Below are 111040 nucleotides of genomic sequence, written 5' to 3'. Positions count from 1 at the left end.
AGGCCGTGGCCGGGTGCCGGGAGGCCGTGGCCGGGTGCCGGCGGGCCGGGAGGCCGTGGGCCGGGATCAGGCGCCGCGCGCGCCGCTGTCGCCGGAACGGACGAAGGCGCCCCCCTGCCAGCGCCAGCCGACCCGCTCCTCCTCGTCCGGGCAGCAGCGGGGGACGTCGGGGGACGAGTAGCCGAGCAGGGTGGCGAGCACCGCTCCGTCCCGTACGGCCAGCTCGGTGACGTTCTTGTGGAGGCCGGGCTCGACGAGGGTGGCCACCACGCGCGCGGGTGCGCCCGCTCCCCTGCCGCGGGTGAGGACGTAGACGCCGCTCGGCGGGGTGCCGAAGCCGGGTTCGCAGCGCACGACCGCGACGGTCTCGGGGTTCCCGTCCCCGTCGAGGTCCCCGGAGGCCCGCTTCGCGACCGTGCGGGGGTCCTTCCCGCACTCCAGGGGGTAGGCGGCCCCGGCGGCCTCGGGGGCGGCGGCCGGACGCGGGGCGGCGGCCGGGGTGGCGGAGGCTCCGGCGGGACCGGGCTGGAACAGGCCCGCCAGGCCGACGACCGCGGCGGTCGCGGCGGCGGTGGCCAGCCAGTGCACCGGCCCGGCACGGGTGTGCGCGAGGGTGGTGAGGTCCGGGGCGGCGGGGAGCTGCACGCGAGACGTCTCCTGTGGGGTGGCGCGGCGGGTTTCCCGGCATCGTGCCACACGCCGCAGGGGGGCGGAACACACGGGGGCCGGGGCCGCCCGGCCGCCTCGAACACGAGAACGCCGTCCCCGAGTTCCCCGCCGGGGCGGGGAACTCGGGGACGGCGTCGTGCGGATGTCGGGACGTCAGCCCTTGTTGGGGCCCTCGTAGTCCTCGCCGTACGCGCCCTTGGCGGGGCGGCGGCGGCGCATCGGGGGCTCGACCCCGTCCGCGAGGCGGCGGGCGGTGACGAGGAAGCCGGTGTGGCCGATCATGCGGTGGTCGGGCCGGACGGCGAGGCCCTCGACGTGCCAGTTGCGGATCATGGACTCCCAGGGCTGCGGCTCGGCGTAGCAGCCGAACTCGCGGATGGACTCCACGGTGCGGGCGAGCTGGGTGGTCGTCGCCACGTAGCAGCAGAGGATGCCGCCGGGGACGAGGGCCTTGGAGACGGCCTCCAGGCACTCCCAGGGGGCGAGCATGTCCAGGATGACGCGGTCGACGTCGGTGTCGGAGAGGTTGTCCTGGAGGTCGCCGACGGTCAGCCGCCACGCGGGGTGGGGACCGCCGAAGTAGCGCTCGACGTTGCCCCTGGCGATCTCGGCGAAGTCCTCGCGGCGCTCGTAGGAGTGCAGCATGCCGCTGTCGCCGATGGCGCGGAGCAGGAAGCTGCTGAGCGAGCCGGAGCCCACACCCGCCTCGACGACGCGCGCGCCGGGGAAGATGTCGGCGAAGGCCAGGATCTGCCCCGCGTCCTTCGGGTAGACCACGGCGGCGCCGCGGGGCATGGACAGGACGTAGTCGGGGAGCAGGGGGCGCAGCGCGAGGTAGGCGACGTTTCCGGTGGTGCGGACAACGCTGCCCTCGGGGGCGCCGATCAGTTCGTCGTGCGGAAAAGAACCCTTGTGGGTGTGGAAGTTCTTTCCCTCTTCGAGCGTGAACGTGTAGTGACGGCCCTTGGGGTCGGTCAGCTGAACCTGGTCCCCGACCTTGAAGGGCCCGCGTCGGCGGGCGGCACCGGTCGGTTCGGACATACGACCAGAGTACCGGGGTTATGAACCGGGTCGTGCCATGGCCCGGACGAAGGCCCGCTCGACGTCCGCGGTGGAGAGGACGCCGTAGATCTCGCCGGTCTCCTCGACGACCAGGTACTCGGTGGCCGGGCTGGCGCGGAGGTGGTCGAGGAGGGGCTGCCCGGCGAGTTCGGCCGGGACGCGCATGCCGTCGGTGAGGTCCTGGGCGAGGGTGCCGACGGCGACCCAGGGGCGCCGGTGCTGCGGTACCGCCGCGATGGCGGCCTCGCGGACGAGTGCGGTGGGGTCGCCGGTGGCGTCGACCACCACGAGGGCGCGGGCACCGGCCTCGTTGGCGCGGCGGAGGGCCTCGGAGAGCGGGGTGGCGGGCTCCACGGGGATGGCCCGCCGGGTGAGGGAGCGGGCGCGGAGCTCGGGCAGGTGTTCGCGGAGACGGGCCATGCGGAGGCTGTTGCCCGCGCCGGTCCAGATGATCGCGGCGAGGATCGCGGCGAGCAGGGCGTCGGTGACGGTCTCGAAGCCGCCGATCTCCTCGGTGGAGTTGCCGAGGAGCCCGGTGCGGGTGAGCAGGGGCAGGCCGACGAGGACGAGGACGGCGAGGACGCGGCCGGCCCAGGCGGCGGCGACGGTGCCGCTCATGGGCCTGCCGGTGATCTTCCAGACGACGGCGCGGAGCATCCGGCCGCCGTCGAGCGGGAGGCCGGGGAGCAGGTTGAAGACGGCGACGATCAGGTTGGAGATCATCAGGCCGGCGAGGAGGACGCCGGGGACGGTGCCGGGTTCCACGGCGTACAGGGAGAGGTAGAACAGGCCCGCGAGGACGAGGGAGAGGAGGGGGCCGACGAAGGCGAGGACGAACTCGCGGCCGGGGCTCTCGCTCTCCTTCTCGATCTCGGAGACGCCTCCGAAGAACTGGAGCTGGATGCGGCGCACGGGCAGCTTGAAGCGGAGCGCGGCGATCGTGTGGGCCAGTTCGTGGACGAGCACGGAGGCGTAGAAGGCGACGGCGAAGAAGAGGGAGACGAGGTAGCGGGCGGCACCGAGGTCGGGCAGGACGCGGTCGATCTGGTCGCCGAACACCCAGGTGATGAGGGCGGCGACGAGGAACCAGCTGGGAGCGACGTAGACGGGCACGCCGAAGGGCCGGCCCATGAGGATGCCTCCGCCGGGCTCCTCGGTCCGCTGCGGCTTGGGCTCGTCCTGGTTCACGGGTTCCTTTCGTCGCGTGGTGTGACCCGCGTCGGTGCGTCACGGTTCGATCATGCAGTGCGACGGGGTCCCGGGTCGATGGTATGCGGCTCGCTGTCGGTGGCGGGTCGTAGGGTCGGGGTCATGAGTACGAGCGAGCAGGTGCCGGCGGCGGCCCGGACGCCCATGTCGTTGTCGCCCTCCCGGGCGAGCGATTTCATGCAGTGCCCGCTGCTGTACCGGTTCCGGGTGATCGACCGGCTGCCGGAGAAGCCGAGCCCGGCGGCCACCCGGGGCACGCTGGTGCACGCCGTCCTGGAGCGGCTGTTCGACGATCCGGCGGAGGAGCGTACGGCGCCGCGCGCGAGGGCGATGGTCCCGGGCCAGTGGGAGCGGCTCCTGGAGTCCAGGCCCGAGCTGGGCGAGCTGTTCGCGGAGGACCCGGACGGCGAGCGGCTCGCGGTCTGGCTGGAGGAGGCGGAGCAGCTGGTCGAGCGGTGGTTCACGCTGGAGGACCCGACCCGTCTGGAGCCGGCCGAGCGCGAGCTGTTCGTGGAGACGGAGCTGGACTCGGGGCTGCGGCTGCGCGGGGTGATCGACCGGATCGACGTGACGCCCGCGGGTGACGTGCGGATCGTCGACTACAAGACGGGCAGGGCGCCCCGGCCGGAGTACCGGGACGGCGCCCTGTTCCAGATGACCTTCTACGCGCTGGTGGTCCGGCGGCTGAGGGGCGTGGTCCCGAGGCGGCTCCAGCTGGTGTACCTGGGCAGCGGGGAGGTGCTGACGTACGACCCGGTGGAGGCGGACCTGCTGCGGGTGGAGCGGAAGCTGCTGGCGCTGTGGGAGGCCATCCGGCTGGCGACGGAGACGGGCGACTGGCGGCCGCGCCCGACGAAGCTGTGCGGCTGGTGCGACCACCGGGCGGTCTGCCCGGAGTTCGGCGGGACTCCCCCGGCCTATCCGCTGGAGATCACCGCGGTGCGCCCGCCGGAGCCGGGCGGATCGGGGCAGGGCAGAATGGACCCGGCCCCGCCCGCGCCGTAGGGGGCCGGCCCGCCCCGTGTGCCCCGCCCCGTGAAGGAGCCCCTGTGACGATCCGCGTCCTCCTGGTCGACGACCAGCCGCTGCTGCGCACCGGCTTCCGGATGATCCTGGAGGCGGAGCAGGACATCGTGGTGGTGGGCGAGGCCGGGGACGGTCTCCAGGCGCAGGACCAGGTGCGCGCGCTCCAGCCGGACGTGGTGCTGATGGACATCCGGATGCCCCGGATGGACGGGGTGGAGGCGACCCGGCGGATCACCGGCCCGGACCGGGACGGTCCGGCGAAGGTGCTGGTGCTGACCACCTTCGACCTGGACGAGTACGTGGTGGAGGCGCTGCGGGCCGGTGCCAGCGGCTTCCTCCTGAAGGACGCCCCGGCGAACGAGCTGGTGCAGGCGATCCGGGTGGTGGCCGCGGGCGAGGCGATGCTGGCGCCGTCGGTCACGCGCCGGCTGCTCGACAAGTACTCGGCGCACCTGCCGACGGGCGAGGAGCGGGTGCCGGACACGCTGAGCACCCTGACCGACCGTGAGATGGAAGTGCTGAAGCTGGTGGCGCGGGGCCTGTCGAACGCGGAGATCGCGGCGGACCTGTTCGTCAGCGAGACGACGGTGAAGACGCACGTGGGCCACGTGCTGACGAAGCTGCGGCTGCGGGACCGGGTGCAGGCCGCGGTGTACGCGTACGAGAGCGGTCTGGTGCGGCCCGGCGGCCGGTAGCCGGCGGCGGGGACGGCCGGAGGGGCCCGGTGCGCGGGACGCGCGCCGGGCCCCTCCTCGCGTGTGCGGGGGCGGCCGTCCCGGCCGGGGGCCGGCCGGGACGGCGGGGGGTCAGGCGGTGCCGCGGCCCAGCTCCCAGAGCAGCAGGTCGGAGGAGGTGTTGAGCGCGTACTCGACCCCGTTGATGTCGTCGCGCGCGGCGACGTACTGCTTGCCCTGCCACAGGGGCAGGACGGGGACGTCCTCGGCGACGATCTTCTGGATCTGGGCGTAGACCGGGCCGGCGGCGGTGCGGTCGGCCTGGCGGCGCGAGCGCGGGATCAGCTGGTCGCGGACGACCTTGTTCACGTAGGGGGTGTTGAGGAAGTTGTCGCTGTCCAGGAAGGGCGCGATGTAGTTGTCCGGGTCCGGGTAGTCGGGGAACCAGCCGAGCCCGTAGACGGCGTAGTCGCCTCGCTTCTGGGCGGTGCGGAAGGTGGACCACTCGGTGCCCTTGACGGTGGCGTCGAAGAGTTCGCTGGCGGTGAGCTGCTTGCCGAGCGCCTCGAACTCCTCGGCGGTCTCGGCGCCGTAGTGGTCGGTGGTGTAGTTCAGGGTCACCTTGACCGGGGTCTTGACGCCCGCGTCCTTGAGGATCCTGGCCGCGCGGTCCGTGTCGGGCTCGCCGTACTCGTCGAAGAAGGGGGTGGCGTGGCCGGTGATGCTGGAGGGGATCAGCGAGTAGAGCGGCTCGGCGGTGGGGCCGTAGACGCGGTTGATCAGGGCGCCCCGGTCGACGACGGCGGCCATCGCCTGGCGCACGGCCTTCTCCTGGACGGAGGGGGCCTTGGTGTTGAAGCCGAGGTAGCGGATCTCGAGGCCGGGGACCTCGACGACCTCGATGCCGTCCTTCGGGTTCTCGGTGAGGCTCTTGATCTGCTTCTGCGACAGGGAGCGCGCCATCATGTCGATGTCGTCGGCCTCAAGGGCCCTGCCCATGGTGGTCGCGTCGGCGTAGGGGCGCAGTTCGACCTTGTCGTTGCGCGGGGTGATGTCGCCCTTGTAGTTCGGGTTCCTGGTGAAGACGAAGCGGGTGACCTTCCGGCCGTCGCGCTCGGCCTTCATGGTGTAGGGGCCCGAGCCGTCGACGTCGAAGCCGTCGCGGAGCCTGTCGGCGGCGTACTTGTCCTTGCTCAGGATGCCGGCGACCGGGGTGGAGAGCTTGTACGGGAAGGTGGCGTCGGGGGTCTTGAGGTGGAAGACGACCCCGTTGGTGCCCTGGGTCTCGACGGCGTCGACGTTCGCGAGGAGGGCGGCCGTTCCGTTGTCCGACTTGATCCTCAGGACGCGTTCGACGGAGTACTTGACGTCCTCGGCGGTGACGGGGGTGCCGTCGGCGAAGGTGAGGCCGGCGCGGAGCGTGCAGCGGTAGCTCTCGCTGGCCTTGTCGGAGAAGCCGCAGCTCTCGGCCGCCTCGGGGACGGGCTCGCCGCCGCCGCGGGGCACGTGGAGGAGGGTCTGGACGGTCTGCCGCAGGATGTTCCACGCGCCGGTGTCGTAGGCGTAGGCCGGGTCGAGCGGGGCGGGGGCGTCCTCGGTGGCGATGAACTGGTCCGTGGTGCCGACGACGATGGCCCGGTCCTCCTCGGCTCCGCCGCAGGCGGCGAGCAGGGGGGCGAGCAGTCCGGCCACGGCCGGGAGCACCAGGGTCTTGCGGTTCATCAGGGACGATCTCCTCATCCGGCACTGGGTCACAGCGGTCAGGGACACTCCGCCGCCCGCCGCCCGGTCGGGGCGGGAGCGATCGGGCCGGTGGTGCGATCGGTCCGGTGTTCACGGCGGTCTGGGTGTGCGCCGGTCCACGCGGTTATGCGGCGAAGTACTCGCGAAAGATTAGTGGGCGGTGCCGCTATTGCCGGACCACGGGGGGCGGCGGGGGTAATCGCACAGTGATCATGAATGCGGTTCGCTCCATAGTCATGCGCAGGACGATGGGGGCGATCGCGAGCGAAACGGGCATACGACCACACCGAAGCCGGATCATTCCGGACAGTGAACGAGAACGGGCCATCTGCCGTCGGGCACTCTGGGTGACCAAGGTCACGCGGAATCCTTTTCGGCAAATGGCCTGATCGTTTTCCCGCGGAGAGCCGGAAGGGACGGCGGCGGGAAAGCGCATTCTCTCCGGGAAGCTCGGCGAAAGCTCAGATCCCGGTGATCAGGGTGCGGAGAAAAGGCACGTCGACCTCTTCGAGCGAGCGCACGACGACCCGGCCCGGGGAGGGCGCGATCGGGGCGACGGAGGGCACCGCGACGACCCGGCAGCCCGCCGCCTCCGCGGCCGCGACACCGGTCGCCGTGTCCTCGACGACGGCGCAGAGCGCGGGGTCCACCCCCACCCCCCGGGCGGCGGCCAGGTACGGCTCGGGGTGCGGCTTGGTCCGTACGACCTCGTCCCCCGCGACCGTGAGGGCGAAGCGGTCGGGGCCGAGCGAGGCGAGGACCCGGTCGATGATCCGGCGGTGCGAGGCGGAGACCAGCGCGGTGGGGATGGAGTGCCGGGCCAGTTCGGCGAGCAGCCGCTCGGCGCCCGGCATGAGCGGGACGCCCCGCGCGATGCGCTGCTCGAACTTCTCGTTGAGGAGGACGGTCAGCTCGGCGAGGGTGATGTCGGCGCCGGTGGACTCGATGAGGTAGCCGGCGCTGCGGGTCATCGGGCCGCCGACCACCACGTCCCGCCAGGACTCGTCGAGGCGGTGCCCGAGGTCGGCGAAGGCCTCCACCTCCGCGTCCCACCAGAAGCCCTCGGTGTCGACGAGGGTCCCGTCCATGTCGAGGAAGACCGCCTGCAGGGCGGAGCTGCCGTTCGTACGGAACGGGGACGCGGGGACCGTACTGGTCATCCGGACACCTCCAGGGAGGGACGAGAAGGCCGGTCCCCCTCCCGGGCGGGGAGGGGGACCGGCCTGCGCTGGACGGACAAGTGTACGTCCCGGTCACGGGAAACACGGCGATGCACGCCGCCGCGGTCACCGTGCGTTGAAGTAGTTCGCCTCGGGGTGGTGGAGGACGATGGCGTCGGTGGACTGCTCGGGGTGGAGCTGGAACTCCTCGGAGAGGTGGACGCCGATGCGCTCCGGCTTCAGCAGGTCCGCGATCTTGGCGCGGTCCTCCAGGTCGGGGCAGGCCGGGTAGCCCAGGGAGTAGCGGCAGCCCTGGTACTCCGTGCGGAACATGCCGGCCATGGAGGCGGGGTCGGAGCCCGCGATGCCCCATTCCGCGCGGACGCGGGCGTGCCAGTACTCGGCGAGGGCTTCGGCGAGCTGCACGGACAGGCCGTGGAGTTCGAGGTAGTCGCGGTAGGAGTCGGACTCGAAGAGCCTGGCCGTGGCCTCGCCGATCTTCGAGCCGACGGTGACGACCTGGAGTCCGACGACGTCGGTCTCGCCGGACTCCTCCGGGCGGAAGAAGTCCGCCAGGCAGAGGCGGCGGCCCCGGCGCTGGCGGGGGAAGGAGAAGCGGGTGCGCTCGTTGCCGTCGTCGTCCAGGATGATCAGGTCGTCGCCCTTGGAGACGCACGGGAAGTGGCCGTGCACGACGGCCGCCTCCAGCAGGTTCTCGGTGTGGAGGCGCTCCAGCCAGCCGCGCAGCCGGGGCCGGCCCTCGCTCTCGACCAGTTCCTCGTACGAGGGCCCGTCGCCGGTCCTGTTCTGCCTGAGACCCCACTGGCCCTTGAAGAGGGCGTCCTCGTCGAGCCAGGACGCGTAGTCCTTCAGCGGGATGCCCTTGACGACCCGGGTGCCCCGGAACGGCGGGACCGGCACCGGGTTGTCGGTGGCGACGTCGGACCGGCCGCCCGGCTCCGGCTCCTCGACCTGGAGCGCGGCCGCGTCCCGCCTGGCCACCCGGCGCTGCTTGAGTTCGGGGAGGGCGGCGCCGGGGACGCCGCGCTTGATGCCGACGAGGGCGTCCATGAGGCGCAGGCCCTCGAAGGCGTCGCGGGCGTAGCGGACCTCGCCCTGGTAGATCTCGTGGAGGTCCTGCTCGACGTAGGCCCTGGTCAGGGCCGCGCCACCGAGGATCACGGGATACTTGGCGGCCAGGCCCCGGCCGTTCAGCTCCTCCAGGTTCTCCTTCATGATCACCGTGGACTTCACCAGGAGGCCCGACATGCCGATCACGTCGGCCCTGTGTTCCTCGGCGGCCTCCAGGATCGCGGAGACGGGCTGCTTGATGCCGATGTTGACGACGTTGTAGCCGTTGTTGGACAGGATGATGTCCACGAGGTTCTTGCCGATGTCGTGGACGTCGCCGCGCACGGTCGCCAGGACGATCGTGCCCTTGCCCTCGGCGTCCGACTTCTCCATGTGCGGTTCGAGGTGGGCCACGGCGGTCTTCATCACCTCGGCGGACTGGAGCACGAACGGCAGCTGCATCTGTCCGGACCCGAACAGCTCGCCGACCACCTTCATGCCGTCGAGCAGGGTCTCGTTGACGATGTCGAGCGCCGGGCGGGAGGCCAGGGCCTCGTCCAGGTCGGCTTCCAGGCCGTTCTTCTCGCCGTCGACGATCCGCCGCTTCAGCCGCTCGTCCAGGGGCAGCGCGAGCAGTTCCTCCGCCTTGCCGGCCTTGAGGGACTTGGTGGTGGCGCCCTCGAAGAGCGCCATCAGCTTCTGCAGCGGGTCGTAGCCCTCGGAGCGCCGGTCGTAGATCAGGTCGAGGGCGGTGGTGACCTGCTCCTCGTCGAAGCGGGCGATGGGCAGGATCTTCGACGCGTGCACGATCGCGGAGTCCAGGCCGGCCTTCACGCACTCGTCCAGGAAGACCGAGTTGAGCAGGACACGGGCCGCCGGGTTGAGGCCGAAGGAGATGTTCGACAGTCCCAGGGTGGTCTGCACGTCCGGGTGGCGGCGCTTCAGCTCGCGGATCGCCTCGATCGTGGCGATGCCGTCCTTGCGCGACTCCTCCTGCCCCGTGCAGATCGTGAAGGTCAGGGTGTCGATGAGGATGTCCGACTCGTGGATGCCCCAGTTGCCGGTCAGGTCCTCGATCAGCCGCTCCGCGATGGCGACCTTGTGCTCGGCGGTGCGGGCCTGGCCCTGCTCGTCGATGGTGAGCGCGATCAGCGCGGCGCCGTGCTCCTGGGCCAGACGGGTGACCTTCGCGAACCGCGACTCCGGTCCGTCGCCGTCCTCGTAGTTGACCGAGTTGATGACCGCCCGGCCGCCGAGCTTCTCCAGGCCCGCCCGCAGGACGTCCACCTCGGTGGAGTCGAGGACGATCGGCAGCGTGGAGGCCGTGGCGAAGCGGCCGGCCAGCTCCGCCATGTCCGCCACGCCGTCCCGGCCCACGTAGTCCACGCACAGGTCCAGCATGTGCGCGCCCTCGCGGATCTGGTCCCGGGCCATCTCCACGCAGTCGTCCCAGCGGCCCTCCAGCATGGCCTCGCGGAACTTCTTCGACCCGTTGGCGTTCGTCCGCTCCCCGATCGCCATGTAGGAGACGTCCTGGCGGAACGGCACCGTCTGGTACAGCGAGGCCGCGCCGGGCTCCGGGCGCGGGTCGCGGACGGCGGGCGTGAGGCCGCGCACCCGCTCCACGACCTGCCGCAGGTGCTCGGGGGTCGAGCCGCAGCAGCCGCCCACCAGGGACAGGCCGTAGTCGCGGACGAAGTGCTCCTGCGCGTCGGCCATCTCGGGCGGCGTCAGCGGGAAGTACGCGCCGTCCTTGGTCAGCACGGGCAGGCCCGCGTTCGGCATGCACATCAGCGGCGTGCGCGAGTGCCGGGCGAGGTAGCGCAGGTGCTCGTTCATCTCGGCCGGGCCGGTGGAGCAGTTCAGGCCGATCAGGTCGATGCCCAGCGGCTCCAGGGCCGTCAGGGCCGCCCCGATCTCCGAGCCGAGCAGCATCACGCCCGTGGTCTCGAAGGCGAGCGAACAGATCAGGGGGACGTCCAGGCCCAGGGCGTCCATCGCGCGCCGCGCGCCGATCAGGCTCGCCTTGGTCTGCAGGAGGTCCTGGGTCGTCTCCACGATCAGGGCGTCGGCGCCGCCGGCCAGCAGGCCCTCGGCGTTCCGCTGGTAGCCGTCGCGGAGCACGTCGTACGCGATGTGGCCGAGCGACGGCAGCTTGGTGCCGGGGCCGATCGAGCCCAGCACCCAGCGCTGGCGGCCGTCCCCGGCGGTGAACTCGTCGGCGACCCCGCGGGCGATCCGGGCGCCCGCCTCGGAGTGCTCGAAGATCCGGTCCGCGATGTCGTACTCGCCCGCGGCGGAGTGGTTGGAGCCGAAGGTGTTCGTCTCCACGCAGTCCACGCCCGCTTCGAAGTACGCGCGGTGCACGGAGGCGACGATGTCGGGCCGGGTGATGTTCAGGATCTCGTTGCAGCCCTCGAGGTCCTGGAAGTCCTCGAGGGTGGGGTCCTGGGCCTGGAGCATGGTGCCCATGGCCCCGTCGGCGACCACCACCCGGGTCGCGAGGGCTTCGCGGAGGGCGGCGGCACGGTTCCGGCTGTCGGCGGAAGGGGACGGCAACGAGGCCATGGATGATCTCCCTGGGATGCGACGGCTGTCGGCTTTGCGCCCTCGGGGGAGGACGCACGGGGCCAGCGTAACCGCGCACCGCCCGGGGTGGACACGGCGTCCCACGGGGCGGACGGCATCCTGTGTGCGGGGACTCCCGGTCCTGCCCCTCCTTGACCCACACTGTCTGATGTGACGCAAGGTCGGCATCGGCCGATAGTGTTCAGCATTGTCGAACAGCGTGAGAGGGATGAGGGGCCGGGCGATGGCGAAGAACATCCAGTCGCTGGAGAGGGCGGCGGCCGTACTGCGGCTGCTCGCGGGCGGTGAGCGCCGGCTCGGCCTGTCGGACATCGCGTCCTCGCTCGGACTCGCCAAGGGAACGGCCCACGGCATCCTGCGCACCCTCCAGGCGGAGGGCTTCGTGGAACAGGAGGCGGCCTCGGGCCGCTACCAGCTGGGCGCGGAGCTGCTGCGCCTGGGCAACAGCTACCTGGACGTGCACGAGCTGCGGGCGCGGGCCCTGGTCTGGACGGACGACCTGGCCCGGTCCAGCGGCGAGAGCGTGCACCTGGGGGTGCTGCACCAGCGGGGCGTGCTGATCGTGCACCACGTCTTCCGGCCGGACGACAGCCGCCAGGTCCTGGAGGTGGGGGCCATGCAGCCGCTGCACTCCACGGCCCTGGGCAAGGTCCTCTCGGCGTACGACCCGGTGGCGCACAGCGAGGTGGTCGAGGCCGAGCGGGAGGCGCTCACGCCGCGGACGACCACGGCGCTCGGGGACTTCGAGACGCTGCTCGACACGGTGCGGGCCCGGGGCTGGGCGGCGGACGTGGAGGAGACCTGGGAGGGCGTGGCGTCGGTCGCGGCGCCCATCCACGACCGGCGGCGGATGCCGGTGGGGGCGGTGGCGGTGACGGGCGCCGTGGAGCGGCTCTGCCCGGACGGCGAGCTGCGCCCGGAGCTGGTGGCGGCGGTGCGGGACTGCGCCCGCGCGGTCTCCCGGGACCTGGGGGCCGGCCGCTTCTGAGACCCCGCCCGGGCTGACCGCCCCGGCGGGCGCGCCGGCCGGGAACGGCCGGGAACGCCCGGGGGAACCTGCCGTTCCGGAGCCCGCCCCGCGACGCCCCCGTACGGCCGCGTCCGTCCGTACGACTCCGCCCGACCCGCCGATAACGATCCCGTCATCGGCGGGTTTTCCCCTTCCCAGGCCCTTGACGTGCTGTTGCGCCGGGGCAAAACTTCCGTTCACCGGTCGGCATTGTCGAACACTTAACGGAAATGCGCGTTAGGGTGGTGCAGTGCTCAGGGCCGGCAACGCCCTCACACGAGGGCGCGGACACCGGAGGAAACCGGGGTTCGCCTTCCCCTGGACGAAGGACAAAGGAGTCGCGGGTGTCCAGCTCCGACATCTTCCTCGGCGAGACCATCGGTACCGCCGTACTCATTCTGCTCGGCGGCGGTGTGTGCGCCGCCGTCACGCTCAAGAGCTCCAAGGCCCGCGGCGCGGGCTGGCTCGCGATCACCTTCGGGTGGGGCTTCGCCGTCCTGACGGCGGTCTACATGACGGCTTCCCTCTCGGGAGCCCATCTGAACCCCGCCGTCACGGTCGGAATCGCGCTCAAGGACGGGGAGTGGGGCAACGTCCCCGTCTACTTCGCCGGCCAGCTGCTCGGCGCGATGATCGGCGCGGCGCTGGTCTGGGTGGCCTACTACGGCCAGTTCCTGGCCCACCTCACGGACCCGGAGACCATCGGCGAGGAGCCGATCGAGGGCCCCGGCCCGGTGCTCGGCGTCTTCTCCACGGGCCCCGAGATCCGCAACACCTGGCAGAACCTGGCCACCGAGATCATCGGCACCGCCGTGCTGGTCCTCGCCGTGCTCACCCAGGGCCTCAACGACAGCGGCAAGGGCCTCGGCACCCTGGGCGGCCTGATCACCGCCCTCGTCGTGGTCTCGATCGGCCTCTCGCTCGGCGGCCCGACCGGTTACGCCATCAACCCGGCCCGCGACCTCGGCCCGCGCATCGTGCACGCCCTGCTCCCGCTGCCGAACAAGGGCGGCTCCGACTGGGGCTACGCCTGGATTCCGGTCGCCGGTCCGCTGATCGGCGGCGCCCTCGCCGCGGGTATCCACACCATCGCGTTCGCCTGAGCCGTCCTTCTTCCAGACTTCCCTTGGAGCACACCGTGACCGACGCCCACACCTCCGGCCCGTTCATCGCCGCCATCGACCAGGGCACCACCTCCTCCCGCTGCATCGTCTTCGACAAGGACGGCCGGATCGTCTCGGTCGACCAGAAGGAGCACGAGCAGATCTTCCCGAAGCCCGGCTGGGTCGAGCACGACGCCGCCGAGATCTGGACCAACGTCCAGGAGGTCGTCGCCGGCGCCCTGGAGAAGGCGGGGATCACCGCCGCCGACGTCAAGGCCATCGGCATCACCAACCAGCGCGAGACCACGCTGCTGTGGGACAGGCACACCGGCGAGCCCGTCCACAACGCCCTCGTCTGGCAGGACACCCGCACCGACGCCCTCTGCAAGGAGCTGGGCCGCAACGTCGGCCAGGACCGCTTCCGCCGGGAGACCGGTCTCCCGCTCGCCTCGTACTTCTCCGGCCCGAAGGTCCGCTGGCTGCTCGACAACGTCGAGGGGCTGCGCGAGCGCGCCGAGCGCGGCGACATCCTCTTCGGCACCATGGACTCCTGGGTCATCTGGAACCTGACCGGCGGCGTGGACGGCGGCGTGCACGTCACCGACGTCACCAACGCCTCGCGCACCCTGCTGATGAACCTCCACGAGATGGCGTGGGACCAGCGCATCCTGCACTCGATGGACGTCCCGGCCGCCGTGCTGCCGGAGATCCGCTCCTCCGCCGAGGTGTACGGCACGGTCAAGGGCGGCGTCCTCGACGGCGTCCCGGTCGCCTCCGCGCTCGGCGACCAGCAGGCCGCCCTGTTCGGCCAGACGTGTTTCGCCGAGGGCGAGGCCAAGTCGACGTACGGCACCGGCACCTTCATGCTGATCAACACCGGTGACAAGGCGATCAACTCCTACAGCGGCCTGCTGACCACGGTCGGCTACCGGATCGGCGACGAGAAGCCGGTCTACGCCCTGGAGGGCTCGATCGCCGTGACCGGCTCCCTGGTGCAGTGGATGCGCGACCAGATGGGCCTGATCAAGTCCGCGGCGGAGATCGAGACCCTGGCCTCCTCCGTCGAGGACAACGGCGGCGCCTACTTCGTCCCCGCGTTCTCCGGCCTGTTCGCCCCGTACTGGCGTTCCGACGCCCGCGGCGTCATCACCGGCCTCACCCGCTACGTCACCAAGGCGCACATCGCCCGTGCCGTGCTGGAGGCCACCGCCTGGCAGACCCGCGAGATCGCCGACGCCATGGTCAAGGACTCCGGCGTGGAACTGACCTCCCTCAAGGTCGACGGCGGCATGACCTCCAACAACCTGCTGATGCAGACCCTCTCCGACTTCGTGGACGCGCCCGTCGTGCGCCCCATGGTCGCCGAGACCACCTGCCTCGGCGCCGCCTACGCCGCCGGCCTCGCCGTCGGCTTCTGGCCGGACACCGACGCCCTGCGCGCCAACTGGCGCCGGGCCGCCGAATGGACCCCTCGCATGGACGCGGACAAGCGCGACAGCGAGTACAAGAACTGGCTCAAGGCCGTGCAGCGCTCCATGGGCTGGCTCGAATCGGACGAGAAGTGACGAGGAGTAATTCACGATGACCACCCTGCAGAGCGTCCCCGCCCTGGGGACGCACCCGGCCGCCGGTTCCCTGCCGAGCCGCGCCGAGACCCGGGAGCAGCTCTCCAAGGCGACGTACGACCTCCTGGTGATAGGCGGCGGCATCCTGGGCATCTCCACCGCCTGGCACGCCGCGCAGTCGGGTCTGCGGGTGGCCCTGGTGGACGCCGGCGACTTCGCCGGCGCCACCTCCTCCGCCTCCTCCAAGCTGCTCCACGGCGGCCTGCGCTACCTGCAGACCGGCGCGGTGAGGCTGGTGGCGGAGAACCACTTCGAGCGGCGCGCGGTCTCCCGCCAGGTGGCCCCGCACCTCGCCAATCCGCTCACCTTCTACCTGCCCGTCTACAAGGGCGGCCCGCACGGCGCGGCCAAGCTGGGCGCCGGCGTCTTCGCGTACTCCGCGCTCTCGGCGTTCGGCGACGGCGTCGGGCACCTGCTCTCCCCCGCCAAGGCGGCGCAGGACGTGCCGGAGCTGCGGACCGACAACCTGAAGGCCGTGGCCGTGTACGGCGACGACCAGATGAACGACGCCCGCATGGCGCTGATGACGGTCCGTGCCGCCGTCGACGCCGGCGCCACCGTTCTCAACCACGCCGAGGTCACCGGCCTGCGCTTCACCCGCGGCCGGGTCACCGGCGCGGAGCTGAGGGACCGCACCACCGGCGACGAGTTCGGCGTGGACGCCCGTCTCGTGCTGAACGCCACCGGCCCCTGGGTCGACCACCTGCGGAAGATGGAGGACCCGAACGCGGCGCCCTCCATCCGCCTCTCCAAGGGCGCGCACCTGGTCCTCAGGCGGACCTCGCCGTGGAGGGCCGCGCTGGCCACCCCGATCGACAAGTACCGCATCACCTTCGCCCTCCCCTGGGAGGACATGCTGCTCCTCGGCACCACCGACGAGGAGTACGAGGGCGACCCCGGCCAGGTCGAGGTCACCGAGAAGGACACCGCCCAGATCCTGGACGAGGCCGCCTTCTCCATCCGCGACCAGCAGCTCTCGCGCGACCTCATCACGTACTCCTTCGCCGGTCTGCGGGTGCTGCCCGGCGGGCCCGGCGACACCTCCAAGGCCAAGCGCGAGACGGTCGTGACCGAGGGCCGGGGCGGCATGCTGTCGGTGGCCGGCGGCAAGTGGACGACCTTCCGCCACATCGGCCGCACGGTGATGAGGAAGCTGGAGCAGCTGCCGGGCCACCCGCTCGGCGAGGACTACGAGCCGGTGTCCGCGCTGCCGAAGCGGCTGCCGCTGCCCGGCATCGCCAACCCGAACGCGGTCGCCCACCGGCTGCTCGTCGACGGTCCGGCGCCCGGTCCCCGGATGGCCGCCGACACCGCCAAGCACCTGGCGACGCACTACGGTTCGCTCTCCTTCGAGATCGCCCGCATGGCGAACGAGAACCCGGAGCTGGCCCGCCGCATCCACCCGGACGCGCCGGAGATCTGGGCGCAGGTCGCCTACGCCCGCGACCACGAGTGGGCCGAGACGGCGGACGACGTGCTGCGCCGCCGTACGACGCTGACCATCCGGGGTCTGGCGACGGACGAGATCCGCTCCGAGGTCGAGTCGATGCTGCGGAAGTGACTCCTCGCCCCCGGGGGGCGGTTCGGGGGCGGCCCTCCTCCGGGAGGGTCGCCCCTCCGGCGTTCCGGGGGCGGCCGGCGCTTCGCCGGGGACCGTTCCGGCGGTGCCGGGGAGGGCCCCGGGCGCGCTCCGGGAGGCGCGGCGCCCTCGTGTGCGGAGGTCCGTTCCTGGGTAGTCGATCGAGGCCGCACGGGTTTTCGGAGGTGTCCGGGGGCTGCGGACGGGCCACCGGAAAGCCGTAAGGTTGGTCCGTACGACAGGAACTTCGAGAAGGAGGCGCTGGGTGATCGAGCTCGAGGGGGTGCCCGAGCTGATCGACCCGGTCATGGTGGCCGCGTTCGAGGGCTGGAACGACGCCGGGGACGCGGCCTCCACCGCGGTCGCCCATCTGGACCGGGAGTGGAAGGGCGAGGTGTTCGCGGCGCTCGACGCCGAGGACTACTACGACTTCCAGGTCAACCGGCCCACGGTTTTCCTGGACAACGGCGTACGGAAGATCACCTGGCCGACGACCCGGCTCTCGGTGGTCCGCGTCGGCGGTGACAAGCCCCGCGACCTGGTCCTCGTGCGCGGCATCGAACCCTCCATGCGCTGGCGCTCCTTCTGCAACGAGCTGCTCGCCGTCGCGCACGAGGTGGGCGTGGAGATGGTGGTGATCCTGGGCGCGCTGCTCGGGGACACCCCGCACACCCGGCCGGTCCCGGTCAGCGGCGTGACCTCCGACCCGGACCTGGCGCGCACGATGGACCTGGAGGAGACCCGGTACGAGGGCCCCACGGGCATCGTGGGCATCCTCCAGGAGGCGTGCACGCACGCGGGCGTGCCCGCGGTGAGCCTGTGGGCGGCGGTGCCGCACTACGTGTCGCAGCCGCCGAACCCGAAGGCGACGCTCGCCCTGCTCAACCGCCTGGAGGACCTGATCGGGCTGCGCGTCCCGCTGGGCGAGCTGCCCGAGGACGCGCGGGCCTGGCAGCTCGGCGTGGACCAGCTGGCGGCCGAGGACAGCGAGGTCGCCGAGTACGTGCAGACGCTGGAGGAGGCGCGGGACACCGCGGAACTCCCCGAGGCGTCCGGCGAGGCGATCGCCCGCGAGTTCGAGCGGTACCTGCGGCGGCGTGAGCCCGGCGCGGGGCCGGGTTCCGGGCCCGGGCTGGCGACCGACGGCGGGGACTCGCCGTTCCTGCGGGACCCCGGGAGCGGCCGGCCGCGTCCGCCGAAGCCGGAGAGGGCCGGGCACGAGCCGGCGCGGGACGCGGAGCCGGGAACCGGTGCGGCGCCGGACGCCGGGGCCGGTGCGGACGGCGGGCCGGGAACGCGTCCGGAGGCCGCCGGTTCCGGGGCGGACGGCGAGGAGGCGGCCGGTGGGACTCCGGACCGTGGGACTCCCGCCGGTGAGGCCCCGGGCGATGAGGCTCCGGGCGGTGCCCGGGACGACGGTCCGTCCGGCGAGGGCCCGGACGGCGGCTCCGGTGCGTGACGGACGGTGAGCGCCGCGGAAGGGGCACCCGGGAACGGGTGCCCCTTCCGCGCGCCGGGCGTCAGGCGCAGCCGAACCGGGCCGCCGCCCAGTCGCCGTGGTCGCCGCTCTTCGACCCGTTGGTGTCGGTGATCCTCAGCCGGACGTGCCGGGCTCCGGTCACGTCGACGTTCACGGGCAGCGTCGCGGAGGCGCCGGTGAGCCGGGGCGAGGTCCACAGGACCTTGCCGTCCGCCTCGACGGAGAAGGCCACCTCGCCGTAGCCGTCGATCTCGTCGTCGATGCCCACGTCGGCGGTGAAGGCGGTGCAGCGGCCGCCCAGGTAGACCTCGACGTCGGAGTCGGCGTGGGCGCCGATCCCCTTCTCGTAGGTCTTTCCGGCCAGGGTGAGGGTCCGGCCGTCGGCCGCGCCGGACTCGCCGTTGGAGCGGTCGCGTTCGGGCGGTCCCCAGCCGTTGGCCGAGCGCAGCCACACGAGGTCGCTCGCCCAGGCGTCGCCGGCCGGCGGCGGGGGCATCACGCCGACCGCGAACCGCTGGACGGCGGTGCGGTCGGTGCCCGCGGCGCGGTGGCGGACCGTCGCCGTGAGGGTGGCCTCGCCGGCCGGCGCGCCGGCCGCCGGGGTGACGGCGACCTCGACCCGGCGGGTGGTGCCGGCCGGGACGCGGGCGATCGGGGCGGCCGGGGTGACCTGCCAGCCCTCCGGGGCCGCCACGGAGACCCGTACGTCCGTGGCGTCCCGGCCGCCCGCGGTGACGTCCACGGCGACGGTGCCGGGCACGCCCGCGCCGAGTTCCTGCCCGAGGGGGGCGGTGACGGTGGCGGAGGCGTTCCGTACGGCGCCGCCGACCGCGCTGGTGTCCGTCAGGAGCACCTCGAAGCCGCGGTCGGTGCGCAGGGCCGCCGTCTTGACCCGGACCACTCCCCCGCGCTCGTCGCGGTCGTACCACCAGCCCTGGGAGGCGGCGTCGAAGGCGGCGCGGGAGGTGAGGGCGGGCAGTTTGGTCCCGTCGAGCCGGACGGCGCCGGGCGCGTCGCCGGTGTGGACGGTGAAGGCGTACGGCCGGGCGGCCGGCTTGCCGGTGTACGCGCCCTTGCTGGGACCGACGCGCACGGAGACGTCACCGGGGCCGGCCTTCGGGGCGCGGACCTCGGCGAGCTGGGTGGCGTAGCGGCCGGAGCGGTGCTCGCGGGTGACGCCGTCGTCCTCGTACAGCTCGAAGGAGGAGCTGCCCTCGGGGTAGACGTCCCAGGCGATCGGGTCGCCGGGGGCGCGGTCCTTGTACGAGCGGATGCCGCCGGGCCACATGGGGACGGCCGCCCCGGCGCGGACGAAGAGGGGCAGCGTGTCGAGCGGGGCACTGTAGTCGTCGAGGGTGACGGGCCCCTGGTGGACGCGTCCGCTCCAGTAGTCGATCCAGGTGCCCTCGGGGAGGTAGATGCCGTCGCGCTCCACCGCGTCCTGGTAGACGGGGGCGACCAGGAAGTCCTCGCCGCTGAGGAACTCGTACTTCGCGGCCTCGGTCGCGGCCCTCGGGTCGTCCGGGTACTCCAGGGCGAGCGGCCTGGCGAGGCCGACGCCGGTCTTCGTGGCCCGGTGGGCGTGGCTGTAGATGTACGGGAGCAGGGCCTCGTGGAGCTTGAGGGAGGCGCGGTTGACGCTGGTGTAGGGCTCGCCGTAGCGGAAGGGCTGCTTGTCCTGGGCCGCCCAGCCGTCCATGGTCATGGTGACGGGCAGGAAGGTCTTCCACTGGAGGTCACGGGTGTACGTCTTGGCGCTGCCGCCGAAGATGCCGTCGACGTCGCCGGTGGTGTAGGCGAGTCCGGACATGGACGCGCCCGCGTAGGTCGGTATCTGCCAGCGGATGTACTCCCAGCTGCCGGACTGGTCGCCGGACCACTGGACGCCGCAGCGCTGGGCGCCGGCCCAGCTCTCGGGGGCCCAGGTGAAGCCGCGGGCGTCGCTGTGGGCCTCGATGCCCGCGTGGGCGTCCTTGCAGCCGTCGAGGGCGAACTTGTAGCCCTCGCCGACCCAGGCGACGTCGAGCTTGGCGACCCGCTGGCCGGCCCTGACCTGCTCGCCGAGGCGGTCGATGCCGTCCTCGGTCCACAGGCCGAGCTGCATGTCCCGCTCCTTGAGCCCGGCGGCGGTCTCCGCGAGGTTCTCGTAGCCGCAGCCGTAGCCGTCGTTGACGAGCATCCAGCCGTTGGGCATGTCGTTCTCGACGTAGCCGTCGGCGACCTTCAGGGCGTCGAGGGTGTGGCGCTCGCCCCGGTTGGCGTTGTGCAGGTAGCAGTCGGCGTCGCCGATCTCCAGGCCGTACACGGGGGGCATGAAGGGCTTGCCGGTGAGCCGGGTGTACTGGCCGATGACGTCCTTGGCGGCGTCGCGGCCGGTGCCGGCGAAGTAGTAGGCGTCGAAGCGCCGTTCCTTCGCGCTGGTGGTGACGGGCTCGGTGAAGGCGTAGGTGTTGGGGGCGTAGGTGTTGCGGTAGACGCCGTAGCCGGCGGTGGAGAGGTAGAACGGGACGGAGTTGGGGTGGCCGCCGTCGTTCCAGTTGTAGTCGACGGCGACCTCGACGGTCTTGTCGCGGTGGGAGGTGTTGCCGCGGCCGTTCTGCATGCCGGCGCCGTAGAACTGCTCCGCGGCGCCCCGGGCGAGGGTCTGGACGGTGCGGTCCTGGTTCCAGGTGAGGCCCCGGGTCTCGGACCAGAGCGGGGTGCCGTCGGCGCGCACGGCGGCGAAGCGGAGCGGCGCCTTGTAGGCGCGCAGGGTGACCCGGTCGCTGCTCAGTTCGTACCGGTCGCCCAGGTCGCGCCAGCGGGTGGCCGGGGGCGGGCCCTGGGGCAGGGTGATGTCGGTGCCGGTGGGGTCGGTGAACGTGCCGTCGGGGGCGAGTTCGATGCGGAAGGTGTCGGCGGTGACGAAGCTGACGCGGGCACGGGCCCGGCCGGCGGTCAGCAGGTAGACGGCTCCTTCGGCGGTGAAGCCGGTGACGTCGCCGACGGTGGTGTCGGCGCTCTCGGCGCTCTCGGTGGGGGGAGCGGGGGCGGCCGTGGCGGTGGTGCCGGGTCCCGCGAAGGCGGCGAGCAACCCGAACAGTGCACCGGCGACCGCAGCTCTCATGCGCATTGATGATTGCATGGAGCTTCTTTAGCGCATGTTCGAGCATCGCGACAGGACAAAAGGGAACCGCCCCCGGACTTCGCACGGAAGTCCAAGGGCGGTTGCACAAAACGGAGTTGAGCGACGGCGCGCCTTACAGGGCGACGCCCAGGAGCGCGTCGACGGCGCGGGAGACGAGTCCGGGGGCGGATTCGTCGGTGCCGCCCCCGGCCGTCTGGAGTGCGGCCCAGCGGTCGACCGCGGCGAGCGCGGCGGGCGTGTCGAGATCGTCGGCGAGGGCGTCGCGCAGCTCCTCCACGAGGGCGTCGGCGGACGGCCCGTCGGGGCGGGAGACGGCGGCGCGCCAGCGGCCGAGGCGGTCCACGGCGTCCCGGAGGACCTGGTCGGTCCACTCCCAGTCGGCGCGGTAGTGGTGGGAGAGGAGCGCGAGCCGGATGGCGGCCGGGTCGACGCCGTCGCGGCGCAGCTTCGAGACGAAGACCAGGTTCCCCCTGGACTTGGACATCTTCTCGCCGTCGAGGGCGACCATGCCGGCGTGGACGTACGCCTTGGCCATCGGGTACTCGCCGGTGAGGGTCTGGGCGTGGGAGGCGCCCATCTCGTGGTGCGGGAAGATCAGGTCGGACCCGCCGCCCTGCACGTCGAAGCCCATGCCGAGGTGGTCGAGGGCGATGGCGACGCACTCGATGTGCCAGCCGGGGCGGCCGGGGCCGAGGCTGCCGCCGTCCCAGCTGGGCTCGCCCTCGCGGGCCGCCATCCAGAGCATCGGGTCGAGCGGGTTCTTCTTGCCGGGGCGCTCGGGGTCGCCGCCGCGCTCGGCGGAGAGGTGGCGCATCAGCGCGCTGTCGTAGTTCGAGACCCGGCCGAAGTGCGGGTCGGCGTCGACGGAGAAGTAGACGTCGCCCTCCAGCTCGTAGGCGGCGCCGGCGTCCCGCAGGCGCTCGACGAGCGGGACGATGCCCGGTATGGCCTCGACGGCGCCGATGTAGTGGCGGGGGGGCAGCATCCGCAGGGCGGTCATGTCCTCGCGGAAGAGGGCGGTCTCGCGCTCGGCGAGGCCGGTCCAGTCCACGCCGTCGCGGATCGCGCGCTCCAGGAGCGGGTCGTCCACGTCCGTCACGTTCTGGACGTAGTGCACCTGCCGCTTGGTGTCGAGCCACACGCGCTGGACGAGGTCGAACGCGTTGTAGGTCGCCGCGTGACCCATGTGGGTCGCGTCGTACGGGGTGATGCCGCAGACGTAGAGACGGGCGACGGGGCCGGGGGCGAGGGTGACTCGTCCGCCGGTCGCGGTGTCGTGGATCCGGAGGTCGCGGCCCTTGCCGGGAAGGGCGGGGACCTCAGAAGCGGGCCAGGCATGCATGCCCCGAGCCTAACCGGACGGGTGTTCCGGATACGAACCGGATGCGGGATCTCGGCCGGTTCGGCACTCTTGCGGCCCCGGAGCGCGTGTGCGTCCCCGCCGGAGGCGTGCCCGCCCCCGGGGAGATGGCCGGAACGCCCGCCCCCGCGCCTCCGGGGGCGGGGACCGCACGGGCCCGGAACGGGGTCCTCAGACCGGCGGCCAGGGAATGGACGGCCACCGCCCGGAGGGCTCCGGGTACCGCCCGCCCGACCGGAGCGCCTCCACGCGGGCGCGCACCGCCGCCACCTCGGCGCCGGTGAGGAGTTCCGCCAGACGGGTGGCGAGCGGCGCCCCCGGTGCCAGGGACCGGTCCAGGCGGTCGAGGACCCCGACCGCCTCGGCGGGCAGTTCCTCGCCCGCCCACCCCCACAGGAGGGTGCGCAGCTTGTCCTCGACGTGGAAGGTGACCCCGTGGTCGATGCCGTACAGGTGCCCGCCGGGGGCCGGGAGCAGGTGTCCGCCCTTGCGGTCGCCGTTGTTGATCACGGCGTCCAGGACGGCGAGCCGCCGCAGGCCGGGGGTGTCCGCGTGGACGAGGAGCGCGGTGCGGCCCTCGCCGACCTCCGCCTCCCCCACGGCCTTCCAGCCCTCCCCCGGCTCCTCGTCCTCGGTGAGGGCCAGGAGCCGCGCCCCGGGGTCGGCCTCGATCCAGAGCTGGACCATGCCCTCCCCGTAGGGGCCGTCGCGGAGCACCGTCGGCGGGACCAGGCCCCATCCGGTGGCCTCGGAGACCTCGTAGGCGGCGACCTCGCGCCGGGCGAGGTCGCCGTCGGGGAAGTCCCACAGCGGCCGCTCCCCGGCGACCGGCTTGTAGACGCAGGCCGCCTCCTGTCCCCCGTGGGTGACGGAGCAGTACAGCACGGCGTTGGAGGCCTCGCGGATCTGTCCGCGTACGGTCAGGTCACCACGGGCGAGCAGTTCGGTGCCCGGCAGGGTCTGGGGACTGCTCATGCTCCGCGGCGGTATCCGTTCTGACGCGGGCAGACGTGCCCCTCGGGGTCGAGCGGCAGGCTGCACAGCGGGCAGGGCGGCCGGCCGGCGTTGACGACGTCCAGGGCCCGCTTGGCGAAGGCCCGCGCCTGGGCGCCGGTGAGGCGGACGCGGAGCATCGGCGGGCCGTTCTCCTCGTCCTGGAGCAGCCGCTCCTCGGCCTCGGCGAGGTCCTCGTCGGTGTCCGCGTCGAGTTCCACGAGGGCCTGCGCCTCGACGATCATGCGCTGTTCCTCGCCGTCCCAGGCGAGCGCCATGGTGCCGACCCGGAACTCCTCCTCGACGGGGGCGTCGAGGGGGGCGGTGTCCGCGACCTCGGCGGGGGCGACGGCGGGCACGGGCGCGTTGCCGCCGGTGCGCCGCACGACCTCGTCGAGGAGTTCGTCGATGCGCTCGGCGAGGGCGGCGACCTGCATCTTCTCCAGGGCGACACTGGTGACCCGGCCGCCGGCGGACGCCTGGAGGAAGAACGTCCGGCGGCCAGGCAGCCCGACCGTGCCGGCCACGAAACGCTCCGGTGGGTCGTAGAGGAACACCTGACGGGACACGTTCCCGGCTCCCTTGCGTCTCGACGGTCGTACTACAGCGGCGCGTCCACCCTACTGCGCGGAGGGATCACGGTGCGCCCGCACCACCGCCGACCGCGGCCGTCCCGCCGCCGTCGCCGTGCTCGCGGGGGACGAACCCGGCGAACTCCCCCGTGTCGCCGAGGCGGAGGAGGAAGGGACGCGCGCGCGTGTAGCGGATGACGGTGACCGAGCAGGGGTCGGCGTGGAGCCGCTGGAAGAGGTCCAGGTGGAGGCCGAGGGCGTCCGCCACGACGGACTTGATGATGTCTCCGTGCGAGCACATGACGTAGCAGGCGTCGTCGCCGTGCTCGGCGTCGATCCGCGCGTTCCAGTCCCGTACGGCCTCGACGGCGCGGTTCTGCATGGCGCGCATGGACTCCCCGCCGGGGAAGGCGGCGGCGGAGGGGTGGACCTGGACGACTTCCATCAGGGGGTCGTCGTTGAGTTCGGAGAGCTTGCGGCCGGACCAGTCGCCGTAGTCGCACTCGCTGATCCGCTCCTCGACGTGGAGCGGGAGGCCGGGGCGGGCCTCCAGGAGGGGCGCCAGGGTCTCGCGGCAGCGCTGGAGGGGGCTGGAGACGGCGGCGGCGAGCGGGACGTCCGCGAGGCGCCCGGGGAGGGCGGCGGCCTGCGCGGCCCCGCGCTCGTCGAGCGCGACCCCGGGCGTGCGCCCGGCGAGGACCCCGGAGGTGTTGGCGGTGGAACGTCCGTGCCGGACGAGGATCAGCGTGGCCATGCGGCCAGCCTAGGGCGTGCGCCGGAAGGGGCGTCGTCCGCCCGGAGGGCGGGCGGGACCTCCGGCCCACGTCCTGGGGGGCGAGCCCGGGGCGTGCCGGCCGGGGCGCACGCGGGCGCGGAAGGTCCCGGGGACGGGGGATGGTCATCAGCCGCGCACCGGGGCCCCGCACGCGGAGAGCCCGGCAGCGCGCCGTGCCGCCGGGCGACCGACCGTCCGGGGCCCACGGCGCGCGCGGAAGGCCCGGAGGGCCGTCACATGTGCATGACGAGGCCGTTCGGGGGCAAAATGCGCTCCGTGATCGTGGACTCTGCCATCTACCGGGACGGGCGCCGCACGGACGGGCCCTCCGACCTTTCGGACGCCCTGGAGGAGGCGCGGTCGGCGGGTGACGACGCGTTCCTGTGGGTGGGGCTGCACGAGCCCACGGAGGCGGAGTTCGACCACGTCGCCTCGGAGTTCGCGCTCCACCCGCTGGCCGTCGAGGACGCCCTCAAGGCCCACCAGCGGCCCAAGCTGGAGGTCTACGACGACTCGCTGTTCATGGTGCTCAAGCCGGTCGTGTACGAACCGGAGAGCGACCGCGTCTCCTCGGGCGAGCTGATGGCGTTCATGGGCGACTCGTTCGTGGTCACGGTCCGGCACGGCGAGGGGGCCCCGCTGGCCGAGGTGCGCCGGCGCCTGGAGGCCGACCCGGAGGTCCTGAAGCACGGGCCGACGGCGGTGCTGTACGCGGTGAGCGACGCGATCGTGGACCAGTACCTCGACATCGCGGGCGAGCTCCAGGTGGACCTGGAGGAGCTGGAGGCGGACGTCTTCGCGCCCACCGGGGGCGCGGCGGCCAACACGGCGGCACGGATCTACACGGCGAAGCGGCAGGTCCTGGAGTTCCGGCGGGCCAGCGGTCCGCTGGTCGGGCCGATGGCGCGGCTCACGGCCGGATCGGTGCCGTTCGTGAACGAGGAGGCGCAGCCGTTCTTCCGGGACGTCAACGACCACCTGCTGCGCTCCAACGAACAGGTGGAGGGGCTCGACCGGCTCCTGTCCGACGTCCTCTCCGCCCACCTGGCGCAGATGGGGGTGCGGCAGAACGACGACATGCGGAAGATCTCGGCGTGGGCGGCCATGGCCGCGGTCCCCACGATGGTCGCGGGGGTCTACGGCATGAACTTCGAGTTCATGCCGGAGCTGCGCTGGCGGTACTCGTACCCGGCGGTGATCCTCCTGATGACGGGGGCCGTCGTCGTCCTGTACCGGATGTTCAAGCGGCGCGGCTGGATGTAGGCGCGGGGCGCGCTCCGGCCGCGCCGGTCCCGTGCGGGGTCCGGGCGGAAACACCTCCGGGGCTCCGGACGGGCCCCGGGCGGCTCCTCAGAAGGCGGGGGCGGGGGCCGCCGGCCCCCCGAGGGCGTCGAGCCGTTCGGGCGTCCTGAGGTCGATCATCCGGTGCCATCCGGCCAGCCGCTCGTACGCGTACATGCCGTGGACGCCGGCGGCGAGGGCGAGGGCCTTGGGCTTCGGCCACCCCAGGATGCGGCCCATGTGGCGCATCACGGCGAGGCTGACGTCGCGGTAGACCTGGATCTCGACGAGGGCGGACTCGCGCAGGGTCCGCTGGATCAGCCGGCCGTGGCCCCGGCGGGCGAGCCGGAGCAGTTCCTCGTGGCAGTAGGCGAGGTGGTTCGCCTCGTCGTTGTCGATCATGTGGATGGCCCTGCCCAGTTCGGGGTGGTCCCCGAAGTACGTGACGAGCATGTCCATCTGGTCCGCGGCCCGCTGCTCGGTGACCCGGCTGTGGGCGAGGTAGACGATGACGTCCCGCTCGGTCAGCGGCTCGTCGCGGCGGAGCTTGTCGTGCGCGAGGCCGATGCCGCGCCGTTCGAGCAGCATCGTGTAGTCGGTGTCCGGGGGCACCGGGACGGGTTCGAGGCCGCGCTTCCTCATCAGCGCGTGGAAGATCCGGCCGTGCTTGTCCTCGTCGGCGCCGTGCCGGGTGATCTTGGGCGCGAGTTCGCGCATCTCCGGGGGGACGAGGGCCGCGATCCGGCCGTTCTCCCAGCCTCCCTGGGCCTCGCCGCTCGCCGCGATCGAACAGAAGAGCCGGAAGGACTCGTCGTTGTCGATGATTTCCTGGAACAGGCCCTTGGCCGTGAGCATCGCCGCCACCTCCGTGCGGACGCCCGTACTCCGGTACGTCCGGGGAGAACGAGTCAAGTCCGGTCCGGGGCGGCGGGCAACCGGGAGCCGGGGCCGGTTCGGCCGGAAGAGTGAGCCCCGGGGCGTAACCGGGAGGCCGCCGGAACCGTTGTGCTGCGTGACGGCCGTGGCGGGGAAGACCCCCCGAGCCCCCACCACGGCCGCAGGCTTCCCGGCCCGTTTCCGGCTCCGCCCTCCCGCGGAGCCGGAAACGGAGGCGGGCCCTACGCGAGTCCCGCCCGCTCCAGCGCCTCGACGCCCGCCCGCAGGGCCGCCACCCGCTCGTCGAGGGTGAAGCCGGCCGGGGCGACGGTGAGGGTGGTGACCCCGGCCGCGGCGTAGGCCGCCATCCGGTCCGCGATCCGCTCCACGGAGCCGAGGAGGGTGGTCCGGTCGATCAGCGAGCGGGGCACGGCCGCCGCCGCCCCCGCCTTGTCGCCGGCCAGGTACTTGTCCTGGACCTCGGCGGCCTCCTTCTCGTACCCCATGCGCCGCGCGAGCCGGTTGTAGAAGTTCTGCTCGCGGCTGCCCATGCCGCCGACGTACAGCGCGGTGTACGGGCGGAAGACGTCGGCGAGCGCGTCCACGTCGTCGCCGAGCGCGAGCGGCACGGTGGGACAGACGTCGAAGCCGTCCATGGTCAGGCCGGCCTTCTCGCGGCCCGCGCGGAGGTGCCGCAGGGCGGTCTCCTCCAGGTGCTCGGCGGAGGGGAAGATCAGCAGGGCGCCGTCCGCGATCTCACCGGTCTGCTCCAGGTTCCTGGGGCCGATCGCCGCGATGTAGAGCGGGATGTGCTCGCGCTGCGGGTGGACGGTGAGCTTGAGCGGCTTGCCGGGGCCGTCCGGCAGCGGGAGGGTCCAGTGCTCGCCCTCGTGGCTGAGGCGCTCGCGGGACATCGCCTTGCGGACGATCTCGACGTACTCGCGCGTCCGGGCGAGCGGCTTGTCGAACCTCACGCCGTACCAGCCCTCGGAGACCTGGGGGCCGGAGACGCCGAGGCCGAGGCGGAAGCGGCCGCCGCTGAGCGAGTCGAGGGTGGCGGCGGTCATCGCCGTCATGGCGGGCTGCCGGGCCGGGATCTGCATGATCGCGGAGCCGACGTCGATCCGTTCGGTCTTCGCCGCGACCCAGGCGAGGACGGTGGGGGCGTCGGAGCCGTAGGCCTCGGCGGCCCAGCAGACGTCGTATCCGAGCCGGTCCGCCTCCTGGGCGACGGCGAGGTTGTCGCCGTCCATGCCGGCGCCCCAGTAGCCGAGGTTGATGCCGAGCCGCATTCCACGCACCCCTTACCCATCGGTAACGTCTCTGTGGGCCGGACTCTAGCGCGGGGCCGGTCCCGGCGACAGGACACGGTTGTCCACAGGCTCCCTCCGCGTGGTGGCCCGGCCAGTAATCTCGCGGCCATGGAGCAGAGGCATCTCGGACGTACGGGCCTGCGCGTGTCGCGCATCGGACTCGGCACCCTCACGTGGGGCCGGGACACCGACGAGCACGACGCCGCCGAGCAGTTGAAGGCGTTCTGGGAGGCGGGCGGCACGCTCGTGGACACCGCCGACGTGTACGGCGGGGGCGAGGCGGAACACCTGCTCGGCCGCCTCATGGAACGCCTCGTGCCGCGGCAGGACCTCGTCCTGTCGACCAAGGCCGGCAGCGTCCCCGACCCCGACCGGCGCACGGACGGCTCGCGCGGACACCTGCTCGCCGCGCTCGACGCCTCCCTCGACCGGCTCGGCACCGACCACGTGGACCTGTGGCAACTGCACGCCTTCGATCCCCACACGCCCCTGGAGGAGTCGCTGCAGGCGCTCGACATCGCCGTGCGCAGCGGACGGGCCCGGTACGCGGGCGTGGCGAACTTCTGCGGCTGGCAGCTCGCCAAGGCGGGCACCTGGCAGCTCGGCGGGGACCGGACCCGGCTCGCGGGCGCGCAACTGGAGTACTCGCTCCTCCAGCGGGGCGTGGAGCGGGAGGTGCTGCCCGCCGCCATGGACCTCGGCATGGGGCTGCTGCCCTCCTCGCCCCTGGGCCGGGGCGTCCTGACGGGGAAGTACCGGAACGGCACGCCGGCCGACTCGCGCGGCGCGTCGGAGACCATGGCGCCGTTCGTGGAGCCGTACCTGGACGACGCGGCGAGCCGGATCGTGGACGCGGTGGCGACGGCGGCCGACGGGCTCGCGACGACCCCGCTCCACGTGGCGCTCGCCTGGGTCCGCGACCGTCCCGGGGTGACCGCCCCGATCGTCGGCGCGCGCACGGCGCGGCAGCTCACGACCGCGTTGTCGGTGGAGACGCTTAGTCTTCCTGACGAGATCTGCCGGGCGCTGGACGACGTGTCGGCGCCCGTGCACCGCTATCCGGATCACGACTGGAGCACCTTGTGACCGAGCCTTCCGGGGAGACCGCGCCCGAGGCGCCCGAGGACGCGCGGCCCGCCGGGGGCGCGCCGGACGGGACGCCCGCGGACGCGGAGCCCGCCGAGGACGCGCGCGCCGAGGCACCCGAGGACGTACGGGAGGAAGCCGAGGACGTACGGGAGGAAGCCGGGGACGTACGGGAGGAAGCCGGGGAGGCCCCGGCGGAACCCGCCGGCGATTCCGGCGCGCCCGGACCGAGCGAGGCGCAGGCCGAGCTGGCCGCGCAGCGGGAGCTGCGGGCCAGGATCGAGGCGCGGAAGGCCGAGAAGGGCGGCCCGGTCGCGGCCGGAGCCAAGCTGAGCGGCACCGCGGCGGACCTCCTGGCGGCCGTCCGGGCCGTGGAGGGCGGCGCGGCCCGGGGCAGCGCCTTCTACGAGGCGGCCGAGCCCCCGCCCCGCCCCGCCCCCGCGCCGGCCCCGGTGACGGCCGTGCGGCCCCCCGCGCCGGGGCCGGCGGTTCCGCCGCCCGCCGCCACGGCCTCCGTCCGCGAGGTCCTTGCCGAGGGCGGCGCCCCCGAGGCGCTGGCCGGGCAGGTGGCCGCCGTGCTCGGCGAGGGCGCGGCCGCGGTCCTGCGCGACGACCCCTGGCAGCTCCTCGCCGTGGAAGGGGTGCGGCCGGAACAGGCCGACGGCTTCGCACGGGCCCTGCTCGGCCCGGCCGGCGGCCCCGGCGACCCGCGCCGGACGATCGCCCTCACCGTCTGGCTCCTGGAGCGGGCCGCGCTCCGGGGACACACCGCGCTGGACGTGGAGACCGTCCGCGCCGGACTCGCCGCGCACTCCGTGCCCGATCCGGAGGAGGCGGTCGGGACGGCGGTCTCCGAAGGGGCGGTCCTCCTCTTCCAGGAGGAGCCGGCGGAGGAGCGGGAGCCCGGCGAGGACGAGGACCAGGACGGCGCCGGGGAGGCGGACGCGCCGCCCACCGCCGCCCAGGAGCAGCCCGCGCCCGCCCTGCTCGGCCTCGACCGGTACGCGCTGGCGGAGGAGAGCCTGGCGGAAGGCCTCGCCCGGCTCGTCAGGACGGCGACGGCCGCCGACTGGGAGGGCCCCGAACTGGAGCGCGCCGCCGGAGCGCACGGCCTCGTCCTCCACACCGGGGGCGAGGCCGCCCGGGCGGAGCCGGTGGCGCTCGCCGCGGCGGCCCGGGGGCGGGGACTGCGCGCCCTGGTCGCGGTCCACTCCGACGACGGGCGGCGCGCGCTCGGCGCCGGGGGGACGGAGGCCGTGACGGTCGCCGCCCTGCTGTCCGGCGCGGCCGGTCCCGGACGGGACGAGGAGGGCACCCTCGCCCTCGACCTCCTGGTGGTGCTCGACGCCCCGCAGCTGGACGTGGAGACGGCCGCCGTGCTCGTGGAGTCGCTGCCGGACGGCTGCCGGCTCGTCCTGAGCGGCGACCCGGAGGTCCTGGGCGCCCCGGGCGCGGGCCGGGTCTTCACCGACGCGCTCGCGGCCCGGGTGTGCCCCCGGATCGCCTCGCGCGTCCCCGACCCGGGACCGCTCGGCGAACTGGTGTCGGGCATCGGCGCCGGAGAACTGAACCAGGTGGAGGCCCCCGGCAAGGAGGTCGTCATCGTGCCGGTGCGGGACGCGGGCGAGGCCGTGCACCGCACCGTCCAGCTGGTCGCCGACTCGGTGCCCCGGGCGATCGGGGTGCCGTCCGAGCGGACGCAGGTCGTCACGGTCGGCCACGGCGGCTCCGCCGGCACGCGCGCGCTGAACGCCGCCCTCAAGCAGCGTCTCAACCCCGGCCCCGGCCGGTTCGGCGGCTACGACCCCGGGGACCGGGTGGCGTACGCGCCGGTGCCGGGGCGGACGGTCACCGGCACGGTCCTCTCCGCCGACGCCGGGGGGCTGCGGCTGCGGTGCGGGGACGACGAGGTCCTCGTGCCGAAGGACCGGGTGGAGACGGCACTGCGGCACGGCTGGGCGCTCACGGCGCACCAGGCGGCCGGGACGCGCTGGCCCGCGGTGGTCGTGGTGCTGCCCGGGGACGCGGCGGGCGGCCTGAGCCGGTCGTGGGTGTACACGGCCTTCGGCCGGGCCGAGCGCCACCTGTCGGTCGTCCACGGCGTGGACCGGGCGCTGCCCCGCGCGGTGGCCGAGGGGGTGGCCCCGGAGCGTACGACGCGGCTGCGGCCGCTCCTGGAGGCACTGCTCGCCACCGGCGAGGAGTAGCCGCGCCCCCAGGAAGGGGGAAGGGCCGGGACACCCCGTACGGTGTCCCGGCCCTTCCCCGTCCCCCGGCGCGGCGTCCGGCCGGGGAGCGCCTTCCGGCGTCCGGCCGGAGGGGCCCGGCCGGGGGGCGTTCCCGCCCCGTCCGCTCAGGAGGTGTCGTCCGCGCCCCGGTCCCCTCCGCCCGCGCGGCCGTCCCCTCCGTCCGCGCCGTCCTCCTCGTCGAAGACGGCGCTGACGTCGAAGCGGCAGACGATCCGCTCCGGGTCGACGTGCTCGAAGGGGGCGTGGAGCCACTCCCCCGGCTCCGGAAGCTCCTCGGCGGCGGTGACCCAGAGCGTGGAGTCGCCCTCCTCCAGGCCGAACTCCTTGTGCCGCGAGGCGATCTCGTCCGGCTCGTACTCGCCGAAGAGGACGCCGAGCGCGGCGAGGGGCGAGACGCCGGCCCTGGCGGCCGCTCCGGTGGGCTCGTCGCCGCCGCCGTGCTCGACGACGCGACGGGCCTGGGCGAGCAGCCGCCGGGGTTCCGCCACGGCGTAGTCGCGGCGGATCAGGAGGCTGAGGGCGTGGGGTTCGTCGGGTCCGGTGTACGGCGGCAGGGAGTCGTCCGCCCCGGGGATCTCGAAGGGCGTGACCTCGTCGTAGTGGTCGTAGAGGAGTTCGTCGTAGGCCTCGGCGGCCGAGGCGAGGGCGTTGAAGGCCTCGTAGACGGCCGTGTCGTCGTCCCCCGTGCGGCGTTCGACCGCCGCGAGGTGACGGTCCAGTGCGGCTTTGACCGCCTCGGCGGCGGCACGTACCTCGGCAGCGGTGGGCTGCGCAGCATCAGACATGGGACAGACGCTATCCGTACCGGGGCGGTGCCCGCACAATAGATGCGATGCCGGAATACGAATTTGTCGACGTGTACGTGCCGCGCGGTGTCTCCCGCAAGGAGGCGACGCGGCTGCTGACCGATCATGCCGAGTACGGGCACTGGGAGTTGGACCGTCTGACCCTGCACCGGGACGGGAGCCGCAGGGTGCGGCTGAAACGGCGGATCATCCGCCAGGTCCGGGCGACCTGGTAGCGGGAGGACGGCGAGGAACGACGAGAAGGGGCCCCGTGGTGTGCGGGGCCCCTGTGCGTGGTGCTTGTCACACGGTCGCGTACGGACCGGGCGGCACCGGGGGCCGGGCGGCCTCAGGCGGCGCGGCGGGCGCGCCGGTAGATCAGCGAACCGGCGAGCAGCATGCCCGCGCCGGCGGGGAGGACCACACCGAGCGGCGCGGAGCCGGTCTCGGCGAGTTCCTCGACGGCACGCGGCGGGGTGACGGCGTGCGCGCCCGGGGTGTTCGGTCCGCTCTCGTGACCGGGAGCGGGCGGGTTGCCCGGGGTCTCCGGGTGTCCCGGGTTCTCCGGCTTCCCGGGGTGCTCGGGGTGGCCCGGGTTCTCCGGCTTCCCCGGACGCGCCGGCTCGACGTTGGCGCACTCGTTGCCCGCGGCCGGGTTGAGGAGCCCGATGACGTCGACGGTGTTCCCGCAGACGTTCACCGGGACGTCGACCGGCGCCTGGACGCTGTTGCCGGAGCCCACCCCGGGCGAGCCGCTGGTGTGGCTCTCGGCGGAGGAGCCGCCGGACGAGCCCGGTCCACCGGACCCGGAGACGTTGGCGCACTTGTTGCCCATCGCCGGATTGAGCACGCCGACGACGTCGACGGTGTTCCCGCAGACGTTCACCGGGACGTGCACCGGGGCCTGGACGGTGTTCCCGGACGCGACGCCCGGGGAGTTCGCGGCCGTACCGTTCGCACCGGAGTCGGCGTGCGCCCAACCGCCGCCGATCGCGACGAAAACGCCTCCGGCGGCCGCAACGGTGATGAGGCCCTTGCGCGTGACCTGTCGCATAGCTTGTTTCCTGCCTGCTCGGCTTAGAAGGAGTGCCACCGGGCGGACTGCCCGGGGCGGAAATGGCCACCGGCCCCGGAGTGCATGGCACGCACTCCGGGGCCGGACCGGCTCACACCCTCACGGGGCGAGGCACGACGTCAGGCGTTGACGCAGGTGTTGCCGAAGGCGGGGTTCAGCAGCCCGATGACGTCGACGGTGTTGCCGCACACGTTCACCGGAACGTGGACCGGCACCTGGATGACGTTGCCCGAGAGGACACCGGGGGAACCGATGGCCGCACCCTGGGCACCCGCGTCGGCGACGGCCATGCCCGCACCCGCGAGAACGAGACCGCCAGTGGCAGCCGCAGCAGCGACGACCTTCTTGATCATTATTCCTCCTAGTTGGCAATGCGGCCCCAGCCGCGGACCGCACACCTGTAACGAGGGGGAATCGGGGGGGCTACGACCCCCCGGGGTCATTCACTCTTTCCGGGCACACACAAACGCACGGCCGAATCCGTCCCGGCGGGCCTCCTCAGCAGGCGTCGAGGAAGCGGTCCAGGACCCGGGTGCCGAACTTCAGGCCGTCGACCGGGACCCGCTCGTCCACGCCGTGGAACATGCCGGCGAAGTCGAGCTCCGGCGGCAGCTTGAGCGGGGCGAAGCCGAAGCAGCGGATGCCGAGGTCGTCGAAGGACTTGGCGTCGGTGCCGCCCGAGAGCATGTACGGCACGGCGCGGGCGATCGGGTCCTCGGCGCGCAGCGCCAGCTGCATGGCGTCCACCAGGGCGCCGTCGAAGCTGGTCTCCAGGGCCTTGTCGCCGTGCACGTCCTCCCGCTTCACCCGGGGGCCGAGAAGCCGGTCGAGGTCGGCCAGGAACTCCTGCTCGTGGCCGGGCAGGAAGCGGCCGTCGACGTGCGCCGTGGCCTGGCCGGGGATCACGTTCACCTTGTAGCCGGCGCCGAGCATGGTCGGGGCGGCCGAGTTGCGCAGGGTGGCGCCGATCATCTTGGCGATGCCGCCGAGCTTGGCGAGGGTGGCCTCCATGTCCTCGGGGTCGAGCGGGGTGCCCAGGGCGTCCGAGAGCTCGTCCAGGAAGGACCGCACGGTCTTGGTGACCCTCACCGGCCACTGGTGGCGGCCGAGACGGCCCACGGCCTCGCAGAGTTCGGTGACCGCGTTGTCGTCGTTGGTCATCGAGCCGTGGCCCGCGGTGCCCTCGACGGTCAGCCGCATCCAGTGCATGCCCTTCTGGGCCGTCTCGACCAGGTAGAGCCGCAGGTTCTCGTTGACGGTGAAGGAGAAGCCGCCGACCTCGCCGATCGCCTCGGTGACCCCGTCGAAGAGGTCCGGGCGCCGGTCGACCAGGTGCCGGGCGCCGTAGGTGCCGCCGGCCTCCTCGTCGGCGAGGAAGGCGAGGACGACGTCGCGCGGGGGCTTGCGTCCGCTGCGCAGCCGGTCCCGCACGACCGCGAGGGTCATCGCGTCCATGTCCTTCATGTCCACCGCGCCCCGGCCCCAGACGCAGCCGTCGGCGATCTCCCCGGAGAAGGGGTGGTGGGTCCAGTCCGCGGCGTCGGCCGGGACGACGTCGGTGTGGCCGTGGATGAGGAGCGCGGGCCGCGAGGGGTCCTCCCCCTCGATCCGGGCCACGGTGGAGGCCCGTCCCCGGTGCGACTCGATGATCTCCGGTTCGAGACCGACCTCGGCGAGCTTCTCGGCGACGTACTCGGCCGCCGCCCGCTCCCCCGGTCCCGAGTGGTCGCCGTAGTTGCTGGTGTCGATCCGGATGAGGTCGCGACAGAGGTCGACCACCTCGTCCTCGCCCGTGACGCCCCGGTCCGTGTTCGACTCGCTCACGCTGTTCCTCCCACTAGGTGCCCCGCGTGGTTGCTGGTGGTCGCCCCCATCCTCTCGCGCGGCCCCCTCGCCGCCCAAGGCCGCCCACCGGCCGGCACACGGCCGTCACACCCCCCGCGAGCGGCCCGGGGCCGTCCGGGGTGGTGATCGACCCCTCCGAATGTTTGCTATGGTTTTCCTCGTCGGAAGGGCCCAGCGGCCGGGAAGACACACACCTTGTCCGGGTGGCGGAATGGCAGACGCGCTAGCTTGAGGTGCTAGTGCCCTTTATCGGGCGTGGGGGTTCAAGTCCCCCCTCGGACACCACACGGAGTCCCGGTCGAGATCTTCTCGGCCGGGACTTCCGCATGGGTACGTACGGTCACGAGGCGGAGCGGTGAGACGCAGAACCAGGCCCCCCGTGTCACCGCTGCCCCAGCGCGACGGGATCGATCCCGTACGGGTGCGGACGCCCGAGGACCCGGAGGGGGCCTGGCCGACCGTGCGGGAGTACCTGCTCGGCCGGTACGGGGCGGCCGTCGGGGCCGGGCGGGTCGAGGAGATGCTGCGGACGGGCCGGTTCGTCGGGACCGACGGGCCGCTGACCGGGGACGAGCCGTACGCCGGGGGGCGGTACCTCTGGTTCCACCGGGATCTCCCCCCGGAGACGCCGGTGCCGTTCGGCGTCGGGATCGTGTACCGGGACGAGCGGATCGTGGTCGCGGACAAGCCGCACTTCCTGGCGACGACGCCCCGGGGGCGGCACGTCGCGGAGACCGCGACGGCCCGGCTGCGGCGGGACCTGGGGCTGCCCCGGCTGCAGGCCGCGCACCGGCTCGACCGGCTGACGGCGGGCCTCGTGCTCTTCGTCGTGCGGGAGGAGGACCGGGGGGCGTACCAGACGCTGTTCCGGGACCGGGCCGTGCGCAAGGAGTACGAGGCGGTGGCGCCGTACGATCCGGCGGTGGAGCTGCCGGTGACGGTGCGGAGCCGGATCGAGAAGGAGCGCGGGGTGATGGCCGCCCGGGAGGTGCCGGGCGAGCCGAACAGCGAGAGCCGGATCGCGCTCGTGGCGCACGCCGGCGGGCTCGGCCGGTACCGGCTGGTGCCGGTGACCGGCCGGACGCACCAGCTGCGGGTGCACATGAACGCGCTGGGGCTGCCGATCCTGCACGATCCGGTCTATCCGGTGGTCCGTGGGGACGGGCCGGAGGACTTCGGGCGTCCGCTGGGGCTGCTGGCGCGGACGCTGGAGTTCACCGACCCGTTCACGGGCCGTGCGGTGCGCTTCGAGAGCCGGCTGCGGCTCAGTGGCCCCGGCTGATCCACTCCTGGAGGTGCGGGGCCTCGGCGCCGATGGTGGTGGAGTCGCCGTGGCCGGTGCGCACCACCGTCTCCGGGGGCAGGACGAGGAGCTTGTCGCGGATCGAGTCCACGATCGTCGGGAAGTCCGAGAAGGACCGGCCGGTGGCTCCGGGGCCGCCCTGGAAGAGGGTGTCCCCGGTGAAGACCGTGCCCAGGGCCGGTGCGTACAGGCTGACCGCGCCGGGGGCGTGGCCCGGGGTGTGGAGGACCGTGAGGTCGGTGCCGGCGATGGTGAGGACCTGGCCGTCGGCGAGGTCGCCGTCCGGGGTGTGGTCGGGGTGCGTCCGCTTCCACAGCGGCAGGTCGGCGGGGTGGAGCAGGACGCGGGCGCCGGTGGCGGCCGCGAGCGCCGGGGCCGCGTCGATGTGGTCGTCGTGGGCGTGGGTGCAGACGATGGCGCGCAGGACGCGTCCGTCGAGCGCGGCGAGGACGGCCCCGGCGTCGTGGGCGGCGTCGATGACGATCGCCTCGGTGTCGTCGCCGACGATCCAGACGTTGTTGTCGACGTCCCAGGTGCCGCCGTCGAGGCTGAAGGTGCCGGAGGTGACGAGGTGGTCGATCCGGGCGGCCATCACAGCACCACCACCGAGCGCAGGACGTCGCCCTCGTGCATGCGGGCGAAGGCCTTCTCGACCTCGCCGAGGCCGATGGTCTCGGTGACGAAGGCGCCGAGGTCGATGCGGCCCTGCTGGTGCAGGTCGACGAGCATCGGGAAGTCGCGGGAGGGCAGGCAGTCGCCGTACCAGGAGGACTTGAGCGCGCCGCCGCGGCCGAAGACGTCCAGGAGCGGGAGTTCGAGCTTCATCTCGGGGGTGGGGACGCCGACGAGGACGACGGTGCCGGCCAGGTCGCGGGCGTAGAAGGCCTGCCGGTAGGTCTCCGGGCGGCCGACGGCCTCGATGACGACGTCGGCGCCGAAGCCGCCGGTGAGTTCGCGGATCGCCTCGACGGGGTCGGTGGAGCGGGAGTTGACGGTGTGGGTGGCGCCCATCGCCTTCGCCGTCTCCAGCTTCCGGTCGTCGATGTCCACGGCGATGATCTTCGCGGCCCCGGCGAGGCGGGAGCCGACGACGGCCGCGTCCCCGACGCCGCCGCAGCCGATGACGGCGACGGTGTCGCCGCGGCCGACGTTCCCGGTGTTGATGGCGGCGCCGATGCCGGCCATCACGCCGCAGCCGAGGAGGCCCGCGACCTCGGGGGCGACGGCGGGGTCCACCTTGGTGCACTGGCCTGCGGCGACGAGGGTCTTCTCGGCGAAGGCGCCGATGCCGAGGGCCGGGGAGAGTTCCGTGCCGTCGAGCAGGGTCATCCGCTGCGACGCGTTGTGGGTGTCGAAGCAGTACCAGGGGCGGCCGCGCAGGCAGGCCCGGCAGTGGCCGCACACGGCGCGCCAGTTGAGGATCACGAAGTCGCCGGGGGTCACGTCGGTGACGCCCTCGCCGACCGACTCCACGACTCCGGCGGCCTCGTGGCCGAGGAGGAAGGGGAAGTCGTCGTTGATCCCGCCCTGCTTGTAGTGCAGGTCCGTGTGGCAGACGCCGCAGGCCCGGATCTTCACGACGGCCTCGCCGGGACCGGGGTCGGGGATCACGATCGTCTCGACCCGTACCGGTTCGTCCCTGCCGGGGGCGATGACTCCCTGGACGTGCTGCGGCATCACGGACTTCCTTTTCTGCGAACGGATCTTGTGGCTCCTGGGTACCACTATCCCCTGGCGGAACGCGAGTCCCCCGCAGGCCGTGCCCGCGGGGGACTCGTGGGGGCTCGCGGAGCGTCAGCCGCGCGGCGCGGCGGAGGCGGTGCGGACCCGGCGGCGGACCAGGAACCAGCCGCCGACCAGCGCGGCCGCGACGAGCGGGACGCAGGCGACGGTGGTGCGGCCGGTGCCGCCGTCCATCCACATGAGGACGAGGACGGAGGCGAGGAAGCAGAGGGTGACGATCTGGGTGTACGGGGCCCAGGACAGGCGGAAACCGGGACGGACGACCCGGCCCTCCCCGGCGCGGCGCCAGAACAGCAGCGAACAGATCATGATCATCGCCCAGGTGCCCAGGATGCCGAGGGAGGCGAAGTTGATGACCAGTTCGAACGCGTCGTCGGGCATCACGTAGTTGAGGACCACTCCGAGGACGCCGAACCCGGCGGTGAGGAGGATTCCGCCGTAGGGCACGCCGCCCTTGTTCATGACGCCGGTGAAGCGGGGCGCGGAGCCGGAGAGCGACATGGAGCGCAGGATGCGGCCGGTGGAGTACAGGCCGGAGTTGAGGCTGGAGAGGGCGGCGGTGAGGACGACGAGGTTCATCACGCCGGCGGCGCCGGGGACGCCGAGCCTGTCGAAGACGGTGACGAAGGGGCTCTGGTCGCCGGAGTACGCCGTGTACGGCAGGAGCAGGGCGAGCAGCACGACGGAGCCGACGTAGAAGAGGCCGACGCGCCACATGATCGAGTTGATCGCCTTGGGCATGATCTTCTCGGGGTGCTCGGTCTCGCCGGCGGCGACGCCGCACAGCTCGACGGAGGCGTAGGCGAAGACGACGCCCTGGACGAGCAGCAGCACGGGCATGACGCCCTGGGGGAAGACGCCGCCGTTGTCGGTGATCGTGGCCAGGCCGGGGGTGTGGCCGTCGATGTCGTGGGAGGTCACCACGAGGAAGACGCCGACCAGCAGGAAGACGACCAGGGCGGCGACCTTGACGATCGCGAACCAGAACTCCATCTCGCCGAAGTACTTCACGGAGATGAGGTTGGCGGCGAGGACGATCGCGAGCGCGATCAGGGCGAGGACCCACTGGTCGATGTCGCTGAACAGCGACCAGAAGTGGGCGTAGGTGGCGGCCGCGGTGATGTCGGCGACGGCGGTGGTCGACCAGTTGAGGAAGTAGAGCCAGCCCGCCGTGTAGGCGCCCTTCTCGCCCATGAACTCGCGCGCGTAGGAGACGAAGGCCCCGGAGGAGGGGCGGTAGAGCACCAGCTCGCCGAGGGCGCGGACCACGAAGAAGGCGAAGACGCCGCAGACGGCGTAGGCCAGGAAGAGCGAGGGGCCGGCCTGCGCCATGCGGCCCCCGGCGCCCAGGAAGAGCCCGGTTCCGATGGCGCCGCCGATGGCGATCATGTTGATGTGCCGGGACTTGAGGTCCTTGCGGTATCCGGCGTCGCCGGCGTCGACGTGGGGGGTGGTCCCGTCGGGGGTCGCCGGCGGGGCGGACGCGGTGACGCGGTCGCTCATGGGGTCGTTCGCCTTTGTGAGGGGGGTGTGGGGTACCCGGCCGCACCCGACGGGGATCTCCCCGGTGCGACCGGCGCACATCTTCGTCGTGATGTCCGGCGGACCGCAGTGGCGGATGTCACTGGGCGCCCGGATTTGAGCTGGTTCAGAGCTTCGCGCGGTCCTCCGGGGCGCGGCGCCCCGGCGCGCGGGTCCTCACGGCGCGAGGACGTCCAGCTCTTGGAGGGCGCCGACCGCGATCCGGCGGGTCAGCTCCTCGGCCCGGGCCGCGTCCCGTTCCCGCACGGCCTCCGCGACCTGGACGTGGAGGGTGACGGCGGCCGGGTCGGGGTCCTCGAACATCACGTGGTGGTGGGTGCGGCCGGTGAGGACCTCCGCGACGACGTCCCCGAGGCGGGCGAACATCTCGTTGCCGGAGGCGTCGAGGACGACCCGGTGGAAGGCCACGTCGTGGACGAGGTACTCCTCCAGGCGCCGGCCCCGCGAGGTGGCGACCATGCCGAGGGCCTGCTCGGTCAGCTCGCGGCACTGGGCGGGGGTGGCGTTCAGGGCCGCCAGGCCCGCGGCGACGGGTTCGACGGCGGACCGGAGCACGGTGAGCGAGCGGAGCTGGCGGGAGCGGTCGGCGCCGGCCAGGCGCCAGCGGATGACCTGGGGGTCGTACACGTTCCAGCGGGCGGTGGGGAGCACGGTCACGCCGACGCGGCGGCGCGACTCGACGAGGTGCATGGACTCCAGGACCCGGACGACCTCGCGGATCACGGTCCGGGAGACGTCGAAGCGCCGGGCCAGCTCGTCGGTGCGCAGCACGGTGCCGGGCGGGTACTCCCCGGCCGTGATCGCGAGGCCCAGGGTGGCCAGGACGTGGGGGTGGAGCCCCTGGGCCGGTGTCGTCATGGAGGAAGCCTATGCGGGTACGCGGGGGTGATCCCATCCGGGCGGCTCCGGCGCCGGGCCCGGAACGCGGTCCCGGCGTCCGCCCGGATCACGGTCCGGCGATGAAAAGTACGACTTTTATGTCACAGTCTCTTGAATACGTCGTACCCAATGGGTTTCATGAGCGCGACGGAAAACGGAATCGATGTCGATGAGGACAGCGAGGCACCCCCACATGAGCAGCACCCCCCAGGCCCCTCCCGTCGTCGTCGTGATGGGCGTCGCGGGGACCGGCAAGACCACCATCGGTCCGCTGGTCGCCGAGGCCCTCGGCCTCCCCTACGCCGAGGGCGACGACTTCCACCCGGCGGCCAACGTCGCCAAGATGTCGGCGGGCGTTCCGCTGGACGACGAGGACCGGGGACCCTGGCTCGACGCCATCGGGGCATGGGCGCACGGCCGGGCCGGGCTCGGCGGTGTGGTGAGCAGCTCCGCGCTGAAGCGGGCGTACCGGGACCGGCTGCGTGCCGCCGCGCCCGGCGTCGTCTTCCTCCACCTGACCGGTGACCGGGAGCTCATCGAGCGCCGGATGGCCGCGCGCAAGGGGCACTTCATGCCGACGGCGCTCCTCGACTCCCAGTTCGCCACCCTGCAGCCGTTGCAGGCCGACGAGGCCGGCGTCGCCGTCGACGTCTCCGGCACCCCCGAGGAGATCACGGCCCGGGCCGTCGCCGCGCTGCGCGGCGCGACCGGCTGACCTCCCCGTCGTTCCCCCTCTCCACCTGCCCGTACGAAGGACACCACCGTGACCAGTCTCAGCGTCGAGACCCTGGCAGCGGACGCCGCCGAACCGATCACCTCGGCGGGCAACGCCCAGCTCGGGATCGCCGTGCTCGCCGGCATCGCCGTCATCGTCCTGCTCATCACCAAGTTCAAGCTGCACGCGTTCCTGGCCCTGACCATCGGGTCGCTCGCGCTCGGCGCGTTCGCCGGGGCCCCGCTCGCGGACACCATCAAGTCCTTCACCACCGGTCTCGGCAACACCGTCGCCGGCGTGGGCGTCCTGATAGCCCTCGGCGCCATCCTCGGCAAGCTGCTCGCGGACTCCGGCGGCGCCGACCAGATCGTCGACACGATCCTGGCCAGGGCGAGCGGCCGGGCCATGCCGTGGGCGATGGTCCTCATCGCCTCCGTGATCGGCCTGCCGCTCTTCTTCGAGGTCGGCATCGTGCTGCTGATCCCGGTGGTGCTGCTCGTCGCCAAGCGCGGCAACTACTCCCTCATGAGGATCGGCATCCCGGCCCTCGCGGGCCTCTCCGTGATGCACGGGCTCATCCCGCCGCACCCCGGCCCGCTCGTCGCGATCGACGCGGTCGGCGCCAACCTCGGTGTCACCCTCGCCCTCGGCATCGTCGTCGCGATCCCGACCGTGATCATCGCCGGCCCGCTCTTCTCCCGGTACGCCGCCCGCTGGGTGGACATCCCGGCCCCCGAGAACATGATCCCGTCGCGTCCCTCCGAGGACCTGGAGAAGCGCCCCGGCTTCGGCGTCACCGTCGCGACCGTGATGCTCCCGGTCGTCCTCATGCTGGTGAAGGCGCTCGTCGACATCGTCGTGGACGACCCCGAGAACGGCGTCCAGAAGGTCACCGACGTCATCGGTTCGCCGCTGATCGCGCTGCTCGCCGCCGTCCTCGTCGCGCTCTTCACCCTGGGCCGGGCCGCCGGCTTCACCAAGGAGCGGCTGTCCTCGACCGTCGAGAAGTCGCTCGCCCCGATCGCGGGCGTCCTGATGATCGTCGGTGCCGGCGGCGGGTTCAAGCAGACCCTGATCGACATCGGCGTCGGCCAGATGATCCTGGACTTCTCCAAGAGCTGGTCCATCCCGGCCCTGCTGCTCGCCTGGCTGATCGCGGTCGCGATCCGGCTCGCGACGGGCTCGGCGACGGTGGCGACGATCTCGGCGGCGGGGCTCGTGGCCCCGCTGGCGGAGGGCATGTCGACGAGCGAGACCGCCCTGCTCGTGCTCGCGATCGGTGCCGGTTCGCTCTTCTTCAGCCACGTCAACGACGCCGGGTTCTGGCTGGTGAAGGAGTACTTCGGCATGAACGTCGGCCAGACGATCAAGACCTGGTCGGTGATGGAGACGATCATCTCGGTCGTCGGCATCGTGTTCGTCCTGCTGCTGTCGCTGGTGCTGTAGGCCGCCGGGAAGCGGCGGTGGGGGGGGGGGGGGGGGGGGGGGGGGGGGGGGGGGGGGGGGGGGGCCGCCCGCCCCCCCCCCCCCCCCCCCCCCCCCCCCCCCCCCCCCCGCGCGCTCAAGCCCCTGCTCCTCGCCTTCCCCGGCCCGTTCCGGGACCGGCTCGTCGGTGCCGTCCTCTCCGGAGGGAAGACCGCCACGACCGGGCTCCTCGTGGAGTACGAGGTCGAGAACGAGGAACTGCCGGAGGCGGGCGAGCGCTCGGCCCTGATCGACTCCGCCGGCCGCGAGGTCGCGGTCGTGGAGGTGACGGAGGTCCGGGTCCTGCCCCTCTGCGAGGCCGACCTGCGCCTCGCCCTCGACGAGGGCGAGGGGTACCGGTCGGTCGCGGAGTGGCGGGAGGCCCACGAGCGCTTCTGGCACGGCGAGGAGATGCGGGAGGGCCTGGGGGACCCGGACTTCACCGTGGACGACGGGACGGTGCCGGTCGTGGAGCGGTTCCGGGTGGTGGAGGTCCTTTCGCCGGGCGTCGGCTGACCCCCTTCCCCCTCCGGCAGGGCGCCGCCTGACCCCCTCCCCCTTCCGGCAGGGCATCGGCCGATCGTCCTTCCCTTCCGGCAGGGCGTCAGCCCACCGCCTTCGCCGCCGCCCGGCCCGCCGCACGCCCCGAGAAGAGGCAGCCGCCGAGGAAGGTGCCCTCGAGGGAGCGGTAGCCGTGGACGCCGCCGCCGCCGAAACCGGCCGCCTCGCCCGCCGCGTACACGCCCTCCAGGGGCGCGCCGTCCTCCGTCAGGACGCGGGAGTCGAGGTCGGTCTCCAGTCCGCCGAGGGACTTGCGGGTGAGGATGTTGAGGCGTACGGCGATGAGCGGGCCCGCCCCGGGGTCGAGGATGCGGTGCGGGGCCGCCGTGCGGATGAGCCGGTCGCCCAGGTACCTGCGGGCCCCGTGGATCGCCGTGACCTGGAGGTCCTTGGTGAAGGGGTTGGCGATCTCGCGGTCGCGGGCGGTGATCTCGCGGCGCAGGGCGGCCTCGTCGATCAGCGGCTCGCCGGTGAGCGCGTTCATGCCCCGGACGAGGGCGGGGAGGTCGTCCTCCACGACGAAGTCGGCGCCCTTGTCCATGAAGGCCCGCACGGGGGCCGGCACCTCGGCGCGGGCGCGGTCGACGACCCCGCGGATCGACTTGCCGGTCAGGTCGGGGTTCTGTTCCGACCCGGAGAGCGCGAACTCCTTGCCGATGATCTTCTTGTCGAGGACGAACCACGTGTGGTCGTGGCCGGTCCGCATGATGTGTTCGAGGGTGCCGAGGGTGTCGAAGCCGGGGAAGAGCGGCACGGGCAGGCGCTTGCCGGTGGCGTCGAGCCAGAGGGAGGACGGGCCGGGCAGGATGCGGATGCCGTGCCGGGCCCAGATGGGGTTCCAGTTCTCGATGCCCTCGGTGTAGTGCCACATCCGGTCGCGGTTGATGTGGTGGGCGCCCGCCTTCTCGGCGATGCCGAGCATCAGTCCGTCGACGTGCGCGGGGACGCCGGAGAGCAGCTTGGCGGGCGGGGTGCCGAGCCGGGCGGGCCACTGCGCGCGGACGAGGTCGTGGTTGCCGCCGATGCCGCCGGAGGTGACGATCACGGCCTGGGCGCGCAGCGCGAAGGAGCCGGTGACCCCGCGGCCGCTGGCGGTGCCGCGGGGGGCCGCGGAGGGTTCCAGGACCTCGCCCGTGACGGTGTCGACGGCTCCGGCGGTACGGGCGAGACCGGTGACGCGGTGGCGGAAGCGGAACGTCACCAGGCCCCGGGCGGCTCCCTCGCGGACCTTGCGCGCGAAGGGGGCGACGAGACCGGGGCCCGTGCCCCAGGTGATGTGGAAGCGGGGGACGGAGTTGCCGTGGCCGGTGGCGTCGTAGCCGCCGCGCTCGGCCCAGCCGACGACGGGGAAGAAGCGGACCCCGCGCGCGTGGAGCCAGGCGCGCTTCTCGCCGGCGGCGAAGTCGACGTACGCCTCGGCCCACTTCCTCGGCCAGTGGTCCTCGGCGCGGTCGAAGCCCGCGGTGCCGTACCAGTCCTGGAGGGCGAGGGCGTGACTGTCCCTGACGCGCATCCGGCGCTGCTCGGGCGAGTCGACGAGGAAGAGGCCTCCGAAGGACCAGTGGGCCTGGCCGCCGAGGGACTGTTCGGGCTCCTGGTCGAGGAGGATCACGGTGCGGCCGGCGTCGACCAGTTCGGCGGTGGCGACGAGTCCGGCGAGACCGGCCCCGATCACGATCACATCAGCGTCGTAGGGCATGGACCGCATCTTGGATACACCGGTGTATCGAGTCAACCGTTCGGACACGTTCCCCCGCTCCGGAACCCTTCCCGGCCCCTCCGGAACCGGCACCGGGACCGGGGCGGCGCGGAGGCGGGGAGGCGGCGGACCGGACCGTTTTGCTTGGATGGCCGCATGAGCGCCGCTGAAGAGATTCTCGATGTCGTGGACGAGCAGGACCGGGTGGTCGGGCGGGCCCCCCGGGGCGAGGTGTACGCGCGGGGCCTGATCCACCGCTGCGTCTTCGTCCGGGTCCGGGACGCCCGGGGCCGGATCTTCGTGCACCGCAGGACGCCGGGGAAGCTGGTCTTCCCCTCCCTGTACGACATGTTCGTCGGCGGTGTCGTCGGCGCGGGCGAGTCCTACGACGAGGCCGCGCTGCGCGAGGCCGAGGAGGAGCTGGGCGTGCGCGGACTGCCCCGGCCCGAACCGGTGCTGCGTTTCCTGTACGACTCCGGGGGCGTGGCCGGGAAGTGGTGGTCCGCGGTGTACGAGGTCCGCTGCGAGCTGCCGGTGGACCCGCAGGCCGAGGAGGTCGCCTGGCACGCCTTCCTGACGGAGGACGAACTGGCGGAGCGGCTCGGCACGTGGGAGTGGGTGCCGGACGGACTCGCCGCGTACGAGCGCCTGCGGGCGCACGCGGCGGGACGGAACTGAGGCCCGGGGCTCCGGCGGCGCGGGGCGGGGCGGGGCTCCGGCGGGTGGAGCCGTACGGGGCCGGGCACCGGCGGGCGGGGCCGGGCGCCGGCGGACGTGGACGGGGCCGGGGCCGGGCATCGGCGGACGTGGACGGGGGGGGGAGGGCGGGGAACGGCGCACCGGCGGCGCGGGGCGGGGTGTCGCGCGGAGTGATCATTCCGCCGCTAGGGTGCACGGGTGAGCGATTTCGTGCGGAGTCTGCGGCTCTGGTTCGCGCCCCGGCGGCTCCAGGAGGAGGGGGACACCCCCGACTACCGCTTCTCCCTCGCCAACGAGCGGACCTTCCTCGCCTGGATCCGGACCGCGCTCGCCCTGGTCGGCGGTGGTTTCGCCGTCGACCAGTTCCTGCCGGACCTGCGGTGGGGGGTGCGGGTCGGGCTCGCGCTCGCGCTGCTCGCCGCCGGGGTGCTGTGCGCCCTGCGCGCGGTGAACCACTGGGTCCGCTGCGAGCGGGCCATGCGGCGCGGCGAGGACCTGCCGGTGTCCCGGTTCCCGGCGGTGCTGAGCCTCGTGGTGGCCGTGGTGGCGCTCGCGATGGTGGTGGTCGTCGTCTTCGGCTGGACCGGGCGGTGAGCCCGGCGGCCGGCGGCGCGGTCCGCGACCCCGGGCTCCAGCCGGAGCGGACCCGGCTCGCCTGGCGGCGCACGACGCTCTCCTGCACGGTCGTGGCGGTGCTCGCCGTCAAGCTGACCGTCCAGGACGGGGCCACGGCCGGGAAACTGGCCGGGCTCGCCCTGTCGGCCCTCGTGTGGATCGCCTTCCTGGCCGTGGCCCACCGCCGCGTCCGCGCCCTGGGGACGGCCCGGCCGCGCCCGCTCTCCCACCGGGACGCGCTGTTCGCCGCCGCGTGCGCCGTCGCGCTGGCCCTCCTGGGGGCGGTGCTGGTCCGGTGACCCCGCCGGCCCTCCCCGTCCCCTGCGGGAGGGCGGTCCGGACGGGCCTTCTCCGCACCTCCACCGGACGGGCGGCCTCCGCGCCCCTACGGGACGGCGACCCCGACGGGCGTCCTCCGCGCCCCCTACGGGACAGGGACCCCGCCGGGCGTCCCCTTCCGCCCCCTGCGGGACGGCGACCCCGACGGGGTGTCCCCTCGTCCCCTACGGGACGAAGACCCCCGAGGGCGTCCTCCGCGTCCCCTACGGGACGGTGACCACGACCTTGCCGTTCAGACCGCCCTCGGCGTTGGCGCGCTGGGCGTCGGCCGCCCGCTCCAGGGGGAACGTCTTCGCCACCCGTACGCCGATCACCCCCTCGTCCGCCAGGCCGGCGAGGGCCTCCAGGTCGGCGGCGTCCGGGCGGACCCAGTAGTAGCGGCCGCCCAGGGCGGTGACCCCGCCGTCCGCGATCGAGGCCAGCCGGCCCCCCGGGGCGAGGAGTTCGGCGGAGCGCTTCAGGTACGGGCCGCCGAGGGTGTCGAAGACGGCGTCCAGGCCCTGCGGGGCGAGGGCCCGGATCCGGTCGGCGAAGGTGTCCTCGTCGTAGCGGACGGGTTCGGCGCCCAGCTCCTCGACCCGCTCCAGACCCCCGTCCCGTGCCGCTCCGAGGACCCGGCAGCCGAGGTGACGGGCGATCTGCACGGCCATCGAACCGACCCCGCCGGCCGCCGCGTGCACGAGGAGGGTGTCGCCCGCGCGCGCCTCCAGGGCCCGGTGGAGCACCTGGTACGCGGTGAGGCCGGTGAGCGGGAGCCCCGCCGCCTCCTCGAAGCCGAGGGCGCGCGGCTTGCGGGCGAGGGTGCGGACGGGCGCGGCGACGTACTCGGCGAAGGTGCCGCGCGCGAGGAAGTCCTCGCGGACGTACCCCATGACCTCGTCGCCCTCGGCGAACTCGGTGACGGACACTCCGGGCCGGACGACGACGCCGGAGACGTCCCAGCCGGGGACCACGGGGAAGACGGCATCCAGCATGCCGTCGAGGGCGCCTTCCTGGCACTTGCGGTCGACGGGGTTGACGGAGGCCGCCCGGACCCTGATCAGGACCGCGTCCGGCCCGATCTTCGGCTCCGGCAGCTCGCCGTACTCCAGGACTTCGGGGCCGCCGTAGCGGCTGTAGCTGATCGCCTTCATACCCCGACCCTCGGTGCGGTCCGGAACGGACGCAACTCGGGGGCCGCGCACGGCCCGCGCGCACGGCGGGCGAGAGGGGCACGACGGGCGCGACGGGCGCCGGGGCGGCCGGTGGACCGGTGCGTCGGTGCGTCGGTGCGTCAGCGCGCCGGTGTGCCCGTGCGCCCGTGCACCGGTGCGTCAGCGCGCCGGTGTGCCCGTGCACCCGTGCACCCGTGCGCCGATGTCCCGGGCGAGCCGGATCCGGATTCCTCCGGGCCGGGTCCGGCTGGCACTCTTCCCCTGTCCGGTCGGCTCTCATCCGGGGAGAATCCCTTTGTCCAGCTCCGATCCCCACGTGGTCACGCTCGCTCCGAACGTCCACGCCTTCGTCCAGCCCGACGGGGGCTGGTGCCTGAACAACGCCGGTTTCCTGGGCGACGCGGAAGAGTCGCTGCTCGTCGACACCGCCGCCACCGAGCGCCGGGCGCTGCTGCTGCGCGAGGCGGTCCTCGCCGAGGGGCTTCCGCTGCCGAGGACCGTGGTCTCCACCCACCACCACGGGGACCACACCTACGGGAACGGGGTGTTCGCCCCCGAGGCGCGGATCGTGGGGCACGAGAACTGCCGGGCCGAACAGCTCGCGGCCGGCCGCCAGCTCCATCTCCTCTGGCCGCAGACCGACTTCGGCCGGATCGACATCCTGCCGCCGTCCCTCACGTACACCGACCGGCTGACGCTGCGCGTCGGCGGCGTCGAGGTGCGGGTGATCCACCCGGGCCCCGCGCACACCACGGGCGACTCGATCGTGCACCTCCCCGAGCAGGGGGTGGTCTTCACGGGCGACCTGGTCTTCCAGGGCGGGACGCCGTTCCTGCCGATGGGGTCGCTGGCCGGTTCGCTGCGGGCCCTGGACCTGCTGCGCTCGCTCGACGCGTCGACGGTGGTGCCGGGGCACGGGCGGGTGACCGACCCCTCCGCGTACGACGCCACGGAGCGGTACCTGCTCCGGGTGCGGGAGCTGGCCGCCGAGGGGTACGCGAGGGGCGAGACGCCGCTGGAGACGGCGCGGCGGGCGGACCTCGGCGAGTTCGCCGCGTGGCGGGAGAGCGAGCGCCTGGTGGCGAACCTGCACCGGGCCCACGCGGAGCTGGAGGGCCTGCCGGAGGGGCATCCGCTCGACCCCGCGGTGATCTTCGGGGACATGGCGGCGATGAACGGCGGCGTGCCGGTGGCCTGCCACGCCTGATCCGCGCGGAGGACGCGCGCCGGGGGCCGGACCGTTCCTCCCGGACGGCCCGGCCCCCGGCGCGTCCCCGCGCGGACACGCGATACCCGTTCACGGCAGCGGCCCGGCCCGTCGCACGGCGGACCGCCCCCTCTGGACGACATACCGACTGGTCGGTCATCATGAACGCCGACCGAAGCCGATCCGGAGGTACGCCCGATGAGTTCCGCCCCGCCGCCAGGCCTCGACCCCGAGCGGCTGCGCCGCTTCCTCGACCGCGAGCGCCCCGGCCTGCTGGCCGGTCCCCTCGAAGCCCGGCTGATCGAGGGCGGCCGCTCGAACCTGACGTACGCGGTGACCGACGGCTCCGCCACCGGCCGCTGGGTCGTCCGGCGGCCTCCGCTCGGCCACGTCCTGGCCACCGCCCACGACATGCGGCGCGAGCACCGCGTCATCAGCGCCCTGCGCGCGACGGACGTGCCCGTGCCCGGGACGGTGCTGCTCTGCGAGGACGAGTCGGTGCTCGGCGCGCCGTTCTACGTCATGGAGTTCGTGGAGGGCACCCCGTACCGCTCGGCCCGCGAACTCGCCCCGCTCGGCCCCGCGCGCACCCGCGCCACCGTCCTCGGCCTGGTGGACACCCTGGTCGACCTGCACGCCGTGGACCCCGCGGCCGTCGGGCTCGGGGACTTCGGGCGCCCCGACGGCTTCCTCGACCGGCAGCTGCGGCGCTGGGGCAAGCAGCTCGACGCCTCGCGCGGCCGGGAGCTGCCCGGGATCGACGAGCTGCACGCCGCTCTCAGCCGCGCGCTGCCCGCCTCTCCCCCGCCCACCGTGGTCCACGGCGACTTCCGGCTCGACAACGTCCTCGTCGGTCCCGACGACCGCGTCCGGGCCGTCCTCGACTGGGAGATGTCCACCCTCGGCGACCCGCTCACCGACCTCGGCCTCCTCGTCATGTACAGCACTCCGCTGGACCTGCCGGACTCCCCCGTCTCCACCACCGCCACGGCCGCCGGCCACCCGGGCACCGCCGAACTGGTCGAGCGCTACGCGGCCCGTTCGGGCCGCGACACCTCCGCCCTGGCCTGGTACACGGCCTTCGCCTGGTTCAAGCTCGCCGTGATCCTGGAGGGCATCCACTACCGCTACACCCTCGGCCGGACGGTCGGCGCCGGCTTCGACCGCATCGGCGATCTGGTCCCCGTCTTCATCGAGCACGGCCTGAACACCCTCCAGGAAGGCTGATCCGTCATGGACTTCGCGTACGACGCCCGCACCGAGGAACTGCGGGCGAAACTCCTCGCCTTCATGGACGAGCACGTGTACCCGGCCGAACGGACCGCCCACGAGCAGCGGGAGCGGCTCGCCTCGCCGTGGGACGAACCGCCGGTGGTGGCGGAGCTGAAGGCCGAGGCCAAGCGGCAGGGCCTGTGGAACCTCTTCCTCCCGGACGCGGAGTACGGGGCGGGGCTGACCAACCTCCAGTACGCGCCGCTCGCCGAGATCACCGGCCGCAGCCCGCAGCTGGCCCCGACCGCCCTCAACTGCGCCGCCCCGGACACCGGGAACATGGAACTGCTCGCCCAGTTCGGCGACGAGGCGCAGAAGAAGCGGTGGCTGGAGCCGCTTCTGTCCGGCGAGATCCGTTCGGCGTTCGCGATGACCGAGCCCGACGTCGCCTCCTCCGACGCGACGAACATCGAGACCCGGATCCGGCGTGACGGCGACTCGTACGTGATCGACGGGCGCAAGTGGTACATCTCGGGGGCGATGCACCCCGACTGCGCGGTCTTCGTCGTCATGGGCAAGACCGACCCCGACGGCGGCGACCCCCGCCGCCAGCAGTCGATGGTCCTCGTGCCGCGCGACACCCCGGGCGTCGAGGTGCGGCGCGCGATGCGGGTGTACGGGTACGAGGACCACTACCACGGCGGCCACGCCGAGGTGGTCTTCGACGGCGTCCGCGTCCCGGCGGCGAACCTCGTCGGCGAGGAGGGCGGCGGCTTCGCCATCGCCCAGGCCCGGCTGGGCCCCGGCCGCATCCACCACTGCATGCGGCTGATCGGCATGGCGGAGCGGGCGATGGAGCTGATGTGCCGGCGCGCGGTCTCCCGCACCGCCTTCGGCGAGGCGCTCGCCCGTCAGGGCGTCGTGCGGAACTGGATCGCGGACGCCCGGGTGACCATCGAGCAGCTCCGGCTCCTCGTCCTCAAGACGGCCTGGCTCATGGACACCGTCGGCAACCGGGGCGCCCACACCGAGATCCAGGCCATCAAGATCGCGACCCCGCGCGCGGTCGTGGACATCGTCGACAAGGCCGTGCAGACCCACGGGGCGGCCGGGGTGTCGCAGGACTTCCCGCTGGCCGAGCTGTGGGCGGCGGCGCGGACGCTGCGGCTCGCGGACGGGCCGGACGAGGTCCACCAGAGGTCGCTGGCGCGGCGGGAGCTGAAGAAGTACCTGTAGGGGCGGCGGGACCGCCGCGGCCGGCCGCACCCCCGGCGGGGGTGCGGTCAGGGGCGCAGGGCCCGCAGGAGGAGGTCGGCGAGGTGGCCCGCGACCTGCTCGGGGGTGAGCGGGCCGTCCGGACGGTACCAGGTGGAGAGGTGGTGCACGGAGCCGAAGTGGTAGTCGACCACGAGGTCGGCGGGGGTCGCGGAGGAGAACACGCCCGTCCGCTGGCCCTCTTCGACCAGGGCCCTGAACCGCTCGTGGTAGCGGCGCCGCTCGGCCCGTACCCGCTTGTTCTTCTCCGGGCTGAGGTGGTGCATGGAGCGGAAGAAGATCGCCGCGTCGTCCAGGTTCTCGATGGTGGTCACGACGACGTCGGCGGCGGCGGCGCGCAGCCGTTCCTCCACGGGCGCGTCGGCGCCGGCGCAGGCGTCGAGCCGTTCCTGCTGGAGGCGCAGGACGCGGGAGTAGACCTCCTGGAGGAGGTCCTCCTTGGAACCGAAGTAGTGGTAGAGGGCGCCCTTGGTGACCCCTGCGGCCTCCACGATCTCCTGGACGGAGGTGCGGTCGTAGCCCCGCTCCGCGAAGAGCCGGGTGGCGGCGGCGAGGAGTCTCTGGGGGACGGGGGCGCCGCTCCCGTCCGTCGTCCTGGCCATGCTCCGCCGCCTTCCCTGGTGCTCGTCCTGATGTGTGTGGCCGTCCCGGCACGCGTGGCCGTGACGGTGCGCGGCCGCCCTCCGTGCCGGGAACGCCGCCCCGTCCCCAGATCTTCCCATCCGCCGGGACGGGGGCTAACGGGAGCCCGCCTCCCAGGTCCGCTGGACGTGGTTCATGGTGGCGAGCCAGCGCTCGGGGTCGGTGGCCCGGTTGCGGTGGTAGCCGGCGACCTCGGGGTGGGGCAGGACGAGGAAACGGCCGTCCCCGATGGCGTCCATGAGGGCGTCCGCGACGTCCTCGGGCTCGATGGCGGTGGGGGCGAGGACGAGTTCGCCCGCGCTTCCGGCGGCGTCGAGCATGTCCGTGCGGACGCCCTGCGGGCAGATGGCGTGGACGGCGAGGCCGCGGTGCCGGTAGGTGAGGGAGAGCCATTCGGCGAAGGCGTACGCGCCGTGCTTGGAGACGCTGTACGGCGCCGCGCCGATCATGGTGAGCAGTCCGGCGGCGGAGACGGTGGAGACGAAACGGCCACTGCCGCGCTCCAGCCACTCCGGGAGCAGGGCGCGGGCGGCGCGGACGTGGGCCATGACGTTGACGTCCCAGGCGGCGGCCCAGACGTCCTCGCCGGCGAAGGCGTCCCCGGGCGAGGAGAGGCCGGCATTGGCGCACCACACGTCGACGGCGCCGCCCAGGGCCTCGCGGGCCTCGTCCACGACGGCGGAGGCGTCGCCCGGGACGGCGACGGCCCCGATCTCCCCGGCGACGGCCCGGGCGCGGCCGGCGTCGAGGTCGTTGACGACGACCCGGGCGCCCTCGGCGGCGAAGCGGCGGGCGAGGGCGGCCCCGATGCCGCCGCCCGCGCCGGTGACGACGACCCCGGCGCCCCGCAGGACGTCCGCACCCGTTCCCGTGTTCGTGTCCGCGCTCATGGGTGGCCCACCTCTCCAGGACTTTCCGGGACGACGACCCGCGCAGACTAACCGGTCGGTATGTGAGGAGGGAAGAGCGGACCCGCACGCCTCGTTCCCGGAGGCCGCCGGGAACGCTAGCGTGCGTGCCCATGTCACGTGCCCCGGCCGGGGCCGGCGATCGAGGAGGTTCGCGCATGGGTCTGTCGCGTCGGAGTCTGCTGGCCGCCGGAGGCGCCCTCGGGGCGGTGGCCGCCACCGCGCACCCCGCCCCGGCCGCTCCCCCGGGCCGGGAGACCGGACACCGGGGGGTGCGGACCGGCTTCGACCGGCTCGCGGCGGACGGGTACGCGCTCCTGTCCGGCGAGCGGGTCGGCGTCGTCACCAACCCGACCGGCGTGACCGCCGGCGCGCGGCACCTCGTGGACGTGATGCACGCCGACGAACGGGTGGACCTGGTCGCCGTCTTCGGCCCCGAGCACGGCTTCCGGGGCACCGCCCAGGCGGGCGGTTCGGAGGGCCGGTACGACGATCCGGCGACGGGGCTGCCGGTGTACGACACGTACCTGAAGAGCGGCCGGCCGCTGGCGGACGTCTTCACCGCCTCCGGGGTGGACGCCGTCGTCTTCGACATCCAGGACGTGGGCGCGCGCTTCTACACCTACATCTGGACGCTGTACGACTGCATGGAGGCGGCCGCCCTCGCCGGGAAGCGGTTCGTGGTCCTGGACCGGCCGAACCCGGTGACCGGCCGCGCGGCCCTCGGCCCCGTCCTGGACCGCGCGTTCGCCACCTTCGTGGGACGCGAGCCGATCGCGCAGGCGCACGGCATGACGGTGGCCGAGCTGGCCCGGCTCTTCAACGGCGAGTTCCTGGAGGAGCCCGTCGCCCTGGAGACCGTACGGATGACGGGGTGGCGGCGGACGGACTTCTTCGACGCCACCGGGCTGCCCTGGGTGCCGCCCAGCCCGAACATGCCGACGCCGGAGACCGCGCTCGTCTACTCCGGGACCTGCCTCTTCGAGGGCACGAACCTCTCCGAGGGGCGGGGCACCACCCGTCCCTTCGAACTCCTCGGCGCCGAGGGGGTGGACCACCGGTGGGCGGAGGCGGCGAACGCGCTCGGCCTGCCCGGGGTCCGCTTCCGCGAGGCCTACTTCGCGCCGGTCTTCTCCAAGTTCCAGGGGAGGACCGTGGGCGGGGTGCAGCTGCACGTCCACGACCGGGAGGCCTTCGACCCGGTGCGGACGGGGATCGGGCTCCTGGTCACCGCCCGCCGCACGTGGTCCGGCTTCGCCTGGCGGCCGGACCACTGGATCGACAGGCTGACCGGCTCGGCCCGGGTGCGGACCCTGATCGACGCGGGCGCGGACGCGGACGAGGTCGTCGGGGCGTGGCAGAAGGACCTGGAGGCCTTCCGGGCGGTGCGGCGGGAGTACCTGCTGTACCGCTGAGGACCGCCCGGAAGGGGGTTGTCCCCCGTGCCCCGCGGGGGCGCACGGAACGTCACGGAGGGGGGCGGGCGGGATGTCCCGGTGACGTCCCGCCCACCAGGCTGGTCCCATGCACTCCACCACGCTCCCGAAGTCCCCGGTACGGCGCCGCCTGTCCGTCGCCGGCCTGCTGCTCGCCGTCTGTCTGGGCGGTCTCGTCCCGGGGCAGGCCGGCGCCGCCGCCCTCCCCGCCGGCGCCGCCTCGGCCGTCACCGACCCGGCGCGCGAACTCGCCCGCTCCGCGCACCCCCTGGCCGATCTGCGTCCGCTCGACAGGATGATCGGCTCCGCCAAGGTCGTCGGCGTGGGCGAGGCCACCCACAGCTCGGCGGAGTTCTTCACCGCCAAACACCGGATCTTCGAGCACCTGGTGGAGCGGAAGGGGTTCACCACCTTCGCCCTGGAGGCCAACTGGTCCACCGGCCTCCTCGTCGACGAGTGGGTGCGCACCGGCCGCGGCGACATCGAGGCGATCATGCGGGACGAGTTCCAGGAGTCGTACCGCCTCTGGAACACCGAGGAGTACCTCGACCTCTTCCGCTGGATGCGGCGCCACAACCAGGCCCACCCCGGCCACCAGGTCCGCTTCATGGGCAACGACCTCGGTTACGCGGGCCCGAACCTGTTCGACGCCGTCACCTCGTACGTCTCCCGCACCCGTCCGGCGCTCCTCCCCCGGTTCCGGGAGCTGTACCGGGGGTCCCGGCCCACGGGCGGCGCCGGGGCCTGGATGAAGGGGTACATGGAGCGGCCGCTCGCCGAGCGGCGGCGGACGGCCGACGACGCGAACCGGGCGCTCGCCCTCCTGGAGCGGCAGCGGCCCGTCGGGGGCGCCGGAGCGCGGGAGGCACATGCCTGGGCCGTGCAGCACGCGCGCGCGATCGCCCAGGTCGGCACCGAGTACGCGCACGACTTCGCGACGCCGGAGGGGGTCGCGGCGGCGATGCTCCACCGCGACCGGACCATGGCCGAGAACACCGTGTGGTGGCAGCGGAGGACCGGGGACCGGATGCTGCTCTCCGCGCACAACGGGCACGTGGGGTACGTGACGCTCGACCCGGAGCACTACCCGCGCCTCCAGGGCGCCTTCCTGCGGGACGCGCTCGGCCGGGACTACGTGAGCGTGGGCGCCTCCTTCGGGCAGGGGTCCTTCAACGCGCACGACACCGGGGCACCGGGCGAGCCGCTGCGGGCCTTCACCGTCGGCCCGCTCGGGCCCGACAGCGGCGCCCACACCCTGGACCGGGTCGGGTCCGCCCCGTTCTACCTGGACCTCCGGCACACGACCCCGGCGGCACGCGACTGGCTCGGGACGACCCGGCCGTACCGGAACATCGGGACCGCGTACCCCTGGCCGGGCGACACCGTGCCCGGCCGGATCTCCGCCTCGTACGACCTCCTGATCCACTTCCCCCGGATCTCGGCGGCGCGGCTGCGCTGAAGTCCCCTCGCGCGTCCGTCTCCCGGAGCCGGCCCGGTCCGTGGGGCCGGCTCCCGGAACCGGCCGGCGGTCCCGCCGGGCACGGGGATCACGCCGTGCCCGGTGGGCCCCTCCCGTCCCGCCGGCGGCGGTCCTCCGGCCCCCGATGGAACGCGGAGCGCCTCCCGTTCGTCCCTCTGATACCGCGGAAGGACCAGCGACGGAGGTGGCGGGAGATGGCCGGTTTCCGGAGTCTCGCGAGACAGGTGCGCGATCCGGGGTGCGACACCGCGCTGCGCAGGTACTCCCTGCGCAAGTGCCTGGAGCGGTTCGCCCCGTACGGGCACCGGGCGACCTGGGACCACCTGTGCCGCAGACACAGGTTCGGGCCCGAGGACCGGGAGCTCGACCCGGGGCGGCTGGTGGCGGCGCTCGACGAACTGGAGGAGGCGCGGGCCGTCTGGCTCGCGTACGAGGAGGGGTTCGCCGCCCGGCGGCGGCGCGAGAAGCACGAGGGGCTGCGCCGGCCCGGCGCGCTCGACGACTGGCACCGCCGGGTCTGGGGCGGCAACGGCGTGGTCCGGTGCGATGACCCCGGAGTGCACCCGTCGGACCCCCTGCCCGAGGTGCTGCGACGGCTGGTCACGGCCCTGGAGCGCGGGCCGGGCGAGGCGTGCCCGGTGTGCGCGGGGCCGCGGATCGAGTGGGCCGGGCCGGGCGACGGGCACGAGCCCCGGTACGGCCCGGTGTGCGGGGACTGCGGCGTGGGCGTCCCGCGCGCGGTGCTCACGTCGGGGGCGCTGGCCCGGGCCCGGGACGGCCGCCACCGGCGGCTGGCGTCGGCGGCGTAGGGCCGGGAGCGGACGGACCGCCGGGGCCCCGGAGGGTCCCGGCGCGCCCCCGGTCGCGGACGGGGGCGGGAGCGCGGTCCGCCGCCGTCCCCTACGCCCCGTCCTCCGGGGCCGGGCGGCGCACCGGGAGGAGGCGGGAGCCCGCCATCCGCTCGCCGAAGACGTCGTCCGGGTTGGACAGGACGCAGGTCTCCAGGGAGAGACAGCCGCAGCCGATGCAGTCCGTCAGGTGGTCGCGGAGGCGGCTCAACTGCTTGATGCGCTCGTCGAGTTCGGTGCGCCAGGCCGCCGAGAGCCGGGCCCAGTCCTCGTGGGTGGGCGTGCGCTCCTCCGGGAGCCGGGCGAGCGCCTCCCTGATGGTGGCGAGGGGGATGCCGACCCGCTGCGCGGCGCGGACGAAGGCGACCCTGCGCAGGGCGTCGCGGCTGTAGCGGCGCTGGTTGCCGCTGGTGCGGCGGCTGCTGATGAGCCCCTTGGCCTCGTAGAAGTGCAGGGCGGAGACGGCGGCTCCGCTGCGGGCGGAGAGCTGGCCGACGGTGAGCTCGTGGACCTTCTCTGGAATCTGCGGCACCCCGCGACCCTAAGGGACCCGCTGCCGGACTCGGCCGGGTGGGCCCGTCCCGGGTCCGGCCGGGTGGGCCCGTCCCGCGCCCGCCCCGGTGTCCGGCCGGGCGTTGACAGCGTGCCACCCCCGCCACAATGCTGAGCAAGCGCTTGGACAGCGCGACCGGAGCGCCCGGGAACCGCAGGACCGGGAGGCCGGGAGAGCGTGACGAGAGGGAGCAGGGACATGGCCGAGCCGAGGATCTTCACCTCCGCCGAGGAGCTGCGCGCCGGGGTCGGCGAGCAGCTGGGGTACAGCGACTGGCTGGAGGTCGACCAGAAGCGGATCGACCTCTTCGCCGAGGCCACCGGGGACCACCAGTGGATCCACGTCGACCCGGAGCGCGCCGCCGCCGGGCCGTTCGGCACGACCATCGCGCACGGCTATCTGACCCTGTCGCTGCTGCCGGTGCTCGTCCCGCAGGTCCTGGCGGTCGAGAACGTGAGGATGGGCGTCAACTACGGCACCGGGAAGGTGCGCTTCCCCGCCCCCGTCCCGGTCGGGTCGCGGCTGCGCGCCACGGCCGTCCTGACGGGGGTCGAGGAGGTCGCCGGCGGGGTGCAGGTGACGGCGGCGGTGACCGTCGAGCGCGAGGGCTCCGAGAAGCCGGTCTGCGTCGCCGAGTCGATCTCCCGCTACTACTTCTGAGCGCCGACCATCCTGAGCACGAGGTCGGCGTAGAGCGCGCCGACCTCGTCGGGCGTCCGGCGGCCCTGGGTGTTGAACCAGCGCGAGACGTCGATGCAGAGGGAGAGCACGGCGACGGTGGTGCCGGAGACGTCGGGGACGTCGAACTCCCCCGCCGCGACGCCCTCCTCGATGATCCCGCGCACGGCCGCGTCGGACCGCCGGCGCAGCTCCACGATCTCGGCACGGTGCTCGGGGCCGAGGGCGTCGAGCTCGTACTGGACCACGCGGGCGGTGGTGTGGCGCTCGGCGTGCCAGCGGACGAAGGAGCGCACGGCGTCGGCGAGGCGTCCGGCGGCGGCGCCCTCGCCGTCGGCGGCGGCCCGGAGGATCTCCAGGGCCTTGTCGTGGCCGATCCGGCTGATCCGGTGGAGCAGCTCTTCCTTGGTCTTGTAGTGGATGTAGAGCGCGGCCGGGCTCATTCCGGCACGGCCGGCGATGTCCCGGGTGGTGGTGGCGTGGTAGCCGCGCTCGGCGAACGCCTCGACGGCGGCCACGAGCAGCCGCCGGGCCGCCTCGGGCGTGACCTCGCCCCAGGGCACGTCCTCGCCGCCGGGCGTCTCCTCCGCCGCGCTCATTCCGTACTCCTTCTCGGTCCCCGTCAGGACGAACACCATACAACGAGGGTGAGCAAGCGCTTAGATTCGCTCGGGGCCTCCGGCGGGGCGGGGCGGTGTCACTCCTCCGGGGACACACCCAGGTCCTGGCGCATCGTGGTCCTCATGGCCCGGAGCAGGTCCCAGACCTCCGCCTGGCCCCGGGCCGCGTCCGCCATCGTCTCGCCGGGTCCGGGTTCTCCCCGTTCGAGGCGCCTGATCCGGCCGTAGACCCCGTTCAGGGCCCTGTTGACCTCGCTCGTCCGCGCCAGCACGGCGTCGGGCGCGATCATCTGCGCTTCGGAGTGGCTGTCGCGGTGAGCCCTCTTCGCCTCCTCCAGCGCCTCCCTGTCGGCCTCCTCCACGTCCCGCTCCCGCATGACGTGCAGGTGCCTGCCGAGCGCCGTGGTGAACCGGCGCGCGTCGCGGTTGAGACCCACGTAGCACGTGCGCCGCAGGAGCAGGTTCTCCCGGGCCTCTTCCTGCTCCCGGAGCAGGGCGATCTCCCGGCGCCTCGCCCGTCCGGCGATCCGCTGGGTGAGGACCGCGCCTCCCAGCGTCCCCGCCACGCCCGTCACCGCGATGACCACGGAACCGAGATCCACGCCGCCCCCCTCGAAGCCGTCCACGCCCCGCCCCTTCCACCGCCCCCTACCCACGGCCTGCCGGCCTTCAAGCGCCGGCGCGCGGAGCGGGGCGGAGCCGGGAGCGGGACGGGGAGCGGGAACGGGCTCAGAGCTTCTGGAAGGGATCGTGCTCCGCGAGGAGCTTCTCCAGGCGGGCCTGGTCGACGCGGCTGACGATCTGTCCGGCCTCCTGGCGGTCGCGGACGACCTTGGCGAGGGTGAAGGCCGAGGTCGTGAGGTAGAGGACCGAGACGGCGAGGAAGGCCCGCACCCAGGCGCTGGCGTCGAGCTGGTAGACGCCGACGGCCACGGCCGCGATCGCGATCCCGAAGGAGATGACGGCCTGCATGTAGTAGGCGGCGGTGTTCTGCTGCTTGACCGGTGTGTCGCTCATACCGGTCAGGATCGGGCGGACACGGCGTCCGCCGCATCCGCCCGCGTACTCAGCCGGTGTACTCAGAAGGCCGAGATCCCCGTGAGCGCCCGCCCGATGATGAGCTTCTGGATCTGGCTGGTGCCTTCGTACAGGGTCATGACGCGCGCGTCGCGGACCAGCTTGCCGACCGGGTACTCGTCGATGTAGCCGTAACCGCCGAAGACCTGGAGGGCGTTGTTGGCGGCGCGGACGGCGGCCTCGGAGGCGTACAGCTTCGCCTTCGAGGCGGCGGTGGCGAAGTCCTCGCCCCGGTCGATCAGGTCGGCGACCCGCCAGGTGAGCAGCCGGGCCGCGTCCACGTCGACGGCGATGTCGCTGATGAGTTCCTGCACCAGCTGGTAGGAGGCGATGGGCTTTCCGAACTGCTCGCGTTCGCCCGCGTAGCGCAGCGCCGCGTCCAGGGCCGCCTGCGCGATGCCGACGCAGCCCGCCGCGACCGACATGCGGCCCTTGGCGAGGGCCGACATCGCGACGGCGAAGCCCTTGCCCTCGGGGCCGAGCATCGCGGCGGCCGGGACGCGGACGCCCTCGAGGACCAGTTCGGCGGTGGCCTGGCCGCGCAGGCCGAGCTTGCCGTGGACGGGGCGGCGGGTGAGGCCGGGGGCGTCGGCGGGGACGAGGAAGGCGGAGACGCCCTTGGGGCCGGGCGTGTCGTTCGTGCGGGCGAAGAGCAGCACGACGTCGGCCCAGGTGCCGTTGGTGATGAACATCTTGGTGCCGTCGACGACGTAGTCGTCGCCGTCCCGTACGGCGCGGGTGGCCAGGTTCCCGGCGTCGGAGCCGGTGCCGGGTTCGGTGAGCCCGAAGCAGCCGAGCGCCTCGCCGGAGGCGAGCCGGGGCAGCCAGGTCCGCTTCTGCTCCTCGTTCCCCCAGGCTGCGATCGTCTTGGCGACCAGGCCGAGGGAGACGGAGACGATGCCGCGCACGGAGGAGTCGCCGCGCCCCAGCTCCTCGGTCACCAGGCAGTACGCGAGGTGGTCGCCGCCCGAACCGCCGTACTCCTCCGGGACGGTGAGGCCGAGGAAGCCGACGGCGCCGAGCTTCTTCACGATCCCCCGGTCCACCTCCTCCGCGCGGTCCCACGCGGCGGCGTGCGGACTCACCTCGCGCGCCACGAAGTCCTCGGCGAGCCGCCGTACGGCCTCCTGCTCCTCGCTCAGCGCCAGATCCACCGTGCCACCTCACCCGTCCGCTTAATTACCACTGCTAGTTTTCGGATCGCAGGCCTACTATGTGGGCCATGGCCCGACCGCGCAAGCCCCTGCTCAGCCGAGACCGCATCGTCGAGACGGCGGGCGCGCTGGTCGACGCGGAGGGCCTGGCCTCCCTCTCCACGCGCCGGCTCGCGGCCGAGCTGGGGGTCAGCGGCCCCTCGCTCTACAACCACTTCCGCACCAAGGACGAGATCCTCGACGCGGTCGCGGACGCGGTGAGCGCGAAGATCGACCTGTCGATGTTCACGGAGGACGACCCCCGCGACTGGCGGACCGCCCTGCACGACTGGGCCGTCTCCTACCGGGCCGCCCTCGCGGACCACCCGCACATCGTCCCGGTCCTGGCCCAGGGCCCCGGCCGCCGGCCGGCGGGCCTGCGCGTCGCCGACGCCGTCTTCGGCGCGATGGTCCGCGCGGGCTGGCCGCCCGCCCAGGCCACGTACATCGGCGCCCTGATGCGGTACTTCGTCACCGGCTCCGCCCTCGGCTCCTTCGCCCGCGGCTTCGTGGACGACGAGACGGCCTACGACCCCGCCGACTACCCCCACCTGGGGCAGGCCCACCTCCTCGCGGAACACCGCCAGAAGGTGGACGAGGGAGCCTTCGAGACGGGCCTGCGGGCGCTCCTCGACGGGCTCGCCGCGCAGTACGCGGCCCGGGAGGACGAGCGGACCGGGCGGGGTCCCGGCACTTCGGCCGCCGCCGGAGCGTGAGCACCGCCGCGCGCGGCCGCCCCGACCGGCCCGAACGCCGGCCGCGCCTCGCGGGTCGCGGGCGCCGCGCTCTGCCGCCACGCGCTCGGCGCCGGGTGGTGCCGTACGGATCGGATCCGGGCGGGCCGTGAAGGTGACCCCGGCGGGCGAGGACGCGCCGCGGGACGGTCCGGGGATCGCTCCGGGGGCGCCGCGGTGAGGGCGGCCGGTGCTGGCTCCGGCTCCGGCTCCGGCTCCGACTCCGGCTCCGGCTCCGGCTCCGGCTCCGGGAACATTGCGGTGACCGCCGAACGGTTCGCCGCCTACCGTCGGGACATGCAGAAACAGCCCTCACGGCTCGCGTTCGCCGCGGCCGGTGTCACCGTCGTCCTGTGGGCCTCCGCCTTCGTCTCCATCCGCAGCGCGGGAGCGGCCTACTCCCCCGGCGCGCTCGCGCTCGGGCGGCTCCTCTCCGGGGTCCTGGTCCTCGGCGCCGTCCTCCTGGTGCGGAGGGAGGGGCTGCCGCCCCGGGCCGCGTGGCCGGGGATCGCGGTCTCGGGACTGCTCTGGTTCGGGGTGTACATGGTGGTGCTCAACTGGGGCGAGCAGGAGGTCGACGCGGGCACGGCCGCGATGGTCGTGAACGTCGGGCCGGTCCTGATCGCCCTGCTCGGCACGCGGTTCCTCGGGGAGTCCCTGCCGCCCCGGCTGCTCGCGGGCATGGCGGTCTCGTTCGCGGGCGCGGTGACGGTCGGCCTCTCGATGTCCCGGGACGCCTCCGGCGGCCACGCCTCGGTGCTGGGGGTCGCGCTCTGCCTGCTCGCGGCGGTGGCGTACGCGGGCGGGGTCGTCGCCCAGAAGCCGGCGCTCGCGCACGGCAGCGCGCTCCAGGTGACGACGTTCGGGTGCCTGGTGGGGGCGGTGGCGTGCCTGCCGTTCACCGGACAGCTGATCGGGGAGATGGGACGGGCGCCGCTGTCGGCGACCCTGAACATGGCCTACCTCGGGGTGTTCCCCACCGCGCTCGCGTTCACGACCTGGGCGTACGCCCTCGCCCGTACGACCGCCGGACGGATGGGCGCGACGACGTACGCCGTGCCCGCCCTCGTGGTGCTGCTCGCCTGGGCGTTCCTGGGCGAGCTGCCCGGCCCCCTCACTCTCGCCGGGGGTGTGCTGTGTCTCGCGGGCGTGGCCGTCTCCCGCTCCCGGGCGCGGACTCCCGCCGCCTCCGGGACGGCCGGATCCGCCTGACGGGCCGTACGGCCGCCACCGGTCGCTCCGCGACCGCCCGGGGCCCGGCCGCGGCGGTGGCGCGGGCGGGTCGCGGCAGCTGCCGCCGGGAAGCTCTCAGTGGCCCTCGCCCGACCGCAGCAGCTGCCGGGCGAAGGCCGCGAGCGAACGCCCGACGCGGTCGGCCGGCAGGCCGAGTTCGTGCCGCTGGAAGTGGAGGAGTTCGGGCGACAGGGGACTGAGCGCGATGTCGACCAGCGGGTCCGGGTCCTCGACCCCGTGGTCCACGAGGAGCGTCCGTACGTGGGCGCGCCAGAAGCCGTACGCGCCCGTCCGGAAGCGGGCGGCGCCCGTCTCCGCGCCCAGCGCCAGCGGCAGGTGCCGTTCGAGGAGATCGAGCATCGCCAGGTAGAACGCCGCCAGTCGCTCCCCCGCCGGGGCGCCGGGCCCGAGCGGCGGGGGGCCGTGGAGGAGCTGTTCCTGCAACCGGCGTTCGTGCGCGTCGAGCAGGGCCACGGCGACCGAGGACGGATCGGGGAAGCTCCGGTACAGCGTGGCACGGCCCACCCCGGCGGCCTTGGCGATCCGGTCCATGGTGACCGTCCTCGGGTCGCCCTCGGTGAAGAGCCGTTCGGCCGCCGTCAGGATCTGGGCGCGGTTGCGTTCCGCGTCCGCGCGCCTGCGGGGGGCGGCCGGGTGGCCGCTCCCGGCCGGGAGGTCACCGAGGAGCCCTTCGGGCCGCCGCGCGGCGATGCCGCGTCCGCGCTGCTCGTCGTCGCTCATGCCCCCGAGCCTACTTCGCCCGCACTCAAGTGGTCACCTTGTCCATTTGCGAGGAGGCGTGACATGATAAACGGACGCGCTGTCCACTTGCCCGTTCGTCGTCCCGCCCCGGGAGATCCAGATGCACACCGCGCTCCTCGCCGCGGCCCTGCTGGTCGGCTGCCTCCTGGCCGTCCAGGCCTCGGTGAACCTCCAGCTCAACTCGGCCGTCGGCACCCCGTACGGTGCCTCCACCCTCCAGCTCGGCGTCGCGACGGGCCTGCTCGTCGTCCTCGCGGCGGCGGCCGGCGCGCTCGGGGCGCTCGGCGGGCTGCCCGGCGTCGAGCCCTGGCAACTGCTCGGCGGACTGGCCAGTCCGCTCTACATCACCAGCGGCATCCTGCTGTTCCCGCGGCTCGGCGCCCTCGCGGCCGTCGGGCTCTTCGTCACCGGGCAGATGTCCGCCTCGCTCGCGCTCGACCTCTTCGGCCTCTTCGGTCTGGAGCGGAAGGGGCCCGGCGCCGGAATCGTCCTCGGCGCGGCGGCCGTCCTCGCGGGCATCGTCGTGATCATCCGGGGCATGCGGGCCGCGGCTCCTCCCGGGGCGCCGGGCACCGGCCGCGCCGGGCGCGCCGGCCTGCTCGTCCTCGGCATCGCGGCCGGTGGCGTGCTGCCGGTCCAGGGGGCGGTCAACGCCCAGCTGCGCGCCCGGCTCCAGGAACCCCTCGCCGTCGCCGTGGTCAGCTTCGCCGTGGCGACCTTCACCATCGCCGTCGTCCTGCTCGTGCTGTACGCGACCCGCCGCACCCCGGGGCCCAGGGTCGCCCCGCTGCGGAAGATGCCCTGGTGGGGGTGGATCGGCGGCGCCTGCGCCGCCGCCTACGTCACCGGCACCTTCCTGCTCATCCCGTCCATCGGCGCCGCGGTGACCGTCGCGCTCACGGTGACGGGCCAGCAGCTCACCTCGGCCCTGATCGACCACAGGGGGCTCTTCAGGCTCCCCCGGCGCCCGCTCACCCCGTCGCGCGCCCTGGGCCTCACCCTGCTGGTCGCCGGCTCCCTGACCATCCAGCTCGCCTGAGCCGGACGACCCCCTTCCCAGCCCGGACCCGCGCCTCGCGAGGCGCGACGCGCGCGGAGGGCCGCGTCGCCCCTCCCCGGGCGGCGCGGCCCTCCGCGCGTCTCAGGGGAAGACCACCAGGGCCCGGCCGCCCTTGCCCGCGATCATGTTGTCGAAGGCTCCCGGGATGCCGTCCAGGGTGATCCGTTCGGTGACGAGGGAGCCGAGGTCGAACCGGCCGGCCCTGATGTGCCCGGCGAGGACCGGCAGGTCCTCGCCGGGGTTCGAGTTGCCGTAGACGCAGCCGGCCAGGGTGCGGCCCCAGTGGAAGATCTCCAGGGCGTTGAAGGTGACCTGCTGGTCCTTGCCGCCGATGCCGACCACCGTGGTGCGGCCGCCGCGCCGGCTGGACTCCCAGGCGGCACGGATGGAGACGGCGCGGCCCGCGCACTCCACGGCCACGTCGACGCCCCGGCCCCCGGTCAGCTTCCGGATGTCCTTCGCCGTGGTCCCGGAGGCGACGACGTACTCGGTGGCTCCGGCCGCCCTCGCCAGCGCCTCCTTCTCCGGGGTGACGTCCACGGCGACGATCGTCGGGGCGCCCGCGATCCGGGCGGCCTGGAGCGCGGCGAGGCCCACGCCGCCGACGCCGAACACCGCGACGGTCTCGCCCTCCCGGACCCGGGCCGAGTGGTGGACCGCTCCCCAGCCGGTGAGGACGGCGCAGCCGAGCAGGGCGGCGTCGGCGAGCGGCACGCCGTCGGGCACGGGGAGCACGCAGCGGGCGGCGACGACCGTCTCCTCCGCGAAGGCGGCGACGTTCAGGCCGGGGTGGAGTTCGGTGCCGTCCTGGGTGCGGGCGTGGATGTTCGCGGCGCCGGTGAGGGCGTCGGCGCAGAGCCAGACCTCGCCGAGCGAGCAGGGATGGCAACGGCCGCAGGATGGAGCCCAGTTGAGGACGACCTCGTCACCGGGGGCGACGTGTGCGACGCCCTCGCCGACGGAGACCACGGTGCCGGAGCCCTCGTGGCCCAGGACGGCCGGGACCGGGACGCGCATGGTGCCGTTGGAGAGGGAGAGGTCGGAGTGGCACACGCCGGCGGCGGCGAGGCGGACCCGGACCTGGCCGGGGCCGGGTTCCGGGAGGTCGATGTCGGTTATCTCCAGGGGAGCGCCGACGGCGGGCAGGACGGCGGCGCGGATCAGGCTCACGTGCGGTGCTCCTCGGGGCTCGGAACTGTCGGGACTGCCGGACCTGCCGGAACCGGCGGGATCGTCGGGGCCGCCGGAACCGTCAAGGCCCTCAGAACTGGAGGGACTTGGTCTGGAGGTACTCGGAGAGGCCGTGCGCGCCGAGCTCGCGTCCGACGCCGGACTGCTTGTAACCGCCGAACGGCGCCAGCGGGTTGAAGCGCCCGCCGTTGATGTCGACCTGGCCGGTGTCCATGCGCCGGGCGAAGGCGACGGCCTCCTCGGGGTCGCCCCAGACGGCCCCGGCAAGACCGTAGACGGTGCCGTTGGCGATGGCGAGGGCCTCCTCCTCGTCCTCGTACCGGAGGAGCGAGACGACCGGCCCGAAGATCTCCTCCTGGGCGATGGTCATGTCCGGGGTGACGTCGGCGAAGACGGTCGGGGAGACGTAGTAGCCGGTCTCGCGCGGGGCCTCGGGGCCGCCGGCGACGAGCCGGGCGCCCTCCTCGATCCCCTTCTCGATGTAGCCACGGACGCGCTCCCGCTGCCTGGCGTTGACCAGCGGGCCGACCCGCTCGCCGGGGACGTACTTGGCGACGGCCTCGGCGGCGAGCGCGACCGCCTCCTCGTACCGGTCGGCGGGGATCAGCATGCGGGTCCAGGCGCTGCACGTCTGCCCGGAGTTGGACATGACGTTGGCGACGCCGACGGCGACGGCCTTCGGGAGGTCGGCGCTCGGCAGGATGACGTTGGCGGACTTGCCGCCGAGTTCGAGGGCGACCCGCTTGACGGCGCCGCCCGCGAGGGCGCCGATGCGGCGGCCGACGGCGGTGGAGCCGGTGAAGGAGACGAGGTCCACGTCCGGGTGCTCGGCGAGCGCCTGCCCGGCGACCGGGCCGAGACCGGTGACCAGGTTGAAGACGCCGGCGGGCAGACCGGCCTCGTGCGCGGCCTCCGCGAAGAGCTGCGCGGTGAGCGGGGTGTCCTCGGCGGGCTTGAGGACGGTGGTGCAGCCGGCGGCGAGGGCCGGGGCGACCTTGGCGACGATCTGGTGGAGCGGGTAGTTCCAGGGGGTGATCGCGGCGACGACGCCGACCGGCTCGGCGTAGACGGTGGAGTTGCCGACCTTCTCCTCGAAGGGGTGGGTGGCGGCGAGTTCGGCGTACGTGCCGGCGACGGTGATCGGCAGTCCGGCGTGGACGGCGGCGGCGAGCTGCGGCGGGGCGCCGAGTTCGGCGGTGACGGTGGCGGCGATCTCCTCGGCGCGGGCGGCGAGCGCGTCGCGCAGGGCGGCGATACGGGCCCCGCGCTCGGCGGGCGGGGTGGCGGCCCAGCCGGGCAGCGCGGCGCGGGCGGCGCGGACGGCGGCGTCGACGTCCTCGGCGGTGCCGGCCGGGACGTGGCCGATGACCTGCTCGTCCGCCGGGTTGATCACCGGGATCGTGTCCGTGGAGGAGGCGGGCCGCCACTCCCCGCCGATGTACATCGCGTCGTGCGCCTTCATCCGCTGTCTCCTCACGTTGCCGACGGGCTCGTCGTCCACCCAAACTAGCGGCGTTAGTTTTCCGGCGCCAGGGTTCCGGGACGTGCCCCGGGTCTCAGCCCCGGGGGGCGGCACACGGGAGGCCGGGGCCCGGGCCGGACGCCGTGCCGCGCCCGCACGCGCCGCCGCGCCCGGCGGGCGCGCGGGACGGCGCGGCCCGCCGGGCGCGGCGGTGAGGGACCGGCGGAGCGGCTGGGTCCGCCGGTCGGGCGTGCCGCTCCGCCGGTCGGCCGACCGGCGGAGCGCGGAGGGGTCAGATCTTCTGGGCGATGTCGGTGAGATGGGCGAAGACGACGATGTTCGCCTCGTACCCCGTCCCCCGGTCGAAGGCTCCGCCGCAGGTGAGCAGCCGCAGTTCGGGCCGCCCGGTGGCGCCGTACACCTCCTTGTCGGGGAAGGCGTTCTTGGCGTACGTCCGGACGCGGTCCACCGTGAAGACGGCGACCTTGCCGTCCGCGCGGGCGACCCGGACGGTGTTGCCGGGGCTGAGCGCGTTGAGGTTGATGAAGATGGCGGGCCCGGTGCGGGTGTCGCGGTGCCCCACGACGACGGCGGTCCCCTGCTCGCCCGGGGCGGGCCCCTTGGCGTACCAGCCGACGACCCGGGGGTTGTCGACCGGCGGGGCCGCGAGCCGGCCCGCGGCGTCGAGACCGAGGTCGGTCACGGGCGCCTCGATGGTGATGGCGGGGACCGCGACGGTGGTGGGGCGCGAACGGGGAAGCGGTGCCGCGGCGGCCCGCCGGGACCCGCCCTCCGGCCGGGGCGGGGACGCGTCCCCCGGCCGCCCCCCGGGCTTCGCGTTGTGGTCCAGGGCGGTCGGCGCCCCGGCCGCGGCCGCTTCGGAGGCGGCCGGGCCGGAGGCGGCGGGACCGGAGGCGAGGGGCGGGCCGGCCGGCTCCTCGTCGCCGGCCCACCAGAAGCCCCCGACCACCAGGACCACGGCCACCACCACGGTCCTGACGAGCCGGAACAGGCGCCGCCGCCTGCGCATGAGGCGGGACCTACGCGGCGCCATTGCTGCGGCGGCGCGAACGGCGGATCAGAACCAGCCCGGCCGTACCGGCGAGGCCGGCGGCGACGGCCGCCCCGACACCGAGACCGGAGGAGTCCTCGGCGGCGGCGAGCTCCGCGCTGCCGCCGCCGCCCGCGCCCACCGCGCCGTGCGGGGGCTTGCCGTGGCCGTTCTCCGCGCCGTTGTCGCCGTGGCCGTTCTCCGGACCGTTGTTGCCGTGGCCGGGGCGGCCGGGACCGTTGCCGTGGCAGTCGACCGTGAAGATCTTCTGCTTGCCGGTGGGGAGCGCGCCCGGGAAGGTCCAGGTGACCCGGTACTGCCCCTCCGGCAGCGTCAGCGGGTTGGTGTGGCCCATTCCGGTGGCCAGCGCGACGCGGCCGGTGAGGGTCGGGACCTCCGGGCGGGGCGGCTGCGGGGTGATCTCCCAGCTGACCTCCTGGAGGACGTCGAAGTTGAAGGCCGCGAGGTAGAACTTGCAGACCTTCGCCTCGTCGCCCAGGTCACCGTAGGGGGTGCCGACCTTGTGGACCTTGATGTCCCCGTTGTCGCCGGGGGCGGCGAACGCGGTCGGGGCGCCTGCGAGAGCGAGACCGCCGAAGGCGGCCGTGGCCGCGAGGGTGGCGGCGAGGGGACGAACGGCACGAGCGGGCATGCTGATTCCTCCGAGAAAGGACATGTCGGATGGTTCAACCGATAATCTGACTATCAGCCACCAACTGGGCGCCCCGGGGCCGACATGCCCGCGCCGCCCCTCCGAGTCGCCCGTCCGGCCCACAGCCGGAACCCGGCCCCTCGCGGGGCCGGGTCCCTTTTCCCGCCGGTGCGGGGTCCCCCTTCCCCGCCCGGAGCCGGGGCCGTTTCCGCGGCGGCACCGGGTCCGGCGTCCGGGTCGCTTCCCCGGCGCGCTGCGTCCGGTTCCTCGCCGGAGCGCGGCCCCGGCCTCCCTCAGACGATCCCGTAGAGGACCGCCGCCGCCAGGACCACCAGCGAAGTCAGCGCGGCCCACTTCACCGTGAACCGGGTGTGGTCTCCGAACTCCACCTTCGCCATGCCGACGAGGACGTACACGGCGGGCACCAGCGGGCTCGACATGTGCAGCGCCTGGCCGACGATCGACGCCCGGGCGATCTCCAGGGACGACACGCCGTGGGCCGCGCCCGCTTCCGCGAGGACGGGCAGCACGCCGAAGTAGAAGCCGTCGTTCGACATGAAGTAGGTGAGCGGAAGGCTCAGCACACCGGTGACCACGCCCATGTGGGAGCCCATGGCGTCGGGGATCGCGCCGACGAGCCAGTCGGCCATGTGCTTGACCATGCCCGTCCCGGTGAGGACGCCGGTGAAGACGGCGGCGGCGAAGACCATGCCGGAGACGTTCAGGACGTTGTCGGCGTGGGCGGCGATACGGGCCTTCTGCTCGGCCATGTTCGGGTAGTTGACGGTGAGTGCGAGGGCGGCGCCGATCAGGAAGAGCACCGGGATCGGCAGCAGTTCGAGGATCATGGCGGCGAGCAGCACCACCGTCATGCCGGCGTTGAACCAGTACAGCCGGGGGCGGAGCGTGGCCCGCTTCGGGTCCAGCCCCTGGAACCCCTCGCCATCCCCTTCACCCACCCCGGCAGAGGCAGGGGCAGGGGCAGCGACACCGGCGGCGCCGCCGGCCTCGGCTCCGGCTCCGGCCCCGGCTTTGGCGGTCGTCGCTCCGCCGAAGGCGGCCGCCTTCCCGGTCGCGCCCTCGCCGGAACCGCCGCCGGCCGTCGCGGCCAGGACCGCGTCCGGCTCCGGCACCAGGACCTCGTCGAGCGTGAGGTAGCCGACGCGCCTGCGCTCACGGCGGCCGAGGACGTACGCGAGGACGAAGACGAAGAGCAGCCCCGTGGCGAGCGCGGGAATCATCGGCACGAAGATGTCGGCGGCGTCCACCTTCAGGGCGGTCGCGGCGCGGGCGGTGGGGCCGCCCCAGGGCAGGGTGTTCATGACGCCGTTGGCGGTGGCGGCGACGCCCGTCATGACGACCAGGCTCATCCCGAGGCGCTTGTAGAGCGGATACATCGCCGAAACGGTGATCATGAACGTGGTGGAACCGTCCCCGTCCAGGGAGACGATCGCGGCGAGCACCGCCGTACCCACGACGATCCGTACGGGGTCGGCCTTGCAGAAGCGCAGGATGCCCCGGACGATCGGATCGAACAGACCGACGTCGATCATGACGCCGAAGTAGACGATCGCGAACATCAGCATCGCGGCCGTGGACGCCAGGTTGCCGACCCCCTCGATGACGTAGTCGCCGAGGTGGGCCCCCTTCCCGACCGCGACGCAGAAGAGTGCGGGAATCAGCACGAGCGCCGCGATCGGCGACATCTTCTTCGTCATGATCAGGACCAGAAAGGTCGCGATCATGGCGAAGCCGAGGACGGTCAGCATGGAGGACACCTCACGTTCACCCTTGAACTGCCGCCGAGCGGCGGTCCGGATGACCGTAGGTGCCCCCTTCCGCCGTTAACAAGGTGTTGACCCGCGAGCAATACGAGCAAAAGGAGCAGGTCAGAGCCGGGTTACGACGGGGAACGGAGCGGCCGCGAGGAGTGGCGGGTCACGACAGCGAGGGCACCAGGTAGGCATGGAGGAGCAGCCGGGTCTCGGCGATGAGGTCCGGATCGCCCTCGGGGTCCGCGCGGAAGGCGAGCCGGACGAGGGCGTCGGCGGTCTCGACCCCGACGAGGACCTTCCGGCGCAGGCCCTCGTCGGCGGAGTGACCCAGATGTTCGGCGAGCAACTCGCAGATCCGCTCGGCGACGAGGAGGTTGGGGTCGTCACCGGACGGCACGCCGGGACGGCGACCCGGGGCCGCGCCTCCGTCCGCGTCCGCGCCCCCGGCCGGCTCCGCGTCTCCCTCCGGGTCCACCTCCCCTGCCGGATCCACCTCCCCCGGGTCCGCCCCTCCCCCCGAGCCCCTCACTCTCTCCGGATCCGCCCCTCCCGCCGAGTCCTTCTCTCCCACCGGGTCCCCCCCTCCCTCCGGGTTCGCGCTTCCGCCGGGGAGCGCGCCTCCGTCCGGATTCGCGTTACCGTCCGGTCCCTCTTCGGTCATCGTCCCGGCCACTCCCCCGGCCGTGGCCCGGGGCACCTTTCCGGTCACCTCTCCGGCCTCCCCGGCGGGCAGGCCGAAGTCCACGAGCGCGAAACCGGGAACGGTCCGCTTCATCGCGATGAACTCGTCCAGGACACCGTCGATGGCTCCGCGCGCGTCGAGGAGCGGCGTCGAGGCGAAGCGTTCGGAGATCCGCTCGGCGTACCGGTCGAGGTTGCGGAGGGCGAGGGCAGCCACCATGGCCCGCTTGTTGCCGAAGAAGCGGTAGACGGAGCCGATGGGGACTCCGGCGCGAGCGGCGACGGCGCGGGTGCTCAACCGCTCGTACCCGGTCTCGTCGAGGAGCACGGCACAGGCGTCGAGGATGCGAGCGAGCCGTTCGGTGCTCCGCTGCTGCACGGGGGTGCGGCGGAGCAGCGGCGCGACCTGGGGACGGGGCTGGGGGTGGGTCTGGGGGTGGGTCTGGGGCACGGGGTCCATGATGCCGTCCGTCCGGGCCGGACGAGGGCGGGACTTCGGGTCGGACGGGGCTTCGAAGCCGGCTGGGCTTCGGGGAATCCGGTCTCAGGCGACGAGCAGGGCGATGCCTCCGAGGGTGTACACGATCATGAGGAGGAACAGGGGGAGTTGACCGGCGACGGCCCGGGCGGGCGGGAAGAGTCGCACGGACCGGTCGTGGGCCGCCACGACGCCGAGGACATGGCCGGTGACGACGGCCGCCACCTGGAGGGTTGCGAGCCCTCCGGGCCCCAGGGGTGGATCGAGGGGGGATGCAGAGTCCATACCCACCATCATCGTCACTATGCGTGGAGATTCAGTGACTAAGAGTGAGAAGTAGTGGGCAGTGAGATAACCGAGGGCGATGGGGAGCAGCGCATGGGCGAAGGAGGTGAGCGGAGTGGTGAGTCCACGGTCCATCAGACGCAGGACGCCGGCGCAGAGACCGTAACAGGCGGCGACGAGGGCGACGGCGGCGAGAAGACCGAGGGTGGCGGTGGGGACGGGGCCGAGGGGCGAGGTCTGGAGGGTGGTGATCCAGCGGGGGTTGTCGGAGAGGCCGTCGTAGGCGGTGGAGCCGAGGAGGACGCAGACGGTGGCGACGAGACCGGGGAGGCCGGGGGTGGAGTCGAGGCCGTTGAACGGAGAGCGCAGGACCAGTCGGCCGTCGGCCCGTCGGCCGAGCGGGGAGAGCCGGGCGAGGAGGGAGGAGTACACCTCGAAGGGGTCGGCGTGGGCGAACCACCGGTCGCCGTAGCGGGCGGCCCCCAGGAGCTGGAAGCCGGTGTGGACGGCGAGGGCGGTCAGGAGGACTGCGCGGGAGGTGTTGTCGGGGGCGACGAGTTCGAGCCAGGCGAAGAGGAGGAGTCCGGCGGCGGCGGGGCGGATGCCGAGGGCGGTGGGCAGCGGGCGGGGGGCGCGTGGTGGGTGGAAGGAGTGGAGGGTGCGCAGGGGATTGAGCAGGCGCCAGACGGGACCGAACAGGAGGGAGGCGGGGACGAGTCCGACCCAGAGGAGGACGTAGAGGGCGCCGGGAGCGGGGTTGAGGTCCGGATCGTCCGGTCCGAACAGGAGGTGCAGGAGGAGGACGAGGGTCACCGCGGCGCCGAGGAGACGGAGGGCGGCGCGGGTGACCGGGGCGTCGGCCGCCCGTTGCAGGGCGGCGGGGAGGGGGTGTCCGGCCAGGTCGCCCCGGAAGCGGGAGGAGGACCAGAGCAGGCCCAGGGCGAGGAAGGAGACGAGGAGCGCGGTGAGGGCGCCGGCGTAGGCGTAGAAGGGCGAGAGGGGGAGGTCGTGCCGGGAGCCCACGCCGTGGGCGAGCGGAAGGGTCGGGACGGGGGCATGGGCGGGGGCGAGGAGGGAGGTGAGGGCTCCGTTCATCGGACGACGAGTTGGGTCAGCACGAGTCCGGACTCGTGCGTCTCGACCTCGAAGAGACCGGTGCGGTCCACCGTGAGGACGAGGGACGCGGGCGTACCGGGCGAGAGGGGCAGCTCACGGTCGTAACCGTGGACGTGGAGGGTGTCGGCCCGGTCGCTGGTGACGCGGAGGGTGAGGCGTTCGCCCTTCTTCAGCTCGATCCGGGAGGTGGGAGGACGGACGGTTCCGTCGGTGATGGCGAGGGTGACGGTCCGGCCGGGCGCGGTGGGGCGCGGGGGCGGCGGCGTGGTCGTGGCGGGGGCGTCGCCCAGGCGGACGGTGGTCTGGACGGGGGCGCCCGCAACGGCCCAGACGGTGTGGTCGTCCGCGTGGAGCCGGACGGTCAGGGTGTGGCCGCCCGCCGGTACGTACCCCCAGGGGCCGTACAGACGGCCGGTCTCGCGGCCGTCCACCAGGAGACGGGCGTGGCCCCGGCCGGGGAGTGCCGCGCCGCCGGTGCTCTCGGGGGTGAAGCGGAACCTCTCCGCGGTGAGGTGGACGTTCCAGCCGCCCTCGGGATCGGGCCGCGCCTCGGCCCGGACGGTGGGCGCGTCGGCGGCGGGAAGTTCCCGGAGCCGGTGCCCGGCTCCGTCCCGGGCCGGAAGCAGGGTGCCGTTTCCGCCGGTGGCCTCCTGGTGACTGGTGCCGGGTTTGTGGTGGGTGGTGGCCCGGCCGCCGCAGCCCGCGAGGGCCGGGGCGGCGAGCAGGGCGAACGTCAGGCAGAGGCCGGCGAACCTGCGGCCGGGAACCCTGTGGGAGGGGAACCGGGTCCCGTACGCGCGCGTCATGACGTCTCCTCCCCGTGCGGCCGGGTGTCGGCGGGCGGGGATGCCGGGCCGGACCCGTACCCGGACCGGATTTCGGCCCCGACCCCGGCCTCGCTCCCGGCCCCGACTCCAACCCCAGCCCCAGCCCCAGCCCCAGCCCCAACTTCGGCCCCAGCTTCGGCGGCCGTGTCGGTTCCGGGTTTCGCCCCCCGTTCCGGCCTTCCGTCCGGAGTGCCCGCGCTCGACGCCACCACCGCCCAGAGGACCCAGACGCAGGCGAGGAGGAGACGGAGCCAGGCGGGGCTCAGGGGGATGCCGGGAATCATGAGGACCGCCTTGTCGAAGGCGTCGAGGAGGGTGAGGGCGCCGAGGGCCAGGGTGACCCGGGCGAAGACGGGCCGGGCGGGCCGCAGGGCGAGGGCGAGCAGCGTCCACCAGACACCGGTGAACAGCAGCGCGAGGGCCGGGACGACGGTCGGGGTCAGGGTGAGCGTCGCGCCGGCCACGTCCATGGCGAGGCCGGCCAGACCGACGAGGGTGGCCGCGCCCGCGAGCCGGTCGCCGCGCAGCCGGCGCCACCACAGGGCGCCGCCGGTGAGGGCGAGGACGAGGGCGCCGGTGAGGGCGAGCTGGACCTCGACGCGCTGGAGGCCGCGGGCGCCGTACCAGTCGCAGCCCGCGGGGAGGCGGCGCGTCCGGACGTCGTAGTCGGCGCAGACGAGGAGTTGGGCGAGTTTGACCGGTTCGCCGACGAGGCGGTCGGTGGCGCCGGAGACCTCGCCCCGGCGGGCCCCGCACCGGGGCAGGGCGCCGGGGGAGCTCGCGCCCGCGTCGGCCTGCCAGCAGTTGCCGCCGCCCTGGCCGTCCCACCAGACGTCGGTGCGGTTGGGGCGGGAGGCGCCGGACCGGTCGACACCGAGGTGGTTGCCGGCGTAGCGGTTGTGGTGGGAGGTGTCGGTCTGCTTGCCCCAGGCGGACTCGCCGCGGACGAAGGCGGGGACGGCGTTCAGGTAGAAGGCCGCGCGCTGGTGGCCGTAGACCCAGTTGTCCTCGTAGAGGTTCCAGTTGCCGCCGGCGGTGATGACGCCGGTGCCGGGCGGCATGGAGATCTGGGGGCAGACGACGCCCTGTTCGTAGCCGCGTTCGGCGGGCGGTCTGGCGCAGGTGCCGTCGGCGACGTACGGGTAGTAGTTCTGGTTGTTGTCGTGGATCAGGTTGCGTTCGAAGTGGGCGTGGTTCTGCGGGAGTCCGGGGTGGCCGGGGAAGGCGGAGTCCATGGAGGCGCCGCCCATGTTGTGGTCGAACTCGTTGTCGTGGGCCCAGACCGAGTCACCGGCGGTGCCGGAGTAGCCGACCATGTTGTGGTGGCTGCGGCAGCCGGTGATCTCGATGGAGTGGCGGGGGACGTCGTAACCGCGGCCGTCGTTGATGTTCGAGGCCGAGCCGGGGTAGATGCCGGAGTCGCCGTTCCCGTAGGACTCGCAGTTCTTGTAGAGGCCGTGGTCCGAGGCGAAGGTGAGGAAGCCGTACTCGTCGTTCCAGCGGGTGAGGACGTCGTCGATGACGAAGCCGTCGGCGGCGAGGACGTACAGCGAGTTGAAGGTGGTGCGCTGGGCGGTGAAGTTCCGGAAGTAGACGCCGTCGGAGCCGTCGGCCCGGATCGCGTTGAGCTTCCGGTACCCGGCGTCGACCACGACGTCGAGACGGGACGCGCCGGTGCCCTCGATCTGGAGGTCCTTCTTGCCGAGGATCGCTACCAGGTTCTGGTTGTGGGGGCACTGCCGCTGCTGCTCGTAGCCGAGGATCTGGTAGCCGAGCGCGGAGACGGGTGCGTCGAGGGAGGCGCAGGCCCCGGTGGGCGGGGGCTGCGAGGGCTCCTCCTCGTAGAGCCCGGGGAGCAGCGCGATGGTGAGCCCGGGACGGTCGACGGCGTCGACGGCCTGCTGGAGGTGCCGGTACCCGGAGGCGGCGCAGTGCTCGAAGAGGGCGAGGTTGCGGGCCTTGAGGGCGGCGGGGAAACCGGAGACCCGGCGTTCGAAGTCGGCCCGGTCGGTCTTGCAGACGAGGAGGTCGGGTTCGCCCGTGCGGAGCTTCGGCACGCTGCCGGAGCCGTCGGGGAAGGCGACGGGCCGCTCCTCGTGGGCCTGGGCCCCGGGTGCGGCGAACAGGGCCGCCGTGAGCGCCGCGAGCACGACGGAGAGGGCGAGGACGAACCTTCGGGTTCGGGACATGCGCGTGAGAGTAGAGCATTGTTCATCTTTTTTGACCCCCTCGCGCACGCACCGGTTTCCGCCCCGTGAGCGCGCCGGCCCGCGGCGCCTCCGGCGGCCCCCCGTTGACGGGAGCCGCGCGGAATCCTACGGTCAGCCATAGGATTCCCTTGCGGGCTCAGGACAGGAGCGGGCGATGAACACGGAGCAGGCCAGGAAGACGGCCGAGGCGCTCACCTACAGCACCGGTTTCGGCAACGAGCACGGCTCGGAGGCGGTCCCCGGCGCGCTGCCGCACGGCCGCAACTCCCCGCAGCGCGCACCCCTCGGCCTCTACGCCGAGCAGCTCAGCGGCAGCGCCTTCACCGAACCCCGGTCCCACAACCGCCGTTCGTGGCTCTACCGCATCCGCCCGTCGGCCGCGCACCCGGCGTACACCCGGATCGACAACGGCGCGCTGCGGAGCGCTCCCTTCACCGAGACCGTGCCCGATCCCAACCGGCTGCGCTGGGACCCGCTGCCCGACCCGGCGCCGGGCACCGACTGGCTGGCCGGCCTGTGGACGCTCGGCGGCAACGGCGACGTGACCCAGCGCGCCGGCATGGCCGTGCACCTCTACCACGCCAACGCCCCCATGGAGCGGGTCTTCGGCGACGCGGACGGCGAACTCCTGATCGTCCCCGAGCGCGGCGGCCTCCTCCTGCGCACCGAACTGGGCCTGCTCGCCGCCCGCCCCGGCGAGGTCGCCCTGATCCCCCGGGGGGTCCGCTTCCGCGTCGAACCGCTCGACGGGACGGCCCGCGGGTACGTGTGCGAGAACTACGGTGCCCCCTTCCAGCTCCCCGACCTCGGTCCGATCGGCGCCAACGGCCTGGCCAACGCCCGTGACTTCCGGGCCCCGGTAGCCGCCTACGAGGACGTCGAGGGGCCGGTCGAGGTCGTCAACAAGTACTGCGGCAACCTCTGGTCGGCGACGTACGGGCACTCCCCGCTGGACGTCGTCGCCTGGCACGGCAACCACACGCCGTACGTCTACGACCTGCACCGCTTCAACGTCATCGGGTCGATCTCGTACGACCACCCCGATCCGTCGATCTTCACGGTGCTCACCTCGCCCTCCGACACCCCGGGCCTCGCGAACGTGGACTTCGTGGCCTTCGCCCCGCGCTGGCTGGTCGGCGAGGACACCTTCCGGCCGCCGTACTTCCACCGCAACGTGATGAGCGAGTACATGGGCCTGATCGAGGGCGCGTACGACGCGAAGACCGCCGGGAAGGGGGGGTTCGTTCCGGGCGGCGGCTCGCTGCACAGCATGATGTCCGCGCACGGACCGGACCGGGAGACCTTCGACAGGGCCAGTGCCGCCGAGCTGAAGCCGCAGAAGATCGACGACGGCCTCGCCTTCATGTTCGAGACCCGCTGGCCGGTGACGGCGACCCCGCAGGCCGCGAACGCCGACCATCTGCAGAAGGGGTACGACGACGTGTGGCAGGGTCTGGAGCGCCACTTCCGGCCGTAGCATCCCGGCCACACGCCCGCAGCACTCGTACGGAGGACCCGTGACCGCCTTCGCTCCCGACTCGCTGGTCCTGAACCGCAAGCTGCCGCTCTGGTACCAGGTCTCGCAGTCGCTGCGCGCCTCGATACTGGGCCGGGCGCCGGACGCCTCGCTGCGGCTGCCCACCGAGGAACAGCTCGCGGCCCACTACGGCGTGAGCGTGCTGACGATGCGCCAGGCCCTCAAGGAGCTGGAGGAGGAGGGCCTGATCAGCCGGCACCGGCGGCGCGGCACCTTCATCGAGCCGGGCGCCCGCCGTTCCGCCCCGCGCCGGCTGCTCGGCTCGATCGACGCGATCGTGGCCCAGCAGTCGGGCGAACGGACGACGGTCCTCGGGTACGGCACCGTGCCCGTGCCCGGGGAGCTGGCGGAGTACTTCCCCGGCGTGCCGGAGGTCGTGGCGTACCGGAGGCTGCGCAGCGACGGCGAGAGCGGAGAGCCCACGAACTGGGCGGAGAACGCCGTGCTTCCCGCGCTCGCCGGTGCCATCGACCCGGCCGACCTGGAGCGCTGGCCGATGACGAAGGTGCTGCGGGACGTGGTCGGGGTGCGGATCAGCCGCATCACGGACACGGTCGAGGCCCGTCTCGCCGACCCGGAGACGGCCGGGCTGCTCCGGGTCCCGCTGCTCTCCCCGATCCTCCACTACACGGGAGTGACCTACGACGAGGACGGCAGGGTCGTCGACGTGGCGCGCATCCGCTACCGGGGCGACCGGTTCTCCTTCACCGTCACGGTCGAGGCCGACTGACCACCGGTCCGCAGCGGCGCGGAACGGCCGGCCGTCGCCTTCCGTACCGGTGGAGGCCCACCGACGGCGGTCGTTAGCATGCGGGGCGTGACGGATGACGCCCGGCCGCAGGACGCGCCCCTCCTCGACGAGTTGATGCCGTGGTCCGTGGCCCCGCCCCGGTTCGGCCGTTCCTGGATCGTCGCTCCCGACGTACGGACGCTGCGGGCCCGCTGGGACCGGCTGGCGGCCTCGGAGGGGGCCGAGCGGGAGGCGCTGTTCCGGCCCAGCAGGGCGCGGACCCCGGAGAGCGCGGTGGCCTCGCTGCCCGGACAGCGGACCGGGACCGCGCGGTTCGCCCGCGAGCCGGGTCCGTGCCCGGAGCCGGTGCGGGTGGCGCACGGGCCGTTCGACGAGCAGTGGCTGCTCCCCGACCACCGGCTGATCGACTCCGCGCGGCCGGAGCTGTGGCGGGTCGCCGGGGAGCCGCAGCTCTTCGCCGTCGAGCAGGGGTACGGGGCGGGAACGGCCGGCCCTCCGCTCCTGGTGACGGCCGCCCTGCCCGGAGGGGACTCCCCGGCGGACCGGCGGGGGCGCGTCCGTCCGCTGTTCCGGCGCCCCGGCGGACGCGAGCCCAATCTGGCGCCCGGACTCCTGGCCTTCCTCGGGGAGCGGTACGGACCCGGGGCCACCCCGCACGACTGGCTGGCGTGGACGGTGGCGGCGGCCCGCCCCTCCCCCGCCGGGTGCCGCGTTCCGCTCCCCGCCGGCCGGGAGGCCTGGGCGGCGGGCGTGGCCCTCGGCCGGGAACTGGCCGACGTGCAGCTGCGCGGCGCCCTGAGCGGCACGAGACCGAGACTGCCCGGCGGGCGCCGTCCCTATGTGCGGGCGGCGGTCCCGGCGCGGCCGACGGCGATGGCGTACGACCCCGGGGACGAGGCGCTGGACCTCGACGGGGGCCGCGTCTCGCCCGTACCGGTGGAGGCGTGGGAGTTCCGGGTGGGCGGGGCGCGGGTCCTGGAGCGGTGGTTCGCGCGCCGCACCGCTCCCGTGGAGCCCGGCTCCCTGGAGGCGATCCGCCCGGCCGCCTGGCCGCAGGAGTGGACCTCGGAGCTGCTGGACCTGATCACCGTGCTCGCGCTGCTCGGCGCGCGGGAGCCGGAACGGGCGGCCCTCGCCGTGGGGACGGCCGGCGCGGCGGAACTGCGGGCCGCCGGGGTGCTGCCGCCGCCGGCCGGGACCCGGCGCCCCGCGTCCGTACTGGACCATCGGGAGGAGGGGCCGGAGGGGCAGTGCGCGCTCCTGTGACCGGCGGGGTGACGCACCTCCCGGTGACAGGGACCGGCCCGGCAGGATAGGCAGGACGGTCATGAGCACTCAGCCACTCCCCCTCGCGGGGGTCACGGTCGTCACCGTCGAGCAGGCGGTCGCCGCCCCCTTCGCCACCCGGCAGCTCGCCGACCTCGGCGCCCGCGTCGTCAAGATCGAGCGCCCCGACGGCGGCGACTTCGCCCGGGGGTACGACACCGCCGCCCGGGGCCTCGCCTCGCACTTCGTGTGGTGCAACCGGGGCAAGGAGTCGGTGGCGCTCGACCTCAAGGACCCCCGGGGCCTGGCCCTCGCCCGGCGGCTGACGGCGGGCGCCGACGTCTTCGTGCAGAACCTCGCGCAGGGGGCCGCGGCCCGCCTGGGCCTCGACGCCGCCACCCTGTGCGCGGCGCACCCCCGGCTGATCGCGGTGGACGTCTCGGGGTACGGGGCGGAGGGACCGTACGCGCACCGGCGGGCGTACGACATGCTCGTCCAGTGCGAGGCGGGGCTGGTGTCGGTGACCGGCACCCCGGAGCGCCCCGTCAAGTCGGGTGTCCCGGCGGCCGACATCGCCGCCGGGATGTACGCCTTCGCGGGCGTCCTCGCCGCTCTCGTGCGGCGCGGCACGACCGGTCTGGGCGGACCGGTGGAGGTCTCCCTGCTCGACTCGCTCGCCGAGTGGATGGGGCACCCGCTGCACCACGGGATGCACGGGGGCGCGGCCCCGGCGCGCACGGGGCTCGCACACGCGGTGATCGCCCCGTACGACGCCTATCCGACGGTGGACGGGACCCTGGTGCTGCTCTCCGTGCAGAACGACCGGGAGTGGCGGCGGCTCGCCGGGCAGGTCCTCGGCCGGCCCGGCCTGGCCGACGATCCGGCCTTCGCGACGAACGCGGCGCGGGTGGCCGGACGGGCGGCGACGGACGCGGTGGTCGCGGAGGCCCTGGCCCCCCTGACGGCGGCCGAGGCGCTGGCCCGGCTCGACGCGGCGGGCATCGCCTGCGCCCGGCTCAACTCGGTGGCGGAGCTGGCGGACCATCCGCAGCTGACGGCGCGCGACCGGTGGCGGGAGGTGGGGTCACCGGCCGGGCCGCTGCGGGCGCTGCTTCCGCCGATCGTGTTCCCGGGCGCGCCGGAAGCGCGGATGGACCGGATTCCGGCCCTCGGTCAGGACACGGACGCGGTGCTCGCCGAACTCGGGCTGGACGGGGCGGAGGTGCGGGCGCTCCGGGACGAGGGCGTGGTCGCCTGACGGAGGGGACCGGAGGGGCGCGGACACGGCTGTGCGCCGGACGGGTGGGGACACGTCCGGCGCGGTCGCCGTCGGGGCCGTGCGGGCGGCCGGATCAGTGACGGGTGCCGAAGAGCGAACGGCGCAGGCGGCGGAGCGGGGCGAAGAGCGAGACCCGCGCGCTGCGGCTGCGGTGTCCGCGCATCGGCGTGTCGTGCGTGCGCGCCGTCAGTTCCCGCATCAGCAGGGTCGCCTCGGCCGCCTCGCGCTGGGGCACGGCGGGTCCGCCGAGCACCGCGAGATGGCGGTCGAGCCGCGAACTGGTCGCGCTGCTCCCGCAGGTGATGGCAGGCACTCGCGGCCTGCTGCGCATTGCTATCTGTTCCATGTCACTCCCCACCCGTACAAGGGCACCCGACCCGGGCAGGCTAACCCTATCGCCCCGTCGTCACACTCGTGTATCCCGGCGACGGGATTCGACGCATCCGTACGGGGGTTGACAATCACCCTCCGAATTCATCTGATTCCAGGGTGACTTGGACAGGCATCGAACACCTGTCGAATCGTCACGAACCATCCTGCACTCCGGCGCGACGGGCGCGGGCACGGAAGCCCGTGTGATCTCCACCACCAAGATCCTTCACCGGGCTCCGCCGCCGGGACGCGCCGCCGGGAGCCACCGGCGGGCCCCGCGGGCGGCCGCGACACCGGAGCGGGGAGGACGCCCCTCGGCTACCGTGGGGCCATGACGGTGATCGCGGGTCGTTACCGGCTTCTGGACGTCCTGGCCGAGGGGGCGACGGGCACCGTCCGGCGCGCCCTGGACGAGACGGACGGCCACGAGGTGGCCCTGAAGGAGATCCGGGTCCCGCCCGGCACCGCGGCGCCCGGGGCGCCTCCCCCTCTGGCCCGCCTGGAGCGCGAGGCGCGGGCCGCCGCCCGGATCTCCCACCCCTGCGTCGTACGGGTCCTCGGGGTGGTCTCCGGGAACGGCCGGCCCTGGGTCGTGACGGAGCTGGTCCGGGGCCTCTCCCTCGCGGAGGCCCTGGAGGCGGACGGCCCCCTGCCCCGGCGGGAGGCGGCGCGCGTCGGCGCCGAGGTCCTGGCCGGGCTGCGGGCCGCGCGGGAGGCGGGCGTTCCGCACCGGGGCGTGCGGCCGGACCACGTCCTCCTGGGGAACGACGGCCGGGTCGCCGTCACCGGCTTCGTCACCGGCCTCGGCGGCGGGCCCGACGGGGACACGGACCCGGCGGCCGACCTGCGTTCCCTGGGCGCTCTCCTGGAGACGGCCTCGGACGACCGGTCCGGGCCGCTGGGCGCGGTGGTCGACGCGCTCCTGCGCGCGGAGCCGGGGGGCTCCGGCTCCACGACGGCGGACGGGATCGAACGCGAGCTGCGCCGGATCGCCGGGGGCGGGACGGGGACGGGCGCGGCGGACCCCGCGGGGGCGGGGGCGGGGACGGAGGCGTCCGCCCCTCTCCCCGGCGCCCACGGGGACGGCGGCGGTGACGCGCGCGGGGCGCGCGGCGCTCCGGCGGAGCGGGACGGCGGAACGCCCCGGCGGAACGCGTCCCGCCGCACGCGCGTCCTGGTGGCGGGGATCGTCGGGGTACTGCTGATCGCGGGAGCGTTGACGTACCACTGGACGCGGGACGGCGGACGGGGCGCCGGGCCGGGTGCGCCGGGCGGTGTCACGAGCACCGCTCCGGCCGGTTCCGGCGCCACGGGGGCGGACGGCGAAGGGGTTACGCCGCGTTCCTGAAGGGGGGCAGGTAGCCGCCGGACTGCCCGGCGGCGGTCGGGTGGTAGGACTCCCCGATGTTCAGCCAGTTGACGCTGTGCAGCCAGGCGGAGCCGGAGCAGATCTCGTGGCCGGTGAAGGCGGAGACGACGCCGGCGAAGGTGAAGCCGTGGTCGGCGGCGCGCTTGGCGATGGCCGCGTTGAGGTGGTCGGAGGCTCCGTTGATGGCCTGGCGCTCGCCCTCGCTCAGGCCGGCCACACAGGTCCCGCCGAGCTGGTAGAAGCGCGGGTAGCCGAGGACGACCACCCGGGCGTTGGGGGCCTTGCTGCCGATGGCGTTGTACACGGAGTCGAGCTTGCCGGGCAGGGTCGAGTCGACGTAGGCCTTGGCCTGATTCACTCGGTTCACGCAGGTGGATTCGGACTGCAGCACACAGGTCGTCATGACGTCGGCGAAACCGGCGTCATTTCCCCCGATCGTGAGGGAGACCAGGTCGGTGGCGGCCGAGAGGGGGCCGAGCTGATTCGCGGTCACATCACCCGTTCGGGCGCCCGAGCAGGCGGTGAAGGCGAACGAGGCGGGGGCGTTCGCGTTCTTCCAGAGGACGGGGTACGCCTTCGTGGACCGCTTGCAGTTGCCGCTGGCGCTGTCGTAGCTGCCGGCGCCGACGCCGGAGGAGTACGAGTCGCCCAGGGCCACGTAGTCGACGGCCGCGGCGGTTCCGGCGGCCTGTGCGGCGCTCGCCCCGGTGAGGGCGAGGACGGCACCGAGCAGGAGCGAGGACGAGAGGGCGGTGAATCGGGTGAGTCTCATGGGACCTCCTGTAGCAGGATCTCTGCGCTACCAGGTAGTAGCAGCGGAATCGCCCGGCTGGAAGTGTTCATGCCAAAAGCAGGGGTGAAGGACTGGTGAACCCCCCTTGTGGAGCAACCGGTTTAGGCCACTACGGGAACCGGAAGGTCCGCTCCCGCTCGACGGCCGGACGGAAACACGCCCCGCCCGCCCGTCACCCCACAGAAGAGCGGTCCCGTCCCACCCTTCTCACCACGTCATCGAATTGACCGAATCCGACCGAAAACTCGACCGTTCCGATCGCTGGTTCTTCGTCAAAGAACAGAAAAGCGGCCCGGGAAGGGGGGTCTTGCCATACAGTCCCCTGCATCAATACCGTCGTACATCTCACCCGCTCCGCTCCGTCGCGCACACAGCTCTGGGGAGGGCTTCCGCGCCGCGAAGGTTCCGGCGCGGGGCGCGGTAAGGGGGGGTGCCGTGCTCGGTGACAGCACGTGCGCCGAGTCACGGGTACCGCGCGGCCGGACATGCCAACTCGCCGTTCCCGCAAGGAGATCGTTTCCACGCGGGCGGGCGGGAACCCCCCTTTCGCACCGGACACACCACCGGGCCGCCCAAGGGGTGGGCGGCCCACCGGACGAGAGGGAAACCAGACCCATGAGCTCGTTCCTGCGCCCGGCCGCCACGGGTCAAGAAATGACCGAGCCGAGTCGAATAGCCGCTCAGTACCGGGCCATCACCTCCCACCTGGCGATCACACCGCCGGTGAGTGTGGTCATTCCCGCGATGAACGAAGCGGAAAACCTTCCGTACGTCTTCAAGACGCTGCCGGAATGGATACACGAAGTCGTCCTGGTCGACGGAAACTCCACCGACGACACGGTCGCCGTCGCCCGCGAGCACTGGCCCGACGTCAAAGTCGTGAAACAGGTCGGCAGGGGGAAGGGCGACGCGCTGATCAGCGGATTCGCCGCCTGCACCGGCGACATCATCGTCATGGTCGACGCGGACGGCTCGGCCGACGGCCAGGAGATCGTCTCCTACGTCTCCGCCCTCGTCGGCGGCGCCGACTTCGCCAAGGGCTCCCGCTTCGCCAACGGCGGCGGCACGGACGACATGACGACCATCCGCAGAATCGGGAACTGGGCCCTCTGCACGCTCGTCAACCGCAAGTTCGGGGCCCGGTACACCGACCTCTGCTACGGCTACAACGCCTTCTGGCGCCACTGCCTCGACAAGATCACCCTCGACTGCACCGGGTTCGAGATCGAGACCCTGATCAACATCCGGGTCGTCAAGGCCGGACTCAGGGTGCAGGAGGTGCCGAGCCACGAGTACCTGCGCATCCACGGCGTCAGCAACCTCAACGCCGTGCGCGACGGCATCCGGGTCCTCAAGGTCATCCTCAGGGAGAAGGCCGTGCGCCGGTCGGCCCGCCGCCGACCCGCCGCGTTCTCCGTCAACGTCCCGCGGGGAGAGACCCCTTGAGCGACCGCACGCCCCCGCACCGCTTCTCGGTGGTGATCTGCGCCTACACGGAGGACCGGTGGGAGGACATCCTCGCCGCCGTCGACTCCGTGCGGAAGCAGTCGCTTCCTCCCCTGGAGACCCTGCTCGTCGTCGACCACAACGAGCGCCTCCGGGCACGGCTCGCCGGGGAGTACGCGGACACCCGGCCCGGCGAGGAGGTGCGGGTCCTCGCCAACACGGGCCCCCGCGGCCTCTCCGCCGGCCGCAACACCGGGATCGCCGCCTCGCGCGGCGAGTTCGTGGCCTTCCTGGACGACGACGCCGTCGCCGAGCGGGACTGGCTCCACCACTTCGCCGCCGCCTACGACGACCCGCGCGTCATGGCCGTCGGCGGCCGGACCCTGCCCGTCTGGGCGTCCGGCCGGCGCCCCGGCTGGTTCCCCGAGGAGTTCGACTGGGTCGTCGGCTGCACCTACCGGGGCCTGCCCCCGGGCCGCGTCCCCGTGCGGAACGTGCTCGGCGGCAACGCCTCCTTCCGCCGCACCGCCTTCGACGCGGCGGGCGGTTTCGCCACCGGCATCGGCCGGGACGGCGACCGGCGACCCCTGGGCGGCGAGGAGACCGAGCTGTGCATCCGGCTCTCCGAGGCGCTGCCCGGAGCGGTCCTGCTCATGGACGACCGGGCGGTCATCCACCACAAGGTGCCCGCCGCCCGCGAGCGCTTCGCCTACTTCCGGTCCCGGGTGTACGCCGAGGGGCTCTCCAAGGCGCTCGTCTCGCGGAGCGTCGGCGCCCGGAAGGGCCTGGAGTCCGAACGGCGCTACACCACCCGGGTGCTGCCCGCCGGAGTCCTGCGCGGTGCGGGCGACGCGCTGCGCGGCCGCCCCGGCGGCGCGGGCCGCGCCGGGGCCATCGTCACCGGGGTGGCGCTCGCGGCCGGCGGCTACGCCCTCGGCCGGCTCCGCGCCCGCCGCTCCGGCACCACGTTCTCCTGGGGACCGGTCGGAAGGACCGGTGAAGGAACCGGGGACGGAACCGGTGACGGGGTCGGTGAACGGACCGGGGACGGAACCGGTCGCGGGGTCGGCGAGCGGACCGGGGACGGAACCGCCGTGAACGGGGCCGCCGAGGGAGCGGCCGCGTGACGGGGACGACGCCGGGCGCGCCCGCGGCGCCCCGGGGCACGCCCGTGCCGATCCTCATGTACCACGCCGTCGCCCGGGACCCGGCCCCCGGCGCCCTCGGCCTCTCCGTCACGCCCGGGGCGTTCGCCGCGCAGATGGCGGTGGTCGCCGAACGGGGGTTCACGCCGCTGACCACCGCCGGGCTCGCCGCCGCCTGGCGGGACGGGACGCCGCTGCCCGCCCGGCCGCTGCTGATCACCTTCGACGACGGCTACGAGGGCGTGCACCGGCACGCGCTGCCCGTGCTCGCCGCGCACTCCTTCGTGAGCACCGTCTTCGTCTCCACGGGCTGGCTGCGCGGCGGGCACCACGAGGGCGGCGCGCCCGACACCATGCTCGACTGGGCGCAGGTGCGCGAACTGGCCGGCGCCGGAACGGAGATCGGCGGCCACAGCCACAGTCATCCGCAGCTCGACCAGCTCGGCGCGGAACGGCTCCGGTTCGAGACCCTGCGCTGCCGGGAGATCGTCGGCGAGGAGCTGGGGACCGCCCCCGTCTCCTTCGCCTATCCGTACGGGTACTCCAGCCGGCGGGTCCGCAGGGCGGTCCGGGAGGCCGGCTTCGCCCAGGCGCTCGCCGTCGGCAACGCGCTGGCCCGCCGCCGTCAGGGGCCGTACGCCCTGGAGCGGGTGACCGTCCGCCGCTCCACCGGCACCGAGGAGTTCGTCCGGCTGATCGAGGGCCGGTCGATCGCGCGGAACTTCGCGGCGGACCGGGTCATGACGAAGGGGTACGCGCTCGTCCGGCGCGCCCGGGGCGCGGCGCGGGGCCACTGGATCTGACGCGCCCCGGGGGCGCGACGCCGGCGGAACCGCGCCGCGCCCCCGCCCCGGTCACGGGGCGGGGCGGGGCGGAGCCCGTGCCCCCGGCGCTTCCGGGAGGCCCGGGTCCCGGTCAGCCGGACAGGTCCTGGCTGTCGTACGCCGCCCGCAGGGCCTCGTTCATCGCCGCCTCGGCGGCCTCGCGGCTGAGGCCGAGGCGGCGGGCCTCCTCCGCGTACCGGGCGGCGGCGCCGGCGACCCGGCGGCTCGCCGCGTCCCCGGCGGCGGCGACGAAGGTCCCGTGACGCCCGCGCGTCTCGATCACCCCGTCCGCCTCCAGCGCCTTGTACGCCTTGGCGACCGTGTTCGCTGCGAGTCCCAGCTGCTCCGCGAGCCCCCGTACGGTCGGCAGTTTGTAACCGACCGGCAGTCCGCCCGACCGGGCCCGCTCCGAGATCTGGGCACGCAGTTGTTCGTAGGGAGCGGTGGTGGATTCGTGGTCCACGACGATGGTGAGTGTCACCCGCCGATTCTGCCCCCACCCCGCCGGAAAAGGGGAGGCGGTGGCGCGCCCTCCCCCGTAACGTGCGTCCGCATGACCGTGATCGTCCGTGACGTACAGGACCGGGACGCCGAGGGCTGGGCCCGGGTCCGCCGTGCCGCGCTCCCCTTCATGCTCGCGACCGCCGACGCGTTCCTCTTCGAACGGGCGCACGCCCACCCCGACAGCCACGCGCGTCCGCTGGTCGCCGTGACCGAGGACGGCCGGGTCACCGGTACCGCCCAGCTGCGGATCGCCCACGACTCCCCGGAGCCGGGCATCGGTTCCGTCAACGTGTACGTGGACCCCGCGCACCAGGGGCGCGGCGCCGGGACGCTGCTGCTGCGCGCCGCCGAGGAGCACCTGGCCGAGCACGGCGCGCGCACCTTCTACAGCTGGGTCCTGGACGCGCCGGAGCACCGCGCCTGGGCCGGGCGGCGGGGGTACTCCCCCAGCCGTTCCGCCCACTTCCTCCGGCTGGACCTGAGGAGGGCCGGGCTGCCGCCGCTCCAGGAGCCGCCCGCCGGTGTCGAGCTGCTCACGGCCGAGGACTTCGCGGCCGACCCCCGGCCGCTGTTCGAGCTGGACGCGGTGACGACCGCCGACGAACCGGGCGACGTGACGGTCGCGATGGACGACTACGCGCACTGGCGGGAGACCACCTGGGAGCATCCCCTCCTCGACCGGTCGCTGACGACGGTGGCGGTGGTGGACGGGGTGCCCGCCTCGTTCAGCGTGGCGCAGACAGACGGTCTGGGCCGGTACGGCACGGGGATGACGGGCACGGCGCCGGCGTTCCGGGGCCGGGGGCTCGCCAAGCTGGTGAAGAACGCGTCCCTGCACCGGGCGCGGGAGGCGGGCTGCGCCGAGGCGTTCACGGGGAACGACACCGGGAACGGTCCGATGCTGGCGATCAACCGGTGGTTCGGCTACGAGATCGCGGCGACGGAGGTGCGGTATGTCCGGAAGGCCGGTTGAGGTCACCCTGACGAAGGCGGGCCGGACGAAGATCCGCTACCCGGCCGAGGTGGTCGCCGAGGGGGCGGGCCGGCTCTCGGTGCGCGCGCCGTGGGCGGCCGAGGGGGTGCGGGACTTCGGTTTCGTGCGGTTCGAGCCGGGCGACGTCTTCGTGGAGCACTACTGGGACGACCGCTGGTTCACCGTCAAGGAGGTGTGGTCCGCCGACGGCCTCCTCAAGGGCTGGTACTGCGACGTCACCCGGCCCCCGGTGATCGACGGCTCCGGGGTGGTGGTCGAGGACCTGGACCTGGACCTGTGGGTGTCGGCGGACGGCAGCGAGGTGCTGCGGCTGGACGAGGACGAGTTCGCGGCGAGCGGTCTCGCCGTCTCCGATCCGGAGGCGGCGGCCCGGGCCGCGGCCGCCCTGGACGAACTGGAGGCGCTCGGCCGGGACGGGCTGGCGGGGCTGGCCGGCCCCCCGGGGACGGCCCGGGACGCGTCCGGAGGGTAGTGCCGCCGGGGGCTCTCCGGACGCGCCCGGAGCGCGTCAGCGCAGTTCGACGTCCGTCTTCTCCACGACGAGGAAGCGGGGCAGCGGCAGGCCCGTCCCGCTGAGCTGGAGCAGGGTGGCGTCCACCCGGGCGGCGCCGGGACGGTAGGCGGGGTCCTTCACGACGGAGCGGTTGGTCCAGGTGTGGAGGTGCCCGTCGCAGACGGCCCGGGTGCCGCCGATCCCGGTGGAGCGGTCGCCCTGGACGAGGGTGGAGCTGACGAAGACGGGGCCCGCGCTGTCGTCCAGGCACCGGTAGGTGCCGGAGAGGGTGACGGTGCTGTCGGCCGCGACGGTGCCGTACGCGTCGACGAAGAGGGCGTTGGTGAAGTGGCCGTCCGCGACGAGGCTCAGGTCCTCGGTGAGGCGGCCGGCGTCGGCGGTGGGGCGGCCGGCGCCGTCGGTGGCCTGGCCGTCGTCCCCTCCCGCGTGGGCGAGAGGGGCGACGGCGGCGGTGAGCAGGGTGGCTGCGGCAAGAACGAGCCTGACGCGCATGAGGGGGGTTCCCTTCGGGTGTGGGGGATGGTGCTGCCCGCCAGGGATACCCGAATCCGGCCAACAGATGGCCGGGATTAATCCCTTCGGCGGCGGGTCGGACCGGCCGCCGTACCCTCCCCCACCCCCTTCACGCCCCGGCGCGCCGTGCTGTCGCCCTCCTCAGGAGCGGCCAGGCGAGCAGGACCGCGACGACCGCGTACACGGTGATCGAGAAGGGCGTGTTCACCAGGCCGACCGGTGAACCGTCGCTGATCTGGAGGGCGCGGCGGAGCTGCTGTTCGGCGGCCGGGCCGAGGATGACGCCGATGACGGCGGGCAGCACCGGCAGGCCGTAGCGGCGCATCCCGAGCCCGATCAGGCCGATGACGAGCAGGACGACCAGGTCGAGCGCCTCGCCCCCCACCGCGTACGCGCCGACGGCGGCGAAGAAGAGGATGCCGGCGTAGAGGTAGGGGCGCGGGATGCGCAGCAGCCTGGCCCAGACCGGGGCGAGGGGCAGGTTGAGCGCGAGCAGCAGCACCATGCCGACGAAGAGCGAGGCGATGAGCCCCCACACCAGCTCGGGCTCCCGCTCGAAGAGCAGCGGGCCGGGCTGGATGCCGTACTGCTGGAACGCGGCCAGCATCACGGCGGCGACGGCGGTCGTGGGCAGCCCCAGGGTGAGCATGGAGACGAGCGTGCCGGCCGCGGAGGCCGAGGCCGCCGCCTCGGGCCCGGCGACGCCCTCGACGGCGCCCTTGCCGAACTGCTCCTTGTGCTTCGAGAGCCGCTTCTCCGTGACGTACGCGAGGAAGGTCGGGATCTCGGCGCCGCCGGCCGGGATCGCCCCGAAGGGGAAGCCGATGAGCGGACCGCGCAGCCAGGGCTTCCAGGTGCGCCGCAGGTCCTCCCGGCCCAGCCAGGGACGGCCGACCGGAATGGCCTCCCCCGCCGTGCGGCGCAGGTGCGCGGCGACCCACAGGGCCTCGCCGATCGCGAAGAGGCCGACCGCGACGATGACGACGTCCACGCCGTCGGCGAGCTGGAGCGAACCGAAGGTGAGGCGCTGCTGCCCGGTCATCGGGTCCAGGCCGACCAGGCCGATCGTGAGGCCGATGAGCAGGGAGGCGAGGCCCCGGACCCGGGAGGAGCCGAGGACGGAGGTCACCGCGATGAAGGCGAGGACCATGAGGGCCAGGTAGTCGGGGGCACCGATGCCGACGGCGAGCGCGGCGACGGCCGGGGCGAGGAGGACGAGCAGGATCGTGCCGATCATGCCGCCGGCGAAGTGGCCGACGGCCGCCGCGGCGAGCGCCTGCGCGCCCCGCCCGGCCTTGGCCATGGGGTTGCCCTCGATGGCCGCGACGACGGCCGCGCTCTCGCCGGGGGTGTTGAGCAGGATCGAGGTGGTGGAGCCGCCGAACATGGCGCCGTAGTAGATGCCGGCGAACATGATGAAGGCGCCGGTCGGGTCGAGTCCGTAGGTCACCGGCAGCAGCAGGGCGACGGCCATGGCGGGGCCGATGCCGGGCAGGACCCCGATGGCGGTGCCGAGGAGCACGCCGAGGGCGGCCCAGAGCAGGTTGACCGGGGTGAGGGCCGTTCCGAAGCCGTCGATCAGGGAGTTCAGGGAATCCACGGGTCAGATCACTCCCATCAGGGGGCCGCCGGGCAGCGGGACGCCGAGCAGCCTGTCGAAGACGGCGTAGGTGAGGAGCGACAGGGCCGCCGCGATCAGCGGGTCGCGGCGGAGGTGACGGCTGCCGAGGGCGTAGGCCGCGCCCCAGAAGAGGAGGGCCCCCGCGACGGGGAAGCCGGCGGGGCCGATGAGGACGGCGAAGGCGAGGAAGGCGCCCGCGAGGAGCAGGACGGTGCGCCAGTCGGCGGGTTCGGCCAGGTCGACGTCCTCGCCCGCCTCCGCCTCGCCCCGGCCGCCGCGCAGGACGTCGACGGTGAGGAGGACGGAGACGGCGAGGAGGCCGCAGCCGACGACGAGGGGGACGGTGGCGGGGCCGACCGGGCCGCGGCCGCCGGCGGTGCCGTCGAGGGTGAGGGCGTCGGTGAGGACGAGGACGCCGAGGAGGAACAGGAACGCCCCGACGCCGAGTTCGGAACGTCCGCGCAGCCAGGTGGGAACGGTCGGTCTCACAGCCCCAGCTCCTCGAGGACGGAGGTGACGCGCCGGTCCTGCTCGGTGAGGAAGGCGCCGAAGCGCTCACCGGGGAGGAAGGCGTCGGTCCACCCGTGGGTCTTCAGCGACTCGCGCCACTGCGGGGAGGCGTGCAGTTCGGTCACGAGGGTGACGAGCCGGTCGCGTTCGGCGTCGGAGAGGCCGGGCGGGGCGACGATGCCGCGCCAGTTGGTGAAGTCGGTGTCGAGGCCGGCCTCGCGGAGGGTGGGGGCGTCGAGACCGGGGACCCGCTTCGGGCCGGTGACCGCGAGCAGGCGCAGTTCGCCGGCCCTGATCTGGTCCAGGTACTCGCCGACGCCGGAGACGCCGAAGGCGACCTTGTTCCCGAGGATGGAGGCGAGGAGTTCGCCGCCGCCGTCGAAGGGGACGTAGTTGACGTCCGAGGGGGCGATCCCCGCCGCCTGGGCCATCAGCATCGGGGCGAGGTGGTCGGGGCCGCCGGGCGAGGAGCCGCCGCCGACGGGCAGCTTGCCGGGGGCCTTCCGCCAGGCCGCGAGCAGGTCCTGGACGGTCCTGTACGGGGAGTTCTTGCCGACCACGACGATGTCCTGCTCCTCGGTGAGCCGGGCGATCGGGGTGGTGTCGGCGAGGGTCCTGGCGGTCTTGTTGGTGTGGACGGCGCCGACGACGCCGAGTCCCATGGACATGGCGAGACGGCCGTTGCCGCGTTCGCCGACGAGCCGGGTGAGGCCGACGGTGCCGCCCGCGCCGGGCAGGTTGAAGACCTCGACGTCGCCGGTGAGGCCGGCCTCCTCGGCGTTCTTGGCGGCGGTGCGGGCGGTGACGTCGTAACCGCCGCCGGGGGTGTTGGGGACCATGAGGCGCAGTCCGGGAATCCGGGTGCCGGTGTCGGCGCCGCTGCCCGGGCTGAGCAGGGGCGGACCCACCAGCACGAGCAGCGCCGCCCCGAGGAGGGCGAAGGGGGTGCGCAACCGCACGTGTGCCGCCTCTCAGAAGGTAGGGGATGGGGGTGAGGTGGCCCACATGTTGCCCGCGCGTTAAGAAGCTGTCTCTCTTCCGCAACCAACGGACGTTGTGGTCGTTGTGGTCGGGACCTAGCGTGGGTCGGCGTGACGAAAGTGCTGGTCGTGGACGACGACTTCATGGTCGCCAAGCTGCACTGCCGCTATGTGTCGGCGGTGGCGGGCTTCACGGTGGCCGGGGTCGCGCACAGCGGCGCCGAGGCGCTGCGCGCCGCCGAACGGCTCCGGCCCGACCTGGTGCTGCTCGACGTGTTCCTGCCGGACATGGACGGCGTCCGGGTGCTGCGGGAGCTGCGGGCGGCCGGGCACGGCACGGACGCGCTCTTCATCACGGCGGCGCGGGACGCCGGGACGATCCGTTCGGCGCTGCGGGCCGGGGCGCTGCACTATCTGATCAAGCCGTTCAGCCAGGCCGCGCTGCACGAACAGCTCCGTCACGTGGCCTCGTTGCGCAGCCGTCTGGACGAGCTGGACGAGGCGCGGCAGGAGGACGTCGACCAGATCTTCGGCACCCGCCCGCGCGGCTCCCGCGAGCTCCCCAAGGGCCTCGCCGCCCACACCGCCGATCTGGTCGACTCGGTGCTGCGCGCCCACCCGGAGGGGCTCTCGGCGACGGAGTGCGCCGAGGCGGGTGCCCTGTCCCGGGTGAGCGCCCGCCGTTATCTGGAGTACTTCGCGGAGACGGGCCGCGCGGAGGTCACCCTCCGCTACGGCGGTACGGGCCGCCCGGAACGGCGCTACCGGCGGCTGGGCTGACGGCGGGGGCGCGCGGGAGCGTTTTTCTCAGGCGTCGCTTAGTGGCTCCTTAAAGCGGTCCTAAGAAACGGCCCTCTCCTCTCTCCGGGGGCTTTTCGGCGGTTCCGGGCGGCTAGCTTGCTGATCGACCCGCTCGCCGGTCGTCCCCAAGCCCCCTCGTGAAGGAGCTGTCCTCCCATGACCTCTCGCCGTTCGGCCGCGGCCGTCACCGCCGGCACCGTGCTGGCCCTGTCCGGGCTCACCGCCGGGCCCGCGTTCGCGCACGGGTCGATGACGGACCCGGTGAGCCGGGTCTCGACCTGCTACGCCGAGGGGCCCGAGAACCCCCGGTCGGCGGCCTGCAAGGCGGCGGTGGCGGCGAGCGGGAAGCAGGCGTTCTACGACTGGAACGCGGTGAACATCGCGAACGCCGCCGGACAGCACCGGAAGCTCATCCCGGACGGCAAGCTGTGCAGCGCGGGCAACGACACGTACCGGGGGCTCGACCTGGTGCGGGCCGACTGGCCGGCGAGCAGGATGAGCTCCGGGTCCCACACCTTCCACTACAAGGGGACGGCGCCGCACGCGGGCTCGTTCGAGCTGTACGTGACGAAGGACGGCTACGACCCGTCGAAGCCGCTGAAGTGGTCGGACCTGGAGGCGAAGCCGTTCGTCTCCGTGACCGACCCGCAGATGCAGAACGGCGACTACGTCTTCAAGGGGACGGTCCCGAAGAAGTCCGGCCGCCACCTGATCTACTCGATCTGGCAGCGGTCCGACTCCCCCGAGGCGTTCTACACCTGCTCGGACGTCGTGTTCGGGAAGGACAACGGCTCCCCGGCGCCGAGCGCCACCACGCCCACCGAACGGCAGATCGAGGACGGCGCGAGCCGGTCCTCGGCCGACCACGGCGGGCACGGCGGACACGGTGCCGGGGCGAAGGGTGCCGAGGGGACCGGCACCCGGAAGACGGGCGCCGAGGGGACGGCGGCCCCCGCGCCGGCCTCCTCGGCGCCCTCGCACGGGTCCGCGCCCGACACGCGCGCGCAGGCCGGTACCGGCGTGGAGCTGGCCGAGACCGGCGGCGACTCCACCACCCCGTACCTCGCGGCCGCCGGCGGCGGCGTGCTCGCGATCGGCGCGGCCGTCCTCTTCGGGACCGCCCGGCGCCGCCGGGCGTAGGGAGTGCCGGGCCCGGTTCCCGCCGGGCCCGCGCCGTGCGGGGGGGGGGGGGGGGGGGGGGGGGGGGGGGGGGGGGCGGCGCGGGCGGCGCGGCGGGGGGGGCCCCGCGCCGCCCCCCCCCCCCCCCCCCCCCCCCCCCCCCCCCCCCCCCCCCCCCGGACGGGGAAGCGGTCCTCGTGCTTCCGGCGCGTCAGACGCCGTCCGCCGCTCCGGCCGTCCTGGTACGGCGCATCAGCGCCGAGCCGGCCAGGAAGACGATGGCCACGGCGCTCAGCAGCGCCACCGCCTTGGCCCAGGCGAAGGAGGTGCCGAGGCTGCCGCTCAGCAGGTCGACCGCGCGGGCGCTCGCGACGCCGTGGAACGCGATGACGACGACGGCGAGGCCGGCGGCCGCGGCCCAGACGGCCAGGGTGTCCCGGACCGCGAGCCACACCGCGCACACCAGGCAGAGCACGGTGACGACCACGGACAGCGTCTGCACGTCGCCGCCCGCGCGCAGGGCGGCGAGGTCCGTCGGCAGGTGGAGGAGGCCGCAGGCGAACAGCGCGATCGCGGCGGGCCAGCGCAGGGCCGACCGCAGGGCGGGAGAGACGCTGTGGCTGCCGGGTCCCGTGGCCAGCGCGCCGTCCAGGCGCGACTTCTCCGGCCCGGCGCCCCGGGCCCGCTTCGCGGCGGTGGCGGCCGGAGCGGGGCTCCCGCCGGAGCGCGCGCGGTCGTCCTGGCCGGGTGCGGCGGTCCCGGTGACGGGCTGCCAGTCGCTGCTGTCGGCGCCGAGGATGCCGACGAGCTGGACCACGTCCTCGATCGGCCGGCCCACCGCCGCGGCGCGCAGCGTGGTCTCGGCCTGACGGAGGTCGTACCCCGACGCGTTGAGGAGCGCGAGCAGTTCCCGCACCTCGCCCAGGGGGCGGGTGACGGCGGCGGCGCGGAGCGCCACGTCCGCGGGGCTGGACAGCTCGCCGGTCTCCTGGAGCCGGGCCACCAGCGCGGCGACCTCCTCGACCGGGCGCTCGGTCGCGGCCGTCCGCAGCAGCGTGTGGACCGCCTCGTCCCCGTTCTCGTCCTGGGGAGTCCCGTCCTGGGCGGCGACCCCGTCCTGGACGGTGACCCCGGCAGCGGCGTCCTCCGGGGCGGGGTCCCCGGGGGCGGACGGAGCCTCTTCGACCGCTTCCGGAACCTCACGAGCCGTCGCTCCCTCCGGAACCGCCACCGCCCCGGGGGCCCCGGCGTCCGGGGCTTCCGGGACGGGCGGCGCCTCCGGTCCGGCCGCCCGCCCGTCCCGCTCCGCCCCGGCCGGGACGGCGCCGGGATGCGCGGGTGCGGCCGGGAGGACCGTCACCGCCGGGAAGGCGGGGGGCAGGGCCGGACGCTCGGGGAAGGAGGGCGCGCCGGGCGCCGCGGCCGGGGAGACGGCCGGCCGGCGGGCCGGTCCGGGTGCGGCTTCCGCGGTCGGTCCTATGTCGTCGTCCGCCGGGTGGATGTGGGGGGCGTCGGTGGTCATGTCGCGGGCTCCATTCGTGAACATCCCGAAGGTGTCCACCGTGGCTGTCTCGTGAAGTGCGAGAAACGCACACTTGACCACGATTAGCGCGCATCCCGTGGCACTGCGCCATCGGGGGGGCGGTCCCGTTGCTCCGACGGAGCGACAGCGCCCGGCCCGGTCTCCCGGGGGCCGCGCGGCACGGCCGGGCCCCGGAGAGGGCCCGGCCGCGTCCGGAACCGTTGCCGTTCCCGCGGTCAGCCGGCCGCGGAGAGGCAGGTGGTCGGGGTCGCGTGGGCCGGGTCGAGGGCGTTGGCCACCTCGTGGAAGGCGATCCGGTCCACCGTGCCGACGGCCACGTGCTCGGACAGGTCGAGCGCGCACTTGTCCTGGAGGAGGACGTTGGTGACGTTCGGGCCGCTCAGGAACTGCGAGCGGTAGGGGGTGACGACCTCGTCGTACCGGGTGGCGATGACGTGGTAGCGGACCCCCGGCACGGTGTCGCCGCCCTCGTTGAGCGCGGTGATGAAGGGCGAGCCGGCGATCTGGTCGGCGAGGCCGGGGGTCGTGGAGCTGATCAGGTCCTCGGCCCCGGGGAAGTACGGCAGGAGCCTGGTGAGGCCGAGCAGGGTGGTGCCGTGGTTGTCGGGCGCGATGCCGACGAGCGCGTTCACCTTCCCGGCCCCGCCGAGGAACTTGAGGTACCAGCGCGGCATCATGCCGCCCTGCGAGTGTCCGACGAGGTCGGCCTCGGGCGCCCCGGTGGCGGCGAGGACCCGGTCGACGTAGGTGGCGAGCTGTCCGGCGGAGGTGGCGATGGGGCCGAGTCCGTGGAAGAGGGGGACGTTCGGCAGCTGGCCGTAGTCGAGCGAGAAGACGCAGTACCCCCGGTCGACGAGGTACGGCGCGAGGCCGAGCCAGTTGTCGACGGAGTTCCCGAAGGTGCCGTGGACGAGGACGACGGGGCGCGGGTGCGCGGCGGAGGGCTTGCAGGAGAAGTCGTTCCAGCCCCGGCCGGACGCGGTGGCGGTCTCCGCCGGGTCCGGGGCGGCGGAGGCGGCGGCGGTGGGGGCGAGCGTGGCGGCGGCGGTCAGCAGCAGGACGGACAGCGCTCTGACGGCGTGCTTCCAGGGCAGCATCGGGCGATCTCCTTGCGGCTCAAGCGGAGAGGTGGGGTGTTGCGCCCTGCGGCCCGGACCACGAGTGGGGATGCGCTCCAGCCAAGCTACGCACGGGTAGCCTCCGCTGGGAAGTTACGGGTCGGCAAAAAGTGATGCGCCGTCACGACCGCCCGGTGTAGGGGCGTCGGGCGCGGTACGGCCGCCGGGCCGCGCCCCCCGGGTGTCCGACCCCCGGGCGCCCGTGCCCCGGCCCGCGCCTCCGGTCAGCCATTCGGCCGCTTCCCGCCTGCGGGAAGATCCCCCGCCCCGGAGCGTGGGGGCATGAGTTTCGCCGATGAACTGAAAAGCGCCGTCACCCCCCGGGCCGCCCTGCTCGTCGTGGGCGTCTTCGCCCTCCAGCTCCTGTTCATCGCCTCGTACGTCGGGGCCCTGCACCACCCCAGGCCGAAGGACGTGCCCTTCGGCGTGGTCGCTCCCTCGCAGGTCTCCGCCTCCCTGGTGGGGAGGCTGGAGAAGCTTCCCGGCGACCCGCTCGACCCGAGGGCGGTCGCCGACGCGGCCGGGGCCCGGAGGCAGATCATGAACCGGGACCTCGACGGCGCCCTGGTCGTCGACCCCCGGGGCCGCACCGACACCCTGCTCGTCGCCTCCGGCAACGGGACCGCGCTCTCCTCCGCCCTCCAGTCGATGATCACCAAGGTGGAGGGGAGCCAGCAGCGGACGGTGCGGACCGTCGACGTGGCCCCGGCCTCCCCGCAGGACTTCAACGGGCTCTCGTCCTTCTACCTCGTCATCGGCTGGTGCGTCGGCGGTTACATCTGCGCCGCCATCCTGGCGATCAGCGCGGGCTCCCGGCCCGAGAGCCGGGCGCGCGCGGTCATCCGCCTCGGCGCGCTGGCGGTCTACTCGGTGCTCGGCGGTCTCGGCGGCGCGATCATCGTCGGCCCGGTCCTGGGCGCCCTGCCCGGCGGCATCGCCGCGCTGTGGGGCCTGGGCGCCCTGGTGGTCTTCGCGGTGGGCGCCGCCACCCTCGCCCTCCAGTCGGTCTTCGGGATCGTCGGCATCGGCCTGGCGATCCTGCTGGTCGTGGTCGCGGGCAATCCCAGCGCCGGCGGCGCCTTCCCGCTCCCGATGCTGCCCCCGTTCTGGAAGGCGATCGGTCCGGCCCTGCCGCCGGGCGCGGGCACCTGGGCGGCGCGTTCCCTCGCGTACTTCAGGGGCAACCACATGACCGCCTCGATGCTGGTCCTCTCCGCCTGGGCGGTCGCCGGCACGGTGGTCACCCTGGTGGTGTCCTCCCTGAAACGCGCTCCGGAGGGCGGGGCGGTCTCCCGGGAGACCGGGCCGGTCCGCTCCTGACGGGAGACCGGGCCGGTCCGCTCCCGACGGGCCGGAGCCCCTCCACGAACGGGTGCGCGGAGGGGCTCCGGTGCGACGCGGGCGGCCGTCAGTACACGTTCACCCCGTACGCGCTCAGCGCCTCCGTCACGGGCTGGAAGAACGTCGTCCCGCCCGAGGAGCAGTTGCCGCTGCCGCCCGAGGTGAGGCCGATGGCCCGGCTGCCCGAGTAGAGGGGGCCGCCGGAGTCGCCGGGTTCGGCGCAGACGTTGGTGCGGATCAGGCCGGAGACGATGTCGCCGCCGCCGTAGTTCACGGTGGCGTTGAGGGCCGTCACGCTGCCGCTGTGGGTGCCGGTGGTGGAGCCGCGCCGGGTGACCGACATGCCGACCGTGGCGTTGGCGGCGCTCGTGATGTCCACGCTGCCGACCGTTCCGGACTTGGTGACGGAGCCGTTGGTGTAGCGGACCAGTCCGTAGTCGTTGCCGGGGAAGCTGGACCCGGCGGTGGTGCCGAGGACGGTCGTCTTGGAGGAGTTGGAGTACCAGGTCCCGGCACCGTCCGTGCAGTGGCCGGCCGTCAGGAAGTAGTAGTTGCCCGCGCCGTCCCGGACGTTGAAGCCCAGCGAGCAGCGCCAGCCGGCGTCGGCGTAGATCGGGTCGCCGCCGGATATCAGCTTGCTGAAGCGGCCGGGGGTCCGTTCGACGCGGAGGGCGCCCGCGTTGACTCCGGCCCGCTGCTTGATCCTGGCGATCTCGGCTTCGGAGACGGTGGAGTCGGCGGCGACGACGAGCTTGCCGGTGGCGGTGTCGACGTGCCAGGCCGTGCCGGCCACGTCGGCGGCGCGGACCGCGTCGCTCGTCGCCGCGAGGGCGGCGGCGCCGAAGGTTCCCGGGTTCTGCGTGGAGTCGGCGTTCGCGGTGGGGACGGCGAGCGCCGCGGCGGCGGCGAGACCGGCGGTGACGGCGAGCAGCCGGATCGTTCTCGTGGGGGTGGTGCGCATGGTCCTCACTTCTCGTTCCTCCCGAGGGGAATCGGGGGCCCGCCGTGGGGTGCCGGGCCCGTGAGGCGCGGCCCGGAGGCCGGCGCTGTGGGGGAGTCTCGGTCCCGGCGAGTTCACGCCGCAAGGGCGCCTTTCGGCCGTATGACCTTCAACACACCTGCCGGGCAGGGGGGTTGACGGAGCCGGTCGGTCGTGCGAGCGGACCCCGGTCCCGCACCGCCTTCCCGCCGCGCCGCCCACCCCGTCCTCCGCCGCCGCTCCCGGCGCGCGCCGCTCCCGCCGGGCGGCCCCCGACCACCGCTCCCGGCCGCCGGCGCCCCGGTCGGAGCGCCCCGCGCTCCCCCGCGTCCCCCCGCGCGGACGGAAGGCTCCGGGCGCGGGACCGGCGCCGGGCGTACGGAACGGCTCCGGCCCCGGGCAGTGCGGCGCGCCTCCGTGCCGGGGCGGGGAGCCCGCGCGGCCCACCCGGCGGGAACGGCCGGAATTCGCCCCTCCGCGTGCTCGGGCACCCGGCGGACGGGGGCGGGGCGCACGGGGAGGGGAGGCGGCGGGGGCTCCGCCGGGACGTCAGCAGTCGCAGCCGCAGTCGCAGCCGCCGCAGCAGCCGTCCCCCTCGCAGCAGGAGGAACAGTTGCTGCAGCAGTCGCAGCAGTCACAGCAGTTGCCGGGGTCGCACTGGCCGCAGAGGCCGTCGCGCCGCTGCCGGGTCCAGGGGTCCTCGTACGTTCCGCAGCACATCTGGCAGGTGCAGGCGAGCCCGGCCCAGAGGGCGCATCCGGCGATCAGTCCGCGCCGGTCCGGCGGTCCGGGCGGGAGCGGCCCGCCGGGTCCGCCCGGACCGCCGGGTCCCGGGGCGTAGGGACCTCCCGGCCCGCCGGGGCCGCCCGGTCCGGGGGCGTACGGGTTGCCGGGGACCGGCCCGTGGGAGGCGTACGGGTTCCCCGGCAACGGTCCGCGGCCGGCTTCCGGCGCGCCGTGCGAGCAGGCCGTCGTGCCGAAGGCGCGGTCCACCGAGGTGCGCAGTTCGTGGGCGAGCAGGACGTGGACGAGCCTGCCGTCGGCGAACCGGGCGTCCTTCAGGGCGAGGCGTATGCCGTGCAGGGCGTCGTCGGCGAGCCTGCGGGCCTCCGCGCGGGAGGTGCCGGTCGCGGTGAGCGGGTTCCAGGCGCCGCTCGCCGCGTCGGCCTCCTGGTCCTCCACCGCGTCGAGGAGGTGGGCGAGGCGGCCGAAGAGGCGACCGGCCTCGGCGAGCGGTTCGGCGTTCTCGGGGCGGCCCGCGAGGACGGCGGTGTGCGCGAAGGCGGCGGCGGTCGCCGTCTCGGTGGGTTCGGTGACGGCGAGCAGCGGGGTGCCGGGGCCTGCGAGCGCCTCGACGCCGGTCTGGCGGTCGACGGCGTCGACGAGGACGGCGGTGTCGAAGCCGAGGGCGCGGCCGGTCCTGGCCCCGGCGCGGTCCCAGGAACGGGCGACCCGGCGGGCCGCGGCGGCGACGGGCCGGCGCGCCAGCAGGCCGTCCCGGTCGGCGACGTGGTCCCGCACCTTCGCCGAGGCGAGGACGAGCGAGACGGCGGCGGCGAGCCTGGCGCCCTCGCCGCGGGCCACGGGCGCGGTCCGCATGCCGCGCAGCGGGCAGGGCCCGGCGGTGCGCCGTCCGCCCGTCACGGTGCCGGCCTGAGCTTCCGTCAGGACCGAGACGATGAGGCCGTCGTAGTTGGTGACGATCCGGGCGAACTGGCCGTGGTCCGCGCGGAGTGCCAGGCAGAGGCCGCAGAGGTGGGCCATCCATTCGGTCCTGAGGCCCTCGGTGAGCCGGTGCGTGCAGGGTCTGACGATTCCGAACAAGGACTCCCCCGTGAGTCGTGGGTCTGGGCCGCGCGAAGGACCGCGCGGAGACCGGTGCGGCCGGCCGCGCGGAAGCCCGCGCGGAAGCCCGTGCGGACAGGTCGTGCGGGGCCTCCGAACGGCCTCACGGCATCGTAACGAGCCGTTTCGTTCGCCCGTACGCGCCCATCGTCACCCTTCCGGCACGACTTTCATATTTTCATCTGCATGGCCCCTCGCCAGACCCCCCATACCGCACGTTTTCTGACGAAACGCCAGTAAATGCCCCTCACGTTCTGCACCAGTACCGTCACGAATCCCCTGCGCGCCGACTATCCACTTGGCGCACGATCCGCATCATGGACGACGATGGGGACATGCGGAACCACAAGTGACCGCGCTGAAAGGAGGCGTCGATGGGATCGGTGCGCAAGGCAAGTGCCTGGCTGGGACTCGTCGAGGACAACGACGAGCGTTACTACGACGACGAGTACGCCGACGGTGCCGAGAGCCGCGACGCCTGGGTCACGGACCCCCGGGTCCGGGTGGCCACGGACACCGCCGAGGAGCGGGGCCGGCGGATCGCCACCGTCTCCCCCGACGGTTTCCGGGACGCCCGCGGCATCGGCGAGCTGTTCCGGGAGGGAGTCCCGGTGATCGTGAACCTGACCGCGATGGAGCCGAACGACGCCAAGCGCGTCGTCGACTTCGCCGCCGGCCTCGCCTTCGGCCTGCGCGGCTCGATCGAGCGCGTGGCGACCCGGGTCTTCCTGCTCACCCCCGCCGACACCCGGATCGTCAGCGACACGGGCCGGCGCGGTCAGGACGGCTTCTTCAACCAGAGCTGAGCCGGCCGGCCGGTCCGGCCGGACGCCTCCCGGCGGACCGGATCAGCGCGTCGGCCTCCCCGAGCCGGCGTGCTCGGCCGCCTCCCGGGTCGCGGGCACCCGCGGCTCGGACCCCCCGCTCCCGCCGGGGCCCTCCGGGACGGCGGACACGACCCCGCCCCCGATCCCCACCGGGTCCGCCGCGTCCGCCGGCGACTCCATGACCCGGGGCAGCCGCCTGGCCATCACCGCGCCGGCGAGCAGCAGCGCCGCGCTCACGCAGAGCGTCACGTGCAGCCCGTTCACGAAGGAGTGCCGGGCCGCCTGGTGCAGGGCGCCGCCGGCGGCCCCACCGAGCTGGTCCGCGATCTTGTAGGCCTCGCCGAGCGAGTTCGCGGCGTCCCGGCTCGCCTCCTCGGGCACCCCGGGAATGCCGCTGAGCCCGGGGGCGTACGCCGCGTTCATCACGCTGCCGAGCAGGGCGATGCCCATGCCGGCCCCCAGCTGGTACGAGGTCTCGCCGATCGCCGCCGCGCCGCCCGCGCTTCCCGGCGGCGCCTCGCTGAGCATCGACTCGTACGCCGAGAAGAGCGTGGTCTGCAGGCCGAAGCCGAGCAGCACGAAGCCCGTCGTGAGCAGCAGGGGCCGGTCGTGCTCCCCCATGAGGACGAGCAGCAGCACGGCCCCGGCCGTGAGCACGAAGCCCCAGCCGACCATCCGGCGGGGTCCGATCCTGCGCAGCGTGTACGAGCCGGTGGCACCGGCCGCCATGGCGGCGAAGGTCAGCGGGAGCAGCCGGAGCCCGGTCTCCAGGGGGCTCAGGCCGAGCACGAGCTGGAGGTACTGGACGGCGATGAGCTCCAGGCCGACCAGGGCCAGCATGGCGAGGACGATGCAGCCGACCGAGGTGGTGAAGGCGGCGCGGGAGAAGAGCCCCGTGTCGATCAGCGGGTGCGGGCGCCGCTTCTGCCGCCGCACGAAGAGGACGAGGAGCGTGGCGCCGAGCAGCAGCGGCCCGGCGGTCGGGAGGGCGGCCGGCGGGTCTCCGGCGCCGGCGTGCTTGACGCCGAGGACGCAGCCGAGGACGCCGGCCGCGGCCATGAGCGCGCCGACGACGTCCCAGGGCCCGTCGCCGTCGCCCCGGGACTCGGGGAGCAGACGGCGGCCGAGCGGCAGGATGAGCGCCATCAGCGGGATGTTGATGAGGAAGACGGAGCCCCACCAGTAGTTCTCGACGAGGAAGCCGCCGAGGACCGGACCGGTGGCGGCCCCTATCGCGGCGACCGCCGTCCAGACGCCGATGGCGGTGGCGCGCTCCCGCCGGTCGGGGAAGACCGTCCGGAGTATGGAGAGCGTGGCGGGCATGATCATGGCGCCGCCGACGCCGAGCAGCGCGCGGGCCGCGATGAGGACCCAGGGCTCGGTGGCGAGGGCCGCGAGGGCGGAGGCGGCCCCGAAGAGGGCGTAGCCGAGGAGGAGCACCCTGCGCCGCCCCACCCGGTCCCCGAGGGTCCCGAAGAGGATCAGCAGCGAGGCGCAGATCAGGGGGTAGGCGTCGACGATCCAGAGCAGCGCGGTGGAACTGGGGCGCAGGTCCTCGGTGAGCGAGGGGACGGCGACGTGGAGGATGGTCGCGTCCAGGGCGACCAGGAGGAGACTGACGCACAGGACGACGAGGACGACCCAGCGGTTGGCATCACCGCCCGCGGCACGCGGTCGTGCTGGGGCCGTGTCCGTCCGCGACATGTACGCAACCTCCCACAGTGAAGCTCTCGCGCTCGGCGGGCCCCGACCAGGGCTTACGCCCCCGGGGCGGCCCGGCATCGACGGGCGAGTGAGCCGTCAGCGTACGCGAGTTCAGGCGTCGAGCGCGTGGTGCACCTCTCACCCGGGTGGAGCACCCCGTGTGTCGTACGCCACTCGGCCGGACCGGCGCGTCGCGCGGAATTCCACGCGCTTCCGCGTTCCGAACAATTCACGGGCGTTCAAACGGCTTTCCGCAATACGGCTCCCCCAATAGCGACTCAGGTCATCGGATTTCCGGACGGACGGCGGGAATGGATCGCCCGTTGAGACCCACTCCACATCACATCGTCATCACGAAGAGGCCGGATTGACAGGGACGGCTTCTCACTCCCTGTAACGTCGATTGGGTGCGTACCGACATCTTTGCCCGCCTGGACCGGGAGCCGGAACCGCCGAAGATAGAGGTCCCGGGGATGACCCGCACGCGTCTCGCCCTCTTCGGCGGGACGTCGGCGTTCTATCTCGCCATCGTCGTGGCCGTCCTGCTCTCGACCTGGCTGGTGACCCTCGACTGGAAGATCATGCTGTTCCGGCCCTACCAGCAGTGGCCCGAGCTGCACGCCTTCCTCGACTACTACGTCGTCCTCGGTCAGCGCGGCCCCACGGCCGTCATGGTGGCCGCGTGGCTGGGCTGGCGCTCCTGGCGCCAGCACACCCTGCGTCCCCTGCTGTGTCTCGGCGCGGCCCTCCTGCTGCTCAACGTCTCGGTCGGCTCGGTCAAGCTCGGCCTCGGCCGCCTCGGCCCCCACTACGCGACGCAGGTCGGCTCCGCCGAACTCTTCGCGGGCGGTGACATATTCCCCTCCGGCCACACCGCCAACGCGGTCGTGACCTGGGGAATCCTGGCCTATCTGGCGACCACCCCGCGGGCCAGGCGCTATCTGTCGGCGCTCTCCGCCGTGGTCGCCCTCGGGGTGGGCCTCACCACCGTCTACCTGGGTACGCACTGGCTGAGCGACGTCCTGCTCGGCTGGGCCGCCGGGCTCCTCGTCCTGCTCGCGCTGCCGTGGTGCGAACCGGTCCTGGCCGTGGCGGAGTCGTGGGTCCTGGCCGCGCGCGACCGGGTGCGGGAGCGCCTCCGGGACCGGCGGCGCCTGGTGCCCTCGCTGCCCGTGGCGTCCGGAGGCCCCCGCCCGGGGCTCTTCCCGGCGCGCCCGCCCGGTTCCGAGGAGCCGGTCCGGGAGCCCGTGGGGGTGGCCGGCGGACGGCGCGCCCCGGCGGCCCGGGGCTGACTCCCTTCCCGTGACGGACGGAGGGGCCCCGACCGCGCGGTCGGGGCCCCTCCGTCCGTCACGGGCGTCCGGTCCGGCCGGTCAGCCCTGCCAGCAGCGGGTGACGACGCCGCCCTCGACCTCGAAGTTGATGCGCCCGGCGAGGTACTCCATGGTGACGATCGAGCCGGACGGCAGGGAACGGACGACGTTCCAGCCCCGGGCCCTGGCGCGCCTCTCGGCGGCTTCCGCGTCGAGGCCCACGTAGGACCCGGGGGCGTCGTGGGACGGTTCGGGAGTGCGCGATGTGGGTGCCATGGGTCTCACGTTAGTACCTTGCCGGTCACGCTTGTGTCACAAGTCCTCGACATATGTTCGATGCGCCTCGCTTCGCGCTCGAAGCACAGTTTTCGAACGTTTACCCGCCAATTCGGGAAAGATGCGGGGCGTTCTTCCCGGCGGCCGAAAGGGCCATAAGAGGTGACCGATCGGCCTTCCACCGGGAGGCCGCAGCGAATTGCCCCCGGTCACGCGTGCGCGAGGCGCTCACGCTTTCCTTACACCATGCTTACGACTTCCGGACATCCGCCCGTCCCGGTCCGGGGTCGCCGTTCCGCCCCGGCCCGGGATCACCGTTCCGCCGACGTTCCGGGGTCCGTCCGGTCGAGGGCCCGGGACAGACGGTCCCGGAGGACCCGTATCCGTTCCGTGAGTTCCGGCGGGTCGACCACCTCGAAGTCGAGGCCCAGGAACGCCACGTGGAACACCATGACGTCGAGGTCGTGCGCCCCCGTCCGCAGCAGGCAGGCCGTGTCCCCGTCGGCCTCCAGGACGCCGTCCAGCGGACCGACGGCCGCGGCGGCCTCGGCGAGCGGCACGAACAGCCGGACCGTCGCCTCCTGCGCGTAGGCGCTCCGGGACACTCCCCTCGCCACGTAGGCGGCCAGGTCCCCGGCGGGCGGCTCCCGGGGCGGGAAGCGGGGGCCGTGCGGCGGCGTGGGCTCGATCCTGTCGGCCCGGAACGTACGCCAGTCTTCCCGGTCCGGGTCCCAGGCGACCAGGTACCAGCGCCGCTCGGCGCAGACCAGGCGGTGCGGCTCGACGCACCTGCGGGTGGCCGTGCCGCCGTGGTCCCGGTAGACGAAGCGCAGCCGCTCGCCGTCCCGGCAGGCGTGGGCCAGCTCGGTGAGGACGGCGGGGTCGACCCGCTCGCGCGGGGTGCGCAGCAGGGGCACCGTGAAGTCGTTGAGCGCCCCGATCCGCCGTCGCAGCCGGCCCGGCAGGACCTGTTCCAGCTTGGCCAGGGCGCGCACGGAACTCTCGCCGATGCCCGCGACGCCCTGCCCGGCGGCGGCGCGCAGCCCGACCGCGACCGCCACGGCCTCCTCGTCGTCCAGGAGGAGCGGCGGCAGTTCGGCCCCGGCCCCGAGCCGGTAGCCGCCGCCGGTGCCGGGCCCCGCGTGCACCGGGTAGCCGAGTTCCCGCAGCCGGCCGACGTCCCGGCGCACCGTGCGCGGGGTGACGCCGAGCCGGTCGGCCAGATCGGCACCGGACCACTCGCGGCGGGTCTGGAACAACGAGAGCAGGCGCAGCAGCCGTGCCGAGGTCTCCACCATGGGCCCGAGTCTGACAGCGGCCCCGGACGGGCGCGGCCCCGGCCGGCCGCGCGGTCGTCCGCCGGGTCAGCGGAAGCGGCGGACCAGACGGCCCGCCCGCGCCTTCTGGGTGTAGACGGCGTCGATCGCCCGGCCCGCCGTCCGGTGGAACGCCGCGCGGCCCGGGGAATGGGTGCGGCGGCCCGCGCCCCGGTCGAGGAGTTCCGTCCAGAGCGCCTCGTGCCGGGCGGCGATCCGCGCCGGGTCGAAGCGCTCGGAGGCGGCGAGGGCCGCCCGCGCCGTCCTGGCCCGCAGCGCGTCGTCCTCGACCAGCTCCCGCAGCGCCCGCGCGACCGCCGCCACGTCGTCCACCGGCACGAGGCGCCCGTCGACCCCGTCCTCGATGATCTCGCGCGGCCCGTTCGGGCAGTCGGTGGAGACCACCGGCAGGCCGCAGCGCATCGCCTCCACGATCGTCATGCCGAAGGACTCCCGCTGGGAGGTCACCGCGGCGATCGAGCCCTTGACCCACTCCGGTTCCATCGAGGCCACCGACCCCATGAGGAAGGCCCGGTCCTTCAGGCCCCGCTCCTCGATCCGGCGGGCCAGCGGGGCCCTGAGGTCCTGGACGGCGTCCCCGGCGCCGTAGATCCGCAGCCTCCAGTCGGGGTGGTCCCGGGCCACCTCCGCGAAGGCGTCGATCAGCACGTCGTACCGCTTGACCCGGGTCAGCCGGCCCGCCGCGACGACGGTCTTCGCGGCGGGGTCGGCGGGCGGGCCCGGGGGCGCGGGCACGCTGTTGGGCACGGCCTCGATCCGCACGCCGGGCAGGCCGAGCTTCCGGTAGGCGCGGGCGTCGGCCTCGGTGACCGTGGTGACGGCGTCGAGGAGCGCGTACTCGTGGCCGATGTCCCGGCGCAGCCGGTAGCTGTGGCCGTCCAGGATCAGGTGCTCCTGGCCGACCAGGACCGGCCCCCGCCGGGCCTGCCGGACGAGGTGGACGTTGAGGCCGGGCCGGGTGGCGACGAGGACGTCGGTCTCCACGCCGCGCAGGTGCTCCCCGATCCGGGCGTCGGTGAGCGCGCTGTACTGCTTCCAGCGTCCGTCGCCGCGCGGGAAGACCACGGCGGGGCGGCGGAAGTCGGGGTGGTCCCCGTCGTATCCGGGGCTGTCCCGGCGCAGGTCGACGAGGTGGCGCAGGGTCACGCCGCCGGGCAGGCCCAGGAGCGGCCGGTCGCGGTGGCGGAAGACGGAGACGATCTCGACCTCGTGACGTTCCGCCAGTTCCTCGGCGAGCGTGAAGGTGGTGCGGATCGTGCCGCCGTAGTGGTAGCCGTTGTGGAGCAGAAAGGAGATACGCATCGCGCTGCCGGTTCCCCCCGGTCAGTTGGTCGGTCTCCCGACTGTACTTGCCGGTGCGCCGCCGGTGGCCGCGGGTGGCGACCGGGCCGGACGGGGGCCGGCCGCGTGCCTCCGGCCGCCCGTCCGGCGGGTGTCAGAGCGGGGCGATGCGCAGCATGGTGCCGACGGCGATCCGGTTCGGATCGGCCCCGATCACGCTCCGGTTCGCCGCGTACAGCGCCGGCCAGCCGCCCTTGATCCCGAAGCGGCGGGCGATCGAGCCGAGGGTGTCGCCGGCCCGGACGGTGTGGACGCGCCCGCTCAGGCCGTACTTCTTGGAGCACGTGGGCCAGGCTCCCCATCCCTGGACGCGCAGCACCTCCTCGGCGACGGTGATCTGCTGCGCCCGGGTGGCCAGGTCGGCGCGCCGGGCGTACGCGAGTCCGCCGTACCCGGCCCAGGTCGGCTGCCAGAACTGGAGGCCGCCGTAGAAGCCGTTGCCGGTGTTGGCGTTCCAGCGCCCGCCGCTCTCGCACTCGGCGACGCACCCCCACGGCCACTGGTCCCGGGCGCAGGCGTAGGAGGGCACGGAGGCGGGGCGCGGGGAGGCGGGGGCGATGCGCGGGGAGGCGGGGGCGGTGCCCCGGGGGGCGGAGGCGGGCGCCCCGGACGCGGAGGCCGCCATTCCGGACGCGGCGGAGGGGGTTCCGGCCCGGGCGGGTGCCGGAGCCAGGGCGAGGAGCGCGGCCGCGGAGGCCGCCGCGAGGGAACCGGCCGTCCAAAATCGGATCTTCGACATCGGGGCAGGCTAGGCGGCCCCCCGGCGCCCCGGCCCCCTGCCGCGCGGGACCCCGCGGGCGTCCCACCCGGTCGGAGTCACCGTCCCGCCGCGCGGCCCCGCGGCAACTTGCCCCGCATCCGCGCGTGACCCCGGCCGAGCCTGGCCCGTTGAACCCGGCGTGAGGCGCCCGGGAACGGCCCGGCGTCCGCCCGTACCGAGTCCAGGGAGCCCCCGTGCCGCGCATGCTCGACGTCAGCGAGGACGTACGCGCCGAGATCGGCGACGAAGAAGCCGACCGGCTGCTCGACGGCGACAACGCCCCGGGCAGCTACGACTGCACCTCCTGCCGCACGCCGGGGGACTCCGAGCAGGAGCGCACCAGCACGGTGCTGTTCGTCGGGGAGGAGACGGCGGTCCTCGCGTTCGCCCACGCCGGCTGCATCCCGTCGCAGGTCGTCCGGGTCGCCGAGGAGCAGCTCCAGGGCGCCGTCGCCTCCATCACGGCCTCGGACGCCGCCGACGCGCTCGCCGTCTCCCACCCCGAGCAGGCCGTCCTCGGGGTCACCAGCGGCCTCGTCCTGATCGGCGGCGACCTGCACCCGGCGCTCGTGGTGGAGCCGACCGCCCCGGTGGCCCGTCCGGGGTCGGACGGTCTCGTCGACGAGTTCCTCCCGCTCCTGGCCGAGCAGGGCTTCCGGCAGGTCGCGGACATCGAGGCGAAGCCGGAGGTGCTTCCGGGCTGGTCGGTCCTGGTCGCCATGGGCCAGCTGCACTCCGTCCTCCAGCCCGGGCCGGGCGGCGCCGGCCAGGTCGCCTGGTGGCAGGCGCACCAGCCGCTCCAGGTCACCGAGGGCTGGCGCGCGGCGGCCAACAAGACGCACACGGTCCTGGTCTTCGCCGCTCCGGTGGGCTCGATCGGCCGCCAGCCGCGCGAGGACCTGCTGCGCGACGCCCTGGAGAAGGCCGCCGCGAACGGTCGCCTGATGGCCGCCGCGATGCCGCTGGCCGGTACCTGATGGCGCACGGGAGGCCGGGCTCGGGGTGGGTGCGGGTCCCCGGACCGCCCGCGGGCCGGGGCGCGCCGGGACCGGGCGTCCCCACCGTGCCGCGTCCCCGGCCGGCTCCCCTTTCGGAGAACCGCCCGCATCCGACGGGCGGCGGGGTCGTTGGCACCTACGTGCACCCATACGACCCTTCCCCCCAGCCGTGTCCGAGCCCGATCCCCGCGATGCGCCCCGCGCGGGACGCGGCGGCGGGCCCCTCTCCCACGCCGATCTACGACGCCCTGTGCGCGGAGTACCGCAGGATGTTCCGCACCCTGCCGGGCGACCGCAGCGGCGAGGAGGTGCTGGACTTCCGGGCGTTCGGCACGCTGCTGAGCACGGGCGCGGGCGGCCCGAGGCACCGGGGCGCGGCGGCGCACCCGACGGCGTGGTCGGCGCGGACGCCGTCCCCCCAGCCCCGGGCGGCCCTGCCGCCGGGACCCCGCAGGGAACACTGAGGCGTGTCGCGGGATGCGCCCCGCGAACGGCCGGGGGGCGGGGCCCCCCCCCGGGGCCCGCCCCCCCCCCGGGGGGGGGGCCGGCAAAATTTTTGGCGCGCCTGTGCGCCCCCCCCCCCCCCCAGTTGGTTTGGGGGGCCACCAAAACCCAAAACAACCCG

Annotated in this window: 101 protein-coding genes, 1 tRNA gene and 1 pseudogene; 46 read left to right on the top strand and 57 right to left on the bottom strand. The window is 73.9% G+C overall.

Annotated elements, in window-relative coordinates; all coding sequences use genetic code 11:
• Nucleotides 1-66 precede the first annotated feature (66 nt).
• The 3 genes from ACZ3IL_RS20115 to ACZ3IL_RS20105 form a co-directional block, all read right to left on the bottom strand.
• The gene (locus ACZ3IL_RS20115) at nucleotides 67-645 is read right to left on the bottom strand and encodes a hypothetical protein (protein ID WP_467391779.1); all 579 of its coding nucleotides are present in this window, start codon (nucleotides 643-645) and stop codon (nucleotides 67-69) included.
• Nucleotides 646-822: 177 nt separating this feature from the next.
• Nucleotides 823-1710: a tRNA (adenine-N1)-methyltransferase gene (locus tag ACZ3IL_RS20110; RefSeq protein ID WP_467391778.1), complete on the bottom strand. Its 888-nt coding sequence runs from the start codon at nucleotides 1708-1710 to the stop codon at nucleotides 823-825.
• Nucleotides 1711-1728: 18 nt separating this feature from the next.
• Nucleotides 1729-2862 (bottom strand): site-2 protease family protein, encoded by a 1134-nt coding sequence (locus ACZ3IL_RS20105; protein ID WP_467392050.1) that lies wholly within the window; start codon nucleotides 2860-2862, stop codon nucleotides 1729-1731.
• A gap of 180 nt (nucleotides 2863-3042) precedes the next feature.
• On the opposite strand from ACZ3IL_RS20105, the gene ACZ3IL_RS20100 reads away from it, so the two are divergent.
• Both ACZ3IL_RS20100 and ACZ3IL_RS20095 read left to right on the top strand, forming a co-directional pair.
• A complete protein-coding gene (locus ACZ3IL_RS20100; protein WP_467391777.1) occupies nucleotides 3043-3945 on the top strand; it encodes a RecB family exonuclease in 903 nt (300 codons plus the stop codon).
• Between the two features lie 44 nt (nucleotides 3946-3989).
• On the top strand, nucleotides 3990-4661 hold the full coding sequence (locus ACZ3IL_RS20095; protein WP_467391776.1) for a response regulator: 672 nt from the start codon (nucleotides 3990-3992) through the stop codon (nucleotides 4659-4661).
• Nucleotides 4662-4772: 111 nt separating this feature from the next.
• Here ACZ3IL_RS20095 and ACZ3IL_RS20090 read toward each other — a convergent pair whose 3' ends face one another.
• The 3 genes from ACZ3IL_RS20090 to metH all read right to left on the bottom strand — a co-directional run bounded on the left by ACZ3IL_RS20090 (nucleotide 4773) and on the right by metH (nucleotide 11182).
• Nucleotides 4773-6362 (bottom strand): ABC transporter substrate-binding protein, encoded by a 1590-nt coding sequence (locus ACZ3IL_RS20090; protein ID WP_467391775.1) that lies wholly within the window; start codon nucleotides 6360-6362, stop codon nucleotides 4773-4775.
• 482 nt (nucleotides 6363-6844) lie between these two features.
• Entirely contained in the window at nucleotides 6845-7543 is a 699-nt protein-coding gene (locus ACZ3IL_RS20085; RefSeq protein WP_467391774.1) for an HAD family hydrolase, read from the bottom strand.
• 126 nt (nucleotides 7544-7669) lie between these two features.
• Nucleotides 7670-11182 (bottom strand): methionine synthase, encoded by a 3513-nt coding sequence (gene metH / locus ACZ3IL_RS20080; RefSeq protein WP_467391773.1) that lies wholly within the window; start codon nucleotides 11180-11182, stop codon nucleotides 7670-7672.
• A 244-nt stretch (nucleotides 11183-11426) separates the two neighbouring features.
• Here metH and ACZ3IL_RS20075 point away from each other — a divergent pair, with 244 nt between their 5' ends.
• The 5 genes from ACZ3IL_RS20075 to ACZ3IL_RS20055 all read left to right on the top strand — a co-directional run bounded on the left by ACZ3IL_RS20075 (nucleotide 11427) and on the right by ACZ3IL_RS20055 (nucleotide 17978).
• Complete coding sequence (locus ACZ3IL_RS20075) at nucleotides 11427-12191, top strand: IclR family transcriptional regulator (protein ID WP_467391772.1); 765 nt, start codon at nucleotides 11427-11429, stop codon at nucleotides 12189-12191.
• Nucleotides 12192-12556: 365 nt separating this feature from the next.
• Nucleotides 12557-13315: an MIP/aquaporin family protein gene (locus ACZ3IL_RS20070; protein ID WP_467391771.1), complete on the top strand. Its 759-nt coding sequence runs from the start codon at nucleotides 12557-12559 to the stop codon at nucleotides 13313-13315.
• 35 nt (nucleotides 13316-13350) lie between these two features.
• Nucleotides 13351-14880: a glycerol kinase GlpK gene (glpK, locus tag ACZ3IL_RS20065; RefSeq protein ID WP_467391770.1), complete on the top strand. Its 1530-nt coding sequence runs from the start codon at nucleotides 13351-13353 to the stop codon at nucleotides 14878-14880.
• A gap of 16 nt (nucleotides 14881-14896) precedes the next feature.
• Complete coding sequence (locus tag ACZ3IL_RS20060; RefSeq protein ID WP_467391769.1) at nucleotides 14897-16501, top strand: glycerol-3-phosphate dehydrogenase/oxidase; 1605 nt, start codon at nucleotides 14897-14899, stop codon at nucleotides 16499-16501.
• 283 nt (nucleotides 16502-16784) lie between these two features.
• A complete protein-coding gene (locus ACZ3IL_RS20055) occupies nucleotides 16785-17978 on the top strand; it encodes a PAC2 family protein (RefSeq protein WP_467391768.1) in 1194 nt (397 codons plus the stop codon).
• A 61-nt stretch (nucleotides 17979-18039) separates the two neighbouring features.
• On the opposite strand, the gene ACZ3IL_RS20050 is transcribed toward ACZ3IL_RS20055, so the two are convergent.
• The 5 genes from ACZ3IL_RS20050 to ACZ3IL_RS20030 all read right to left on the bottom strand — a co-directional run bounded on the left by ACZ3IL_RS20050 (nucleotide 18040) and on the right by ACZ3IL_RS20030 (nucleotide 24805).
• Nucleotides 18040-21123, bottom strand: coding sequence for an NPCBM/NEW2 domain-containing protein (locus ACZ3IL_RS20050; RefSeq protein ID WP_467391767.1), 3084 nt, complete (start codon nucleotides 21121-21123; stop codon nucleotides 18040-18042).
• Between the two features lie 115 nt (nucleotides 21124-21238).
• Entirely contained in the window at nucleotides 21239-22468 is a 1230-nt protein-coding gene (mshC, locus tag ACZ3IL_RS20045) for a cysteine--1-D-myo-inosityl 2-amino-2-deoxy-alpha-D-glucopyranoside ligase (protein ID WP_467391766.1), read from the bottom strand.
• Between the two features lie 189 nt (nucleotides 22469-22657).
• Nucleotides 22658-23494 (bottom strand): SCO1664 family protein, encoded by an 837-nt coding sequence (locus ACZ3IL_RS20040; protein WP_467392048.1) that lies wholly within the window; start codon nucleotides 23492-23494, stop codon nucleotides 22658-22660.
• Nucleotides 23458-24048: a DUF3090 domain-containing protein gene (locus ACZ3IL_RS20035; RefSeq protein WP_388693737.1), complete on the bottom strand. Its 591-nt coding sequence runs from the start codon at nucleotides 24046-24048 to the stop codon at nucleotides 23458-23460. The genes ACZ3IL_RS20040 and ACZ3IL_RS20035 overlap by 37 nt, the downstream gene beginning before the upstream one ends.
• A gap of 67 nt (nucleotides 24049-24115) precedes the next feature.
• Entirely contained in the window at nucleotides 24116-24805 is a 690-nt protein-coding gene (locus ACZ3IL_RS20030; RefSeq protein WP_467391765.1) for a histidine phosphatase family protein, read from the bottom strand.
• A 288-nt stretch (nucleotides 24806-25093) separates the two neighbouring features.
• Between ACZ3IL_RS20030 and corA the strand changes: the two genes are divergently transcribed.
• Nucleotides 25094-26089: a magnesium/cobalt transporter CorA gene (corA, locus tag ACZ3IL_RS20025; protein WP_467392046.1), complete on the top strand. Its 996-nt coding sequence runs from the start codon at nucleotides 25094-25096 to the stop codon at nucleotides 26087-26089.
• Nucleotides 26090-26176: 87 nt separating this feature from the next.
• Here the strand turns inward: corA and ACZ3IL_RS20020 are convergent, their stop codons facing one another.
• Nucleotides 26177-26962 (bottom strand): ferritin-like domain-containing protein, encoded by a 786-nt coding sequence (locus tag ACZ3IL_RS20020; protein ID WP_467391764.1) that lies wholly within the window; start codon nucleotides 26960-26962, stop codon nucleotides 26177-26179.
• A gap of 263 nt (nucleotides 26963-27225) precedes the next feature.
• Nucleotides 27226-28275 carry an LLM class F420-dependent oxidoreductase gene (locus tag ACZ3IL_RS20015; RefSeq protein ID WP_467391763.1) on the bottom strand — a complete coding sequence of 350 codons (1050 nt, stop codon included), beginning with the start codon at nucleotides 28273-28275 and terminating at the stop codon, nucleotides 27226-27228.
• 129 nt (nucleotides 28276-28404) lie between these two features.
• Between ACZ3IL_RS20015 and ACZ3IL_RS20010 the strand changes: the two genes are divergently transcribed.
• Nucleotides 28405-29382: an aldo/keto reductase gene (locus tag ACZ3IL_RS20010; RefSeq protein ID WP_467391762.1), complete on the top strand. Its 978-nt coding sequence runs from the start codon at nucleotides 28405-28407 to the stop codon at nucleotides 29380-29382.
• Nucleotides 29379-31589 carry a helix-hairpin-helix domain-containing protein gene (locus ACZ3IL_RS20005; protein WP_467391761.1) on the top strand — a complete coding sequence of 737 codons (2211 nt, stop codon included), beginning with the start codon at nucleotides 29379-29381 and terminating at the stop codon, nucleotides 31587-31589. The genes ACZ3IL_RS20010 and ACZ3IL_RS20005 overlap by 4 nt, the downstream gene beginning before the upstream one ends.
• 146 nt (nucleotides 31590-31735) lie before the next feature.
• On the opposite strand, the gene ACZ3IL_RS20000 is transcribed toward ACZ3IL_RS20005, so the two are convergent.
• Complete coding sequence (locus tag ACZ3IL_RS20000; protein ID WP_467391760.1) at nucleotides 31736-32416, bottom strand: hypothetical protein; 681 nt, start codon at nucleotides 32414-32416, stop codon at nucleotides 31736-31738.
• A 47-nt stretch (nucleotides 32417-32463) separates the two neighbouring features.
• On the opposite strand from ACZ3IL_RS20000, the gene ACZ3IL_RS19995 reads away from it, so the two are divergent.
• Nucleotides 32464-32652, top strand: a complete 189-nt coding sequence (locus ACZ3IL_RS19995) for a DUF5703 family protein (protein WP_073915128.1) — start codon at nucleotides 32464-32466, stop codon at nucleotides 32650-32652.
• Between the two features lie 113 nt (nucleotides 32653-32765).
• Here ACZ3IL_RS19995 and ACZ3IL_RS19990 read toward each other — a convergent pair whose 3' ends face one another.
• From ACZ3IL_RS19990 to ACZ3IL_RS19980, 3 genes are all read right to left on the bottom strand, one after another.
• Entirely contained in the window at nucleotides 32766-33470 is a 705-nt protein-coding gene (locus tag ACZ3IL_RS19990; RefSeq protein ID WP_467391759.1) for a chaplin, read from the bottom strand.
• A 140-nt stretch (nucleotides 33471-33610) separates the two neighbouring features.
• Entirely contained in the window at nucleotides 33611-33844 is a 234-nt protein-coding gene (gene chpH / locus ACZ3IL_RS19985; RefSeq protein WP_467391758.1) for a chaplin ChpH, read from the bottom strand.
• 145 nt (nucleotides 33845-33989) lie between these two features.
• Complete coding sequence (locus ACZ3IL_RS19980) at nucleotides 33990-35315, bottom strand: M20/M25/M40 family metallo-hydrolase (RefSeq protein ID WP_467391757.1); 1326 nt, start codon at nucleotides 35313-35315, stop codon at nucleotides 33990-33992.
• Between the two features lie 218 nt (nucleotides 35316-35533).
• Here ACZ3IL_RS19980 and ACZ3IL_RS19975 point away from each other — a divergent pair.
• Together ACZ3IL_RS19975 and ACZ3IL_RS19970 are read left to right on the top strand one after the other, a co-directional pair.
• Nucleotides 35534-35621: transfer RNA gene (locus ACZ3IL_RS19975), tRNA-Leu, on the top strand.
• A gap of 70 nt (nucleotides 35622-35691) precedes the next feature.
• On the top strand, nucleotides 35692-36618 hold the full coding sequence (locus ACZ3IL_RS19970; protein WP_467391756.1) for a pseudouridine synthase: 927 nt from the start codon (nucleotides 35692-35694) through the stop codon (nucleotides 36616-36618).
• Here ACZ3IL_RS19970 and ACZ3IL_RS19965 read toward each other — a convergent pair.
• The 4 genes from ACZ3IL_RS19965 to ACZ3IL_RS19950 form a co-directional block, all read right to left on the bottom strand.
• Nucleotides 36602-37231, bottom strand: coding sequence for an MBL fold metallo-hydrolase (locus ACZ3IL_RS19965; protein WP_467391755.1), 630 nt, complete (start codon nucleotides 37229-37231; stop codon nucleotides 36602-36604). The two genes, ACZ3IL_RS19970 and ACZ3IL_RS19965, sit on opposite strands and share 17 nt — an antisense overlap.
• Entirely contained in the window at nucleotides 37231-38316 is a 1086-nt protein-coding gene (locus ACZ3IL_RS19960; protein WP_467391754.1) for an S-(hydroxymethyl)mycothiol dehydrogenase, read from the bottom strand. The genes ACZ3IL_RS19965 and ACZ3IL_RS19960 overlap by 1 nt, the downstream gene beginning before the upstream one ends.
• Nucleotides 38317-38433: 117 nt before the next feature.
• The gene (locus ACZ3IL_RS19955; protein ID WP_467391753.1) at nucleotides 38434-39885 is read right to left on the bottom strand and encodes an amino acid permease; all 1452 of its coding nucleotides are present in this window, start codon (nucleotides 39883-39885) and stop codon (nucleotides 38434-38436) included.
• A gap of 195 nt (nucleotides 39886-40080) precedes the next feature.
• Nucleotides 40081-40782 (bottom strand): FadR/GntR family transcriptional regulator, encoded by a 702-nt coding sequence (locus ACZ3IL_RS19950; RefSeq protein ID WP_467391752.1) that lies wholly within the window; start codon nucleotides 40780-40782, stop codon nucleotides 40081-40083.
• A gap of 214 nt (nucleotides 40783-40996) precedes the next feature.
• On the opposite strand from ACZ3IL_RS19950, the gene ACZ3IL_RS19945 reads away from it, so the two are divergent.
• The 3 genes from ACZ3IL_RS19945 (at nucleotide 40997) to ACZ3IL_RS19935 (ending at nucleotide 43498) form a co-directional block, all read left to right on the top strand.
• Nucleotides 40997-41518: a gluconokinase gene (locus ACZ3IL_RS19945; RefSeq protein ID WP_467391751.1), complete on the top strand. Its 522-nt coding sequence runs from the start codon at nucleotides 40997-40999 to the stop codon at nucleotides 41516-41518.
• 48 nt (nucleotides 41519-41566) lie between these two features.
• Nucleotides 41567-42964, top strand: coding sequence for a GntT/GntP/DsdX family permease (locus tag ACZ3IL_RS19940; RefSeq protein WP_467391750.1), 1398 nt, complete (start codon nucleotides 41567-41569; stop codon nucleotides 42962-42964).
• A 123-nt stretch (nucleotides 42965-43087) separates the two neighbouring features.
• Nucleotides 43088-43498 carry an ASCH domain-containing protein gene (locus tag ACZ3IL_RS19935; protein WP_467392044.1) on the top strand — a complete coding sequence of 137 codons (411 nt, stop codon included), beginning with the start codon at nucleotides 43088-43090 and terminating at the stop codon, nucleotides 43496-43498.
• An 88-nt stretch (nucleotides 43499-43586) separates the two neighbouring features.
• Here ACZ3IL_RS19935 and ACZ3IL_RS19930 read toward each other — a convergent pair whose 3' ends face one another.
• Nucleotides 43587-45242 carry an FAD-binding dehydrogenase gene (locus tag ACZ3IL_RS19930; protein ID WP_467391749.1) on the bottom strand — a complete coding sequence of 552 codons (1656 nt, stop codon included), beginning with the start codon at nucleotides 45240-45242 and terminating at the stop codon, nucleotides 43587-43589.
• Nucleotides 45243-45398: 156 nt separating this feature from the next.
• Between ACZ3IL_RS19930 and ACZ3IL_RS19925 the strand changes: the two genes are divergently transcribed.
• From ACZ3IL_RS19925 to ACZ3IL_RS19915, 3 genes are all read left to right on the top strand, one after another.
• Nucleotides 45399-45920 carry an NUDIX domain-containing protein gene (locus ACZ3IL_RS19925; protein WP_467391748.1) on the top strand — a complete coding sequence of 174 codons (522 nt, stop codon included), beginning with the start codon at nucleotides 45399-45401 and terminating at the stop codon, nucleotides 45918-45920.
• A 219-nt stretch (nucleotides 45921-46139) separates the two neighbouring features.
• Nucleotides 46140-46535, top strand: a complete 396-nt coding sequence (locus ACZ3IL_RS19920) for a YidH family protein (RefSeq protein WP_467391747.1) — start codon at nucleotides 46140-46142, stop codon at nucleotides 46533-46535.
• Nucleotides 46532-46855, top strand: coding sequence for a DUF202 domain-containing protein (locus ACZ3IL_RS19915; RefSeq protein WP_467391746.1), 324 nt, complete (start codon nucleotides 46532-46534; stop codon nucleotides 46853-46855). Before ACZ3IL_RS19920 ends, ACZ3IL_RS19915 begins: the two co-directional genes overlap by 4 nt.
• A gap of 243 nt (nucleotides 46856-47098) precedes the next feature.
• Here ACZ3IL_RS19915 and ACZ3IL_RS19910 read toward each other — a convergent pair whose 3' ends face one another.
• Nucleotides 47099-48028, bottom strand: a complete 930-nt coding sequence (locus tag ACZ3IL_RS19910) for an NADP-dependent oxidoreductase (protein ID WP_467391745.1) — start codon at nucleotides 48026-48028, stop codon at nucleotides 47099-47101.
• A gap of 316 nt (nucleotides 48029-48344) precedes the next feature.
• Here ACZ3IL_RS19910 and ACZ3IL_RS19905 point away from each other — a divergent pair, with 316 nt between their 5' ends.
• The 3 genes from ACZ3IL_RS19905 to ACZ3IL_RS19895 all read left to right on the top strand — a co-directional run bounded on the left by ACZ3IL_RS19905 (nucleotide 48345) and on the right by ACZ3IL_RS19895 (nucleotide 51704).
• A complete protein-coding gene (locus ACZ3IL_RS19905; protein ID WP_467391744.1) occupies nucleotides 48345-49256 on the top strand; it encodes an MBL fold metallo-hydrolase in 912 nt (303 codons plus the stop codon).
• 198 nt (nucleotides 49257-49454) lie between these two features.
• Complete coding sequence (locus ACZ3IL_RS19900; protein WP_467391743.1) at nucleotides 49455-50483, top strand: phosphotransferase family protein; 1029 nt, start codon at nucleotides 49455-49457, stop codon at nucleotides 50481-50483.
• 6 nt (nucleotides 50484-50489) lie between these two features.
• A complete protein-coding gene (locus ACZ3IL_RS19895) occupies nucleotides 50490-51704 on the top strand; it encodes an acyl-CoA dehydrogenase family protein (protein WP_467391742.1) in 1215 nt (404 codons plus the stop codon).
• Between the two features lie 47 nt (nucleotides 51705-51751).
• On the opposite strand, the gene ACZ3IL_RS19890 is transcribed toward ACZ3IL_RS19895, so the two are convergent.
• Both ACZ3IL_RS19890 and ACZ3IL_RS19885 read right to left on the bottom strand, forming a co-directional pair.
• Nucleotides 51752-52345: a TetR/AcrR family transcriptional regulator gene (locus tag ACZ3IL_RS19890; RefSeq protein WP_467391741.1), complete on the bottom strand. Its 594-nt coding sequence runs from the start codon at nucleotides 52343-52345 to the stop codon at nucleotides 51752-51754.
• Between the two features lie 135 nt (nucleotides 52346-52480).
• On the bottom strand, nucleotides 52481-53275 hold the full coding sequence (locus ACZ3IL_RS19885) for an SDR family oxidoreductase (RefSeq protein ID WP_467391740.1): 795 nt from the start codon (nucleotides 53273-53275) through the stop codon (nucleotides 52481-52483).
• Between the two features lie 176 nt (nucleotides 53276-53451).
• On the opposite strand from ACZ3IL_RS19885, the gene ACZ3IL_RS19880 reads away from it, so the two are divergent.
• The 3 genes from ACZ3IL_RS19880 (at nucleotide 53452) to ACZ3IL_RS19870 (ending at nucleotide 57018) form a co-directional block, all read left to right on the top strand.
• Nucleotides 53452-54708 (top strand): exo-beta-N-acetylmuramidase NamZ family protein, encoded by a 1257-nt coding sequence (locus ACZ3IL_RS19880; RefSeq protein WP_467391739.1) that lies wholly within the window; start codon nucleotides 53452-53454, stop codon nucleotides 54706-54708.
• A 109-nt stretch (nucleotides 54709-54817) separates the two neighbouring features.
• Nucleotides 54818-56188: an erythromycin esterase family protein gene (locus tag ACZ3IL_RS19875; RefSeq protein ID WP_467391738.1), complete on the top strand. Its 1371-nt coding sequence runs from the start codon at nucleotides 54818-54820 to the stop codon at nucleotides 56186-56188.
• A 215-nt stretch (nucleotides 56189-56403) separates the two neighbouring features.
• Nucleotides 56404-57018, top strand: coding sequence for a hypothetical protein (locus ACZ3IL_RS19870; protein ID WP_467391737.1), 615 nt, complete (start codon nucleotides 56404-56406; stop codon nucleotides 57016-57018).
• A 91-nt stretch (nucleotides 57019-57109) separates the two neighbouring features.
• On the opposite strand, the gene soxR is transcribed toward ACZ3IL_RS19870, so the two are convergent.
• On the bottom strand, nucleotides 57110-57589 hold the full coding sequence (gene soxR / locus ACZ3IL_RS19865; RefSeq protein WP_467391736.1) for a redox-sensitive transcriptional activator SoxR: 480 nt from the start codon (nucleotides 57587-57589) through the stop codon (nucleotides 57110-57112).
• Between the two features lie 219 nt (nucleotides 57590-57808).
• On the opposite strand from soxR, the gene ACZ3IL_RS19860 reads away from it, so the two are divergent.
• Entirely contained in the window at nucleotides 57809-58270 is a 462-nt protein-coding gene (locus tag ACZ3IL_RS19860; protein ID WP_467391735.1) for a MaoC family dehydratase, read from the top strand.
• Here the strand turns inward: ACZ3IL_RS19860 and ACZ3IL_RS19855 are convergent.
• The 4 genes from ACZ3IL_RS19855 to ACZ3IL_RS19840 all read right to left on the bottom strand — a co-directional run bounded on the left by ACZ3IL_RS19855 (nucleotide 58261) and on the right by ACZ3IL_RS19840 (nucleotide 61139).
• Nucleotides 58261-58887, bottom strand: coding sequence for a TetR/AcrR family transcriptional regulator (locus ACZ3IL_RS19855; RefSeq protein WP_467392042.1), 627 nt, complete (start codon nucleotides 58885-58887; stop codon nucleotides 58261-58263). The genes ACZ3IL_RS19860 and ACZ3IL_RS19855 overlap by 10 nt on opposite strands.
• A gap of 98 nt (nucleotides 58888-58985) precedes the next feature.
• Nucleotides 58986-59534 (bottom strand): hypothetical protein, encoded by a 549-nt coding sequence (locus ACZ3IL_RS19850; protein WP_467391734.1) that lies wholly within the window; start codon nucleotides 59532-59534, stop codon nucleotides 58986-58988.
• Between the two features lie 103 nt (nucleotides 59535-59637).
• Nucleotides 59638-59925, bottom strand: a complete 288-nt coding sequence (locus ACZ3IL_RS19845) for a YiaA/YiaB family inner membrane protein (protein ID WP_467391733.1) — start codon at nucleotides 59923-59925, stop codon at nucleotides 59638-59640.
• A gap of 62 nt (nucleotides 59926-59987) precedes the next feature.
• Nucleotides 59988-61139 carry an acyl-CoA dehydrogenase family protein gene (locus ACZ3IL_RS19840; RefSeq protein WP_467391732.1) on the bottom strand — a complete coding sequence of 384 codons (1152 nt, stop codon included), beginning with the start codon at nucleotides 61137-61139 and terminating at the stop codon, nucleotides 59988-59990.
• Nucleotides 61140-61207: 68 nt separating this feature from the next.
• Here ACZ3IL_RS19840 and ACZ3IL_RS19835 point away from each other — a divergent pair, with 68 nt between their 5' ends.
• Nucleotides 61208-61894, top strand: coding sequence for a TetR/AcrR family transcriptional regulator (locus ACZ3IL_RS19835; protein ID WP_467391731.1), 687 nt, complete (start codon nucleotides 61208-61210; stop codon nucleotides 61892-61894).
• Between the two features lie 315 nt (nucleotides 61895-62209).
• On the top strand, nucleotides 62210-63124 hold the full coding sequence (locus tag ACZ3IL_RS19830; protein ID WP_467391730.1) for a DMT family transporter: 915 nt from the start codon (nucleotides 62210-62212) through the stop codon (nucleotides 63122-63124).
• Nucleotides 63125-63220: 96 nt separating this feature from the next.
• Here the strand turns inward: ACZ3IL_RS19830 and ACZ3IL_RS19825 are convergent, their stop codons facing one another.
• Nucleotides 63221-63886, bottom strand: a complete 666-nt coding sequence (locus ACZ3IL_RS19825; protein ID WP_467391729.1) for a TetR/AcrR family transcriptional regulator — start codon at nucleotides 63884-63886, stop codon at nucleotides 63221-63223.
• A 121-nt stretch (nucleotides 63887-64007) separates the two neighbouring features.
• Between ACZ3IL_RS19825 and ACZ3IL_RS19820 the strand changes: the two genes are divergently transcribed.
• Nucleotides 64008-64946: a DMT family transporter gene (locus ACZ3IL_RS19820; protein ID WP_467391728.1), complete on the top strand. Its 939-nt coding sequence runs from the start codon at nucleotides 64008-64010 to the stop codon at nucleotides 64944-64946.
• A 102-nt stretch (nucleotides 64947-65048) separates the two neighbouring features.
• On the opposite strand, the gene ACZ3IL_RS19815 is transcribed toward ACZ3IL_RS19820, so the two are convergent.
• The 10 genes and pseudogenes from ACZ3IL_RS19815 to ACZ3IL_RS19770 all read right to left on the bottom strand — a co-directional run bounded on the left by ACZ3IL_RS19815 (nucleotide 65049) and on the right by ACZ3IL_RS19770 (nucleotide 76674).
• Nucleotides 65049-66131: a zinc-binding dehydrogenase gene (locus tag ACZ3IL_RS19815; RefSeq protein WP_467392040.1), complete on the bottom strand. Its 1083-nt coding sequence runs from the start codon at nucleotides 66129-66131 to the stop codon at nucleotides 65049-65051.
• 97 nt (nucleotides 66132-66228) lie between these two features.
• Nucleotides 66229-67620, bottom strand: a complete 1392-nt coding sequence (locus ACZ3IL_RS19810) for an aldehyde dehydrogenase family protein (protein WP_467391727.1) — start codon at nucleotides 67618-67620, stop codon at nucleotides 66229-66231.
• A 292-nt stretch (nucleotides 67621-67912) separates the two neighbouring features.
• The gene (locus ACZ3IL_RS19805; RefSeq protein WP_467391726.1) at nucleotides 67913-68650 is read right to left on the bottom strand and encodes a class F sortase; all 738 of its coding nucleotides are present in this window, start codon (nucleotides 68648-68650) and stop codon (nucleotides 67913-67915) included.
• A gap of 10 nt (nucleotides 68651-68660) precedes the next feature.
• Nucleotides 68661-69323, bottom strand: coding sequence for a hypothetical protein (locus ACZ3IL_RS19800; RefSeq protein WP_467391725.1), 663 nt, complete (start codon nucleotides 69321-69323; stop codon nucleotides 68661-68663).
• Between the two features lie 293 nt (nucleotides 69324-69616).
• Nucleotides 69617-71092 carry a CitMHS family transporter gene (locus tag ACZ3IL_RS19795; RefSeq protein ID WP_467391724.1) on the bottom strand — a complete coding sequence of 492 codons (1476 nt, stop codon included), beginning with the start codon at nucleotides 71090-71092 and terminating at the stop codon, nucleotides 69617-69619.
• A gap of 169 nt (nucleotides 71093-71261) precedes the next feature.
• Entirely contained in the window at nucleotides 71262-71807 is a 546-nt protein-coding gene (locus ACZ3IL_RS19790) for a hypothetical protein (RefSeq protein WP_467392038.1), read from the bottom strand.
• Nucleotides 71808-71821: 14 nt separating this feature from the next.
• Nucleotides 71822-72239: pseudogene (locus tag ACZ3IL_RS19785) on the bottom strand (TetR/AcrR family transcriptional regulator); the annotation flags it as partial.
• 84 nt (nucleotides 72240-72323) lie between these two features.
• The gene (locus tag ACZ3IL_RS19780; protein ID WP_467391723.1) at nucleotides 72324-73637 is read right to left on the bottom strand and encodes a hypothetical protein; all 1314 of its coding nucleotides are present in this window, start codon (nucleotides 73635-73637) and stop codon (nucleotides 72324-72326) included.
• The gene (locus tag ACZ3IL_RS19775; protein WP_467391722.1) at nucleotides 73634-74464 is read right to left on the bottom strand and encodes a cupredoxin domain-containing protein; all 831 of its coding nucleotides are present in this window, start codon (nucleotides 74462-74464) and stop codon (nucleotides 73634-73636) included. The genes ACZ3IL_RS19780 and ACZ3IL_RS19775 overlap by 4 nt, the downstream gene beginning before the upstream one ends.
• Nucleotides 74461-76674, bottom strand: coding sequence for a right-handed parallel beta-helix repeat-containing protein (locus ACZ3IL_RS19770; protein ID WP_467391721.1), 2214 nt, complete (start codon nucleotides 76672-76674; stop codon nucleotides 74461-74463). The genes ACZ3IL_RS19775 and ACZ3IL_RS19770 overlap by 4 nt, the downstream gene beginning before the upstream one ends.
• 175 nt (nucleotides 76675-76849) lie before the next feature.
• On the opposite strand from ACZ3IL_RS19770, the gene hmgA reads away from it, so the two are divergent.
• The 4 genes from hmgA (at nucleotide 76850) to ACZ3IL_RS19750 (ending at nucleotide 81507) form a co-directional block, all read left to right on the top strand.
• Nucleotides 76850-78172 (top strand): homogentisate 1,2-dioxygenase, encoded by a 1323-nt coding sequence (gene hmgA / locus ACZ3IL_RS19765; RefSeq protein ID WP_467391720.1) that lies wholly within the window; start codon nucleotides 76850-76852, stop codon nucleotides 78170-78172.
• Between the two features lie 40 nt (nucleotides 78173-78212).
• A complete protein-coding gene (locus ACZ3IL_RS19760; RefSeq protein ID WP_467391719.1) occupies nucleotides 78213-78962 on the top strand; it encodes a GntR family transcriptional regulator in 750 nt (249 codons plus the stop codon).
• A 78-nt stretch (nucleotides 78963-79040) separates the two neighbouring features.
• Nucleotides 79041-80249 (top strand): type ISP restriction/modification enzyme, encoded by a 1209-nt coding sequence (locus ACZ3IL_RS19755; RefSeq protein WP_467391718.1) that lies wholly within the window; start codon nucleotides 79041-79043, stop codon nucleotides 80247-80249.
• A 61-nt stretch (nucleotides 80250-80310) separates the two neighbouring features.
• Nucleotides 80311-81507 carry a CaiB/BaiF CoA transferase family protein gene (locus tag ACZ3IL_RS19750; protein WP_467391717.1) on the top strand — a complete coding sequence of 399 codons (1197 nt, stop codon included), beginning with the start codon at nucleotides 80311-80313 and terminating at the stop codon, nucleotides 81505-81507.
• 94 nt (nucleotides 81508-81601) lie between these two features.
• Here ACZ3IL_RS19750 and ACZ3IL_RS19745 read toward each other — a convergent pair whose 3' ends face one another.
• Nucleotides 81602-81874, bottom strand: a complete 273-nt coding sequence (locus ACZ3IL_RS19745) for a hypothetical protein (protein ID WP_467391716.1) — start codon at nucleotides 81872-81874, stop codon at nucleotides 81602-81604.
• Between the two features lie 357 nt (nucleotides 81875-82231).
• On the opposite strand from ACZ3IL_RS19745, the gene ACZ3IL_RS19740 reads away from it, so the two are divergent.
• Nucleotides 82232-83248: a serine/threonine-protein kinase gene (locus ACZ3IL_RS19740; RefSeq protein ID WP_467391715.1), complete on the top strand. Its 1017-nt coding sequence runs from the start codon at nucleotides 82232-82234 to the stop codon at nucleotides 83246-83248.
• Here the strand turns inward: ACZ3IL_RS19740 and ACZ3IL_RS19735 are convergent.
• Nucleotides 83232-84041, bottom strand: a complete 810-nt coding sequence (locus tag ACZ3IL_RS19735) for an SGNH/GDSL hydrolase family protein (protein ID WP_467391714.1) — start codon at nucleotides 84039-84041, stop codon at nucleotides 83232-83234. The two genes, ACZ3IL_RS19740 and ACZ3IL_RS19735, sit on opposite strands and share 17 nt — an antisense overlap.
• A gap of 636 nt (nucleotides 84042-84677) precedes the next feature.
• Between ACZ3IL_RS19735 and ACZ3IL_RS19730 the strand changes: the two genes are divergently transcribed.
• The 3 genes from ACZ3IL_RS19730 to ACZ3IL_RS19720 are packed head-to-tail and all read left to right on the top strand — an operon-like array spanning nucleotide 84678 to nucleotide 87456.
• Entirely contained in the window at nucleotides 84678-85508 is an 831-nt protein-coding gene (locus ACZ3IL_RS19730; protein ID WP_467391713.1) for a glycosyltransferase family 2 protein, read from the top strand.
• Nucleotides 85505-86635 (top strand): glycosyltransferase family 2 protein, encoded by a 1131-nt coding sequence (locus ACZ3IL_RS19725; protein ID WP_467391712.1) that lies wholly within the window; start codon nucleotides 85505-85507, stop codon nucleotides 86633-86635. The genes ACZ3IL_RS19730 and ACZ3IL_RS19725 overlap by 4 nt, the downstream gene beginning before the upstream one ends.
• Before the next feature lie 56 nt (nucleotides 86636-86691).
• Nucleotides 86692-87456 carry a polysaccharide deacetylase family protein gene (locus ACZ3IL_RS19720; protein WP_467392036.1) on the top strand — a complete coding sequence of 255 codons (765 nt, stop codon included), beginning with the start codon at nucleotides 86692-86694 and terminating at the stop codon, nucleotides 87454-87456.
• A gap of 112 nt (nucleotides 87457-87568) precedes the next feature.
• On the opposite strand, the gene ACZ3IL_RS19715 is transcribed toward ACZ3IL_RS19720, so the two are convergent.
• Nucleotides 87569-87958, bottom strand: coding sequence for a GntR family transcriptional regulator (locus tag ACZ3IL_RS19715; protein ID WP_467391711.1), 390 nt, complete (start codon nucleotides 87956-87958; stop codon nucleotides 87569-87571).
• 72 nt (nucleotides 87959-88030) lie between these two features.
• Here ACZ3IL_RS19715 and ACZ3IL_RS19710 point away from each other — a divergent pair, with 72 nt between their 5' ends.
• A complete protein-coding gene (locus ACZ3IL_RS19710) occupies nucleotides 88031-88954 on the top strand; it encodes a GNAT family N-acetyltransferase (RefSeq protein WP_467391710.1) in 924 nt (307 codons plus the stop codon).
• Nucleotides 88935-89447, top strand: a complete 513-nt coding sequence (locus tag ACZ3IL_RS19705) for a ribonuclease FAU-1 family protein (RefSeq protein WP_467391709.1) — start codon at nucleotides 88935-88937, stop codon at nucleotides 89445-89447. The genes ACZ3IL_RS19710 and ACZ3IL_RS19705 overlap by 20 nt, the downstream gene beginning before the upstream one ends.
• Before the next feature lie 36 nt (nucleotides 89448-89483).
• Here the strand turns inward: ACZ3IL_RS19705 and ACZ3IL_RS19700 are convergent, their stop codons facing one another.
• The 4 genes from ACZ3IL_RS19700 to ACZ3IL_RS19685 all read right to left on the bottom strand — a co-directional run bounded on the left by ACZ3IL_RS19700 (nucleotide 89484) and on the right by ACZ3IL_RS19685 (nucleotide 93092).
• Complete coding sequence (locus ACZ3IL_RS19700) at nucleotides 89484-89981, bottom strand: DUF6299 family protein (RefSeq protein ID WP_467391708.1); 498 nt, start codon at nucleotides 89979-89981, stop codon at nucleotides 89484-89486.
• Between the two features lie 130 nt (nucleotides 89982-90111).
• Nucleotides 90112-91602 carry a tripartite tricarboxylate transporter permease gene (locus ACZ3IL_RS19695; RefSeq protein WP_467391707.1) on the bottom strand — a complete coding sequence of 497 codons (1491 nt, stop codon included), beginning with the start codon at nucleotides 91600-91602 and terminating at the stop codon, nucleotides 90112-90114.
• A gap of 3 nt (nucleotides 91603-91605) precedes the next feature.
• Complete coding sequence (locus ACZ3IL_RS19690) at nucleotides 91606-92112, bottom strand: tripartite tricarboxylate transporter TctB family protein (protein ID WP_467391706.1); 507 nt, start codon at nucleotides 92110-92112, stop codon at nucleotides 91606-91608.
• Complete coding sequence (locus tag ACZ3IL_RS19685; protein ID WP_467391705.1) at nucleotides 92109-93092, bottom strand: Bug family tripartite tricarboxylate transporter substrate binding protein; 984 nt, start codon at nucleotides 93090-93092, stop codon at nucleotides 92109-92111. The genes ACZ3IL_RS19690 and ACZ3IL_RS19685 overlap by 4 nt, the downstream gene beginning before the upstream one ends.
• A 132-nt stretch (nucleotides 93093-93224) precedes the next feature.
• Here ACZ3IL_RS19685 and ACZ3IL_RS19680 point away from each other — a divergent pair, with 132 nt between their 5' ends.
• Nucleotides 93225-93893, top strand: a complete 669-nt coding sequence (locus ACZ3IL_RS19680) for a response regulator (protein WP_467391704.1) — start codon at nucleotides 93225-93227, stop codon at nucleotides 93891-93893.
• A gap of 177 nt (nucleotides 93894-94070) precedes the next feature.
• A complete protein-coding gene (locus ACZ3IL_RS19675) occupies nucleotides 94071-95054 on the top strand; it encodes a lytic polysaccharide monooxygenase (RefSeq protein ID WP_467391703.1) in 984 nt (327 codons plus the stop codon).
• 190 nt (nucleotides 95055-95244) lie between these two features.
• Here ACZ3IL_RS19675 and ACZ3IL_RS19670 read toward each other — a convergent pair whose 3' ends face one another.
• Together ACZ3IL_RS19670 and ACZ3IL_RS19665 are read right to left on the bottom strand one after the other, a co-directional pair.
• Nucleotides 95245-96555 (bottom strand): hypothetical protein, encoded by a 1311-nt coding sequence (locus ACZ3IL_RS19670; protein WP_467391702.1) that lies wholly within the window; start codon nucleotides 96553-96555, stop codon nucleotides 95245-95247.
• A gap of 236 nt (nucleotides 96556-96791) precedes the next feature.
• Nucleotides 96792-97673, bottom strand: coding sequence for an esterase/lipase family protein (locus ACZ3IL_RS19665; RefSeq protein ID WP_467391701.1), 882 nt, complete (start codon nucleotides 97671-97673; stop codon nucleotides 96792-96794).
• A 303-nt stretch (nucleotides 97674-97976) separates the two neighbouring features.
• Here ACZ3IL_RS19665 and ACZ3IL_RS19660 point away from each other — a divergent pair, with 303 nt between their 5' ends.
• Nucleotides 97977-99014, top strand: a complete 1038-nt coding sequence (locus ACZ3IL_RS19660; RefSeq protein ID WP_467391700.1) for an ABC transporter permease — start codon at nucleotides 97977-97979, stop codon at nucleotides 99012-99014.
• Nucleotides 99015-99102: 88 nt separating this feature from the next.
• On the opposite strand, the gene ACZ3IL_RS19655 is transcribed toward ACZ3IL_RS19660, so the two are convergent.
• Entirely contained in the window at nucleotides 99103-99996 is an 894-nt protein-coding gene (locus ACZ3IL_RS19655) for a S1 family peptidase (protein WP_467391699.1), read from the bottom strand.
• Nucleotides 99997-100563: 567 nt separating this feature from the next.
• Nucleotides 100564-101838: a DUF5685 family protein gene (locus ACZ3IL_RS19650; protein WP_467391698.1), complete on the bottom strand. Its 1275-nt coding sequence runs from the start codon at nucleotides 101836-101838 to the stop codon at nucleotides 100564-100566.
• Nucleotides 101839-102233: 395 nt separating this feature from the next.
• On the opposite strand from ACZ3IL_RS19650, the gene ACZ3IL_RS19645 reads away from it, so the two are divergent.
• A complete protein-coding gene (locus tag ACZ3IL_RS19645) occupies nucleotides 102234-102665 on the top strand; it encodes a cell division protein SepF (protein ID WP_388693882.1) in 432 nt (143 codons plus the stop codon).
• Between the two features lie 42 nt (nucleotides 102666-102707).
• Here the strand turns inward: ACZ3IL_RS19645 and ACZ3IL_RS19640 are convergent, their stop codons facing one another.
• Nucleotides 102708-104390, bottom strand: a complete 1683-nt coding sequence (locus ACZ3IL_RS19640; protein ID WP_467391697.1) for an MFS transporter — start codon at nucleotides 104388-104390, stop codon at nucleotides 102708-102710.
• Between the two features lie 407 nt (nucleotides 104391-104797).
• On the opposite strand from ACZ3IL_RS19640, the gene ACZ3IL_RS19635 reads away from it, so the two are divergent.
• Nucleotides 104798-105682, top strand: a complete 885-nt coding sequence (locus ACZ3IL_RS19635) for a phosphatase PAP2 family protein (protein ID WP_467391696.1) — start codon at nucleotides 104798-104800, stop codon at nucleotides 105680-105682.
• Between the two features lie 81 nt (nucleotides 105683-105763).
• Here the strand turns inward: ACZ3IL_RS19635 and ACZ3IL_RS19630 are convergent, their stop codons facing one another.
• The 4 genes from ACZ3IL_RS19630 to ACZ3IL_RS19615 form a co-directional block, all read right to left on the bottom strand.
• Nucleotides 105764-105979: an I78 family peptidase inhibitor gene (locus ACZ3IL_RS19630; RefSeq protein WP_467391695.1), complete on the bottom strand. Its 216-nt coding sequence runs from the start codon at nucleotides 105977-105979 to the stop codon at nucleotides 105764-105766.
• A gap of 311 nt (nucleotides 105980-106290) precedes the next feature.
• Nucleotides 106291-107277: a helix-turn-helix transcriptional regulator gene (locus ACZ3IL_RS19625; protein WP_467391694.1), complete on the bottom strand. Its 987-nt coding sequence runs from the start codon at nucleotides 107275-107277 to the stop codon at nucleotides 106291-106293.
• 66 nt (nucleotides 107278-107343) lie between these two features.
• The gene (locus ACZ3IL_RS19620) at nucleotides 107344-108618 is read right to left on the bottom strand and encodes a glycosyltransferase (protein ID WP_467391693.1); all 1275 of its coding nucleotides are present in this window, start codon (nucleotides 108616-108618) and stop codon (nucleotides 107344-107346) included.
• A 133-nt stretch (nucleotides 108619-108751) separates the two neighbouring features.
• Nucleotides 108752-109396 (bottom strand): LysM peptidoglycan-binding domain-containing protein, encoded by a 645-nt coding sequence (locus tag ACZ3IL_RS19615; protein ID WP_467391692.1) that lies wholly within the window; start codon nucleotides 109394-109396, stop codon nucleotides 108752-108754.
• 215 nt (nucleotides 109397-109611) lie between these two features.
• On the opposite strand from ACZ3IL_RS19615, the gene ACZ3IL_RS19610 reads away from it, so the two are divergent.
• Nucleotides 109612-110394 carry a hypothetical protein gene (locus tag ACZ3IL_RS19610; RefSeq protein ID WP_467391691.1) on the top strand — a complete coding sequence of 261 codons (783 nt, stop codon included), beginning with the start codon at nucleotides 109612-109614 and terminating at the stop codon, nucleotides 110392-110394.
• 161 nt (nucleotides 110395-110555) lie between these two features.
• Nucleotides 110556-110879: a hypothetical protein gene (locus tag ACZ3IL_RS19605; protein ID WP_467391690.1), complete on the top strand. Its 324-nt coding sequence runs from the start codon at nucleotides 110556-110558 to the stop codon at nucleotides 110877-110879.
• Nucleotides 110880-111040 lie beyond the last annotated feature (161 nt).

This window comes from Streptomyces sp. NPDC014907 (assembly GCF_055562975.1).
This window is presented reverse-complemented; position numbering and strand designations above follow the sequence as displayed.

What these genes read in the sequence shown, in the direction of transcription:
- ACZ3IL_RS20110 (WP_467391778.1), bottom strand. Translation starts at nt 1,710, where the DNA reads ATGTCCGAACCGACCGGTGCCGCCCGCCGACGCGGGCCCTTCAAGGTC.
- ACZ3IL_RS20105 (WP_467392050.1), bottom strand. Translation starts at nt 2,862, where the DNA reads ATGGGCCGGCCCTTCGGCGTGCCCGTCTACGTCGCTCCCAGCTGGTTC.
- ACZ3IL_RS20100 (WP_467391777.1), top strand. Translation starts at nt 3,043, where the DNA reads ATGAGTACGAGCGAGCAGGTGCCGGCGGCGGCCCGGACGCCCATGTCG.
- ACZ3IL_RS20090 (WP_467391775.1), bottom strand. Translation starts at nt 6,362, where the DNA reads ATGAACCGCAAGACCCTGGTGCTCCCGGCCGTGGCCGGACTGCTCGCC.
- ACZ3IL_RS20085 (WP_467391774.1), bottom strand. Translation starts at nt 7,543, where the DNA reads ATGACCAGTACGGTCCCCGCGTCCCCGTTCCGTACGAACGGCAGCTCC.
- metH (WP_467391773.1), bottom strand. Translation starts at nt 11,182, where the DNA reads ATGGCCTCGTTGCCGTCCCCTTCCGCCGACAGCCGGAACCGTGCCGCC.
- ACZ3IL_RS20075 (WP_467391772.1), top strand. Translation starts at nt 11,427, where the DNA reads ATGGCGAAGAACATCCAGTCGCTGGAGAGGGCGGCGGCCGTACTGCGG.
- ACZ3IL_RS20060 (WP_467391769.1), top strand. Translation starts at nt 14,897, where the DNA reads ATGACCACCCTGCAGAGCGTCCCCGCCCTGGGGACGCACCCGGCCGCC.
- ACZ3IL_RS20050 (WP_467391767.1), bottom strand. Translation starts at nt 21,123, where the DNA reads ATGCAATCATCAATGCGCATGAGAGCTGCGGTCGCCGGTGCACTGTTC.
- mshC (WP_467391766.1), bottom strand. Translation starts at nt 22,468, where the DNA reads ATGCATGCCTGGCCCGCTTCTGAGGTCCCCGCCCTTCCCGGCAAGGGC.
- ACZ3IL_RS20030 (WP_467391765.1), bottom strand. Translation starts at nt 24,805, where the DNA reads ATGGCCACGCTGATCCTCGTCCGGCACGGACGTTCCACCGCCAACACC.
- corA (WP_467392046.1), top strand. Translation starts at nt 25,094, where the DNA reads ATGCGCTCCGTGATCGTGGACTCTGCCATCTACCGGGACGGGCGCCGC.
- ACZ3IL_RS20020 (WP_467391764.1), bottom strand. Translation starts at nt 26,962, where the DNA reads ATGCTCACGGCCAAGGGCCTGTTCCAGGAAATCATCGACAACGACGAG.
- ACZ3IL_RS20015 (WP_467391763.1), bottom strand. Translation starts at nt 28,275, where the DNA reads ATGCGGCTCGGCATCAACCTCGGCTACTGGGGCGCCGGCATGGACGGC.
- ACZ3IL_RS20010 (WP_467391762.1), top strand. Translation starts at nt 28,405, where the DNA reads ATGGAGCAGAGGCATCTCGGACGTACGGGCCTGCGCGTGTCGCGCATC.
- ACZ3IL_RS20000 (WP_467391760.1), bottom strand. Translation starts at nt 32,416, where the DNA reads ATGTCTGATGCTGCGCAGCCCACCGCTGCCGAGGTACGTGCCGCCGCC.
- ACZ3IL_RS19995 (WP_073915128.1), top strand. Translation starts at nt 32,464, where the DNA reads ATGCCGGAATACGAATTTGTCGACGTGTACGTGCCGCGCGGTGTCTCC.
- ACZ3IL_RS19990 (WP_467391759.1), bottom strand. Translation starts at nt 33,470, where the DNA reads ATGCGACAGGTCACGCGCAAGGGCCTCATCACCGTTGCGGCCGCCGGA.
- chpH (WP_467391758.1), bottom strand. Translation starts at nt 33,844, where the DNA reads ATGATCAAGAAGGTCGTCGCTGCTGCGGCTGCCACTGGCGGTCTCGTT.
- ACZ3IL_RS19965 (WP_467391755.1), bottom strand. Translation starts at nt 37,231, where the DNA reads ATGGCCGCCCGGATCGACCACCTCGTCACCTCCGGCACCTTCAGCCTC.
- ACZ3IL_RS19960 (WP_467391754.1), bottom strand. Translation starts at nt 38,316, where the DNA reads ATGCCGCAGCACGTCCAGGGAGTCATCGCCCCCGGCAGGGACGAACCG.
- ACZ3IL_RS19955 (WP_467391753.1), bottom strand. Translation starts at nt 39,885, where the DNA reads ATGAGCGACCGCGTCACCGCGTCCGCCCCGCCGGCGACCCCCGACGGG.
- ACZ3IL_RS19950 (WP_467391752.1), bottom strand. Translation starts at nt 40,782, where the DNA reads ATGACGACACCGGCCCAGGGGCTCCACCCCCACGTCCTGGCCACCCTG.
- ACZ3IL_RS19945 (WP_467391751.1), top strand. Translation starts at nt 40,997, where the DNA reads ATGAGCAGCACCCCCCAGGCCCCTCCCGTCGTCGTCGTGATGGGCGTC.
- ACZ3IL_RS19930 (WP_467391749.1), bottom strand. Translation starts at nt 45,242, where the DNA reads ATGCCCTACGACGCTGATGTGATCGTGATCGGGGCCGGTCTCGCCGGA.
- ACZ3IL_RS19925 (WP_467391748.1), top strand. Translation starts at nt 45,399, where the DNA reads ATGAGCGCCGCTGAAGAGATTCTCGATGTCGTGGACGAGCAGGACCGG.
- ACZ3IL_RS19910 (WP_467391745.1), bottom strand. Translation starts at nt 48,028, where the DNA reads ATGAAGGCGATCAGCTACAGCCGCTACGGCGGCCCCGAAGTCCTGGAG.
- ACZ3IL_RS19900 (WP_467391743.1), top strand. Translation starts at nt 49,455, where the DNA reads ATGAGTTCCGCCCCGCCGCCAGGCCTCGACCCCGAGCGGCTGCGCCGC.
- ACZ3IL_RS19895 (WP_467391742.1), top strand. Translation starts at nt 50,490, where the DNA reads ATGGACTTCGCGTACGACGCCCGCACCGAGGAACTGCGGGCGAAACTC.
- ACZ3IL_RS19890 (WP_467391741.1), bottom strand. Translation starts at nt 52,345, where the DNA reads ATGGCCAGGACGACGGACGGGAGCGGCGCCCCCGTCCCCCAGAGACTC.
- ACZ3IL_RS19885 (WP_467391740.1), bottom strand. Translation starts at nt 53,275, where the DNA reads ATGAGCGCGGACACGAACACGGGAACGGGTGCGGACGTCCTGCGGGGC.
- ACZ3IL_RS19880 (WP_467391739.1), top strand. Translation starts at nt 53,452, where the DNA reads ATGGGTCTGTCGCGTCGGAGTCTGCTGGCCGCCGGAGGCGCCCTCGGG.
- ACZ3IL_RS19875 (WP_467391738.1), top strand. Translation starts at nt 54,818, where the DNA reads ATGCACTCCACCACGCTCCCGAAGTCCCCGGTACGGCGCCGCCTGTCC.
- ACZ3IL_RS19870 (WP_467391737.1), top strand. Translation starts at nt 56,404, where the DNA reads ATGGCCGGTTTCCGGAGTCTCGCGAGACAGGTGCGCGATCCGGGGTGC.
- ACZ3IL_RS19860 (WP_467391735.1), top strand. Translation starts at nt 57,809, where the DNA reads ATGGCCGAGCCGAGGATCTTCACCTCCGCCGAGGAGCTGCGCGCCGGG.
- ACZ3IL_RS19855 (WP_467392042.1), bottom strand. Translation starts at nt 58,887, where the DNA reads ATGAGCGCGGCGGAGGAGACGCCCGGCGGCGAGGACGTGCCCTGGGGC.
- ACZ3IL_RS19845 (WP_467391733.1), bottom strand. Translation starts at nt 59,925, where the DNA reads ATGAGCGACACACCGGTCAAGCAGCAGAACACCGCCGCCTACTACATG.
- ACZ3IL_RS19835 (WP_467391731.1), top strand. Translation starts at nt 61,208, where the DNA reads ATGGCCCGACCGCGCAAGCCCCTGCTCAGCCGAGACCGCATCGTCGAG.
- ACZ3IL_RS19830 (WP_467391730.1), top strand. Translation starts at nt 62,210, where the DNA reads ATGCAGAAACAGCCCTCACGGCTCGCGTTCGCCGCGGCCGGTGTCACC.
- ACZ3IL_RS19825 (WP_467391729.1), bottom strand. Translation starts at nt 63,886, where the DNA reads ATGAGCGACGACGAGCAGCGCGGACGCGGCATCGCCGCGCGGCGGCCC.
- ACZ3IL_RS19820 (WP_467391728.1), top strand. Translation starts at nt 64,008, where the DNA reads ATGCACACCGCGCTCCTCGCCGCGGCCCTGCTGGTCGGCTGCCTCCTG.
- ACZ3IL_RS19810 (WP_467391727.1), bottom strand. Translation starts at nt 67,620, where the DNA reads ATGAAGGCGCACGACGCGATGTACATCGGCGGGGAGTGGCGGCCCGCC.
- ACZ3IL_RS19805 (WP_467391726.1), bottom strand. Translation starts at nt 68,650, where the DNA reads ATGCGCAGGCGGCGGCGCCTGTTCCGGCTCGTCAGGACCGTGGTGGTG.
- ACZ3IL_RS19800 (WP_467391725.1), bottom strand. Translation starts at nt 69,323, where the DNA reads ATGCCCGCTCGTGCCGTTCGTCCCCTCGCCGCCACCCTCGCGGCCACG.
- ACZ3IL_RS19795 (WP_467391724.1), bottom strand. Translation starts at nt 71,092, where the DNA reads ATGCTGACCGTCCTCGGCTTCGCCATGATCGCGACCTTTCTGGTCCTG.
- ACZ3IL_RS19780 (WP_467391723.1), bottom strand. Translation starts at nt 73,637, where the DNA reads ATGAACGGAGCCCTCACCTCCCTCCTCGCCCCCGCCCATGCCCCCGTC.
- ACZ3IL_RS19775 (WP_467391722.1), bottom strand. Translation starts at nt 74,464, where the DNA reads ATGACGCGCGCGTACGGGACCCGGTTCCCCTCCCACAGGGTTCCCGGC.
- ACZ3IL_RS19770 (WP_467391721.1), bottom strand. Translation starts at nt 76,674, where the DNA reads ATGTCCCGAACCCGAAGGTTCGTCCTCGCCCTCTCCGTCGTGCTCGCG.
- hmgA (WP_467391720.1), top strand. Translation starts at nt 76,850, where the DNA reads ATGAACACGGAGCAGGCCAGGAAGACGGCCGAGGCGCTCACCTACAGC.
- ACZ3IL_RS19755 (WP_467391718.1), top strand. Translation starts at nt 79,041, where the DNA reads ATGCGGGGCGTGACGGATGACGCCCGGCCGCAGGACGCGCCCCTCCTC.
- ACZ3IL_RS19750 (WP_467391717.1), top strand. Translation starts at nt 80,311, where the DNA reads ATGAGCACTCAGCCACTCCCCCTCGCGGGGGTCACGGTCGTCACCGTC.
- ACZ3IL_RS19745 (WP_467391716.1), bottom strand. Translation starts at nt 81,874, where the DNA reads ATGGAACAGATAGCAATGCGCAGCAGGCCGCGAGTGCCTGCCATCACC.
- ACZ3IL_RS19740 (WP_467391715.1), top strand. Translation starts at nt 82,232, where the DNA reads ATGACGGTGATCGCGGGTCGTTACCGGCTTCTGGACGTCCTGGCCGAG.
- ACZ3IL_RS19735 (WP_467391714.1), bottom strand. Translation starts at nt 84,041, where the DNA reads ATGAGACTCACCCGATTCACCGCCCTCTCGTCCTCGCTCCTGCTCGGT.
- ACZ3IL_RS19730 (WP_467391713.1), top strand. Translation starts at nt 84,678, where the DNA reads ATGAGCTCGTTCCTGCGCCCGGCCGCCACGGGTCAAGAAATGACCGAG.
- ACZ3IL_RS19720 (WP_467392036.1), top strand. Translation starts at nt 86,692, where the DNA reads ATGTACCACGCCGTCGCCCGGGACCCGGCCCCCGGCGCCCTCGGCCTC.
- ACZ3IL_RS19710 (WP_467391710.1), top strand. Translation starts at nt 88,031, where the DNA reads ATGACCGTGATCGTCCGTGACGTACAGGACCGGGACGCCGAGGGCTGG.
- ACZ3IL_RS19705 (WP_467391709.1), top strand. Translation starts at nt 88,935, where the DNA reads ATGTCCGGAAGGCCGGTTGAGGTCACCCTGACGAAGGCGGGCCGGACG.
- ACZ3IL_RS19700 (WP_467391708.1), bottom strand. Translation starts at nt 89,981, where the DNA reads ATGCGCGTCAGGCTCGTTCTTGCCGCAGCCACCCTGCTCACCGCCGCC.
- ACZ3IL_RS19675 (WP_467391703.1), top strand. Translation starts at nt 94,071, where the DNA reads ATGACCTCTCGCCGTTCGGCCGCGGCCGTCACCGCCGGCACCGTGCTG.
- ACZ3IL_RS19670 (WP_467391702.1), bottom strand. Translation starts at nt 96,555, where the DNA reads ATGACCACCGACGCCCCCCACATCCACCCGGCGGACGACGACATAGGA.
- ACZ3IL_RS19665 (WP_467391701.1), bottom strand. Translation starts at nt 97,673, where the DNA reads ATGCTGCCCTGGAAGCACGCCGTCAGAGCGCTGTCCGTCCTGCTGCTG.
- ACZ3IL_RS19660 (WP_467391700.1), top strand. Translation starts at nt 97,977, where the DNA reads ATGAGTTTCGCCGATGAACTGAAAAGCGCCGTCACCCCCCGGGCCGCC.
- ACZ3IL_RS19655 (WP_467391699.1), bottom strand. Translation starts at nt 99,996, where the DNA reads ATGCGCACCACCCCCACGAGAACGATCCGGCTGCTCGCCGTCACCGCC.
- ACZ3IL_RS19645 (WP_388693882.1), top strand. Translation starts at nt 102,234, where the DNA reads ATGGGATCGGTGCGCAAGGCAAGTGCCTGGCTGGGACTCGTCGAGGAC.
- ACZ3IL_RS19640 (WP_467391697.1), bottom strand. Translation starts at nt 104,390, where the DNA reads ATGTCGCGGACGGACACGGCCCCAGCACGACCGCGTGCCGCGGGCGGT.
- ACZ3IL_RS19630 (WP_467391695.1), bottom strand. Translation starts at nt 105,979, where the DNA reads ATGGCACCCACATCGCGCACTCCCGAACCGTCCCACGACGCCCCCGGG.
- ACZ3IL_RS19625 (WP_467391694.1), bottom strand. Translation starts at nt 107,277, where the DNA reads ATGGTGGAGACCTCGGCACGGCTGCTGCGCCTGCTCTCGTTGTTCCAG.
- ACZ3IL_RS19620 (WP_467391693.1), bottom strand. Translation starts at nt 108,618, where the DNA reads ATGCGTATCTCCTTTCTGCTCCACAACGGCTACCACTACGGCGGCACG.
- ACZ3IL_RS19615 (WP_467391692.1), bottom strand. Translation starts at nt 109,396, where the DNA reads ATGTCGAAGATCCGATTTTGGACGGCCGGTTCCCTCGCGGCGGCCTCC.